Annotated in this window: 105 protein-coding genes, 2 tRNA genes and 3 pseudogenes (1 of these 110 running past the window's edge); 66 read left to right on the top strand and 44 right to left on the bottom strand. The window is 60.3% G+C overall.

Translation table 11 applies throughout. From position 1 onward, the window contains the following. The 3 genes from J5278_RS12715 to J5278_RS12705 form a co-directional block, all read right to left on the bottom strand. Positions 1 to 1,305, bottom strand: partial view of an undecaprenyl-phosphate glucose phosphotransferase gene (locus tag J5278_RS12715; RefSeq protein ID WP_142829540.1) — the 5' portion only. 258 nt of this gene lie to the left of the window's left edge; 1,305 of the gene's 1,563 nt are visible here — the first part of the coding sequence; the start codon lies at positions 1,303 to 1,305; its stop codon lies off the left edge, out of view. Positions 1,306 to 1,383: 78 nt separating this feature from the next. Next, entirely contained in the window at positions 1,384 to 2,529 is a 1,146-nt protein-coding gene (locus tag J5278_RS12710; RefSeq protein ID WP_209183444.1) for a glycosyltransferase family 4 protein, read from the bottom strand. Between the two features lie 6 nt (positions 2,530 to 2,535). Next, positions 2,536 to 3,111: a polysaccharide biosynthesis/export family protein gene (locus tag J5278_RS12705; RefSeq protein ID WP_209183446.1), complete on the bottom strand. Its 576-nt coding sequence runs from the start codon at positions 3,109 to 3,111 to the stop codon at positions 2,536 to 2,538. A gap of 176 nt (positions 3,112 to 3,287) precedes the next feature. On the opposite strand from J5278_RS12705, the gene J5278_RS12700 reads away from it, so the two are divergent. After that, positions 3,288 to 5,525 carry an exopolysaccharide transport family protein gene (locus J5278_RS12700; RefSeq protein WP_209206586.1) on the top strand — a complete coding sequence of 746 codons (2,238 nt, stop codon included), beginning with the start codon at positions 3,288 to 3,290 and terminating at the stop codon, positions 5,523 to 5,525. Between the two features lie 8 nt (positions 5,526 to 5,533). Here the strand turns inward: J5278_RS12700 and J5278_RS12695 are convergent, their stop codons facing one another. Both J5278_RS12695 and J5278_RS12690 read right to left on the bottom strand, forming a co-directional pair. Continuing rightward, complete coding sequence (locus J5278_RS12695; protein WP_257623366.1) at positions 5,534 to 6,787, bottom strand: GNAT family N-acetyltransferase; 1,254 nt, start codon at positions 6,785 to 6,787, stop codon at positions 5,534 to 5,536. 127 nt (positions 6,788 to 6,914) lie between these two features. Beyond that, a complete protein-coding gene (locus J5278_RS12690; protein WP_209183450.1) occupies positions 6,915 to 7,124 on the bottom strand; it encodes a DUF2842 domain-containing protein in 210 nt (69 codons plus the stop codon). 124 nt (positions 7,125 to 7,248) lie between these two features. Here J5278_RS12690 and J5278_RS12685 point away from each other — a divergent pair, with 124 nt between their 5' ends. The 4 genes from J5278_RS12685 to J5278_RS12670 all read left to right on the top strand — a co-directional run bounded on the left by J5278_RS12685 (position 7,249) and on the right by J5278_RS12670 (position 12,212). Then, positions 7,249 to 8,352 (top strand): COX15/CtaA family protein, encoded by a 1,104-nt coding sequence (locus J5278_RS12685; protein ID WP_209183452.1) that lies wholly within the window; start codon positions 7,249 to 7,251, stop codon positions 8,350 to 8,352. Between the two features lie 81 nt (positions 8,353 to 8,433). Then, positions 8,434 to 9,447 carry a glycosyltransferase family 2 protein gene (locus J5278_RS12680; protein ID WP_247749028.1) on the top strand — a complete coding sequence of 338 codons (1,014 nt, stop codon included), beginning with the start codon at positions 8,434 to 8,436 and terminating at the stop codon, positions 9,445 to 9,447. Positions 9,448 to 9,496: 49 nt separating this feature from the next. Next, positions 9,497 to 11,029 carry a glycosyltransferase family 39 protein gene (locus tag J5278_RS12675; protein WP_209183453.1) on the top strand — a complete coding sequence of 511 codons (1,533 nt, stop codon included), beginning with the start codon at positions 9,497 to 9,499 and terminating at the stop codon, positions 11,027 to 11,029. A 229-nt stretch (positions 11,030 to 11,258) separates the two neighbouring features. Then, positions 11,259 to 12,212, top strand: a complete 954-nt coding sequence (locus tag J5278_RS12670; RefSeq protein WP_257623403.1) for a murein L,D-transpeptidase catalytic domain family protein — start codon at positions 11,259 to 11,261, stop codon at positions 12,210 to 12,212. Between the two features lie 45 nt (positions 12,213 to 12,257). Here J5278_RS12670 and J5278_RS12665 read toward each other — a convergent pair whose 3' ends face one another. The 8 genes and pseudogenes from J5278_RS12665 to J5278_RS12630 form a co-directional block, all read right to left on the bottom strand. Beyond that, positions 12,258 to 13,049, bottom strand: coding sequence for a sulfite exporter TauE/SafE family protein (locus tag J5278_RS12665; RefSeq protein ID WP_209183455.1), 792 nt, complete (start codon positions 13,047 to 13,049; stop codon positions 12,258 to 12,260). 22 nt (positions 13,050 to 13,071) lie between these two features. Further along, positions 13,072 to 14,004: an N-acetyl-gamma-glutamyl-phosphate reductase gene (gene argC, locus J5278_RS12660; protein ID WP_209183457.1), complete on the bottom strand. Its 933-nt coding sequence runs from the start codon at positions 14,002 to 14,004 to the stop codon at positions 13,072 to 13,074. Positions 14,005 to 14,086: 82 nt separating this feature from the next. Then, entirely contained in the window at positions 14,087 to 15,040 is a 954-nt protein-coding gene (gene speB, locus J5278_RS12655; RefSeq protein WP_209183459.1) for an agmatinase, read from the bottom strand. A gap of 123 nt (positions 15,041 to 15,163) precedes the next feature. Beyond that, positions 15,164 to 15,460 carry an addiction module antidote protein gene (locus J5278_RS12650; protein ID WP_209183461.1) on the bottom strand — a complete coding sequence of 99 codons (297 nt, stop codon included), beginning with the start codon at positions 15,458 to 15,460 and terminating at the stop codon, positions 15,164 to 15,166. Beyond that, positions 15,461 to 15,751, bottom strand: a pseudogene (locus J5278_RS12645) (type II toxin-antitoxin system RelE/ParE family toxin). 123 nt (positions 15,752 to 15,874) lie between these two features. Next, entirely contained in the window at positions 15,875 to 16,345 is a 471-nt protein-coding gene (rpsI, locus tag J5278_RS12640; RefSeq protein ID WP_111220548.1) for a 30S ribosomal protein S9, read from the bottom strand. A gap of 2 nt (positions 16,346 to 16,347) precedes the next feature. Then, on the bottom strand, positions 16,348 to 16,812 hold the full coding sequence (gene rplM, locus J5278_RS12635) for a 50S ribosomal protein L13 (RefSeq protein WP_111220549.1): 465 nt from the start codon (positions 16,810 to 16,812) through the stop codon (positions 16,348 to 16,350). Positions 16,813 to 17,405: 593 nt separating this feature from the next. Then, positions 17,406 to 17,732 (bottom strand): hypothetical protein, encoded by a 327-nt coding sequence (locus J5278_RS12630; RefSeq protein ID WP_142829518.1) that lies wholly within the window; start codon positions 17,730 to 17,732, stop codon positions 17,406 to 17,408. Between the two features lie 109 nt (positions 17,733 to 17,841). On the opposite strand from J5278_RS12630, the gene J5278_RS12625 reads away from it, so the two are divergent. Then, entirely contained in the window at positions 17,842 to 18,273 is a 432-nt protein-coding gene (locus J5278_RS12625) for a CoA-binding protein (RefSeq protein ID WP_209183463.1), read from the top strand. Between the two features lie 118 nt (positions 18,274 to 18,391). Next, entirely contained in the window at positions 18,392 to 19,675 is a 1,284-nt protein-coding gene (locus J5278_RS12620; protein ID WP_209183465.1) for an O-acetylhomoserine aminocarboxypropyltransferase, read from the top strand. Positions 19,676 to 19,710: 35 nt separating this feature from the next. Here the strand turns inward: J5278_RS12620 and drt5 are convergent, their stop codons facing one another. Next, positions 19,711 to 21,267: an antiviral reverse transcriptase Drt5 gene (gene drt5, locus J5278_RS12615; RefSeq protein ID WP_209183467.1), complete on the bottom strand. Its 1,557-nt coding sequence runs from the start codon at positions 21,265 to 21,267 to the stop codon at positions 19,711 to 19,713. Positions 21,268 to 21,494: 227 nt separating this feature from the next. Here drt5 and J5278_RS12610 point away from each other — a divergent pair, with 227 nt between their 5' ends. The 5 genes from J5278_RS12610 to pstB all read left to right on the top strand — a co-directional run bounded on the left by J5278_RS12610 (position 21,495) and on the right by pstB (position 25,943). Further along, positions 21,495 to 21,839: a cupin domain-containing protein gene (locus J5278_RS12610; RefSeq protein ID WP_209183469.1), complete on the top strand. Its 345-nt coding sequence runs from the start codon at positions 21,495 to 21,497 to the stop codon at positions 21,837 to 21,839. A 301-nt stretch (positions 21,840 to 22,140) separates the two neighbouring features. Continuing rightward, the gene (gene pstS, locus J5278_RS12605; protein ID WP_209183471.1) at positions 22,141 to 23,166 is read left to right on the top strand and encodes a phosphate ABC transporter substrate-binding protein PstS; all 1,026 of its coding nucleotides are present in this window, start codon (positions 22,141 to 22,143) and stop codon (positions 23,164 to 23,166) included. A gap of 76 nt (positions 23,167 to 23,242) precedes the next feature. Continuing rightward, positions 23,243 to 24,214 carry a phosphate ABC transporter permease subunit PstC gene (gene pstC, locus J5278_RS12600; RefSeq protein ID WP_209183472.1) on the top strand — a complete coding sequence of 324 codons (972 nt, stop codon included), beginning with the start codon at positions 23,243 to 23,245 and terminating at the stop codon, positions 24,212 to 24,214. Between the two features lie 11 nt (positions 24,215 to 24,225). Beyond that, entirely contained in the window at positions 24,226 to 25,077 is an 852-nt protein-coding gene (pstA, locus tag J5278_RS12595; protein ID WP_142829506.1) for a phosphate ABC transporter permease PstA, read from the top strand. 29 nt (positions 25,078 to 25,106) lie between these two features. Next, positions 25,107 to 25,943 (top strand): phosphate ABC transporter ATP-binding protein PstB, encoded by an 837-nt coding sequence (gene pstB / locus J5278_RS12590; RefSeq protein WP_142829504.1) that lies wholly within the window; start codon positions 25,107 to 25,109, stop codon positions 25,941 to 25,943. Positions 25,944 to 26,052: 109 nt separating this feature from the next. On the opposite strand, the gene J5278_RS12585 is transcribed toward pstB, so the two are convergent. From J5278_RS12585 to J5278_RS12570, 4 genes are read right to left on the bottom strand one after another with little or no spacing between them, the layout of a single operon-like run. Next, complete coding sequence (locus J5278_RS12585; RefSeq protein ID WP_209183474.1) at positions 26,053 to 26,439, bottom strand: type II toxin-antitoxin system VapC family toxin; 387 nt, start codon at positions 26,437 to 26,439, stop codon at positions 26,053 to 26,055. Further along, complete coding sequence (locus J5278_RS12580) at positions 26,436 to 26,645, bottom strand: hypothetical protein (RefSeq protein ID WP_209183476.1); 210 nt, start codon at positions 26,643 to 26,645, stop codon at positions 26,436 to 26,438. The genes J5278_RS12585 and J5278_RS12580 overlap by 4 nt, the downstream gene beginning before the upstream one ends. A 60-nt stretch (positions 26,646 to 26,705) precedes the next feature. Next, entirely contained in the window at positions 26,706 to 27,950 is a 1,245-nt protein-coding gene (locus J5278_RS12575; protein WP_209187386.1) for a cytochrome P450, read from the bottom strand. A gap of 58 nt (positions 27,951 to 28,008) precedes the next feature. Further along, positions 28,009 to 29,262: a GGDEF domain-containing protein gene (locus J5278_RS12570; protein WP_209183480.1), complete on the bottom strand. Its 1,254-nt coding sequence runs from the start codon at positions 29,260 to 29,262 to the stop codon at positions 28,009 to 28,011. Between the two features lie 374 nt (positions 29,263 to 29,636). On the opposite strand from J5278_RS12570, the gene clpP reads away from it, so the two are divergent. From clpP to J5278_RS12550, 4 genes are all read left to right on the top strand, one after another. After that, on the top strand, positions 29,637 to 30,269 hold the full coding sequence (clpP, locus tag J5278_RS12565; RefSeq protein WP_111220561.1) for an ATP-dependent Clp endopeptidase proteolytic subunit ClpP: 633 nt from the start codon (positions 29,637 to 29,639) through the stop codon (positions 30,267 to 30,269). A gap of 303 nt (positions 30,270 to 30,572) precedes the next feature. After that, entirely contained in the window at positions 30,573 to 31,850 is a 1,278-nt protein-coding gene (clpX, locus tag J5278_RS12560; protein WP_111220562.1) for an ATP-dependent Clp protease ATP-binding subunit ClpX, read from the top strand. A 410-nt stretch (positions 31,851 to 32,260) separates the two neighbouring features. Beyond that, a complete protein-coding gene (gene lon, locus J5278_RS12555; protein WP_209183482.1) occupies positions 32,261 to 34,681 on the top strand; it encodes an endopeptidase La in 2,421 nt (806 codons plus the stop codon). Between the two features lie 206 nt (positions 34,682 to 34,887). Continuing rightward, a complete protein-coding gene (locus J5278_RS12550; RefSeq protein WP_111220564.1) occupies positions 34,888 to 35,163 on the top strand; it encodes an HU family DNA-binding protein in 276 nt (91 codons plus the stop codon). 82 nt (positions 35,164 to 35,245) lie between these two features. On the opposite strand, the gene J5278_RS12545 is transcribed toward J5278_RS12550, so the two are convergent. Beyond that, the gene (locus J5278_RS12545) at positions 35,246 to 36,232 is read right to left on the bottom strand and encodes an aldo/keto reductase (protein ID WP_209183484.1); all 987 of its coding nucleotides are present in this window, start codon (positions 36,230 to 36,232) and stop codon (positions 35,246 to 35,248) included. A gap of 209 nt (positions 36,233 to 36,441) precedes the next feature. Here J5278_RS12545 and J5278_RS12540 point away from each other — a divergent pair, with 209 nt between their 5' ends. The 3 genes from J5278_RS12540 (at position 36,442) to J5278_RS12530 (ending at position 42,130) form a co-directional block, all read left to right on the top strand. Further along, positions 36,442 to 37,311 (top strand): aldose 1-epimerase family protein, encoded by an 870-nt coding sequence (locus J5278_RS12540; RefSeq protein ID WP_209183488.1) that lies wholly within the window; start codon positions 36,442 to 36,444, stop codon positions 37,309 to 37,311. 121 nt (positions 37,312 to 37,432) lie between these two features. Then, a complete protein-coding gene (locus J5278_RS12535; RefSeq protein WP_209183490.1) occupies positions 37,433 to 38,677 on the top strand; it encodes a DNA repair exonuclease in 1,245 nt (414 codons plus the stop codon). A gap of 3 nt (positions 38,678 to 38,680) precedes the next feature. Then, positions 38,681 to 42,130, top strand: a complete 3,450-nt coding sequence (locus tag J5278_RS12530) for a YhaN family protein (protein ID WP_209183492.1) — start codon at positions 38,681 to 38,683, stop codon at positions 42,128 to 42,130. Between the two features lie 2 nt (positions 42,131 to 42,132). Here J5278_RS12530 and J5278_RS12525 read toward each other — a convergent pair whose 3' ends face one another. Further along, a complete protein-coding gene (locus J5278_RS12525; protein WP_142829486.1) occupies positions 42,133 to 42,636 on the bottom strand; it encodes a DUF3833 family protein in 504 nt (167 codons plus the stop codon). A gap of 404 nt (positions 42,637 to 43,040) precedes the next feature. On the opposite strand from J5278_RS12525, the gene J5278_RS12520 reads away from it, so the two are divergent. From J5278_RS12520 to J5278_RS12400, 25 genes and pseudogenes are all read left to right on the top strand, one after another. Continuing rightward, a tRNA-Asp gene (locus J5278_RS12520) sits at positions 43,041 to 43,117 on the top strand. Positions 43,118 to 43,193: 76 nt separating this feature from the next. Beyond that, a tRNA-Asp gene (locus tag J5278_RS12515) sits at positions 43,194 to 43,270 on the top strand. Between the two features lie 376 nt (positions 43,271 to 43,646). Beyond that, positions 43,647 to 44,012 carry an NADH-quinone oxidoreductase subunit A gene (locus J5278_RS12510; RefSeq protein ID WP_111220802.1) on the top strand — a complete coding sequence of 122 codons (366 nt, stop codon included), beginning with the start codon at positions 43,647 to 43,649 and terminating at the stop codon, positions 44,010 to 44,012. Continuing rightward, positions 44,003 to 44,587 (top strand): NADH-quinone oxidoreductase subunit B family protein, encoded by a 585-nt coding sequence (locus J5278_RS12505; RefSeq protein WP_142829058.1) that lies wholly within the window; start codon positions 44,003 to 44,005, stop codon positions 44,585 to 44,587. Before J5278_RS12510 ends, J5278_RS12505 begins: the two co-directional genes overlap by 10 nt. 18 nt (positions 44,588 to 44,605) lie before the next feature. After that, on the top strand, positions 44,606 to 45,223 hold the full coding sequence (locus tag J5278_RS12500; protein ID WP_209183498.1) for an NADH-quinone oxidoreductase subunit C: 618 nt from the start codon (positions 44,606 to 44,608) through the stop codon (positions 45,221 to 45,223). A 99-nt stretch (positions 45,224 to 45,322) separates the two neighbouring features. Then, positions 45,323 to 45,649, top strand: coding sequence for a four helix bundle protein (locus tag J5278_RS12495; protein WP_209183500.1), 327 nt, complete (start codon positions 45,323 to 45,325; stop codon positions 45,647 to 45,649). Between the two features lie 66 nt (positions 45,650 to 45,715). After that, positions 45,716 to 46,906, top strand: a complete 1,191-nt coding sequence (locus J5278_RS12490; RefSeq protein ID WP_142829055.1) for an NADH-quinone oxidoreductase subunit D — start codon at positions 45,716 to 45,718, stop codon at positions 46,904 to 46,906. Further along, complete coding sequence (locus J5278_RS12485; protein WP_209183502.1) at positions 46,906 to 47,208, top strand: hypothetical protein; 303 nt, start codon at positions 46,906 to 46,908, stop codon at positions 47,206 to 47,208. Before J5278_RS12490 ends, J5278_RS12485 begins: the two co-directional genes overlap by 1 nt. A gap of 16 nt (positions 47,209 to 47,224) precedes the next feature. Further along, positions 47,225 to 48,091, top strand: a pseudogene (gene nuoE, locus J5278_RS12480) (NADH-quinone oxidoreductase subunit NuoE); the annotation flags it as partial. 285 nt (positions 48,092 to 48,376) lie between these two features. Continuing rightward, complete coding sequence (gene nuoF / locus J5278_RS12475; RefSeq protein ID WP_142829051.1) at positions 48,377 to 49,681, top strand: NADH-quinone oxidoreductase subunit NuoF; 1,305 nt, start codon at positions 48,377 to 48,379, stop codon at positions 49,679 to 49,681. 325 nt (positions 49,682 to 50,006) lie between these two features. Continuing rightward, a complete protein-coding gene (gene nuoG / locus J5278_RS12470; RefSeq protein WP_209183506.1) occupies positions 50,007 to 52,088 on the top strand; it encodes an NADH-quinone oxidoreductase subunit NuoG in 2,082 nt (693 codons plus the stop codon). A gap of 12 nt (positions 52,089 to 52,100) precedes the next feature. Beyond that, positions 52,101 to 53,144: an NADH-quinone oxidoreductase subunit NuoH gene (nuoH, locus tag J5278_RS12465; protein ID WP_209183508.1), complete on the top strand. Its 1,044-nt coding sequence runs from the start codon at positions 52,101 to 52,103 to the stop codon at positions 53,142 to 53,144. 39 nt (positions 53,145 to 53,183) lie between these two features. Beyond that, the gene (nuoI, locus tag J5278_RS12460; RefSeq protein WP_111220581.1) at positions 53,184 to 53,675 is read left to right on the top strand and encodes an NADH-quinone oxidoreductase subunit NuoI; all 492 of its coding nucleotides are present in this window, start codon (positions 53,184 to 53,186) and stop codon (positions 53,673 to 53,675) included. Positions 53,676 to 53,828: 153 nt separating this feature from the next. Continuing rightward, positions 53,829 to 54,443 (top strand): NADH-quinone oxidoreductase subunit J, encoded by a 615-nt coding sequence (locus tag J5278_RS12455; RefSeq protein WP_142829048.1) that lies wholly within the window; start codon positions 53,829 to 53,831, stop codon positions 54,441 to 54,443. A 30-nt stretch (positions 54,444 to 54,473) separates the two neighbouring features. Continuing rightward, complete coding sequence (nuoK, locus tag J5278_RS12450; protein ID WP_004122490.1) at positions 54,474 to 54,782, top strand: NADH-quinone oxidoreductase subunit NuoK; 309 nt, start codon at positions 54,474 to 54,476, stop codon at positions 54,780 to 54,782. A 7-nt stretch (positions 54,783 to 54,789) separates the two neighbouring features. After that, positions 54,790 to 56,775 carry an NADH-quinone oxidoreductase subunit L gene (nuoL, locus tag J5278_RS12445; protein ID WP_209187387.1) on the top strand — a complete coding sequence of 662 codons (1,986 nt, stop codon included), beginning with the start codon at positions 54,790 to 54,792 and terminating at the stop codon, positions 56,773 to 56,775. Further along, complete coding sequence (locus tag J5278_RS12440) at positions 56,775 to 58,283, top strand: NADH-quinone oxidoreductase subunit M (protein ID WP_142829046.1); 1,509 nt, start codon at positions 56,775 to 56,777, stop codon at positions 58,281 to 58,283. Before nuoL ends, J5278_RS12440 begins: the two co-directional genes overlap by 1 nt. A gap of 17 nt (positions 58,284 to 58,300) precedes the next feature. Continuing rightward, a complete protein-coding gene (gene nuoN / locus J5278_RS12435; protein WP_209183512.1) occupies positions 58,301 to 59,740 on the top strand; it encodes an NADH-quinone oxidoreductase subunit NuoN in 1,440 nt (479 codons plus the stop codon). Continuing rightward, on the top strand, positions 59,737 to 60,501 hold the full coding sequence (locus J5278_RS12430; RefSeq protein ID WP_247749030.1) for a biotin--[acetyl-CoA-carboxylase] ligase: 765 nt from the start codon (positions 59,737 to 59,739) through the stop codon (positions 60,499 to 60,501). Before nuoN ends, J5278_RS12430 begins: the two co-directional genes overlap by 4 nt. A 16-nt stretch (positions 60,502 to 60,517) precedes the next feature. Then, the gene (locus tag J5278_RS12425) at positions 60,518 to 62,188 is read left to right on the top strand and encodes a ribonuclease J (RefSeq protein WP_209183517.1); all 1,671 of its coding nucleotides are present in this window, start codon (positions 60,518 to 60,520) and stop codon (positions 62,186 to 62,188) included. Positions 62,189 to 62,210: 22 nt separating this feature from the next. Then, a complete protein-coding gene (gene mce / locus J5278_RS12420; RefSeq protein WP_209183519.1) occupies positions 62,211 to 62,615 on the top strand; it encodes a methylmalonyl-CoA epimerase in 405 nt (134 codons plus the stop codon). Positions 62,616 to 62,731: 116 nt separating this feature from the next. Continuing rightward, positions 62,732 to 63,007: a DUF1467 family protein gene (locus J5278_RS12415; RefSeq protein WP_111220589.1), complete on the top strand. Its 276-nt coding sequence runs from the start codon at positions 62,732 to 62,734 to the stop codon at positions 63,005 to 63,007. A gap of 603 nt (positions 63,008 to 63,610) precedes the next feature. After that, positions 63,611 to 64,933 carry a proline--tRNA ligase gene (gene proS, locus J5278_RS12410; protein WP_209183521.1) on the top strand — a complete coding sequence of 441 codons (1,323 nt, stop codon included), beginning with the start codon at positions 63,611 to 63,613 and terminating at the stop codon, positions 64,931 to 64,933. A 17-nt stretch (positions 64,934 to 64,950) separates the two neighbouring features. Further along, on the top strand, positions 64,951 to 66,264 hold the full coding sequence (locus tag J5278_RS12405; RefSeq protein WP_209183523.1) for a lipoprotein-releasing ABC transporter permease subunit: 1,314 nt from the start codon (positions 64,951 to 64,953) through the stop codon (positions 66,262 to 66,264). 16 nt (positions 66,265 to 66,280) lie between these two features. Next, positions 66,281 to 66,964 carry an ABC transporter ATP-binding protein gene (locus J5278_RS12400; protein WP_209184097.1) on the top strand — a complete coding sequence of 228 codons (684 nt, stop codon included), beginning with the start codon at positions 66,281 to 66,283 and terminating at the stop codon, positions 66,962 to 66,964. Positions 66,965 to 66,976: 12 nt separating this feature from the next. Here the strand turns inward: J5278_RS12400 and J5278_RS12395 are convergent, their stop codons facing one another. Both J5278_RS12395 and J5278_RS12390 read right to left on the bottom strand, forming a co-directional pair. After that, positions 66,977 to 67,441, bottom strand: a complete 465-nt coding sequence (locus J5278_RS12395; protein WP_209183525.1) for a DUF5680 domain-containing protein — start codon at positions 67,439 to 67,441, stop codon at positions 66,977 to 66,979. A gap of 108 nt (positions 67,442 to 67,549) precedes the next feature. Further along, positions 67,550 to 68,137 carry a hypothetical protein gene (locus tag J5278_RS12390; RefSeq protein ID WP_257623365.1) on the bottom strand — a complete coding sequence of 196 codons (588 nt, stop codon included), beginning with the start codon at positions 68,135 to 68,137 and terminating at the stop codon, positions 67,550 to 67,552. Between the two features lie 358 nt (positions 68,138 to 68,495). On the opposite strand from J5278_RS12390, the gene dnaE reads away from it, so the two are divergent. Continuing rightward, entirely contained in the window at positions 68,496 to 71,990 is a 3,495-nt protein-coding gene (gene dnaE / locus J5278_RS12385; protein WP_209183527.1) for a DNA polymerase III subunit alpha, read from the top strand. Between the two features lie 5 nt (positions 71,991 to 71,995). Here the strand turns inward: dnaE and J5278_RS12380 are convergent, their stop codons facing one another. Beyond that, the gene (locus tag J5278_RS12380; RefSeq protein WP_209183529.1) at positions 71,996 to 73,258 is read right to left on the bottom strand and encodes a L,D-transpeptidase family protein; all 1,263 of its coding nucleotides are present in this window, start codon (positions 73,256 to 73,258) and stop codon (positions 71,996 to 71,998) included. Between the two features lie 350 nt (positions 73,259 to 73,608). Here J5278_RS12380 and J5278_RS12375 point away from each other — a divergent pair, with 350 nt between their 5' ends. Then, positions 73,609 to 74,688 (top strand): glycosyltransferase family 2 protein, encoded by a 1,080-nt coding sequence (locus J5278_RS12375; protein ID WP_209183531.1) that lies wholly within the window; start codon positions 73,609 to 73,611, stop codon positions 74,686 to 74,688. Between the two features lie 30 nt (positions 74,689 to 74,718). Here the strand turns inward: J5278_RS12375 and J5278_RS12370 are convergent, their stop codons facing one another. Further along, on the bottom strand, positions 74,719 to 75,636 hold the full coding sequence (locus J5278_RS12370) for a LysR substrate-binding domain-containing protein (RefSeq protein WP_209184099.1): 918 nt from the start codon (positions 75,634 to 75,636) through the stop codon (positions 74,719 to 74,721). Positions 75,637 to 75,816: 180 nt separating this feature from the next. Between J5278_RS12370 and J5278_RS12365 the strand changes: the two genes are divergently transcribed. Next, positions 75,817 to 76,509 (top strand): type 1 glutamine amidotransferase domain-containing protein, encoded by a 693-nt coding sequence (locus J5278_RS12365; RefSeq protein WP_209183533.1) that lies wholly within the window; start codon positions 75,817 to 75,819, stop codon positions 76,507 to 76,509. A 247-nt stretch (positions 76,510 to 76,756) separates the two neighbouring features. After that, positions 76,757 to 78,610 (top strand): ABC transporter ATP-binding protein, encoded by a 1,854-nt coding sequence (locus J5278_RS12360; RefSeq protein WP_209183535.1) that lies wholly within the window; start codon positions 76,757 to 76,759, stop codon positions 78,608 to 78,610. Between the two features lie 90 nt (positions 78,611 to 78,700). On the opposite strand, the gene J5278_RS12355 is transcribed toward J5278_RS12360, so the two are convergent. The 3 genes from J5278_RS12355 to J5278_RS12345 form a co-directional block, all read right to left on the bottom strand. Further along, positions 78,701 to 79,996 (bottom strand): DNA polymerase IV, encoded by a 1,296-nt coding sequence (locus tag J5278_RS12355; RefSeq protein WP_209183541.1) that lies wholly within the window; start codon positions 79,994 to 79,996, stop codon positions 78,701 to 78,703. Between the two features lie 110 nt (positions 79,997 to 80,106). Next, entirely contained in the window at positions 80,107 to 80,748 is a 642-nt protein-coding gene (locus tag J5278_RS12350) for a hypothetical protein (RefSeq protein WP_142829025.1), read from the bottom strand. A 2-nt stretch (positions 80,749 to 80,750) separates the two neighbouring features. Further along, on the bottom strand, positions 80,751 to 81,059 hold the full coding sequence (locus J5278_RS12345) for a DUF3572 domain-containing protein (RefSeq protein ID WP_142829023.1): 309 nt from the start codon (positions 81,057 to 81,059) through the stop codon (positions 80,751 to 80,753). Positions 81,060 to 81,191: 132 nt separating this feature from the next. Between J5278_RS12345 and J5278_RS12340 the strand changes: the two genes are divergently transcribed. Next, positions 81,192 to 81,563, top strand: coding sequence for a response regulator (locus tag J5278_RS12340; protein ID WP_111220600.1), 372 nt, complete (start codon positions 81,192 to 81,194; stop codon positions 81,561 to 81,563). Between the two features lie 17 nt (positions 81,564 to 81,580). Further along, positions 81,581 to 82,951, top strand: a complete 1,371-nt coding sequence (locus J5278_RS12335) for a PleD family two-component system response regulator (RefSeq protein WP_142829021.1) — start codon at positions 81,581 to 81,583, stop codon at positions 82,949 to 82,951. Positions 82,952 to 83,802: 851 nt separating this feature from the next. Here J5278_RS12335 and rpmG read toward each other — a convergent pair. The 5 genes from rpmG to topA form a co-directional block, all read right to left on the bottom strand. Then, positions 83,803 to 83,970 carry a 50S ribosomal protein L33 gene (gene rpmG, locus J5278_RS12330; protein WP_111220602.1) on the bottom strand — a complete coding sequence of 56 codons (168 nt, stop codon included), beginning with the start codon at positions 83,968 to 83,970 and terminating at the stop codon, positions 83,803 to 83,805. A 93-nt stretch (positions 83,971 to 84,063) separates the two neighbouring features. Continuing rightward, positions 84,064 to 85,248: an MFS transporter gene (locus tag J5278_RS12325; RefSeq protein ID WP_209183543.1), complete on the bottom strand. Its 1,185-nt coding sequence runs from the start codon at positions 85,246 to 85,248 to the stop codon at positions 84,064 to 84,066. A 243-nt stretch (positions 85,249 to 85,491) separates the two neighbouring features. Beyond that, complete coding sequence (locus tag J5278_RS12320) at positions 85,492 to 85,947, bottom strand: DUF983 domain-containing protein (RefSeq protein WP_209183546.1); 456 nt, start codon at positions 85,945 to 85,947, stop codon at positions 85,492 to 85,494. Between the two features lie 28 nt (positions 85,948 to 85,975). After that, entirely contained in the window at positions 85,976 to 88,366 is a 2,391-nt protein-coding gene (rnr, locus tag J5278_RS12315) for a ribonuclease R (protein ID WP_209183548.1), read from the bottom strand. Next, complete coding sequence (topA, locus tag J5278_RS12310) at positions 88,363 to 91,056, bottom strand: type I DNA topoisomerase (RefSeq protein WP_209183550.1); 2,694 nt, start codon at positions 91,054 to 91,056, stop codon at positions 88,363 to 88,365. The genes rnr and topA overlap by 4 nt, the downstream gene beginning before the upstream one ends. A 256-nt stretch (positions 91,057 to 91,312) precedes the next feature. On the opposite strand from topA, the gene J5278_RS12305 reads away from it, so the two are divergent. Continuing rightward, positions 91,313 to 91,525, top strand: a complete 213-nt coding sequence (locus J5278_RS12305; RefSeq protein WP_209183552.1) for a hypothetical protein — start codon at positions 91,313 to 91,315, stop codon at positions 91,523 to 91,525. On the opposite strand, the gene dprA is transcribed toward J5278_RS12305, so the two are convergent. From dprA to J5278_RS12280, 5 genes are all read right to left on the bottom strand, one after another. Next, positions 91,499 to 92,650 carry a DNA-processing protein DprA gene (dprA, locus tag J5278_RS12300; RefSeq protein ID WP_209183554.1) on the bottom strand — a complete coding sequence of 384 codons (1,152 nt, stop codon included), beginning with the start codon at positions 92,648 to 92,650 and terminating at the stop codon, positions 91,499 to 91,501. The two genes, J5278_RS12305 and dprA, sit on opposite strands and share 27 nt — an antisense overlap. Before the next feature lie 4 nt (positions 92,651 to 92,654). Beyond that, positions 92,655 to 93,260, bottom strand: a complete 606-nt coding sequence (plsY, locus tag J5278_RS12295) for a glycerol-3-phosphate 1-O-acyltransferase PlsY (protein ID WP_142829064.1) — start codon at positions 93,258 to 93,260, stop codon at positions 92,655 to 92,657. 47 nt (positions 93,261 to 93,307) lie between these two features. Further along, positions 93,308 to 94,597, bottom strand: a complete 1,290-nt coding sequence (locus J5278_RS12290; RefSeq protein WP_209183556.1) for a dihydroorotase — start codon at positions 94,595 to 94,597, stop codon at positions 93,308 to 93,310. Continuing rightward, positions 94,594 to 95,535 carry an aspartate carbamoyltransferase catalytic subunit gene (locus J5278_RS12285; RefSeq protein ID WP_209183558.1) on the bottom strand — a complete coding sequence of 314 codons (942 nt, stop codon included), beginning with the start codon at positions 95,533 to 95,535 and terminating at the stop codon, positions 94,594 to 94,596. The genes J5278_RS12290 and J5278_RS12285 overlap by 4 nt, the downstream gene beginning before the upstream one ends. Positions 95,536 to 95,680: 145 nt before the next feature. Beyond that, positions 95,681 to 96,169 carry a GNAT family N-acetyltransferase gene (locus tag J5278_RS12280; RefSeq protein WP_209183560.1) on the bottom strand — a complete coding sequence of 163 codons (489 nt, stop codon included), beginning with the start codon at positions 96,167 to 96,169 and terminating at the stop codon, positions 95,681 to 95,683. A 199-nt stretch (positions 96,170 to 96,368) separates the two neighbouring features. Between J5278_RS12280 and J5278_RS12275 the strand changes: the two genes are divergently transcribed. Further along, positions 96,369 to 98,027 (top strand): acyl-CoA dehydrogenase family protein, encoded by a 1,659-nt coding sequence (locus tag J5278_RS12275; RefSeq protein WP_209183561.1) that lies wholly within the window; start codon positions 96,369 to 96,371, stop codon positions 98,025 to 98,027. A 38-nt stretch (positions 98,028 to 98,065) separates the two neighbouring features. After that, positions 98,066 to 98,683, top strand: a complete 618-nt coding sequence (locus J5278_RS12270) for a GNAT family N-acetyltransferase (protein ID WP_209183562.1) — start codon at positions 98,066 to 98,068, stop codon at positions 98,681 to 98,683. Between the two features lie 11 nt (positions 98,684 to 98,694). On the opposite strand, the pseudogene J5278_RS12265 reads toward J5278_RS12270, so the two are convergent. Then, positions 98,695 to 98,847 (bottom strand): annotated as a pseudogene (locus J5278_RS12265) (PIN domain nuclease); the annotation flags it as partial. 130 nt (positions 98,848 to 98,977) lie between these two features. On the opposite strand from J5278_RS12265, the gene J5278_RS12260 reads away from it, so the two are divergent. The 3 genes from J5278_RS12260 (at position 98,978) to J5278_RS12250 (ending at position 100,244) form a co-directional block, all read left to right on the top strand. Next, the gene (locus J5278_RS12260; RefSeq protein WP_209183563.1) at positions 98,978 to 99,640 is read left to right on the top strand and encodes a TetR/AcrR family transcriptional regulator; all 663 of its coding nucleotides are present in this window, start codon (positions 98,978 to 98,980) and stop codon (positions 99,638 to 99,640) included. A 104-nt stretch (positions 99,641 to 99,744) separates the two neighbouring features. After that, positions 99,745 to 99,915, top strand: a complete 171-nt coding sequence (locus tag J5278_RS12255; protein WP_209183564.1) for a hypothetical protein — start codon at positions 99,745 to 99,747, stop codon at positions 99,913 to 99,915. After that, the gene (locus J5278_RS12250; protein ID WP_142829001.1) at positions 99,912 to 100,244 is read left to right on the top strand and encodes a DUF6105 family protein; all 333 of its coding nucleotides are present in this window, start codon (positions 99,912 to 99,914) and stop codon (positions 100,242 to 100,244) included. The genes J5278_RS12255 and J5278_RS12250 overlap by 4 nt, the downstream gene beginning before the upstream one ends. On the opposite strand, the gene ruvX is transcribed toward J5278_RS12250, so the two are convergent. Beyond that, positions 100,181 to 100,675, bottom strand: a complete 495-nt coding sequence (gene ruvX / locus J5278_RS12245; protein ID WP_209183565.1) for a Holliday junction resolvase RuvX — start codon at positions 100,673 to 100,675, stop codon at positions 100,181 to 100,183. The two genes, J5278_RS12250 and ruvX, sit on opposite strands and share 64 nt — an antisense overlap. 127 nt (positions 100,676 to 100,802) lie before the next feature. On the opposite strand from ruvX, the gene J5278_RS12240 reads away from it, so the two are divergent. After that, the gene (locus J5278_RS12240; RefSeq protein ID WP_209183566.1) at positions 100,803 to 101,513 is read left to right on the top strand and encodes a metal-dependent hydrolase; all 711 of its coding nucleotides are present in this window, start codon (positions 100,803 to 100,805) and stop codon (positions 101,511 to 101,513) included. 85 nt (positions 101,514 to 101,598) lie between these two features. Here J5278_RS12240 and J5278_RS12235 read toward each other — a convergent pair whose 3' ends face one another. Continuing rightward, a complete protein-coding gene (locus J5278_RS12235) occupies positions 101,599 to 102,447 on the bottom strand; it encodes a M48 family metallopeptidase (protein ID WP_209183567.1) in 849 nt (282 codons plus the stop codon). A 207-nt stretch (positions 102,448 to 102,654) separates the two neighbouring features. Here J5278_RS12235 and gatC point away from each other — a divergent pair, with 207 nt between their 5' ends. The 4 genes from gatC to J5278_RS12215 all read left to right on the top strand — a co-directional run bounded on the left by gatC (position 102,655) and on the right by J5278_RS12215 (position 105,661). After that, complete coding sequence (gene gatC / locus J5278_RS12230; protein ID WP_209183568.1) at positions 102,655 to 102,942, top strand: Asp-tRNA(Asn)/Glu-tRNA(Gln) amidotransferase subunit GatC; 288 nt, start codon at positions 102,655 to 102,657, stop codon at positions 102,940 to 102,942. 60 nt (positions 102,943 to 103,002) lie between these two features. Next, entirely contained in the window at positions 103,003 to 104,484 is a 1,482-nt protein-coding gene (gene gatA, locus J5278_RS12225) for an Asp-tRNA(Asn)/Glu-tRNA(Gln) amidotransferase subunit GatA (protein ID WP_209183569.1), read from the top strand. Between the two features lie 284 nt (positions 104,485 to 104,768). Further along, entirely contained in the window at positions 104,769 to 104,945 is a 177-nt protein-coding gene (locus J5278_RS12220; RefSeq protein WP_209184143.1) for a hypothetical protein, read from the top strand. 206 nt (positions 104,946 to 105,151) lie between these two features. Beyond that, positions 105,152 to 105,661: an N-acetyltransferase gene (locus J5278_RS12215; protein WP_209183570.1), complete on the top strand. Its 510-nt coding sequence runs from the start codon at positions 105,152 to 105,154 to the stop codon at positions 105,659 to 105,661. Here J5278_RS12215 and J5278_RS12210 read toward each other — a convergent pair. Further along, complete coding sequence (locus J5278_RS12210; RefSeq protein WP_209183571.1) at positions 105,643 to 106,125, bottom strand: DUF1810 domain-containing protein; 483 nt, start codon at positions 106,123 to 106,125, stop codon at positions 105,643 to 105,645. The two genes, J5278_RS12215 and J5278_RS12210, sit on opposite strands and share 19 nt — an antisense overlap. A gap of 180 nt (positions 106,126 to 106,305) precedes the next feature. On the opposite strand from J5278_RS12210, the gene gatB reads away from it, so the two are divergent. From gatB to J5278_RS12185, 5 genes are all read left to right on the top strand, one after another. Then, a complete protein-coding gene (gene gatB / locus J5278_RS12205) occupies positions 106,306 to 107,811 on the top strand; it encodes an Asp-tRNA(Asn)/Glu-tRNA(Gln) amidotransferase subunit GatB (protein ID WP_209183572.1) in 1,506 nt (501 codons plus the stop codon). Between the two features lie 2 nt (positions 107,812 to 107,813). Continuing rightward, the gene (locus tag J5278_RS12200; protein WP_209183573.1) at positions 107,814 to 108,317 is read left to right on the top strand and encodes a GNAT family N-acetyltransferase; all 504 of its coding nucleotides are present in this window, start codon (positions 107,814 to 107,816) and stop codon (positions 108,315 to 108,317) included. Positions 108,318 to 108,647: 330 nt separating this feature from the next. Continuing rightward, positions 108,648 to 109,109 carry a GNAT family N-acetyltransferase gene (locus tag J5278_RS12195; RefSeq protein WP_209183574.1) on the top strand — a complete coding sequence of 154 codons (462 nt, stop codon included), beginning with the start codon at positions 108,648 to 108,650 and terminating at the stop codon, positions 109,107 to 109,109. Positions 109,110 to 109,218: 109 nt separating this feature from the next. Beyond that, complete coding sequence (locus tag J5278_RS12190) at positions 109,219 to 109,617, top strand: NADH:ubiquinone oxidoreductase subunit NDUFA12 (RefSeq protein ID WP_142828981.1); 399 nt, start codon at positions 109,219 to 109,221, stop codon at positions 109,615 to 109,617. A gap of 108 nt (positions 109,618 to 109,725) precedes the next feature. Beyond that, positions 109,726 to 110,163 carry a DUF2155 domain-containing protein gene (locus J5278_RS12185; RefSeq protein WP_142828979.1) on the top strand — a complete coding sequence of 146 codons (438 nt, stop codon included), beginning with the start codon at positions 109,726 to 109,728 and terminating at the stop codon, positions 110,161 to 110,163. Positions 110,164 to 110,460: 297 nt separating this feature from the next. Here the strand turns inward: J5278_RS12185 and aat are convergent, their stop codons facing one another. From aat to accB, 3 genes are read right to left on the bottom strand one after another with little or no spacing between them, the layout of a single operon-like run. Next, positions 110,461 to 111,075 carry a leucyl/phenylalanyl-tRNA--protein transferase gene (gene aat / locus J5278_RS12180; RefSeq protein WP_209183575.1) on the bottom strand — a complete coding sequence of 205 codons (615 nt, stop codon included), beginning with the start codon at positions 111,073 to 111,075 and terminating at the stop codon, positions 110,461 to 110,463. Between the two features lie 3 nt (positions 111,076 to 111,078). Beyond that, on the bottom strand, positions 111,079 to 112,431 hold the full coding sequence (gene accC, locus J5278_RS12175) for an acetyl-CoA carboxylase biotin carboxylase subunit (RefSeq protein ID WP_209183576.1): 1,353 nt from the start codon (positions 112,429 to 112,431) through the stop codon (positions 111,079 to 111,081). Positions 112,432 to 112,438: 7 nt separating this feature from the next. Continuing rightward, entirely contained in the window at positions 112,439 to 112,906 is a 468-nt protein-coding gene (gene accB, locus J5278_RS12170) for an acetyl-CoA carboxylase biotin carboxyl carrier protein (RefSeq protein ID WP_209183577.1), read from the bottom strand. Between the last annotated feature and the right edge of the window lie 167 nt (positions 112,907 to 113,073).

Here is a 113,073-nt window from a genome sequence, read left to right as displayed (position 1 = left end):
GGGGCGTGGGCCGACCAGCGACAGTGTGCCCAGCAGAACGTTGAACAACTGCGGCAGTTCGTCGATGGACGACTTGCGGATGAAGCGGCCGACGCTGGTAACGCGCGGATCGCCCTTGGTGACGGCATTGCGGGCGGTGGGGTCGCTCATGTCGGTATACATGGAGCGGAACTTGAAGATCTTGATGATCTCGTTGTTGAAGCCGTGGCGCTTCTGCATGAAGAACACCGGGCCCTTGGAATTGAGCTTGATGGCAATCGCCGCGCCGACCATCACCGGCCAGAGCAACAGCAGTGCCAGCACGCTGAAAAACACGTCGAACACCCGTTTTGCGACAGAATCCCAGTCCGGGATCGGCTTGTTGAAGATGTCCAGCATCGGCACAGAGCCGACATGCGAATAGGCGCGCGGCCGGAAGCGCAGCTTGTTTGCATGGGCGGCGAGCCGGATATCGACCGGAAGCACCCACACCTTCTTGAGAAGCTGCAGGATACGCTCCTCCGCAGATATCGGCAGGGCGATGATCAGCATGTCGATACGGGTGACGCGGGCAAATTCCACGAGCTCGGCGACTGTGCCGAGTTTCGGATAGCCGGCGACGACGACGGGCGATCGTCTTTCTCCCCGGTCATCGAAAATGCCGCAGATGCGGATATCGTTGTCGACCTGATCCTCCAGCGCCCGGATCAATTCCTTGGCAGGTTGACCGCCGCCGACGATGACCGCGCGACGTTCCATGATGCCGTTGCGCGCCCAGCGGCGAATGCCCCAGGCAAACAGCAGCCGCTCCGCAAACAGGAACGCCATGCCGATCAGGCACCAGCTCATGATCAGCCGCGGCGGGAAGGTCGGCAGCATCTTCAGGGCAATCGCAAACAGCGGCATTGCGACGAACGGCAGTGCCCAACCGAGAACAATGCGGCGGAGGTGGCGCGTCGGCGCGCGCAGCACCGGTATCTGGTAGGTGTCGAAAACTTGCAGCGAGAGAATATTGATCCCGGCGACAAGCACCGTGATTGGGACCTGGATCAGCGCTTCATAGGTCGGACTGCCGAAACGCAGGTAAAGCAGCAGCAGTCCCAGCGCCAGTAACGACACGAACTCGAACAGCATGAACTGGCCGATGATGATCGACGGCGTGTAATTGCCTTCGCGAAACTGCTCGGCGATCTGCCGCGCAAACGGATTGAGCTTGACGGTGCCCTCGGCCTCGACCTTTTCGTCGGGACTGCGGGCACGGATTTCCGAGACGCTCTTGCGAATTTTGTCGAGGTCGAAGTCATCAGGCTTTTCGATATTCGTCATCGCTCTCGATCCGTCTCACTGACGTATCAATTTCTATCGAAAGGCCCCTAAGGATGGCTTAGTAAGGTAGGTTAAATTTTAGGAACTGGCCTGTAGATCCAGTATGTCTGTATACAGCTTCAGAACTTCGCCGGCCATAACGGGCGCCGAAAATCTTTTGTGTATCATTTCAAGACCGGGCATGGCGCGGATACGCCAGTCCGGTTCCGTGATCGAGGCGGCCATGATGCGCGCAAGGTCGGCGACGTTGCCGGCCTTGGCGAGACCCTCGCTGGTTGCGCCCAGTACTTCGGGAATTCCACCGACTGCCGATGCGATGACGCCCTTGCTGGCCGCCAGTGCCTCGAGCACGATATAGGGCATGGATTCGGCGCGGGAGGGAACGACGACGGTCTGCGACATCGACAGGGCGTCCTCGATGCGCATGGCGGGGAGAATGCCGACGCGCGGATAAAGTCCGCCCGCGACTATCATCCTCATGTATTTTTCCCGGTCCTGCCCATCGCCGATCAACAGCGCCGACAATGGCCGACCGACCAGCCTCTCGGTCCGCCCAAAGGCCTCTATAAACAGATCGGGACCCTTGAGGTCCCGAAGCATGCCGATATAGACGAAGTCGACGGAGTCTGATCGGGTTGGAACAGTCCTGAAATCCCGCTCGTTGATGCCGTTGTAGACGAGCCTCGACATGGGGGAGGGAGGGCCGACCTTCGCCTCGTAGGCGTGTCTCTCGAAATCGCAGATGAAAATCAGCGCGTCCGTCAGGCGTTCCTGCAGGCGTTCCATCGTGAACACCGCGCGTCCCTTGAGAGACGCCTTTGAAAAATGCAGGCTGCCTCCATGGGCGGTATAGACGCGGGCAACGCGATACTTGTTCACCCGCAACACTGTGCCGATGACGCGCGCCAGCATGCCGCCCTTGGCGCCATGTCCGTGCAGCACGTCCGGCCGCAAACTCTTGATCGTCCTGTAGCCCCGCCAAATCGCCGGCATGTCCGCGAAGCTCACCGAACGGCGGATCGGCATGCGCGTCAGGCCGAGTGTCAAGAACGGCTTTATTTCGTCAAACAGCGCATCCTCATGCGCTCCGCCTGTCAGGCTGTCGCAGACGATCCCGACGTGATGGCCGGCCCGGCTGTGCTGCTCGGCCAGATCGCGCACATGCCTGAAGATCCCGCCAACGGGCGACCTGAAGCAATGGATAATGCGCAAAGGCTTCGCCATTGATAATCAGAACAGCCTTTCGCGGACGTAGATTGTGTCGCCTGCAAGCACCGCATCGGAAATTCCGACGCGCCCTGTCATCACGTGGCCGTTGATCTTGCGGGTAACGTCCGTATTGCCCTGATAGGCGCGCGGCGTAAAGCCGCCGGCGGCTGCCACCGCGTTCTGGATCGTCATGCCGGGGACATAGGAGTATTGGCCTGGCTGGCCGACTTCGCCCATGACATAGATCGAGCGATAACGGTCGACGTCGATGGAGACGTCCGGGTCGCGCAGGTAGCCCTGCTTCAGCTTCGACGCGATCTCGCCGGACAGTTGCTGCATCGTCTTGCCACGAGCGGTCACCTGGCCGATCAGTGGCACCGAGATATAACCGGCCTGATCTACCGTATAGGTATTCGTGAGAGCCTGCTGCTCGAAGACGGTCACACGCAGGCGGTCGCCGCTATCGAGCCGGTAAGGCTGGATAGTCGCGGCGCTGAACGCCTCCGGCGCTGGCTGATAGCTCACGCAGCCGCTCAGGGCGGTGCCGAGGACAACCATGCTCAGGACGAAGACGATGTTACGCTTAGCGAAAGACATCCGCGTGCTCACAAAGGAATAAAATCATGAACCCGTTATCAGTCTGTTAGGGTTAACAGACGGTAAATCGGGACGACAAATTGCGCATAATGGGCCGGTTCAGCAGAAGAGGGGCCTTAACCCTTGCGTTACCATAGTCGTTTACGGTTGCCGCCAAACGAGTATCGGAGTGCGGTATGCCCGGCGTAAACAGCAGCCAGCAGGATGTCGACATTGATTTGAGCCAGCTTTTCCGGGCCGTATGGCGTCGGCGGCTGCGCGTGGTGCTGATCGTCACTGCCGCTGCTCTTGTCGCCTTCGTAATCGCCAAGGTCGTCTCGCCCGAATATCGCAGCGAGACGAGGGTGCTGATCGAGCCGCGCGCTGCGGCTTTTGCCACCACGAGCAACCAGGCAAGCGCCGGCAGCAACGATGCGTCTCTGCTCGATGAACTCAATATCGCCAGCCAGGTGCAGATCCTGCAGTCGGCCGACCTTATCAAGCAGGTGATTACCCAGCTGAAGCTCTACGACCTGCCGGAGTTCGAGGACAGTGCGCGGTCGTCGGCGCTGTCCGGTCTGCTGGTCACCCTGCATCTGAAAAAGCCTTCATCCGACAAGGCACCGGAGGAGCGCATCCTCGATGCCTTTACCGAGCGGCTGCAGGTCTACCAGATCAACACGTCGCGCGTCATCGGCATCCAGTTCACCTCGCGGGATCCGAAGCTCGCCGAAAGCGTTCCGAACGCCATGGCTTCGGTCTATCTCTCGATGCAGAGCGGCGCCAAGCTCGATTCCAATGCCGAGGCAACCCGCTGGCTGGAGCCGGAGATCGCCAACCTGCGCATCAAGGTGGCGGAAGCGGAAAAGAAGGTTGCAGATTACCGCAGTGCCAATGGCCTGCTGCAGACCAACGACACCACCAGCTTTTCCAACCAGCAACTGACCGACATCTCGACGCAGCTTGCCCAGGTGCGCGGCGAAAAGGCGAATGCCGATGCCCGTGCCCAGGCCGTACGTAACGCCCTGGCCTCCGGCGGCCCCACCGACACGCTGAACGACGTCAGCGGCTCGCAGACAATGCAGCGTCTGAAGACGACCGAGTCCAGCCTCGAATCGCAGATTTCGGACCTTTCGACGACGCTGATGGACGGTCACCCGCGGCTGAAGAGCCTGCGCGCCCAGCTGGCCGACATCCGCTCGCAGATCACCCGCGAGACCCGCAAGATCCTGACCGGCATCGACAACGAGGCAAAGATCGCCGCGATGCGCGAGCAGCAGCTGTTGGCGCAGTCGAAGCTCCTGAAGGCGGACAGCGCCCGTGCCGGCGAAGACACCGTCGGCCTCAATGCGCTTGAGCGTGAGGCAACCGCCGAGCGGCAGCTGCTCGAGACCTATCTCGCCCGCTACCGCGAAGCTGCCTCCCGTTCCGACAAGAATTCCAGCCCTGCCGATGCCCGGATCGTGTCGAGTGCGGTCGAGCCGGTTGACCCCTACTTCCCCAAGGTCGGGCCGATCGTGGTCATCGCCGCCGTTGCAGCCTTCGTGCTCAGTGCCATTGTCATCATGCTTATGGAGCTGTTCAGCGGTCGCGCCCTGCGGCCGGTGGGCTTGCCCAATGACGGTGCGCGCCGTGCGACCATGTTCGAAGACGATGGCCTGCCGAGTGCGACAGCCGCGCCGCTCCGCCGTGCGGTAGTGCCCGCAAGCCTGCTGTCGGCAACACGCAGAGTGCAGGCGCCCGAACGGGCTGCCGTTCAGCCGGAGACAATTATGCAGCCCCCGGCAGCGGCTGTCGTCGCTGAGCCTGAAGCGCTGCCTGCCGCCACTGTCGAGGCGGTGGAGGACTTCTCGATCCCATCGGTCGCCGAATACTTCATCGATGCCAAGGTGCCGATGGCAATCGCAGTCTCGCCGGATGGTGACGCGGGTTCGACTGCCACCGTCATGCTGGCCCGCACCATCGCCGACAGCGGCCGCCGCGTGGTCCTGGTCGACATGACCGGCACAGCCTGCCCGACGCGCCTGATGGCCGACAAGCCGGGACTTCCCGGCGTGACCGACCTTTTGTGCGGTGAAGCAGCGTTTGCCGACACCATCCATCCCGACCGCCTGTCGGACGCCCATCTGGTGCCGCTCGGAGCAAGCGATCTTGCAAGCGCCATGCGCGGAGCCGACCGGCTTTCGCTGATCCTCGAAGCACTCGTGTCGGCCTATGATCTGGTGCTGGTCGAATGCGGTGCGGTCAACGTCGACGGGATTGCGAAATTGACGCGCAGCAAGGATATCGAGATCATCCTCTCCATGCCCGTGCCGGATGAGGCGAAGTTCGTCGCCGTCATGCATGATTTCCAGCAGGCCGGCTACGAGCATCTCGTGCTGATGTCCGGCATCAGCAGCGACGGTGACGAGGACCGGCACCGCACCGCCGCCTGAGGCTTGCTTCAGGCTCCGTCCAGCGTTGCCGCCTGCTGGCGGCGAGCCCTCAGTTTCTGGATGGCACTGTACAGGCGCGGGTTACCCTTGATCAGCGCCTTTGCCCGCGTCAGACTTCTCTGCCCGAAGGCGGCGACCCTCCCGAGTGGCGAGACCGGCAGCAGGATATCGTGCTGCACCGTCTGCACCGGGCACCACGAGCGCTTGTAGAGCTGGTCGCCGATGCCGAAGTCGAACAGCGCGATGCCGGATTCCTGGCACTTCTCGATCATCACCCAGAACAGCAGTTCGCCGGGGCTGGCCTCCGGGACCACGCTCTCGTCGATTGAGGCAAACTGGCAGATGACGTGGTCTCCCTTGCGCGAAAGGGCTGCAATGGCCGGCAGATGACCGTCATGCCGTCCCTTGAGCCTGATGGCGTGCAATTCGAGCGCGATGCTGTCGCCCTCGATATTTTTCGTCGCGAGCAAGCGTAGCAGGAAGTCGCGGGCGTCGCTCCCCTGGAAGACATCTGGCAGCCCGGCCGCTCTGAACCGTTCTGCCTTCTGCTGCAGGAAAAGATCGAGCATCTGTCGCTTTTCCTCCGGCGTCGTGGCGACGACATGCTCGAAGCCACCGATTTCGTTGAGAAACTTGGTCTGGGACCGATACTTCTTGCGACGCCGTTTCGCATTGACTTGGCTGAGCGTTTCCTCGAATGAGCCCAGCAGAGGCAACTGGAAGGCACGGTTCTGGTTTTCGACGGAGGGCAGGGACGCGAGCGGGCTGACACGACCGCGCCATGCCAGCGGCAGGTTCGACAGCAACAGCAGATCGGCATGCCCGCGCAACGCGGCAGCGATGGCCGCCCGAACATCTGCCGAAAGGGTTGTGACGTCGGCAAGAAATTTCGCGGAGAACAAGCCGGTATTAATGTTGCTGCGAGGAGCGCCGATGAAGCGTGCGGTTCTGACGCCATGGCTGCGGACGATCTCTAGCGGCAGAATGAAAGCCACTTCGGAGCCGATGCTTGCGCGCAGGATGGCAAGCGTCGGCCGATAAGTCTCGACCCAGGCCGTGCACCACCCGAAACTCTGGTGCAGGGATGTCAGCCTGTCTCGCTCTAGCCCACGCCATTCCGCTTCCAGAGGCGCCATGCTGTCGCTGACGGTGATCGTCAGCGAGCCGCTGCCGGCCTGCAGCGGCGCTGCTGGTCGAGGCTGCACCACGACGCCGGTTTCGCCATCGGCTGATGTTCCGGTTTCGCCTGTCGCCGTCCGCACTTTTGGCCTCCGCGCCTGTTCTGCAGGCGCACGCTAGGGGCGAGGCCGTCTATTTTCGGTTTAAGTGCAGGTTTGGCCGGTGTCTTCCGGCGATCATGCTTATCCGGCGGTTAACTCCGGCAGGCAGCTATCCCTGCTTCGGTCCAGACATCCATTTGATCAGCCCCATCGCCGGCAGGATCCATAACAGGCCGGTGAGGAAAAAGTAGGTGAGGTGCACCCACCAGGGGGAGGCTCCGAGCGCATTGACTGCCACCGTCGTAGCCAGCAGAGCGTAGCCGAGCACCAGCACGACCAACAGAATGGTGCCGATGAATTTGCGCAGGCGTATGGGCATGGTGGCACTCTCCTCGGCAGTCGATTGCGGGGATGGGGAGTTGCGACCCCATGCCGCAAAGGCGCAGCCCTTGTTTTGCACCGCTCGCTGGGGCAAATCAACAGGCAGATTGAAGGAGCCCACCATGGCTGTTGCACATTTTTCCACCGAACAGGTCGTTCGCGGCGAGGTCGCCCGGCAGGAGCGCAATCGCCGTGCCGTCCGCATCTGGCTCGGCTTCGTGCTGCTGTCACTGTTCTGTCTGGTTCTGGTCGGCGGCGCGACGCGGTTGACCCAATCCGGACTGTCGATCACCGAGTGGAAGCCGATCCACGGCGTGATCCCGCCTTTGAACGCCGCCGAGTGGCAGGATGAGTTCGATCGCTACAAGCAGATCCCGCAATTCAAGCTGCTGAACAGCGACATCACGGTCGATGATTTCAAGAGCATCTTCTGGTGGGAGTGGGCGCACCGGTTGCTCGCGCGCGCAATGGGCGTCATCTTCGCCGTGCCGCTGATCTTCTTCTGGGCGACCGGCCGGATCGAGAAAAGCCTGCGGCTGCCGCTGGTGGGTATCTTTGCTCTCGGCGGACTGCAGGGCGCAATCGGCTGGTGGATGGTGTCGTCGGGCCTTGAAGCCCGCACCGACGTCAGCCAGTACCGGCTTGCCACGCATCTTGTCACCGCCTGCCTGATCTTTGCCGCCTGTATGTGGGTGATGCGGGCGCTGACCCCGCATTCGGACGACGCGCCTCCGAGTAGCCATTCCGGCCGGATTGCCGGTCTGATCGCCCTGATGGCCTTGTTCCAGATCTACCTCGGTGCGCTGGTCGCAGGCTTGCATGCCGGCCTCAGCTACAACACCTGGCCGTTGATGGACGGCGCCGTCGTTCCCGGCGATCTGTTCGTCCAGAACCCGTGGTGGATCAATTTCTTCGAGAACCCGAAGCTCGTGCAATATGTCCATCGTCTCGGGGCCTACGCGCTGACTGCCGTGGTGCTGGTCAACATGATCGTCTGCCTGCGTGTTACACCCGGCAGCACCCATACCCGCCGCGCCGTGGTGCTGGCGTTTCTGGTGCTTTGCCAGGCCGGGCTCGGCATCGCCACGCTGCTGATGCAGGTGCCTCTGCATCTGGCTCTCGCGCACCAGGGCGGTGCCCTTGTCGTGTTCGGGTTTGCTGTGGCCAACTGGCGGGGTTTCTACGGCGAATATCCGCGCGACACCACGGTGGTCGTTGGCGCCTGACGCTGCCGGCGATCATGCCACGCGAAGTCATTGGCCGAATCGGCAAATAGTTGCATTCTGCGCAAAAGCGATGGGATGCAGATGAACTGGCAGCTACAAGACGAAAACAGCGGCGGCAAAATGCCTCTGCTGTCGCTGGCGGTGCCTTTCTACAATGAGGAAGAGATGGTTGCGGCTTTCTTTGCCGCCGTTGTCCCGGCTCTGGAGGACATTCCTGCGCTGCGCTTCGAGATCGTTTGTGTCAACGATGGTAGCCGCGACGACACCCTGCGCCTGCTCTTGGCTGCTGCCCGAAGCGACCCTCGCATTCGCGTCATCGATCTCACCCGAAATTTCGGCAAGGAGGCCGCCCTCTCAGCTGCCATCGACGAAAGCCGCGGCGATGCTGTCGTTCCTTTCGATGCCGACCTGCAGGATCCGCCCGAACTGATCGCAAGGCTGGTAGAGCGCTGGCGTGAGGGATATGACGTCGTGCTCGCCCGTCGCACGGATCGCCGCTCGGACGGCGCTGCCAAGCGGCTGACGGCATCCTGGTTCTATCGTCTTCACAACGCCGTCTCGGATGTGCAGATTCCGGAAAACGTCGGCGACTTCCGGCTGATGACGCGTGCGGTCGTTGAAGCTGTCAAGCAATTGCCGGAATCCCATCGCTTCATGAAGGGCCTGTTCGCCTGGGTCGGCTATGAGACGGCAATCGTCGATTACACCCGCGAGGCGCGCGTCGCCGGTCAGAGCAAATTCGCCGGCTGGCGCCTGTGGAATTTCGCCCTCGAGGGCATTACCAGCTTCAGCACGCTGCCGATGCGTATCTGGACCTATCTTGGGGTCGCCGTAGCGCTGGTCGCCATCGGCCGCGCCGCTTTCCTCATTCTGCGAACCTTGATCGAGGGCGTCGATGTGCCAGGCTACGCGTCGCTGGCGACAGCAATCCTCCTCCTCGGCGGCATACAACTGATCGGCATCGGAACGCTCGGGGAATATATCGGCCGCATCTATCTCGAGTCGAAGCGCCGGCCCATCTACCTCGTCAAGCGTCGCCATGAGGTCGTACCCTCGGAACTGCCGCTTGCTACGGTGCACCAGCACCATGTCTGAGGGACGCGCGGATGCCGGCCGGGCGCGGGGTAGGATTGGGATGTCGCCGATGGGATTGCTCGACAGGGATGCGCCCCTCGGCACCCGCATATTCTGGATTGCCTGCGTCGCGATAACCCTGCTCGGCCTTGCGTTGCGGCTGCCCAACCTGGCTACCCGGTCGCTGTGGCTGGATGAGGCCTATACTGCATGGTTTGCCGCCCAGCCGCTGCGTGCGCTGTGGACCGACGTGCCGCTCTACGAAACCCATCCGCCGATGTACTATACCCTCCTCAAGGGCTGGACGATGCTGTTCGGCAACTCGGAGGCCGCCCTTCGCATGCCGTCGGTGCTGGCAAGCGTCGCCACCATCCTGCTGGTGGCGGGAGCCGGTCGCATCCTCAATGCCGGTCCACGTGGCGACCGGATTGCACTGCTGGCGGCGCTGCTTCTGGCGATCAACGCGGGCAGCATATACTATGCGCAGCAGGCGCGGCCCTATGCGCTGGAAACCTTTGCCGCATCCATTGCCATTCTCTCGGCGCTGGTGCTGCTGCAGCGGCTGCGGGCCGGGGCTGAACAGTCTTTTCTCCTGCGCCCTCTCGTGTCACCGATTGCAGCGCTGGGTCTCTCTACGGCCGCAACCATGTGGCTGCACGACACCGGTATCCTGGTCGCCCTCGGGATATGGGTCGGGCTGATAACGTCGCTGCTTGTCTTCATTCCCGGTTGCCGGGCAGGGCAGGCACTGGCTGTCGCCTTGCCGGGCGTCCTGGCGCTCCTGCTGTGGTCGCCCTTCCTGCCGATGTTCATCCGGCAAAATTCCGGCATGGCATCGCTTGCCTTCTGGATCACCTTCTCACCCTGGGATCTCTTGACCGCCTGGTTCCTGATCGCAGGCGGTTATCTGCCCTTCATTCCCGCCGTGCTGCTGTTCTTCGCCGGTATGGCGTCGGTCTGGCGCAATCAGCGGCCACTGGCAGCGCTCATCTTGGTCGTGGTGCTCCTGCCCTGGGCGACAATGCTGGCGATCAGCTATTTCATAAAGCCTGTCTACATCGACCGCCTGTTCGAATGGATGGCGCCGACCGTGCTCGGATTGATCGCCATCGGCATGCTGACCAGAAGCCGCTGGTCAAGCCTGCGACTGGTGACGGCCGTGCTGTTCATCGGCATGTGCCTGATGTCGACCAACGCAGTCTATCACCTCGATACAGAGGACTGGCGCGGCCTCGTCGCATCCATCGCGGCAGATGCCGAGCCCGGCGATCTGGTCATAGCCTCCCCGAACGAACTCGATGCTCCCATGCGGTATTACATTGCCCGCACGCAGCCATTCCCGGATCTGATGGTGCTGCCGGCGCCGTTTCCAGCGCTCGGTATGCCACGCGTCTACGTCAGCAATCGCGGCGCGCCGAAAATCATGCCCGAGGATCGTCAAAAGGTTAGGGCAGCTCTGGAGACGCACCGACGCGTCTGGCTGATCGAGCGGGCAACCGATCTATACGATCCGCAGGGCCTGATCCGCGCCGAGATCATGGCCAGCCGCCACAAGATATCGTCGCGCATCAGCGACAGCATCTCGCTCGATCTGTTCGAATGAGCGATGCAATCTGCTTCCCCTACCGGGATGTCCAATTAATGAAGCTAGAAACCGTCGGCTCACGAAGGATTGACTCGCCTGTTTACGAAATATGCTCCGAATCGCTCTATCGACTGTGTTTGACGGCTCGCTGCATGCTAGGGGCGAGCCCTGATTCTCTAGGAGTGCTTAGTACGTGCGGTTGCCTTCGACCTTTCGGACCATCGGCCAGACCATTGGCGTCTTCAGCATTGCGGCGCTCCTCGGCAGCGCCGTGCCAGCCTCTGCCGTCCAGCAGTCGGGCTCCTTCCCGTCCTGGCTCGATGCCCATGTCGGGCTCGGGCCGGGCCAGATTGCGCGACCTGTCCTGAAGCGCGCCCGTGCTCTCTACCAGCAGCGCGTCAGCGAAGGCAGGGTCCGGAACCCATGCTATTTTGCGATGGATGCCACCAAGCCGAACGATCCCGGCAGCGAAACTTCCGGTGGCCGCTTCTACATCATCTGCGAGGCCAGCCAGTCGTTTCGCGCGATCGCAGCCGGCCACGGCAGCGGTACGAAGCTTCCAGGCGTCGTCGATTTCTCCAACGGCCGGGAATGTGCCCGCAATTTCGGCAACGCCATGGACTCCAACCTGACGACGGGTGGCTCCTATGTCACCAGCGAGGTGAAGACGTCCTTCAAAGGATATTACAAGTCATCGGGCGTCAAGGACGCTGTCTTCATGCGGTCCTTCCTCCAGTTCGACGGCGAGGGGGATACGGCGAATGCGCGCGCCCGCGTTATCGGCGGTCACGCAGCCGCGAAGGTGGCCGCCATGTGCATGATGAAGGCCCCGGCGAGTCCCTACGCCAACAAGGACGGCTATGTGCCGTTCGGCAATCTGGTCAACTACGCCGGCGGCCGCAGCAATGGCTGCACCAGCTGGTCGCCGACGGATGCCAACCAGGTCATCTCCATGGTTAAGGACAACCCGACGACGCTTTATATCTATCCGGAATCATCGGATATATCAGCCGTTGCCAAGGCTGCTGCGTCCCATGCATCGCTGTCGCAAGCGGGGCTGTACTGGAACGATCAATGCCTGCAGAAGATCGGCACCCCGAAATTCTGGTCGAAGACAACTCTCGAGCCAGTTATCGCCAAGTACAAGGCCGATAATCCCCCGAAGCCCGGAAAGCCGCTTCCCGTCTGCGCACCGCAATAAACGGTTACAGGAAACGGTGGACCTGAGGTCCGTGGGGCTTCCAGTCTAGCGGAAGATGCCATCCAGCGCCGGCATGCCGAGCACGGCGGAGGTGCCGATCAGCGCATAGCAGATCCATCGGAAGGTGCTTTCGCGGGCGAGGCCGAAGAGCCTCGTTCCACCGTAAAGCCCGAGCACATAGCTCGGCAGGATCACAACCGTCAGCGCGAACACCTGCGCCACGAACAGGCCGCTGGTATAGTAGCTGACGACGCTGAGAATGGTCGAGATCGAGAAGTACAGGATGATGTTGGAACGGACGCGGGTAAAGTTGCTCTTGCCACCGAGCCAGAAGGCGACGACCGGCGGCCCGCCAAGCTGGGCCGCACCACTGAACAACCCGGCAATGAAACCGACCGCCGCCGTCAACGGCCGCGTAGGCTCGCCATGGTAGCGCCAGCCGGATACCAGCAGCGTCAGCAGGCAGGCAGCGATTGCAGTGATCAGCCAGCGCAGCAGGAGAGGATCCATCAGCGCGAGAACGGCAGTGCCGAGCGGTACCCCGATGATAGCCCCGACCGCCATCGTCACGACCTCGCGCCGGTTTGCCAGATGAAAGGCCGGACGTACCATGCCAAGCGTCGCCAGCCCGTCGACCACCAGCAGCACCGGTGAGATCAATCTTGGGCCAATCAGTGCACCACCGAGCGGAATGAGGATCAGCGCCGCGCCAAAGCCCGAAAATCCGCGCGCAAGACCGGCAACGAGGGCGATGGCGACAAGCGCCACCAGACCATGTGCAGGCAGGGATGCGATAAACCAGGCGTCAACGGCAGCCCGCAGCGCATCCAGAGACATTGCTTGGCTTACTCCCGGGATTTCAGGCGGACAGCATCAGGTCCATGTTCTGCACGGCAGCACCTGAAGCGCCCTTGCCGAGATTGTCGAGCAGCGCCACCAGATTGACCTGGCTGCCACCCGGCGTCCCGAACACAAATAGCTTCATCGTATCCTTGCCGGCCAGTTCGACCGCATCGACGCGGGGCTGGGCGCGGCTGGCATCAAGCGACACCACCTCGACGATATCCTGTCCGGCGTAGTAATCCGTGAGCGCCGCGTGGATGGTTTCCAGCGTCGTTCCTTGCGCCAAGGCATCCAGATGCAACGGGACCTGGACGATCATGCCCTGCGGAAACTTGCCGACCGACGGCGAGAAGAGCGGTGCGCGGTCGAGCAGTCCATGGGTGGTCATTTCAGGCACATGCTTGTGATTGAGCGGCAGGCCATACAGGAAGTGCGGCGAGGAGATCGAGTCAGGCCGGCTCGGGTCTTCCATCTGGGCGATCATCTGCTTGCCACCGCCGGTATAGCCGGAGACCGCATTGACGGTAACGGGATAGCCATCAGGCAGCATGCCGGCAGCCCTCAGCGGCCTTATCAGCGCGATGGCACCGGTAGGGTAGCAGCCAGGATTGGCGACGAGACGCGCCGCCGCGATCTTGGCGTCCTGGCCCTTGGCCATCTCGGCAAAGCCGTAGGCCCAGTTCGGGTCTATACGGTGAGCCGTCGAGGTGTCGATGATGCGGACATTGTTGTTGCCGGACACCATGGCCACCGCTTCGCTGGAAGCATCGTCCGGCAGGCAGAGAATAGCGATGTCGGCGCTGTTCAGCATATCTTCGCGAATTGCCGCATCGCGCCTCTGTGCTTCCGGGATCGACAGCAATTCGACATCGCGACGATCGGCCATGCGCGTGCGGATCTGCAGGCCCGTGGTGCCGTGTTCGCCATCGATGAAGATTTTCGGTGCCATGATCGTCCTGCACTTTCAAAGGGTTCGCGTGATTTACGGAATCAATATGCCATCAACTTGATTCAGAATGATAACAACCGCCTCAGCGGCCTGTCGCCAGTCGCCCGGCATACGATCCGAGCATATACATTGCCACCGTGGCGCCCGCAATGGCGGTGATATCGGCGTGGTCGTAGGCTGGCGCCACCTCGACGACATCCGCGCCCCGGATATCGAGCGATGACAACCGCTGCAACACCGATAGTATTTTGGCGCTCGACGGGCCCCCGGCGACAGGCGTTCCGGTGCCGGGTGCATAGGCAGGATCGAGGCAGTCGATGTCGAAGGTTAGATAGGCCGGCGCACCGGCGGTGCGGGCGAGGATCCGGGCGGCGATGTCGGATGCTGTCATGTCCTCTACTTCGTAGCCATGGATCATCTCTATGCCGCAATCCTCCGGCGCCTGGGTGCGGATGCCGATCTGGATCGAGCGGGAGGCATCGATCAACCCGTCGCGTACCGCCCGCCCGACAAAGGAACCATGATCGATGCGCCCGGCCTCGTCAGTCCAGGTGTCCTGATGGGCGTCGAACTGCACCATTGCCAGCGGCCCGTGCCGCGCGACATGGGCTTTCAAGAGCGGCCAGGTAATGAAGTGATCGCCGCCGAGTGTCAGCAGGAAGGCACCGCTGTCGAGCAGCGTGTTGGCCTGGCGTTCGATGGCAGCAGGCGTGGCTGCGTGGTTGCCATAGTCGAGCAGGCAGTCGCCGTAGTCGATGACAGACATTTCGGCAAAAAGGTCGCGGGCGAACGGATACTGTGGATCGTTGTCAAAAATCGCCGAAGCTCGCCGGATCGCCTGCGGCCCAAAGCGGGCGCCGGGGCGATTGGAGGTGGCCGCATCGAAGGGGATGCCCCAGACGACGGCATCAGCGCCCGTCGGGTCCTTGCTGAAACGCCGGCGCATGAAGGAAAGGGCGCCGGCGAAGGTCGGGTCGCTGGCGGCCGAGGTGGGGGAGGTTGCGGTGAAAGCATGGTCGATGGATTTATTGGCCAAGCTAAGCCCCTGAAGTTCTTGTCTTGATTGTGGCGGTTGGATTTAAACAGCTTCGGTGCTGTTTTCACGTCAAGTTCGGACTGTAAATCAGCAACAGGGCAGCGACCAGTCATCGCTTCGGTGTTAGGCGGCGTTCTGATCTGCGGAGACGGATACTTTCAACCCGAGCGCCTTGATAACGCCGAAGAAGGTCGACAAACGCGGATCACCGGCTTCGCTGAGTGACTTGTAGAGCGCTTCCCGGCTCACGCCTGCGTCTTTGGCAACAGCTGTCATGCCGACGGCCCGCGCGACATCTCCGAGCGCATGCGCAATCACCGCTGGATCGCCATCTTCAAAAGCTGCCTCCAGATACATCATGCGGTCGTCAGCTGTTTTCAGATGGTCGAGGACATCGAAACGAGTGGTTTCCAAGGGCATTCAGATCTCCTTTGCCAGTTGCTGGGCGAGGGCTATGTCACGGCTTTGCGATGATTTGTCGCCGCCGCAGAGAAGAATGACCAGTGTCTCGCCGGACCTTGCGAAATATATGCGATAGCCGGGACCATGGGGTACTCGCATTTCGCTGACACCATAGCCGACAGGCTTGACATCCCCCGGATTTCCAAGCTCGAGTCGTCAGATGCGGACGACGATACGCTTGCGGGCCTGGTCGTCGCGGAGCGCATCCAGCCATTTCGCGAACATCAGGGTCTGACGCACCTCGATCATGCGTGAACTATAGTTCACGAAATTATTTTGTCAAAATGCCATTCACTGCCGATACAAGCTCACCACAACGAAAAAAGGCGGCGCCGAAGCACCGCCTTTCCGAAGTCCGAAGACCACAAGCGATTAACGCTTGGAGAACTGGAACGAACGACGGGCCTTCGCCTTGCCGTACTTCTTACGTTCAACAACGCGGCTGTCGCGTGTCAGGAAGCCACCCTTCTTCAGAACGCCGCGCAGGCCGGGTTCGAAGTAGGTGAGGGCCTTGGAGATGCCGTGACGTACGGCACCGGCCTGGCCGGAGAGACCGCCGCCAGCAACCGTGGCGATGATGTCGAACTGGCCGTCGCGGGCAGCAGCGACGATCGGCTGGCGCAGGATCATCTGCAGAACCGGACGTGCGAAATATGTTGCGAATTCGCGGCCGTTGATGATGATCTTGCCGGAGCCTGGCTTGATCCAGACGCGGGCAACGGCGTTCTTGCGCTTGCCGGTGGCGTAGGAACGGCCGAGCGAGTCGACCTTGCGAACGTGAACCGGAGCAGAAGGCTGTTCCGAAACCGTGCCGAGATCCTTCAGGGAAGAGAGGTCAGCCATACTCAGGCGCTCCTTGTGTTCTTGCTGTTCAGCGCGGCGACGTCGAGAACGGTCGGCTGCTGCGCTTCATGGGGATGGTTGGAGCCGGTGTAGACGCGCAGGTTCTTCATCTGGCGACGGCCGAGCGGGCCGCGGGGAACCATGCGTTCGACAGCCTTTTCGAGAACGCGCTCAGGAAAGCGGCCTTCGATCAGCTGGCGAGCGGTACGCTCCTTGATGCCGCCGGCATAACCGGTGTGCCAGTAGTAAACCTTGTCTTCGTACTTCTTGCCGGTGAAGACGACCTTCTCGGCATTGATGACGATGACGTTGTCGCCGTCGTCGACGTGCGGAGTGAAGGTAGCCTTATGCTTGCCACGCAGACGCATTGCGATAACAGAAGCGAGACGACCAACGACGAGCCCTTCGGCGTCGATGATGATCCACTTCTTCTCCACCTCTGCAGGCTTCTGGGAGAAGGTTGCCATGTTGTATACTCTCTTTTAGGACCCAGAACCCGAAGGTCAGGGCGTTTCTTGTTGCTTGAATTGGAAAGGCTTGGCCCGGCCAAAAAGAAAGCAGCCCGGAAAGGCTGCGTTTCTGCTGCGGCTTTTAGGGGAAAGCCCATCTCAGGTCAAGATTGGCATTTCGAGAGGGGGTTAAAAATAGTCAATGATATCAACGCTCTAGAGATGTGGTATATCAATACCACAAAATTCTCTGCGTCTGATATTTTCTGTGACTGAAGGTAAAGGCAATCATTTCATCAAAAGTAAGCTTGAAAAGCTTCCACCTCGCGACAACAAGCGTCTACCAAAGAGGGTAAGCTCGAGTGCTCTTGTCGCTAGGCGAGCAACAAAGAAACCTACGTTCGTCCACTGTCACAATGTTGCAATGCACCAAAGGCGGTAGCGGAATATCTGTGGCAACTATAAGATGTTACTGATGGATACCAGAACAAAAGTAGTCCGAAACGGGACAATTGATAGAACCTTGTCCCGCTCCAATTTGGCTCGCTCTTTATCACTCTCAGCTGCGCTCGCTGGCGGTTTCGGAGCTCAAGATAGGCGGCGTACCAAAATCAACGGTCGGGTATGATCTCGTCGTCGTCCAGTTCGCTTGTCGAGTGACAGGTGTAGACCGGACAGTTTTTCGTGTCCTTCGTCGGCAGCGTGTCTTCGAAAGCATATTCGCCAAAATTGCAGGCCCCGCGGTCGCTGACGTAGCGGTCGTAAAGCGTCAGGTTTTTCGTTCGTTCCGCAGGGTGACGGAAAATCACGGCGCGTTCGCGGCCGATCAGCGCCTGCGCTGCCGAGCAACTGTATGACATGGAGTTGTAGCGATTGATCGCCAGTGCGGGCGTGGCCATAGATGCTGCCAAAACGCCGAGTAGGATGATTTTTTGCATGAGACTGTCCTCACAGGTTCGGTTCATGCCTATATACGCACAAGCGGCGGGCTAGTTTCCGCTGGATACGACAAAAACGTAACTGTGATCGAAGCTGGAGATGTCAGCAATGAACCACGACCGTTATGACGATTCCTATATCGCCGACATTCTGCACAGCGTGAAGACCATCGCACTGGTCGGCGCGTCCCCGAATGCTGCACGCCCGAGCAATGGGGTGATGGGCTATCTGCTGGCCAAGGGCTATCACGTGATCCCGGTCAATCCCGGCCTGGTCGGCAAGGAAATCCTCGGCCAGCCGGTGTTCGGCAAGCTTGCCGACATTCCAGAGCCTGTCGATATGGTCGATGTGTTTCGCGCGCCTGAATACCTGGATGCCGTTGTCGAGGACGCGTTGGCGCTTCCGGCCAAGCCGCAGGTTATCTGGTCGCAGCTCGACATCCGCGACGACGCCGCCGCAGAAAAGGCCGAGGCGGCCGGCGTCAAGGTGGTCATGAACCGCTGCCCGGCAATCGAGATCCCTAGGCTTGCTGCCGCCTGATTGATTGCGCCTCGAGTGGTAGGATTTTCTCCGCTTCAGGCGGGATTGAGAAAAGATCGCGATGAATTTGCATCGCTGTCGCGCTATGGTCGCCCTTGAGATTTGAGGGAGGACTACCATGGCGACCATCAACCCAGGCTTCGATACGCTGGCAATCCATGCCGGTGCACAGCCCGACCCGACGACCGGCGCGCGCGCGACGCCGATCTACCAGACGACGGCCTACGTCTTCAGCGACGCGGATGCCGCAGCTGCCTTGTTCGGGCTGCAGCAGTTCGGCAACATCTACACCCGCATCATGAACCCCACCCAGGCCGTGCTCGAGGAACGCGTCGCCGCGCTTGAGGGTGGCACGGCGGCGCTGGCGGTGGCATCCGGCCATGCGGCTCAGCTTCTGGTGTTCCACACCATCATGCAGCCGGGCGACAATTTCGTTGCGGCAAACAAGCTTTACGGCGGTTCGATCAACCAGTTCGGCCATGCCTTCAAGAACTACGGCTGGCAGGCGCGTTGGGCCGATCCGCTGGAGCCCGAGAGTTTCGAGAGCCAGATCGATGATCGCACCCGCGCAATCTTCATCGAGAGCCTTGCCAATCCGGCCGGAACCTTCATCGACATTGCAGCCATCGCCGCCGTCGCCCATCGCCACGGCCTGCCGCTGATCGTCGATAATACGCTGGCCAGCCCCTATCTGATCCGGCCGCTCGAACACGGCGGCGATATCGTCGTGCACTCGCTGACAAAATTCATGGGCGGGCATGGCAATTCGATGGGCGGCGTCATCGTCGATGGCGGCACCTTCGACTGGTCCGCATCCGGCAACTATCCGATGCTGTCGGCGCCGCGCCCGGAATATAACGGCATGGTGCTGCATGCGACCTTCGGTAATTTTGCCTTCGCCATAGCCTGCCGCGTTCTTGGCCTGCGCGATCTCGGTCCGTCCATCGCCCCGTTCAATGCCTTCCTGATCCTCACCGGCATCGAGACGCTGCCGCTCCGCATGCAGCGCCATTGCGACAACGCGCTTGAAGTCGCCAACTGGCTGAAGCGACACCCCAAGGTCGCATGGGTCAAGTATGCCGGTCTTGCCGACGATCCCAACCATGCCTTGCAGCAACGCTATTCGCCTAAGGGTGCCGGCGCCGTCTTCACCTTCGGCCTGAAGAACGGCTACGAGGCGGGAAAGACCTTCGTCGAAAGCCTGACGCTGTTCTCGCATCTCGCCAATGTCGGCGACACGCGCTCGCTTGTCATCCACCCCGCGTCTACCACCCACAAGCAACTGACCGACGAGCAGAAGATCGCCGCCGGTGCCGGTCCCGATGTGGTCCGGCTGTCGGTGGGTATCGAGGATGTGAAGGACATCATCGCCGATCTCGATCAGGCGCTGGGGAAGGTGTAGTGGGGAAGAAGGTATAGTCACCCAATTGTTTGCGACTATTCTTTTATCACGACCGTTGCAATCAAGTGGTTTAGTTGAGAACAGTTTCCAAAATACTTAATTGCATGATTTCGGCTGCCTGCCTTAAGAACCCTACTACCAACGGCAGCCGACCAGCCAAGCCAGTCCGATTGCCCCGTGGACAGTACATTATGTCTCAATTCAGTTAAGCCATATCGAGAATCTGGAATTTCTAAAATTTTTGCTCGCGATATTGGGGTTGCAGATAAATGATTGTATAGAAGATCAATCAACGCCGACGCCCTACTTGTATTCATGAGGTGGTCCTCAAGTATAGATGCGAACCAAAACAGCTGGAACTCCAAAAGTCTAGGTGAGGAGTGGGTGATTTCTTCAATGGATTTGGCAAGAAATTCTTTATCGGCAACTCCGGAGCAAAAACTATAAACACTTTTCGTCAAGTTAGGAAAGTTTCTAATTATATCAGGCAATCTGCCTTCGACTTTTTCTGCGTGGTCGCGCATAATGGTGAGAATAAGCTCGGCATCTTCTTCCTCAATATCTGGTTGAGCGAGTATGTCATTTACATATGCGAGTTCCGCGTCGGTCAGCGAGAATTTTAAAGTAAAAGAATCCTCTTCGCCCTCGCCATCGTAGCCGGTGGCAATTGCTATTCTTCGACGTTTAAGCAATTTTTCCTTCACGGCATCAATTTTATCTTCACGATTTAGATGTTGTGCAGATTTTCGGCTTGTTTTTTGCGGATTTACTGACAAACCCTTGTCTCCCAGCAAATTTTGAACCATTATAAAGTCATTCGTTATTGTATTCTCATTGTCTGAAAATAAATATATGTCGTCCATAAATCTTATTATTTTACTCGATATAAGCCCATGGTAATTTTCTACAAATCGCAGAAAGTCGTTTCCTATCATTTTGGCCGGATAAAGCCCCTGTGGAAGGCAATCAACTGATCGTCCTGAGTTGATTTCGCGGAGCATCTGTCCGAAGCCATTGACCTCGTTCTCTGGCGCTTGCAACTCCCTGAACCAATTTACGACGTCATGGTGATAGATATTGTTAAAATAGGAAGCTACGTCGATGCTGATAAAGTGCTTGTAGCTTTTTGAGTACTCAGAAATGGCGCCTTTGAAAGCTTTATATGCCACTGTAGCGCTAATAGGCGCTCCCTCGTCGAACCTATAGCCGAAATGCTCTCTATCTTTTGAAAAAGGCTTTCGAAAGCGCGATCTGTTTTTGTAGACAGTGTCGTATAGAAAGTATTCGCTTACGGCATCGAGCTTTACAGTTCGGCGGAGATGGTGACCCGGTTTTGCGGCGTAAACTCGACGTTGTGGGAGAAATGAAAAAGCTTTCTCTTTGTCATCGAGGCATTTTTCGATAAACTCTGATAGTTCCTGTTGCCCGTTCTCTATTAAAAAGAGATTTGTCTTCAATGGAAACAGTGTTTTAGGAAAATCATTTCTATAGAAGTCCGCCGTGGAATTCACCGTCGTGGCCGAAGTAGTTGTTGGTTTTGGCATTGTTTTCGACGGCGGAAAAAAAGACGGTCTTGTTGGTAATTTGGGCATTTAGCGCCTTCCAGACTGATCCTGATAAGGTTCCAGCAATACAGGTTTTCCTGCTTTATTCAATCATAAAGAGAATAATAGTTGCGTTGGCTACTTGAGGTGGCCAGTGGGCGTGGGTTGCGCGCGTGTCAATGGCACTGCTTGGGCACAGATTTCGGGAAGTGCAGTTACGATCATTTCGGACTACGCTATAGTAACGAGGCGACCCATCCATTTGCGAGATGCCCATGCCCAACGCCCTCCGCTTCGATCCCGAAACCGTCGCTCCCGAAGAGGGGGCGCCCGCCGCAGACCGCGTGCTTTCCGGCAACCCCCAGTTTCGGACATGGAGCCTCGACGAGGCCGAGGGTGGCATTTACGCCGGCATATGGGAGGCGACTCCCGGATCGTGGCGCATCGTCTACGAGGAGTGGGAATACTTTTCCATTCTGTCGGGGTACTCCATCGTGACAGAGGATGGCGGCGAGGCGCATCATCTTCGCGCCGGCGACCGCATGGTCTTGAAACCCGGCTTCAGCGGAAGCTGGGAAGTGATTGAAACGACTCGCAAGGATTATGTCGTGCGGCTTTAGGATAGGGCGCAGGCTCCCGCCTGGCCGTTGCACTCGACGACGATGGCCTAGCTTCCGTGACGAGCGGCAGTCGCTGTCTGCCCAGCCCCATTGGCGCGGTCTGCATTCTCGATCCACGCGGCCGCACACGCCCTGAAAACCGTGTCATTTGGCCATCATCAAACTGTCATCAAACTGAAACATTGCAACTATAGAGCCATCCATGTCGCCGGAAGTGGCGGCCGTGATGGATCGATGGACGGTCCGTTTGTGGCTCCCTTCCGCCCGCCATCCGATCATCACTCAAGGAAGTGAGACCCTTATGTTGAATTTGAAAATCCGCACCCTCTGCCTGAGCGCAGGCCTGGTCGTCACCATGACGGCTTCGGCCATGGCTGCCGACATCACCGGCGCTGGTTCGAGCTTCATCGCTCCGGTTCTGTCCAAGTGGGCCGAGGGTTACAAGGCTGCAACCAACAACTCCGTCAACTACCAGTCGGTTGGTTCGGGCGCCGGCATCAAGCAGCTCCTCGACAAGACCATCATCTTCGGCGCTTCGGACAAGCCGATGAGCGACGCCGATCTCGAGAAGAACGGCATTGCCCAGTTCCCGATGATCTCCGGCGGCATCGTCGTTTCCTATAACGTCGAAGGCGTAAAGCCGGGCGAACTCATTCTCGACGGCACGACGCTCGCCGACATCTTCCTCGGCAAGATTGCCAAGTGGGACGATGCTGCGATCAAGGCTCTCAACCCCAACGTAAAGCTACCTTCCACGGCGATCTCCGTCGTTTACCGCGCTGACAGCTCTGGCACGACCTTCAACTTCACTGACTACCTCTCGAAGGTTTCGCCGGATTGGAAGTCGAAAGTTGGTTCCAACACGGCTGTTGAATGGCCGGTCGGTTTCGGCGCCAAGGGTTCGGAAGGCGTTTCCACAACCGTCAACCAGACGGCTGGTTCGATCTCCTACGTTGAATACTCTTACGTCGTCGCCAACCACATCGGTTTCGCGAAGATGAAGAATTCCGCCGGCAAGGTTATCGAGCCTAGCCTCGAAACCTTCAAGGCTGCTGCTTCGAACGCCGATTGGGCACATGCCAAGAACTTCAACCTGATCCTCACAAACCAGCCGGGCGAAAACAGCTGGCCGATTGCAGCGTCTACCTGGGTCATGCTTTACAAGAAGCCTGCCGATCCTGCCGCAAACGCAGAAGCCCTGAAGTTCTTCAAGTGGGCCTACGAGAAGGGCCAGAAGTCGGCGACCGACATGTCCTACCTTGCTGTTCCGGAATCAGTCGCCAAGGTCGTGGAAGAGTCCTGGAAGAAAGACTTCGGCACCAAGTAATCTGTGCTGACTGAAAAACGAGCGGCGGACAGGGTATTGCCCTGTCCGCCTTTAATGACAGGACAAGGAGAAAGCGATGGCTGATGCGACTCAGACGGCTGGATTCCAGACCATGGAAACCTCCGCCGTCACCAGAAAATTCCGGACGCAGGATCGGATTTTCTATTTCATGACGCTCAGCTCGGCTTCTTTTGTCGTGCTTCTGCTGCTGGCAATCCTGACCGTTCTGGTCGTGGATGCCTTGCCAACATTCCAGGCCTTCGGTTTCTCGTTCCTCTGGGGCACAAGGTGGAGCGCTCCCCTGGAGATTTACGGAGCGGTGCCCGCCCTGGTCGGCACGCTGGTGAGTTCGCTCATCGCGATGCTGATTGCAGTTCCGCTGGGCATTGGTATCGCCATCTTCCTGACCGAGCTTTGCCCCGGCAGCCTGCGGCGCCCGATCAGCACCGCCATTGAGCTCTTGGCCGGCGTTCCCTCGATCATCTACGGCATCGTCGGTCTGTTCATGATCGTGCCGCTGATGCAGACTTATGTCCTCCCATTCCTCATGAACACCGTTGGCCAGGTGCCGCTGATCGGGTCGCTCTTCCAGCCACCTGCACCGGGCGTCGGCCTTTTGACGGCAAGCCTCGTGCTGGCCATCATGATCCTGCCGTTCATCACGGCGATTGCCCGCGACGTCTTCACCACCGTGCCGCCGATGCTGCGTGAATCCGCGTACGGCATGGGCATGAGCACCTGGGAAGTGGCGCGCAACATCCTGATACCCTACACACGCCGCGGTCTCGTCGGCGGCATCATGCTCGGCCTTGGGCGTGCGCTCGGCGAAACCATGGCCGTCACCTTCGTTGTCGGCTCCGTCAGCCGCCTGCAGTCGTCGATCATCGCGCCGTCGACCACCATTTCCGCCCAGATCGCCAATAATTTCGGCGACGCCGACGGTCTGCAATTTTCGAGCCTGATGGCACTCGGTCTGCTCCTGTTCGTCCTTTCCTTCTGCGTGCTTGCAGTGGCGAGATGGATGATCGGCCGCGTCGACTCGTTTTGAGGAAGAAAGCCATGGAAAACGCAATTCGTCAGAGGATCATCTCGCGCCGCCATATGACGAACCAGGTCATGATGGCCTTGTCGTTTCTCGCTGCCATCCTCGGCATACTGTTCCTGAGCGTCATCCTCGTGACCTTGGTTTATCGAGGTGTCACGGCACTCAGCCTCGACGTGTTTACGATGTCGATCCCGGCCCAGGGCTCGCGCGGCGGCCTGCTGAACGCCATATACGGTACCTTCATCGTGACCGGTCTGGCGACCCTGCTGGCAGCACCGATCGGCATTCTTGCCGGCACCTACCTGGTAGAATTCGCCAACGGCAGCAAGCTTGCCGAGGTCGCCAAGTTCATCAACGACATCCTGCTCTCCGCACCCTCGATCATCATCGGCGTGTTCGTCTACGGTGTCGTGGTCGTGCCCATGCATGGGAACTCCGCCATCGCCGGCATCCTTGCATTGGCGCTCATCGCCCTCCCGGTCATCAACCGCACGACGCAGGACATGCTTCTCCTGGTGCCGAACTCGCTTCGTGAAGCAACGGCTGCCCTTGGCGCGCCGCGCTGGAAAGCGATGACGACTGTGATATACAAGTCTGCCTGGTCGGGCATCCTGACGGGTATCCTGCTGGCCGTTGCCCGTATCAGTGGCGAGACCGCGCCGTTGCTGTTTACGGCCGGCTATAGCAAGTTCATGCAGGGGGGGCTAACCGGTCCGATCGCCACGCTGCCGGTTGCCATCAACACGCTGGCCGCTGATGCCGGTGAGGATCTGAAGCAATTGGCCTGGGCAGGCGCGCTGATCATCACTGTCGCCATTCTGGCCCTCAATATCATTGCCCGTTTTCTGAGTGGGCGCCGCCAGTGACGCAGCCGCCGAACGATAGGAATAAGACCATGAACATGAGCGACAACAATTTCCTGAGCGTTAACGCACAGTCGGGCAAGGGCGCAGTCTCCGCTTCGGATATTGGTGACCTTCCGAAGCTCGATGTGAAGAACCTCGATTTCACCTATCAGAACGGCCATCGCGTTCTGAAGGGTGTGAACATGAGCATCAGTAAGAATGCCGTGACGGCGTTCATCGGTCCTTCCGGCTGCGGAAAGTCCACGCTGCTGCGCACCTTCAACCGCATGTATGATCTTTATCCGGGCCAGACGGCTTCTGGGGAGATCCTGCTGGACGGTCGCAACATCCTCAGCAAGGACGTCGATCTGAACGATCTGCGTGCCAAGGTTGGCATGGTGTTCCAGAAGCCGACGCCGTTCCCGATGTCGATCTATGAAAACGTCGCTTTTGGCATTCGTCTCTATGAGAAGATTTCCAAGGCGGAGATGGATGCGCGCGTCGAACAGGCGCTGACCGTCACGGCGCTGTGGGGCGAAGTGAAGGACAAGCTGCACCAGAGCGGCCTCGGACTCTCCGGCGGCCAGCAGCAGCGTCTCTGCATCGCCCGCGCCATCGCTGTGAAACCATCCGTCCTGCTGTTGGACGAACCCACATCGGCACTCGACCCGATCTCGACCGCCAAGATCGAGGAACTGGTTGCGCAATTGAAGGGCGATTTCACCATCGTCATCGTCACGCACAACATGCAGCAGGCCAGCCGTATCTCCGACAAGACCGCCTTCATGTATCTCGGCGACCTGATCGAATACGGCGCCACCGACCAGATCTTCCAGGCGCCGAAGAACAAGCGTACCGAAGACTACATCACCGGCCGCTACGGCTGATATCTGCCTGTATCGTATTGCAGATGGCGCTCCGCAAGGGGCGCCATTTTTGTTTGCGGCTTGATAGCGGACAGTTAGGAGTGTGTTCGGAGGGGTCGGAAGGTGGAGTTTACCAGCGCGTTACAACGCCAAACAACGGGATTTTCTCGTCGAGGGTGATCAGCGCCATGTTTTCAAGAATCGCTTGGGCACTGAGAATGCGATCGAAAGGATCGCGATGCGCGCCCGGAAGAAGGGCGCTTCTGACCATGTGTGTACTGGTGATCGGCAAGTTGATAAAGCCGCCGTCTTCGACAGATTTTGAGAAATCCGGCAGCAAACTCAACGCAGTGTCCAGCTGGCCCTTTTGATATTTTGTGACTATCTCCCACGCGGAAGCTGCGCTGACGAAGATGTCGTTTTGCCCGTCAGTGATAAGTTCTCGGGCAGTAACTGAGAGCTTTTTGCTTCCGTTCAGCCACCAAATGAGCGTGTGCGTGTCGAGGAGATACCTCATCCGCCGGTTAACTCGTCAATCTCCTGGTCTGAAAGCGGATGGAAAAATTCCGGGCCGATCTTTAGTTTCCCTTTAAACCGACCTGGCTTGCGCTTCTTCGCACGTTCTGCCCGGGCTATTTCCTCGGATATCTGAGAGCGCTTCAAGAGAGCATTGAGCGTTTCTGTTTCTTGTGCGGTAAGTCTGAGACTGAAATCGTCGGTCATAGTCTCCTCCTCAAACGTCCAAGATTCAGGTCAACTTCTCAAAAATTATAGCTTGTTTTACTACCAGCGCAAATCCAGCCGCTCCAGCCCATGGAAATGGTAGACGTCCTTGACCACCGGCGTCTTTGCCAGCCGCAATCCCGGCAGCCGCTCGAACAGTATCGGCAGTGCGATATTAAGCTCGAGGCGGGCAAGCGGTGCACCGATGCAGAAATGGATACCGGCGCCGAAGGAGAGGTTGGGCGCTTCGCGGCGGTCGGGCTTGAATGTCAGCGGGTCGGAGAACTTTTTCGGGTCAAGGTTGGCGGCAGCAAGGATCATTGCCACCTTCTCGCCGCGCTGGAAGGTGACGCCATCGATGTCGACAGTCTCCAGTGCCCAGCGCTGGAAGATGTGCACCGGCGCGCAGAGCCTGAGTGTTTCCTCGACCGTGCGCTCGGTCGCGGCTTCGTCGGCAAACAGCGTCTTCGGGGACAGCCCGCTTTCGAGGATGACGCGAACCGAATTGCCGATCTGGTGGACGGTTGCCTCGTGGCCGGCGTTGAGCAACACGATCGTCGTCGACACCAGTTCCTCGTCGGTGAGATACTGGCCTTTATGCTCGGTGGTGATCATGTGGCTCAGCAGGTCGTCGCGAGGCTCCACGCGCCGCTCCCGGATCACCGATCTGACATAGTCGGCAAATTCCTTTGCGGCCGTGTCTGCGGCATCCTCGTCGGCACGCGTCCTGCCGAACATGTACATCCGCACATAGGCATGCGACCACTTCAGCAGCTGCGGCCCCATCTCGTCGGGAATGCCGATCATCCGGGCGATCATCGTCACCGGAATGATATCGGCAAAAGCCGTGAGCAACTCGACTTCGCCGTTCCTTGCAAAATTGTCGATCAGCCGGTTTGCCAGTTCTGCAATTTCCGGCTTCATCTTCTCGACGTGGCGCGACACGAAGGCCCGGTTGATCAGCGTCCGCAGTCGCGTGTGCTCCGGCGGCTCTATCTCCAGCAGCGAATGCAGCTCGGCGGCATCGAAGTTGCGCAGATGGGGCAGCGGTTCGGCAAGGCCAATCTCGGCCCGGCTGGCGACGTGCAGGATCTGGCGGCCGAAGCGACGGTCCCGCAAAAGAGCGTTCACGTGGTCGTACCCGGTGACCGTCCAGAGCTTCTGCTCCTCCCAGTAGAAGGTCGGACACTGCTCGTGCAGCGCCGCGTAGACGGCATTCGGGTTGCCGTAGAATGCGGGATCTTTGCCATCGAGGGAAACGTGGCGGGTGGCAGGATCGATATGGAGCATGGGAGGGATCTTCATGATACTGGCATTAGCCCAAACCGGCCGGCCCGGGAAGCGTGTCGGAGCCCCTTTTATACTAGCTTCGCGCCAGCGTGCCGATCCGTTGCAGCGCCTGGATCTGGTCGTCGACCGTCGGCACCAGTTCGCCGGCTTCCTGTTCGCTGGACGCATTATTTGCGCTTTCGGTAGCAGCCTCGCTGAATACCACCGTGCAATTGCGTCCTGCTCGCTTGGCAGCGTAAAGCGCCCGGTCCGCAGCCCCGGTGAGCTTGTCCCAGTCTGCAGCCTCGGCAGTCGCAAGTGCCACGCCGACGCTGACGCTGGCACTGACGGCAGCACCCTCGATCTGCAATGGCGCACGGCAAAATTCGCTGCGGATCGTTTCCGCCACTGCTTCGGCTTCCGTCTGATCTGTCACGGTGATGAAAGCCATGAATTCCTCGCCGCCCATTCGACCCAGGGCACCGCCGCGTGGAAGGCACTTTCGCGTGATGGTGACGAATTCGCAAAGCACCTGGTCGCCTGTCTGGTGGCCATAGCGATCGTTGATGCTCTTGAAGTGATCGAGATCGAACAGAAGGGCGGCAATCCGCCGAGACGGCGATGTCGTCTCGCGTCTCAGAAGCCCGAAGAATTCAAGCAACCCGCGCCGGTTGAAGGCCGAGGTCAGCGAATCGTTCAGCGACAATGCGCGCCAGCGGCGCTGCGACCGCTGGACCAGCACATGGCCGGTCAGCACGACACCGATCGTGATCAGCAAAGCATTCACGAGTACCGTGACGGTGCGGTAGGTGAGGGCGGCCTCTGGCGAGGGGCGGAAAATGACTGCCGAGAGTGCGATGACGAAGCAAAGGGAGGCGAGTGTCATCAGGACGAAAGCCAGCGGCATGCGGGCCGCCTCGGGACGGCTGGTTGCTGGACGGACGGCCGCCGCAAGGAGGGTTGCGCTGGCAGCACTTGCCAGCAGGAAAAGGACAACGCGGTTGGCGAGATCGTCATGCACCCAGGGAAGACTGATGCCGATCAGCCAGATGGCCGGCGGCAACAGCGCAGTCCACTCCGGCCGGCGTTTGTCGAACAGGCTGAAGCCGGCGATCCAGGCGCTCTGGCCGAGGAAGGTGAGTACGTTGCCGAGATCGATTGTGAGAATATTAGGCATCAGGCCCTGGAGGCTGATCAGCACATAGCCGACGGCGCGCAAGGCGAAGCCCACCGACCAGAGCAGGTAGAAGGACGATCTGCGGTCGCTGCGCCAGGCGAAGAACAAGACGACGGCAAGCGTCGTCGCTTCCGAACACCAGATCGTCAATCCCGTCGTGATATTGAACACAGGCTGCGCAACTCCATCTCGCGCAGCACCATGCCGCAAGAAACTGGCCAGCCGGTTAACGTGGACCTCAAATAACGCCCATCGCTCGTCAAATCGCGGCACGGTTGCGTCAATACGGAGGGCCGCGATCAAACATTCATCGTTTCTTCACTCTGCCATGTCGAAAAGCTGTGAGCGCCCTCTGGCGTAACGCCGCATTAATAGCCATCTGTGACAAACAGCCGTAACTGCAGCGTGAACTTCATTCGCATCCGCTTCTTGACGTTATCCTCTGGCGCGTCTTGAAGTACAGGGCGGTGACACTCTATGTAGGGGTGACGATTTTATTCGATTCCCGGTATTTCGCCGCCGGGCAAGTTTGACAGAGGACGCACATGAGAAATCCAGTCGATACCGCAATGGCTCTGGTCCCCATGGTTGTGGAGCAGACCAATCGGGGCGAACGGTCCTACGACATTTATTCGCGCCTTCTGAAAGAGCGCATCATCTTCATGACGGGTCAGGTCGAAGATCACATGGCGACGCTTGTCTGCGCGCAGCTGTTGTTCCTTGAGGCTGAGAACCCGAAGAAGGAGATTGCGATCTATATCAATTCTCCGGGCGGCGTCGTGACTGCCGGCATGGCCATCTATGACACCATGCAGTTCATCAAGCCGGCCGTATCGACCCTGTGCATCGGTCAGGCGGCCTCGATGGGCTCGCTGCTGCTGGCGGCCGGGCATAAGGACATGCGCTTCACCACGCCGAATTCCCGCATCATGGTTCACCAGCCCTCCGGCGGTTTCCAAGGGCAGGCATCGGACATCGAGCGCCACGCCCGCGACATCATCAAGATGAAGCGCCGCCTGAACGAGATCTATGAAAAGCATTGCGGCCGCACCTATGAGGAAGTCGAGCAGACACTCGATCGCGACCACTTCATGACCGCCGAAGAGGCAAAGGACTGGGGTCTGGTCGACAAAGTCCTGACGTCGCGCGCCGAAATGGAATCAGACGCCGAAGCGTGATTATTCGCGGGGCGGTGTCTTCTAAGCCACAGTTCTATCCCATTTGTGATCAACGAGGGGGTTTCAACTGCGGTAGAAGAAGCTAATAGTAGGCTTTAACGCTATGTTTTGATTTTATGACATAGCGTTCGGATTCGACGGGGAATTCGTTGCCGCCGTGGCCCGTGCAGTGTGCGGACCACGTTCAGTACCCCTAGGAGCGCCTGAACCGGCTAAGCTCCAGTCCATGGAGTGGCGCAGGCGAGCGCAGAGAGTGGACCGCCATTTCGATTTGGAAATGCGGCGTGCTGGAAGGAAAGTGATATGAGCAAAGTCAGCGGCAGCAACGGCGGTGACTCCAAGAACACCCTGTATTGTTCTTTCTGCGGCAAGAGCCAGCACGAAGTCCGGAAGCTTATCGCCGGACCGACCGTCTTCATCTGCGATGAATGCGTCGAGTTGTGCATGGACATCATCCGCGAGGAAAACAAATCCTCGATGGTCAAGTCCCGCGACGGCGTTCCCACGCCCCAGGACATCATCAAGGTCCTCGATGAATACGTGATCGGCCAGCGCCAGGCAAAGAAGATCCTTTCGGTCGCCGTCCACAACCATTACAAGCGTCTGGCGCATTCTTCGAAGAATGGCGACATCGAATTGGCGAAGTCGAACATCCTGCTCGTTGGCCCGACCGGTTGCGGCAAGACCTACCTTGCCCAGACGCTCGCCCGGATCATCGACGTGCCCTTCACCATGGCCGATGCCACGACGCTGACGGAAGCCGGCTATGTCGGTGAAGACGTCGAAAACATCATCCTGAAGCTTCTGCAGGCTGCCGACTACAACGTCGAGCGCGCCCAGCGCGGCATCGTCTATATCGACGAAGTCGACAAGATCTCGCGCAAGTCCGACAACCCCTCGATCACCCGCGATGTCTCAGGCGAGGGCGTGCAGCAGGCGCTGCTGAAGATCATGGAAGGCACAGTCGCTTCCGTGCCTCCCCAGGGCGGTCGCAAGCATCCCCAGCAGGAGTTCCTGCAGGTCGACACGACCAACATCCTGTTCATCTGCGGCGGTGCGTTTGCCGGTCTCGACAAGATCATCTCTGCGCGTGGCGAGAAGACGTCTATCGGCTTCGGTGCTTCCGTCAAGTCGCAGGACGATCGTCGCGTCGGTGAAGTGCTCCGCGAACTCGAGCCGGAAGACCTGGTCAAGTTCGGCCTGATCCCGGAATTCATCGGCCGCCTGCCTGTCTTGGCGACGCTGGAAGACCTAGACGCCGATGCCCTGATCCAGATCCTGTCCGAGCCTAAGAACGCGCTGGTGAAGCAGTATCAGCGGCTGTTCGAGATGGAAGACGTGGAACTCAACTTCCACGAGGACGCTCTTCGCGAAATCGCCCGCCGGGCAATCACGCGAAAGACCGGCGCTCGTGGCCTGCGGTCGATCATGGAGAAGATCCTTCTCGACACGATGTTCGATCTGCCGGCACTCGAAGGTGTTCGCGAAGTTGTGATTTCGGACGAAGTCGTGCGAGGCTCCGCTCGGCCGTTGTACATCTATGCTGATCGGCCCGATGAGAAGGCCAATGTGTCGGCCTGATGTCTGACGCAATAGTGTAGCAATCTTGAGGGGCTCGTCGATGACGAGCCTCTTTCTGTTTGAAATACCATGCAGTTTGCTGTTAGACTTTCGAATATGGTGGTCACTGATCCGGCGTAGCCGTTGCACTTGAGATCACCGGCGGCCATGATGGCGTGATTCTTCGAGCGTTCTCGCATCAGCCATTCCGTTCCGTACCGGTGGACATGGCAGGGAGGCGAGGCGCCGGACGAGCCCGATTTGTTTTGCGTTGATCGTTGTAATAAGCCTGTCACATCTGCCACGGCCGGCAGGCGGCATGGCTTGAAATTGCCAAGGTGAAACTCCACTTCTACATCAAGTGAGAGAGGCCGGCGCACTGAATACTGCCGGCGCTTATCCCGGAAACGGGACGATGGAAAGGAATTGAAATGTCGAAGAAAACGTCTGCTGCACACGAGAGCACCGCCTATCCGGTACTTCCGTTGCGCGATATCGTGGTCTTCCCGCACATGATCGTGCCGCTGTTCGTCGGTCGCGAAAAGTCGATCCGCGCTCTGGAAGAAGTCATGGGTTCCGACAAGCAGATCATGCTCGTCACCCAGATCAATGCCAGCGACGACGACCCCGCGCCGGAAGCCATTCATAAGATCGGTACGATCGCCAACGTGCTGCAGCTGCTGAAGTTGCCAGACGGAACCGTCAAGGTTCTCGTCGAAGGCCGCTCGCGCGCCGAGATTGATAACTACACCAATCGCGAAGACTTCTACGAGGCCATGGGCCACGCTCTCGAAGAGCCGGTCGAAGATCAGGTAGAGCTTGAAGCGCTGAGCCGCTCGGTCGTTTCCGAGTTCGAAAGCTACGTGAAGCTCAACAAGAAGATCTCCCCGGAAGTCGTTGGCGCGGCTAGCCAGATCGAGGATTACTCGAAGCTGGCCGACACCGTTGCCTCGCATCTTTCGATCAAGATCACCGAAAAGCAGGAGATGCTGGAAACCACCAGCGTCAAAGGTCGCCTCGAAAAGGCGCTCGGCTTCATGGAAGGCGAGATTTCGGTCCTGCAGGTCGAAAAGCGTATCCGCTCGCGCGTCAAGCGCCAGATGGAGAAGACCCAGCGCGAGTACTATCTGAACGAACAGATGAAGGCGATCCAGAAGGAACTCGGCGACGGCGAGGAAGGCCGCGACGAGATGGCCGAGCTGGAAGAGCGCATCAACAAGACCAAGCTTTCCAAGGAAGGCAGGGAAAAGGCCGATGCCGAGCTGAAGAAGCTGCGGCAGATGAGCCCGATGTCGGCGGAAGCCACCGTCGTGCGCAACTATCTCGACTGGCTGCTTGGTATTCCGTGGAACAAGAAGTCCAAGGTCAAGACCGATCTCGCCGCTGCCGAGAAGATCCTTGAGGACGACCACTTCGGTCTCGACAAGGTCAAGGAGCGCATCGTCGAATATCTCGCCGTGCAAGCGCGTTCGTCGAAGCTGAAGGGCCCGATCCTGTGCCTCGTCGGTCCTCCCGGCGTCGGCAAGACATCGCTTGCCCAGTCGATCGCCAAGGCGACCGGCCGCGAGTATGTCCGTATGGCACTCGGCGGCGTGCGCGACGAGGCCGAGATCCGCGGTCACCGCCGCACCTACATCGGCTCGATGCCCGGCAAGGTCATCCAGTCGATGAAGAAGGCCAAGAAGTCCAACCCGCTCTTCCTGCTCGACGAAATCGACAAGATGGGCCAGGATTTCCGTGGCGATCCCTCTTCCGCCCTGCTGGAGGTGCTCGATCCGGCGCAGAACGGCACATTCCAGGACCACTATCTGGAAGTCGAATACGATCTTTCGGACGTGATGTTCATCACCACGGCCAATACGCTGAACATCCCTGCACCTTTGATGGACCGCATGGAAGTGATCCGTATTGCCGGCTACACCGAGGATGAAAAGCGCGAAATTGCCAAGCGGCACCTGCTGCCGAAGGCTATCAAGGAACATGCGTTGCAGCCGCACGAATTCTCGGTCAGCGACGATGCCCTGATGGCGATCAGCCAGCAGTACACCCGCGAGGCCGGCGTCCGCAGCTTCGAGCGTGAATTGATGAAGCTCGCCCGCAAGGCGGTCACCGAGATCATCAAGGGCAAGGCAACCTCTGTTGCCGTGACCGCAGACAATATCGACCAGTATCTGGGCGTTCCCCGGTTCCGCCATGGTGAAGCCGAGCGCGAGGATCAGGTTGGCGTTGTGACCGGTCTGGCATGGACGGAAGTCGGTGGCGAGTTGCTGACGATTGAAGGCGTGATGATGCCGGGCAAGGGCCGCATGACGGTCACCGGCAATCTGAAGGAAGTGATGAAGGAATCGATCTCGGCAGCGGCGTCCTACGTCCGTTCGCGAGCCGTCGATTTCGGTATCGAGCCGCCGCGCTTCGACAAGTCGGACATCCACGTCCACGTTCCGGAAGCGGCAACGCCGAAGGACGGTCCGTCTGCAGGCGTCGCTATGGCCACCGCCATCGTGTCGATCATGACCGGCATCCCCGTCAACAAGGATGTGGCCATGACCGGTGAGATCACGCTGCGCGGTCGCGTTCTGCCGATTGGCGGCCTGAAGGAAAAGCTGCTCGCTGCCCTTCGCGGCGGTATCAAGACGGTGCTTATCCCGGAAGAAAACGCCAAGGACCTGGCGGAGATCCCGGACAACGTCAAGAACGGCATGGAGATCATTCCGGTGTCGCGCATGGGCGAGGTGATCAAGCATGCGCTGATCCGCCAGCCTGTGGCTATCGAGTGGGATGGATCGATCGAAACGCCGCTAATTGCGACCGTCGAAGGCGTCGATGACTTCGGCAATGCGATTGCGCATTGATGTTGGCTTTTGCCATACTTGTGCCGAATTGACATAATTCACCAAAAAGGCCGGCTTAATCGCCGGCCTTTTCTGTGAAAACAACGCAGGAATGCTTGCTTTTCCTTGCTTTGCAGGGCTTTTGGGTTGCGACGGGCCAGAGCTTACGTATTCTGCGCCCGGCTTAAACGATTGAGTCGTTTCATACCGAAGAAAGGGTTGGAAACATGAACAAGAATGAACTCGTGTCTGCTGTGTCCGAGAAAGCCGGCATCACCAAGGCTGATGCAGCATCCGCTGTTGACGCTGTTTTTGAGGTTGTGCAGGGCGCACTGAAGAGCGGTGGCGACGTTCGTCTCGCCGGTTTCGGTAGCTTCACCGTTTCTCACCGTGCAGCGTCCAAGGGTCGTAACCCGTCGACCGGCGCTGAAGTCGACATTCCGGCTCGCAACGTGCCGAAGTTCACGCCCGGCAAGGGCCTGAAGGAATCCGTTAACAGCTGATTTCGCTTTGCCGGCCGGATCACGGCGATCCATGCTGGCGGCGCTTATAAGAGGGTCCGGTTTTTGCCGGACCCTTTTTCGTTTACCAGCGCTGATGCACGTGCGGTGCGACGAGCCTGTCGTAGACGTCGCGCGTGGCCGCCATGACATCGGCCGATAGCGGCGCCAGATCGGCTGCGGCGGCATTTGCCTTCGCCTGCTCGCCGTTTCTAGCCCCCGGAATGACCACCGTCACGGCGTCGCTCATGAGGATCCAGCGCAGTGCGAAGGCCGCCATGGTCGTCCCCTCCGGCACCAGCTTGCGGACCTCCTCTACGGCCTGCAGCCCGACTTCGAACGGCACGCCGGCAAAGGTCTCGCCGACATCGAAGGCCTCGCCGTTGCGGTTGAACTTGCGGTGGTCGTCGTCAGCGAATGCCGTGGCGGAGTTGATCTTGCCGGAGAGCAGGCCGCTTGCCAGCGGCACGCGGGCGATGACGGCAACATTCCGGCGTCGTGCCTCTGCGAAAAACAGGTCGGACGGACGCTGGCGGAAAATGTTGTAGATGATCTGGATGCTGACGACGCCCGGGAATTCGATAGCCTTCAGCGCTTCTTCGACCTTTTCGACGCTGACGCCATATCCCTTGATCTTGCCCGCCGTCTGCATCTCGCTCAGAGCCTCGAAAACCTCAGGCCGATAGAGGACTTCCGTCGGCGGGCAATGGAGTTGCACCAGATCGAGGCTGTCGACGCCAAGGTTCTTCAGGCTCCGGTCGACAAAGGCCTCGATGTTGGCCTTGGTGTAGCCGTCTGCGACATGTGGATCGAGCCGCCGGCCGGCCTTGGTGGCGACCATCGGCCGCTCGCCGCCACGTGTCTTCAGCACTTCGGCGATGATTTTTTCCGAGCGACCGTCGCCATAGACGTCGGCAGTATCGATGAAGCTCATGCCGGCATCGAGCGCTGCGTTTAATGCGGCCCGCCCATCGGCCTCGCTGACGTCGCCCCAGGCGCCGCCGATCTGCCAGGCGCCGAAACCGACGTCGCTGACGATGAATGGTGTGCGTCCAAATGGATGGTATCTCATGGTATTCCTCCTCCGGTGGATGGGTGTCGGCGTAGCAGGCGGCTTCGTGTGCAGCAAGCGGATCTCGTGTACGACCGAGACGCAGATAGAGGCGGGGTGCGGCGCGGCAACCAACGTCGTGGTCGGCGCCGGTAAATTCGTCTCCTCGCTGGAAATCCCGAGGTCGCCCCGGTAAGCTCCATCTCGACTCGAAGTCATGAGTATCCGCCATGCCGACGCCCATTCGCCTCTCCAACGAATTCCTCACCGTCGACATTTCGTCTCTCGGCGCTGAAATGCAGGCACTGACATCAGACGATGGGCGTTCCTATCTCTGGAATGGCGATGCCGCGTTCTGGACCGGTCGCTCGCCGATCCTGTTTCCCATCGTCGGCAGGGCTCCTGACGACCAGCTGACGATCGATGGCAAGACCTATCCCATGGGGCAGCACGGCTTTGCCCGGCGCAGCGAGTTTGTCCTCGCAGCATCGACCGCGACCATGAGCCGGCACGAACTTGCAGCCTCGGCAGAAACGCGGGCGGTATACCCCTTTGAATTCCGGCTCGCCGTCGAGCATCGGATCGCGGGGCGGGCGGTGACGGTTTCTGCCGAAGTCAGTAATCTCGGCAACACGCCGATGCCGTTCGGCCTTGGCTTCCACTCAGCCTTCGTCTGGCCGCTGCCGGGATGCGAAGGGCAGCCACACGGCGTTACCCTCGATAATGGCGCCGAACCGGCGCTGGTGAGGCTCCAGGGCGGTCTCGTAAAGCCCGGCACCCTTCCATCGCCGTTCAAGGCCGGCCATCTGCAGCTCGATCATGCAATGTTCGATGCGGATGCGATGATCTTTCCGGAGGGTGCAGGGCAGGGGCTTACCTATGGCGCGGAGGGCGGGCCACATCTTCGTTTCGCTTTCGAAAATCTCCCGAACCTCGCGCTGTGGTCCAAACCCGGTGCCCCGTTCCTGTGCGTCGAACCCTGGCATGGCACGGCAGCGAAGATCGATGGCTCGAAGGAACTGGCCGACAGGCCATACTCAGAGATCCTCGCCCCTGCGGCAACCGCACGCTTTTCGTTGACTGTCGAAATCCCGGCATAGGCAGCGTGCCGGCGGCAAGCCGTTAACGCTGGATAACCCCGGGACGAGCGACCTGTCGCCATAGCATTCGCTGCCGAAGACGCTTAAAAAAGGTGCTCGACGCCTTTGCTGTCTGGAGAGCATGTCCTCATTCACCTTTATCCACGCCGCCGACCTCCATCTTGGCAGTCCCTTCCAGGGGCTGGCACTGAAGGATGCCGACATTGCAGCTGTGTTCGTCGATGCCAGCCGCAAGGCCTTCTCGACGCTGGTCGATCGAGCGGTCGAGCGCAGGGTGGATTTCTTCGTCATCGCCGGTGACGTCTACGACGGCGACTGGAAGGACAACAAGATCGGGTTGTTCTTCAACCGCGAGATGGCGCGGCTGGAGCGGGCTGGTATCCCCGTCTATCTGCTGAAGGGCAACCACGACGCCGAAAGTGTCATCACCCGGACGATCACGCTGCCCGATAACGTCCACCAGTTTCCGACTGGCAAACCCGGCACGTTCAAGCTGGAGGCCCTGAAAGTCGCGCTGCACGGGCAGGGCTTTGCCGACCGCTCGGCGACCGACAACCTGGCGCTCGGCTATCCGGCCGCGGTCCCCGGCTGGTTCAACATCGGCGTGCTGCACACCTCGCTGACCGGCCGCGAGCCGCATGCCAACTATGCCCCCTGTTCGCTCGACGACCTGCGCTCGCGCGGTTACGACTACTGGGCGCTCGGCCATGTTCACGAATACGAGTTGCTGGCTGAAAACCCGGCGATCCTGTTTCCCGGCAACCTGCAGGGACGAAGCATCCGCGAATGCGGCCCAAAGGGCGCGCTGCTGGTGAGTGTCGAGGATGGTATCGTCACCCACACCCGGATCATCGTCGACGAGGCACGCTTCGGCGAACTCGCCGTCCTTGTCGATGTCGATGACGATCAGCAGGCGATCCTGCGTCGTATCCAGCAGGCAGTCGAGCCGCTGGTCGAGGCTATGGAGGAACGCATCCTGGCTCTACGCATCCGGCTTTCCGGCGAAAGCCACGTCCGCAAGGCGATCATTGCCCGCCGCCGGGATTTTCACGATGAAGTACAGGCAGCCTGCCATCGTGCGCACGCCGACATCTGGCTGGAGAAGCTTGAGATCAGGCTTGAGGATCCGGCAGGTCGCGCTGTCACCGCCAGCGCGACTGCCGGGCTGGACCTGGACGCCTTGATCCCGCCGGCGTCAGACTTGCCGCCGGCCGTGATCTCGGAGGCTGAGGCCCGTCTATCGGAAATCGTCGCCAAGCTGCCGGGCGGTCTCGGCGCCCAGGAACAGCCGCTGGACGTCGATCTGCAATCGCTGCTGGCCGAAGCCCGCGACCTGCTGGTTGCCCGGTCCGGAGGGGCGGTCTAGCCGATGCGTTTCAAGAGCCTGGAAATCCTGCGTTACGGCGCACTCACAGACCGCACCCTGAAATTCCGGCCGGACGCGCGGCTGCACATCATCTACGGGCCCAATGAGGCCGGAAAGTCGTCGGCTCTGGCTGCGATTTCCGATTTGATGTTCGGTTTCCCGACGGCTGCCGAGTACAGTTTCCTGCACGAGGCCAACACATTGCGGGTCGGCGCCGAAATTGTCAGCCAAGGCGGCCAGAGCCTTGCCTTCCGCCGCCGTCGTGGCCGCAAGAACACGCTGCTGTCGGCAGACGCCGCGGAAACCGCATTGCCGGAGGATGCGCTTGCAGCCTTTATCGGGAGTCTCAACCGCGATGTTTTCGAGCGTGCCTTCGGGCTGAATTCCGATCGCCTGCGCCTTGGTGCTGCCGCGATGCTGAAAGGTGGCGGCGAGATCGGCAGCCTGCTGTTTTCGGCGGCCTCCGGTCTGCTCGGCCTGACGCAGCTGAAGCAGTCGCTGGAGAATGAGGCCGATCTCATCTTCGGGCCGCGAAAATCCAAGGATCGGTCGTTCTACCAAGTGCTCGAGCGCCATGACGAGGCCAAGCGCGCCGAGCGGGACAGCGAGCTGAAATCCGGCGACTGGAAACGGCTTTTGGCCGATGCTGCCGATATCGAGGCCCAGCTGGCAGCGCTTCAGGCGGAGCGACAGGAGACCAGGCACACCCTCGATCGCCTCACCATGCTGAAAACGCTGGAGCCGGTGCTGGCGGAAATCGATGCGGAGCAGGATCGGCTAGCCGAGTTCGTCGACCTTGCCGCCCTGCCGCAGGCTTTTGCAACGGAGCTGGCGCAAGCGCTGGCGCGTCGTCAGGCGGTAGAGGCTGCGATCCGCGTTGCCGATGCCGAGATGGGCCGCATTGCCGACGACATCAGCGCCACCCCTGTAGATGAGGCGATACGGGCAGCGGCGCCGGCGATCATGGCCCGCTACGCCGAGACAGCCGATTATCGTTCCAAGACCAAGGACATGCAGCGCGTATCGGGCGAGATCGATGAGTTCGACGCCCGTCTGGTGCAGTTCGCCCGCAGGCTTGGCCTCAGCGATGTGGCCGAGGTCGAACGCGTTCAGCCAAGCGACGCGGAACTCGCGCGCATCCGCAGGCTCACCAGCGAGGGCATGGCCCTGCAGCGCGATCATTCGGATGTCGGCCAGAGACTGGCCGAGGCGCGTGACCAGTTGCGGCGCCTTGAGGAGACGGCGGCGAGCGGCAGGCTCATCGACCCCAAGCCCTATCAGGAGCAGATGACCGTTCTGCAGCCCGATCTGTCTGAACTGTCGCGTCTGGATGCCGTTGCTGTTCAGGTGGAGCGTCTGGAGAGAGACCTCGAGGCGGCCACCGCCCGAATGTCGCCTGCGATAGACGACCTCGAGCGGCTGCTGTCCGTTCCCCTGCCGGATATCGCAGCACTCGCCAAGCAGGGCGACACCCTGGCAGAGGCCGAGGCCGATAGCCGCGATGCTGCCAACCGACTGGCGGCGCTGGAGAACGAGGCCAGCGAGATCGTCGCAAAGATCGCCGGTATGCAGCACGAGGGCTCGATCGTCACCCGCGAAGAGATCGCCGAGGCGCGCATCCTGAGAGACGGGGTTTGGCAATCCTTCGCTGCCGCACCGAAATCTACCAAGGATAATGCAGAAGTGGTGTCGCAAGCCATCCGCGAAGCCGACAGGTTGGCCGACCTGGCGCTGGCCAACGCCGACCGTGTCTCGCGTCACACGCAGCTCCGTCTGCGGCAGGCCGAACTCGACCCGCAACTGGAGGCCGCACGGTCCGAGAGCTTTACCAAAGACAAGGCGCTCGAGGCTGCGCGTAAAACATACCGGCAGCTGTTCGAGCCGGCCGGTGTCAAACCGTTGTCGCCGGACCGCATGATCGACTGGCGCCGCGCCGTCGACGCTCTCTCCAGGCAGCGTGAAACCCTCGACGACATCAGGGACGAACTGGCTGAACTGAAACGCAAGGAAGCGCGGCTCGGACCGGTGCTTGCAGACCTCGCCGATGCGACCGGATACAGCGCCGCCGCCTCCCTTGCGCCATCGGCGCTGGCTCGTGGCCTGTCGCGACACATCGAGACGATAGCCGAGCGCTGGACCGATAGCCGGTCGCTCGAGGGCAAGCGCGCTGCGGCGCGGGAAAACATCGCCAGTCTCGAACAGCGCCAGTCGGATATCAACGTCTCCATCGCCAAATTCGAGGCAGCCTTTGCCAACGCCGCGCTGGCGATAGGGCTACCGGAAGGCACCACCGTCGATATGGCGGAGGCGGCGATCGAGATATGGAAGTCGCTGCCGGAAACGCTGACGGAGCGGGAAAACCGCCGCCGCCGCGTCCGTGGCATGCAGCGCGATACGACAGCCTTCGAGCACGCCGTACGGGATCTCGTGAACGCCATCGCGCCGGACCTGAAGCCGCTGGCGCCCGATGCCGCCGCAGAAGCGCTGCACGAGCGGGCCGTGTCGGCCAATGCCGGCGACCAGCGCCGCGCGGCTCTGGAAAAGGCCCGCCAGCAGGCCGGGTTACGGCTGGCACGATGCCGGTCGGATCTGGAGGAGGTCGAGGCCGAACTCGCCGCACTTTCAATACAGGTGCCGGGTGAGCATGACCTCGATGCGCTTCTGGCGCGGCTTGAGGAGCGCCGCCGCCTGCAAAGCCGGCTCGCTGAAAGCCGGGCGCGATTTGCACTGCAGGCAAACGGACAGGATGAGGCACATGTCCGGGCCGGCCTATCGGGTTTCGACCGGGTTGTAGCGGAGCTCGAAATCGAGCAGCTGGCTGCCCGAGACCAGACCCAGCTGAGCCGGTTTGCGGACTTGAACGTGCGGCTCGCGGAAAACCAGCGGCAACGCCAGCTGCTCGAGAACGGTGCGGGCGCGGAATTGGCCGTCTTCCAGAAAAACGCGGCGGAGGCGGAGGCCAAGGCGCTCGCCCGCGAATGGCTGGTCCTCAAGCTGGCATCGAGCCTGCTGGCGTCATCCATGGAAACCTACCGAGAGCGGCAGGCAGATCCTGTGATGCGCCGGGCAGGGGAGTTGTTCTCTGTGCTGACCGGTGGCCGTTTTTCGCGCCTGGTGCAGCTGTACGACGACAGGGACGAGCTGCAGCTGCAGGCGGAGCGGACGGGTGGCGAGAAAGTGCCGCTCGACGGCCTCAGCGAAGGCACCGGCGACCAGCTGTACCTTGCTCTGCGGCTTGCCTTCCTCGAGGACTATTCAGCGCGCAACGAGCCAGCGCCGCTGATTGTCGACGACATTTTCCAGACGTTCGACGATGATCGCACCGCATCGGGCCTCAAAGCTCTCTGCGGTACGGCTGATCGGTTCCAGACGATTCTCTTCACCCATGAAATGAGTGTCGTCGATATCGCCACCCGCGAGATCGGCAAGGAGCTCGATCTCATCAGGCTTTAGGCTCAGGGGCGCGTGAAGACCACATGCGTGCGCGCAACGGGGAAGCCATATTTCGTTACCCAGGCGTTGTTGATCATGCTGCCATCCGGTTGGACGACCATCGAATCATGGAACCGGACGATGTTGGGTTTGCCCTTCGGTTCGAGGTTGACCAGGTACGTGAATCTCGCGGTCTGGCCGGTAATCTTCACCTCGGTGTCGCCGACCACATCCTCTCGCGTACCGCGATAAGTGTTGGGTCCGGTGCGCGTGAAGCGCCAGGTCTTGCGGTCGGTCTCGCCGTCCGCATAGCGAAAGTCCTCGCGCAGGGAAAAATGCTTGCCCGACGATGTGCCCGTAAGCTTGACCTTGAAATCGCGGCTGACGCCGTTGATTGCGCCAAAATGCCCGGTCGCCACGGTGTGCCCCGCAAAGTACTGTTCAAGCCGCAGATCGGCGGCGGATGCTCCGGCCACGCCCACCAGCTGCAGCAGGGCGGCGGCGATAAGGGTTCGTCCAAAACGCATCTATTCTCTCCCGTGATTGCCGGCGTCACCCGTTGGCACGCCGTTGCAAGACATACGCCGGCATCCCGGGCATGGATCATAGCAAGGGCTCCGCACACGAGGTGCCGCGAGCCTGCGGGGAGGGCTGTATTCGAACCAACCAATGCGGCGAGCACGAATCGGCTCCGGATTTCGGCCGAGGGCAAAGGCAACGCTGCTTCGGGCTCGATGGTTTTGGCGGCAAACGGCGGCTCCAACGTGCTTTGCGGGAAGCCCCGGATGGTCATCCAAAACAAATCACCGGCGGTCATGGAATTGTCTTCAAAGCTGCTTGACACCAAAAGGCGAACCTCGTAGTTAGCCGCTCATCGAACGGCGAGCCGCTCGGTTGGATACGCAAGTGTCCGGAATGCTTGAAATGAATTGCGGGTGTAGCTCAGTTGGTTAGAGTGCCGGCCTGTCACGCCGGAGGTCGCGGGTTCGAGCCCCGTCACTCGCGCCATTTCAAGTTAAGCAGATCTTCTGAAGATCGCCTTTCCGGTTGTTTGGGGTCACGGCTTTAGGGCCACATAATATGCGCGGGTGTAGCTCAGTTGGTTAGAGTGCCGGCCTGTCACGCCGGAGGTCGCGGGTTCGAGCCCCGTCACTCGCGCCATTAGCCAACGCTGATGACCCCTCCCAGAAAACCTTCGAAAGTGCGGCATAGTGGCATCGAAGCCATGCGGTTTCTCCTGCTACGTGATCCGATGTCTGGTCGCGCAAGACATTGCAGCTTCCGATAAGTCGTTATTTTCAATGATAATTCAGTAGCCTGCCGACCTGTGCTGCCCCGTCGTTTGCTCTGTCTGCGCGCATAGGTATTATGCTTTGCAGCCGACGTGTCCTGACGCGCGTCCAAATCCCCCGTCAAAGCTCTTGCACCGGCGCGTCGCCTGCGCTAACCACGGCGTGTTGCAATGCTCTTTCGCTTGCTGGGCAATCGCCCCGAGGTGCCGCCCCGGCGCTTCCCCCCGCAGGCAGGGATGGACACCATGACTGGACTTCTGAGCGCCTATATTCCGATCGCAATCTTCATCGGAATTGCCCTGATCATCGGCCTTGCGCTGCTGGTCACGCCTTTTGCCGTCGCCTTCAAGGCACCGGATCCGGAAAAGCTTTCGGCCTTCGAATGCGGCTTCAACGCCTTCGACGATGCCCGCATGAAATTCGACATTCGCTTCTACCTTGTGTCGATTCTCTTTATCATCTTCGATCTGGAAGTTGCCTTCCTGTTTCCGTGGGCAGTGTCGTTCTCATCGATCGGCTGGTTCGGGCTGTGGTCCATGATGGTATTTCTCGGCGTGCTGACCATCGGATTCGTCTATGAATGGAAAAAGGGAGCCCTGGAATGGGAGTAGGCAATAGCAACGCGACGCTGATCGCGCCGCAGCCGAAGGGCCTTGTCGATCCGTCGACCGGCCGTCCCATCGGCAGCAACGATCCGTTTTTCGGCGAAGTTAACAACGAGCTGGCCGACAAGGGCTTCTTGACGACAACCACCGACAACCTCATCACCTGGGCTCGTACCGGCTCGCTGATGTGGATGCAGTTCGGGCTCGCCTGCTGCGCCGTGGAAGGCCTGATGCAGGTCTCCGGTCCACGCTACGACATGGAGCGCTTCGGTGTTGCACCGCGCGCCTCTCCGCGCCAGTCCGACGTGATGATCGTGGCGGGCACGCTCACCAACAAGATGGCCCCGGCGCTCCGCAAGGTCTACGACCAGATGCCTGAGCCGCGCTATGTGATCTCGATGGGATCCTGCGCCAATGGTGGCGGCTACTACCACTATTCCTACTCGGTCGTGCGCGGCTGCGACCGCGTCGTGCCTGTCGATATCTACGTCCCGGGCTGTCCTCCCACGGCAGAAGCGCTCCTCTACGGCGTGCTCCTGCTGCAGAAAAAGATCCGCCGCACCGGCACGATCGAACGCTAGATCGAGGGACAAAGTATAATGACTGAAGCCCTGAGCGAACTTGCAGCCTACATCGGCGAAGCGCGCGGTACGCTGGTTTCCTCGTCGGAGATCAAGTTCGGCGAACTGACGCTCGTAACCGATGCAGACAACATCGTTGCGCTCCTGACATTTCTGCGCGACGATCCGAAATGTGCGTTCATCGCGCTCACCGATATCTGCGGCGTAGACTGGCCACAGAGGCCGGAGCGTTTCGACGTGGTTTACCACCTTATGTCGCCGACGAAGAACCTGCGCATCCGCATCAAGCTCGTCACGACGGAAGACCGTGCCGTTCCGTCCGCCGGCGGTGTATTTCGCGGTGCAGACTGGTTCGAGCGCGAGGCATGGGACCTGTTCGGGATCACCTTCTCCGGCCACACGGACCTTCGCCGTATCCTGACCGACTACGGTTTCGAGGGCCATCCGCTGCGCAAGGATTTCCCGACAACCGGCTTCGTCGAAGTACGCTACGATGATCTGGCCAAGCGGGTCGTCTACGAGTCGGTGGAACTGAAACAGGAATTTCGCAATTTCGACTTCCTCAGCCCCTGGGAAGGCACGGACTACGTCCTCCCGCCCGTGGTGCTGCCGGGTGACGAGAAGGCGAAGCAGTAGGCAGTAGGTTAGGCTTTGGGGAATAGGCAGTAGGCAATAGTGGGGGAGACTGCGACGGCGATTAACTCTTATCAGGATCTGATAGTGTGGAAGCGCTCGATGGATATTGCAGTTGACTGCTACAGCCTGACCAAGACTTTTCCCAAAGACGAAATCTACGGCCTCGTTTCGCAGATAAGACGTTCCGCGGCCTCTGTTGCGGCGAATATTGCCGAAGGTTACGGACGAGAAACGACGGGCGCGTACGTTCATCATCTGAAGATCGCGCAGGGTTCGCTGAAGGAATTGGAAACGCATCTCATACTGTGTTCACGCGTGGGATTGATTGAGGCGCATCAACTTGAAACGGCGCTTTCCACAAGTGAAGAAATCGGAAAAATGCTTCGCTCTCTCGTGCGGCGCCTGCAGGAGGTACGGAGCAAATGAAGGCTAAGACTGAACCGACTGCCTATTGCCTAATGGCTAATGCCTGCAGGAGCGGAGCGACGAGCAATGACTGAACACAACGTCCGTAATTTCACGATCAACTTCGGTCCGGAGCATCCGTCTGCGCATGGCGTGCTGCGTCTGGTGCTGGAGCTGGATGGGGAGATTGTCGAGCGCGTCGATCCGCATATCGGCCTGCTGCATCGTGGCACCGAGAAATTGATCGAGACCAAGACCTATCTGCAGGCTGTGCCCTATTTCGATCGGCTGGACTACGTTGCGCCGATGAACCAGGAGCACGCCTTTGCGCTCGGCGTCGAAAAGCTGCTTGGCCTCGAGATACCCATTCGCGGGCAGTTGATTCGTGTGCTCTATTCGGAAATCGGCCGCATCCTGTCGCACATCATGAACGTCACGACACAGGCGATGGACGTGGGTGCCATGACGCCGCCGGTCTGGGGCTTCGAAGAGCGCGAAAAGCTGATGATCTTCTACGAGCGCGCTTGCGGCGCTCGGTTACACGCAGCCTATTTCCGTCCGGGCGGCGTCCATCAGGACATTCCACCGGAGCTCGTCGAAGACATAGGCAAGTGGTGCGATCCCTTCCTGAAGATCCTCGATGACATCGAAGGTCTGCTCACCGGCAACCGCATTTTCAAGCAGCGCAACGTCGATATCGGCGTAGTGAAGCTGGAAGACGCCTGGAACATGGGCTTTTCCGGCGTCATGATCCGTGGCTCCGGTGCCAAGTGGGACCTGCGTCGCTCGCAGCCCTACGAATGCTATTCCGATCTCGAATTCGACATCGCCATCGGCAAGAACGGCGATTGCTTCGACCGCTACCTGATACGCATGGAAGAGATGCGCCAGTCGGTGCGGATCATGAAGCAGTGCGTCGACCGTCTTCTCGGCGTCGCCAAGACCGGTCCTGTGTCGTCGCTGGACGGCAAGGTCGTGCCGCCGAAGCGCGGCGACATGAAGCGCTCGATGGAAGGCCTCATCCACCATTTCAAGCTCTACACCGAGGGCTACCACGTGCCGGCCGGCGAAGTTTATGCGGCCGTCGAGGCGCCGAAGGGCGAGTTCGGCGTCTACCTGGTGGCTGATGGATCTAACAAGCCATACCGCTGCAAGATCCGTGCTCCGGGCTTCGTTCACTTGCAGGCAATGGATTTCCTCTGCCGTGGGCACCAGCTGGCCGACGTCACCGCAGTTCTCGGGTCGCTCGACATCGTCTTCGGCGAGGTCGACCGCTGATGCAGCGTCTTCCCCTCGTCATTGCCGCTTTGATGTTTGCGTCGGCTGCCTCTGCGCAGCAGACGACGACCAAGCTTGGCTCGATGGGGCAGGTGGTGGGCAAGCCGATTACCGGCGACAGCACCGGCTCGGGAGCAGCCTCTGGCGAGCAGACCATGGCAGAGCTTCTGAACAAGGGTTATGATATCAAGGCCGCCGTGCCGAATGGCGGCAAGTTCATCGTATTTATGCAGAAAGACCAGTCGGCCTATGCCTGCGAGTTCCAGTCCCTGACGGGCGCGCGGTGTGGTTCCATAAACTGAGATAAGGCGTGAAAGTATGTCCGTTCGTCGACTAGCAGAAAATCAGTTCCAGCCTGCCGGCTTCGCGTTCAGCGACGAGAATTCCGCATGGGTGGACCGGACTATCCAGAAATATCCGGAAGGTCGCCAGCAATCGGCGGTGATCCCGGTGCTGATGCGCGCGCAGGATCAGGAAGGCTGGGTGTCCAAGGCTGCGATCGAAAAGGTCGCCGATATCCTCGGCATGGCCTATATCCGCGTCCTGGAAATCGCTACCTTCTACACCCAGTTCCAGCTGCAACCGGTCGGCACCCGCGCCCATGTGCAGGTATGCGGCACGACCCCTTGCATGCTGCGCGGCTCGCAGAAGCTGATGGATGTCTGCAAGAGCAAGATCCACGAGCACACCTTCGCCCGCAATGCCGAGGGCACGTTGTCCTGGGAAGAGGTCGAATGTCTCGGGGCCTGCGTCAATGCACCGATGGTGATGATCGGCCGCGATACCTACGAAGACCTGACACCGGAACGGCTTAGCGAGATCATCGACACGTTCGAGGCCGGCAAGGGCGCCGAGATCAAGCCGGGTCCGCAGATCGACCGCTGGTTCTCCTCCCCCGAAGGTGGCCCGACGGCTCTTCTCGGCGAATACCAGCCCTACACCAAGGCAGAGGACAAGCCGCCGGAGCCTGCTGCCCCTGCCGCTGAAGGCGCGACAACGCCGCCGTCTGAGGCAGCAAAGCCGAAAAGCACGGATGCCGAGACCAACGCTGCGCTGAAGAGCCCGGCCGATGGCAAGTCGGCAGCGCCAGCGGGTACTCCGAACGCACAGCCGGCAAAGGCGGACAACACAGCGTCCGGTCCGGCCAAGGCCGGCGCCACAGAGCCGGCTGAAGCGCCTGCAGCGCCAACGCCCAAGAAGCCGCAGTGATGATGACAGGAATGGCCAACGTCACGAATGATCGTCTCCAGATGAGCATGAAGCCTATTCTGGCCGACATGGTTCTCGGAAACGCCGAAGCGTATGAATGCGTCGCGTCGACCCGTGGTCGGCTTACAGTCCACACGCTAAACGCAAACGCTGCTCGCGGCGACGTTGCCAATCTGTATAGATCTGTTGGACGTATGAACATGCGACTGTCATGCATCGAAACACGTCTCGAAATAATCGACGAACCGGCGGAATAAGCACATGCTGAACGATCAGGATCGCATCTTCACAAACATCTACGGCCTTCGCGACAAGTCGCTGAAGGGCGCCATGAGCCGTGGCCACTGGGACGGCACCAAACAGATCCTCGAAAAGGGTCGCGACTGGATCATCAACGAGATGAAAGCCTCCGGCCTGCGCGGTCGTGGCGGCGCCGGCTTCCCGACCGGCCTTAAATGGTCGTTCATGCCGAAGGAAAACGACGGACGCCCGCACTACCTCGTCGTCAACGCCGACGAATCGGAGCCGGGCACCTGCAAGGACCGCGACATCCTGCGCCACGATCCGCACACGCTGATCGAAGGCTGCGTCATAGCCTCCTTCGCCATGGGCGCCAACCACGCCTACATCTACGTGCGCGGCGAATACATCCGCGAGCGCGAGGCGCTTCAGGCGGCGATCGACGAATGCTATGATGCCGGCCTGCTCGGCAAGAATAACAAGCTCGGCTACGACATCGACATCATCGTCCATCACGGCGCCGGCGCCTACATCTGCGGCGAGGAAACCGCGCTGCTCGAAAGCCTCGAGGGCAAGAAGGGCCAGCCGCGCCTGAAGCCGCCGTTCCCGGCCAATATGGGCCTCTACGGCTGCCCGACGACGGTCAACAACGTCGAGTCAATCGCCGTTGCGCCGACCATCCTGCGCCGTGGCGCTGCATGGTTCTCCGGCATAGGTCGCCCGAACAACGTCGGCACCAAGCTTTTCATGCTGTCCGGTCACGTCAATAAGCCGGTCACCGTTGAAGAAAGCATGGGGATCACCTTCCGCGAGCTCGTAGAAAAGCATGCCGGTGGCATCCGCGGCGGCTGGGACAATCTGCTGGCGGTCATTCCCGGCGGCGCATCCTGCCCGATCGTTCCTGCCAAGGACATGATCGACGGCATTATGGATTTCGACGGCATGCGGGCCGCAGGTTCGTCCTTCGGTACCGGCGCCTCTATCGTCATGGACAAGTCCACCGACGTCATCAGGGCGATTGCCCGCATCTCGGCCTTCTTCAAGCACGAGAGCTGCGGCCAGTGCACGCCGTGCCGCGAAGGTACCGGCTGGATGTGGCGGGTGCTCGAGCGCATGGCGAAGGGCAATGCCCAGAAGCGCGAGATCGACATGCTTCTGCAGGTCACCAAGCAGATCGAAGGCCACACGATCTGCGCACTTGGCGACGCGGCATCATGGCCAGTGCAGGGCCTGATCCGGCATTTCCGTCCCGAGATCGAAAAGCGTATCGACCAGTACAGTGCCAACGCGCTGGACCACGGCGCCGTACTCGAGGCGGCGGAATAGGAATAACGGTAATGGCGACGCACGAATAGGCGCCGCCCTCCGACTGTTGCGGGGCAGCGAAAGCGGTGACCCGACGAGATGGCGACAGATACGCGGTTGACCCGGGCAACTGTCGGTAGAATGAAGGAAGCAGCCGTGTTGCGGATCGTCTCCGTTGATTCGGGTGCTTGGGGGCAGCGGGCGACCGGGTGGTGGTCTCTGTAGGCGGAATGCTAGGCAATTGCATCGCGCGCGGCTTCTCGGCCGTTTGACGGCGAGGCTGTTGCGGTCATGAATTTGTTGCAGCCGGGTCCGGCGGCAAATGCGAAACAGGACTGAGTGGACGATGGCAAAACTGAAGATTGACGGCAAAGAGATCGAAGTCCCGGATCACTACACGCTCATCCAGGCGTGCGAGGAAGCCGGCGCCGAAGTTCCGCGCTTCTGTTTCCACGAACGCTTGTCAGTCGCCGGCAACTGCCGCATGTGCTTGATCGAGGTCAAGGGCGGACCGCCGAAGCCGCAGGCTTCCTGCGCTATGGGCGTGCGCGATATCAGAGGCGGCCCGAACGGCGAACTCCCGGAAATCTTCACCAACACGCCTATGGTCAAGAAGGCCCGCGAGGGCGTGATGGAATTCCTGCTCATCAACCATCCGCTGGATTGCCCGATCTGCGACCAGGGTGGCGAATGCGACCTGCAGGACCAGGCGATGGCCTTCGGCATCGACTCGTCGCGCTACCGCGAAGACAAGCGTGCGGTCGAGGACAAATATATCGGCCCGTTGGTCAAGACCGTGATGAACCGTTGCATCCACTGCACGCGCTGCGTCCGCTTCACCACCGAAGTCGGCGGCATCTCCGAGCTAGGCCTCATCGGCCGTGGCGAGGATGCAGAAATCACCACCTATCTCGAGCAGGCAATGACCTCCGAGCTGCAGGGCAATGTCGTGGACCTCTGCCCGGTCGGCGCGCTGACATCAAAGCCATTCGCCTTCACGGCCCGTCCGTGGGAACTCAACAAGACCGAATCGATCGACGTCATGGACGCGCTCGGTTCCGCCATCCGCGTCGATACCCGTGGTCGCGAAGTCATGCGCATCCTGCCGCGCACCAACGATGCTATCAACGAGGAATGGATCTCCGACAAGAGCCGGTACATCTGGGACGGCCTGAAGACGCAGCGTCTCGACAAGCCCTATGTCCGTCGCGACGGTCGCCTGCAGGTCGCTACCTGGGCGGAAGCCTTTGCCGCGATCAAGTCGGCAGTCGCCTCCACGTCGGGCGACAAGATCGGCGCAATCGCCGGCGATCTCGCCTCGGTCGAGGAAATGTACGCCCTTTCCGAACTGATGAAGGCGCTCGGGTCTGAAAACCTCGACTGTCGCCAGGATGGGGCGGCATTCGATCCGTCGCTTGGTCGCGCCAGCTATGTCTTCAATCCGACCATCGAGGGCATCGAGGCGGCAGACGCGCTGCTCATCGTCGGCGCCAACCCGCGTTATGAGGCTGCTGTCCTCAACGCGCGTATCCGCAAGCGCTGGCGTCGAGGCAAGTTCCCGATCGGCGTGATCGGTGAAGGCGGCGAGATGCGTTACAAGTACGATTATCTCGGTGCAGGTCCGGATACGCTGCTGGACGTCGTCAACGGCGGCCACGCTTTTGCAGAGATCCTGAAGAATGCCGAACGCCCGATGATCATCGTCGGATCCGGCGCGTTCATCCGCGAAGATGCAGCTGACATCGTTGCAAACGTCGCTAAGCTTGCCGTCGGAGTTGGTGCAGTCACCGAGGGCTGGAACGGGCTTGCCGTTCTGCACACGGTTGCCTCCCGCGTCGGTGGCCTCGATCTCGGCTTTGTGCCGGGTGAGAAGGGCGTCAACGCGGCCGCCATGCTGACGGCGATGGATGTTCTGTTCCTACTCGGCGCCGACGAGATGGATTTCTCGGCCAAGACCGCCAAGTTCACCGTCTACATCGGGTCGCATGGCGACCAGGGTGCCCACACCGCCGACGTCATCCTGCCCGGCGCGACCTATACCGAGAAGTCGGGTATCTGGGTCAATACCGAGGGCCGTGTCCAGATGGGCAACCGCGCCGGCTTCGCACCGGGCGATGCGCGCGAGGATTGGGCGATCCTCCGGGCTCTCTCCGACGTCCTCGGAAAGAAGCTGCCATTTGATTCGCTGAGCCAGTTGCGGTCGAAACTCTACGCTGCATTCCCGCATTTCGCTGAGATCGACGAGATCGCCGTGGCTGACAGTGCCAGAATTGTCGCTTTGTCGAAGAAAGCCGGGAAGATGGGCAAATCCGCGTTTGCGTCGCCGATCAAAGACTTCTATTTGACGAACCCGATAGCCCGCGCCTCCGCTGTTATGGCGGAGTGCTCGGCATTGGCCCGCAACAACTTCCAGGCTGCGGCAGAGTAAGGGTAGGGGACGATGGATTCATTCTTCATGGCCTACGTCTGGCCGACGATCATCATGGTTGGACAGTCGCTCCTGCTGCTCGTCTGCCTGCTGGTCTTCATCGCCTTCATCCTGCTTGCCGACCGCAAGATCTGGGCCGCAGTGCAACTGCGTCGCGGCCCCAACGTCGTCGGTCCTTTCGGCCTGTTTCAGTCGTTTGCCGACCTTTTGAAGTTCATTTTCAAGGAGCCGCTGATCCCGGCGGGCGCCAACAAGGGCGTCTTCCTGCTGGCGCCTCTGGTTTCGGTGACGCTGGCGCTGATGACCTGGGCGGTTATTCCGCTGGCCAACGGCTGGGTCATCGCCAACATCAATGTCGGCATCCTCTACATCCTGGCGATCTCGTCTCTCGAGGTCTACGCCATCATCATGGCCGGCTGGGGATCGAACTCGAAATATCCGTTCCTCGGCGCGCTGCGTTCTGCGGCACAGATGGTCTCCTACGAAGTCTCGATCGGCCTCGTGATCGTTACCGTGCTGCTCTGCGTTGGCTCTCTCAATCTCTCCGACATCGTGCTGTCTCAGAAGATCGGCCTTGGCACCAAGATCGGCTTGCCCTCGTCCTTCCTCGACTGGCATTGGCTGTCGCTGTTCCCGATGTTCATCATCTTCTTCATCTCGGCGCTGGCCGAGACGAACCGTCCTCCCTTCGATCTTCCTGAAGCGGAGTCCGAGCTGGTGGCCGGCTACATGGTCGAGTACGGCTCGTCGATGTACATGATGTTCATGCTCGGCGAATATTGCGCCATCGTCATGATGTGCTCGCTGACGACGATCCTGTTCCTCGGCGGCTGGTTGCCTCCGCTGGATGTCTGGTTCCTGAACTGGGTTCCCGGCGTCATCTGGTTCCTGATCAAGTCGTGCCTGGTGTTCTTCATGTTCGCCATGGTCAAGGCCTTCGTTCCGCGCTACCGCTACGACCAGCTCATGCGCCTCGGCTGGAAGGTATTCCTGCCGCTGTCGCTCGCCATGGTCGTCATCGTCGCATTCGTCCTGAAGCTGACGGGATGGGCATGATCATGTCCGTCTCGCTTTCATGCAGATTTGGAGTTTAAAATGGCCGGATTATCCAACGCCATCGGCTCGCTGTTTCTGAAGGAATTCGCCGGCGCCTTCCTGCTGACGATGCGCTATTTCTTCAAGCAGAAAGCGACCATCAACTATCCCTTCGAAAAGGGACCGGTCAGCCCGCGCTTCCGGGGCGAGCATGCGTTGCGCCGCTATCCGAACGGCGAAGAGCGCTGCATCGCCTGCAAGCTGTGCGAAGCGATCTGTCCGGCGCAGGCGATCACCATCGAGGCTGGCCCGCGCCGCAACGACGGAACCCGCCGCACCGTTCGTTATGACATTGACATGGTGAAGTGCATTTATTGCGGCTTCTGCCAGGAAGCCTGCCCGGTCGACGCCATCGTCGAGGGGCCGAATTTCGAGTTTGCCACGGAAACCCGCGAAGAACTGTATTTCGACAAGCAGCGGCTTCTGGATAACGGCGATCGCTGGGAGCGCGAAATCGCTCGCAACATCGCAATCGACTCGCCCTATCGCTGAGCCGTTGCGCCTGAATATGCCATGACGGCCGGCGGCACTTTTCGCCATCGCCATGGTTCAAGATAGACCGGGGCTTCGCGTCATTGTTGCGAAGCCGGATCGGGCCGGGGGTTTTCTCCCGATTGCCCGGGGGAAGATGAAAAAGGCACCAACATGGGTCTGCAGGCTCTATTTTTCTATCTGTTCGCCTTCATCGCGGTAGCGTCGGCGTTCATGGTCATTTCGGCGCGGAACCCGGTTCACTCGGTCCTGTTCCTCATCCTGACATTCTTCAACGCGGCCGGCCTGTTCTTGCTTCTGGGTGCCGAGTTCCTGGCGATGATCCTGCTGGTCGTTTATGTCGGCGCCGTGGCGGTGTTGTTCCTTTTCGTCGTCATGATGCTCGACGTCGACTTTGCCGAACTGCGCTCCGGGCTTTTGAGCTACGCGCCGATCGGGGCGATAATCGGGATCATCCTCGCTGCCGAACTGATCGTCGTGGTCGGCGGCAGCGTCATTTCGCCTGAGATCGCCAAGACCGTGGCGATGCCCATCCCCGATCTTGCCACCCGCACGAACACCGCAGCGCTCGGCGACGTCCTCTATACAAACTACGTCTTCTTCTTCGAGATCGCCGGCCTCGTGCTGCTGGTGTCGATGATCGGCGCCATCGTGCTGACGCTGCGCCATCGGGTGAACATCAAGCGCCAGGATATTTCCAAACAGGTTGCCCGTACGCCGGCGACTGCCGTCGAGGTAGTTTCCGTCAAGCCCGGGCAGGGCATCTGAGCTGAGACGCGGGGATAAAGGAACAACACTATGGTCATCGGTCTTTCCCACTACCTGACGGTCAGCGCCATCCTCTTCGTGCTCGGCGTCTTCGGCATCTTCCTGAACCGCAAGAACGTCATCATCATCCTGATGTCGATCGAGCTGATCCTGCTTGCGGTCAACATCAACATGGTTGCCTTCTCGTCTTTCCTGAACGACATCGTCGGCCAGGTCTTCGCGCTGTTCATCCTGACCGTCGCTGCTGCTGAAGCTGCCATCGGCCTTGCAATTCTGGTGGTCTTCTACCGAAACCGCGGCTCCATCGCCGTGGAAGACGTCAATGTGATGAAGGGCTGATCGCGCTATGTTGTTGTATAAGGCAATCGTCTTTCTTCCCCTGATCGGTGCCCTGATCGTCGGCTATTTCGGCAGGCAGATGGGCGCCAAGGCGTCGGAATATCTCACATCCGGCCTGATGATCATCGTCGCCGTGCTGTCGTGGATCGTCTTCTTCCAGGTTGCCCTCGGCACCCAGGAAACGCTCGTCGTAGACCTGTTCCGCTGGATGCAGTCCGGCCGCTTCGATGTCTCCTGGCAGCTCCGCATCGACACGCTGACTGCCGTCATGTTCGTCGTGGTCAACACGGTCTCGACACTCGTGCACATATACTCGATCGGCTACATGCACGACGATCCCAACCGTCCGCGCTTCTTCGCCTATTTGTCGCTGTTCACCTTCATGATGCTCATGCTGGTGACTGCCAACAACCTGCTGCAGCTGTTCTTCGGCTGGGAAGGCGTCGGCCTGGCATCCTACCTGCTGATCGGCTTCTGGTTCCAGAAGCCTTCGGCGAACGCCGCCGCCATCAAGGCTTTCGTCGTCAACCGCATCGGCGACTTCGGCTTCCTGCTCGGCATCGCCGGCGTCTTCGTGCTGTTCGGCTCGGTCAGCTTCGACGTGATCTTCTCGAACGCCCAGTCCTTTGCTGCAAATAGCCGCGCCGATCAGGTCGTGCTCAGCTTCCTCGGCATGCACCTCAATCACACCAATGCCCTGACCGCCGTCTGCCTGCTGCTGTTCATGGGTGCCATGGGCAAGTCGGCGCAGTTCCTGCTGCACACCTGGCTGCCGGATGCCATGGAAGGCCCGACACCGGTGTCGGCGCTGATCCATGCCGCGACCATGGTGACGGCCGGTGTCTTCCTCGTCGCCCGCATGTCTCCGTTGTTCGAACTGTCGCCGGATGCGCTGGTCGTCGTCACCACCATCGGCGCCATCACCGCGTTCTTCGCGGCAACCGTCGGCCTGGTCCAGAACGACATCAAGCGCGTCATCGCCTATTCAACCTGTTCGCAGCTCGGCTACATGTTCGTGGCGCTGGGCGTCGGCGCCTATGGCCCGGCGATCTTTCACCTCTTCACCCACGCCTTCTTCAAGGCGCTGCTGTTCCTCTGCGCCGGCTCTGTCATCCACTCCGTCGGCGGCGAGCAGGACATGCGCAAGATGGGCGGCCTGCGTCCGCATATCCAGAAGACCTTCTGGATGATGATCGTCGGCACGCTGGCAATCACCGGCTTCGGCATTCCGTTCACCTCGATCGGCTTTGCCGGCTTCTTCTCCAAGGATGCCATAATCGAGGCCTCCTTCGCCTCGAACAGCCCGGTCGCAGGCTTCGCCTTCACGCTGCTGGTCATTGCCGCGCTGTTCACCAGCTTCTACTCCTGGCGCCTGATCTTCCTCACCTTCTTCGGCAAGCCACGCGCCTCGCACGAGGTCATGCACCATGTGCATGAATCTCCGAACGTCATGCTGGTGCCGCTCTACGTGCTGGGCCTTGGCGCACTTGCCGCCGGTTTCCTGTTCCATACGGAGTTCGTCGGCGAAGGTTTCGAACATTTCTGGAAGGGTGCCCTGTTCATGGCGCCGTCCAACCATATCCTGGAAGAAATGGAGCACCTGCCCACCTGGGTCGAGCTCAGCCCGTTCATCGCCATGGTCATCGGCTTCGTGCTGGCCTGGTACATGTATATCAAGTCGCCCGAGACCCCGAAGGCGCTGGCGCGCCAGCAGCGCGTGCTCTACCAGTTCCTGCTCAACAAGTGGTACTTCGACGAACTCTACGACTTTCTGTTCGTCCGGTCCTCCAAGGCGCTCGGCCGCTTCCTGTGGCACGGCGTCGATGAAGGCACGATCGATCGGTTCGGCCCGAACGGTGTTGCCGCCCGTGTCGTCGACCTTGCCAACCAGGTCGTTCGCCTGCAGACCGGCTACCTCTACCACTATGCCTTCGCGATGCTGCTCGGCGTTGCAGCCCTCGTTACCTGGATGATGCTCGGGAGTTCTATCTGATGACCGATTGGCCAATTCTTTCCACGGTCATTTTCCTGCCGCTGGTCGGCTGCCTGCTGTTGTTGTTCATGCGTGACGACACACCCGCCGGCCGCCAGAACATCATGATCATCTCGCTCGTGACGACGCTCGTCACCTTCGTGGTCTCACTCTTCGTCTGGATCGGCTTCGACAACGGCAACGCCGGCTTCCAGATGGTCGAGAAATACAACTGGCTTGCCCGCGGCATCTCCTATCATGTCGGTGTCGATGGCATTTCCATGCTGTTCATCGTGCTGTCGACCTTCCTGATGCCGTTCGGCGTGCTGACCTCATGGAATGCGATCACCTACCGCGTCCGCGACTACATGATCGCCTTTCTGGTGCTCGAAACGGTCATCCTCGGCGTGTTCGCGTCGCTCGATATCGTGCTGTTCTACGTATTCTTCGAGGCCAGCCTGATCCCGATGTTCCTGATCATCGGCGTATGGGGTGGCCCACGGCGCATCTATGCCTCGTTCAAGTTCTTCCTTTATACGCTGCTCGGCTCGATCTTCATGCTGGTCGCGATCATCGTCGTCTACAACGAGGTCGGCTCGACGGCGATTCCGGACATCCTGGCGCATCACTATACGGAGCGAATGCAGTTCTGGTTGTGGCTGGCGTTCTTTGTTTCCTTCGCGGTGAAAGTGCCGATGTGGCCGTTCCACACGTGGCTCCCCGACGCCCACGTCGAGGCGCCGACGGCAGGCTCGGTCGACCTTGCGGCGCTGCTTCTGAAGTTCGGCGGCTACGGCTTCCTGCGCTTCTCGCTGCCGATGTTCCCGGATGCCTCTGCCTATTTCGCGCCGATGATGATGGTGCTCTCGGTCATCGCCATCATTTACGCGTCCTACGTGGCCCTGATGCAGACGGACATCAAGAAGATGATCGCCTACTCCTCGGTCGCCCACATGGGCTACGTGACGATGGGTATCTTCGCGGTCAATCAGCAGGGCATCCACGGCGCCCTGTTCCAGATGCTGTCGCACGGTCTTATCTCTGGCGCGCTGTTCCTTTGCGTCGGCGTTATCTATGAGCGCATGCACACCCGCGACATCACCGCCTATGGCGGTATCGTCAGCACCATGCCGAAATACGCAGTGGCGTTCATGTTCTTCACCATGGCCAATGTCGGTCTGCCCGGCACGTCCGGTTTCGTCGGCGAGTTGCTGACTACGATCGGCGTCTTCCGCATCAGCACCTGGACAGCGTTCTTTGCCGCTACCGGCGTTATCCTGTCGGCTGCCTATATGCTCTGGCTCTATCGCCGAATGATCTTCGGCGCGGTCACCAACCCGAAGATCAAGGACCTCCTCGACATCTCGATCCGGGAAAAGTTCATCGTCTATCCGATGATCCTGGTGACGCTGTTCTTCGGGATTTATCCGCAGCCTGTTTTCGACGTCTCCGCTGCGTCTGTCGACTTGCTGATACATAACTACAATGCTGCGCTGCACGTCACGCCGCTTGCACCACAGCCGAAGTAAGAACGGGACGTATTGACATGATCGCGGAAACAATTTCAGCTAGTCTTTATCTCTCCGTCCCGGAGATCATCCTTGCTATCGGCGCGCTGGTGCTGCTGATGGTCGGCGTGTTCGCAGGTGAACGCTCGGGGCGGCTGGTCACTGGACTTGCCATTCTGGTGCTCACCGCCGCAGCGCTGTGGATCCTGTTCGTCCAGGGCACCGGCTCAGCCTATGGCGGTGCCTACGTCGCCGATGGCTACGCGCGCTTCATGAAGATCACGGCGCTGGTGGGCTCTGGCGTCGCCATGTTCATGGTGATGGGCGAGGGCAGCGACGAGCAGCTCGACCGCTTCGAATATCCGGTCCTGCTGCTGCTGGCGACGCTGGGCATAGTCCTGATGATCTCGGCCCACGACCTGATTTCGCTCTACCTTTCGTTGGAACTGCAGTCGCTGGCACTTTACGTGGTCTGCGCCATCAATCGAGACAGCCTGCGCTCGACGGAAGCCGGCCTCAAATATTTCGTCCTCGGCGCCCTTTCGTCCGGCATGCTGCTTTACGGCATGTCTTTGGTCTACGGCTTCACCGGCCACACGACGTTCGATGGCATCGCCACGGCGTTGGCCGGCGGACGCTCGCTCGGTCTGGTGTTCGGCCTGGTCTTCGTGATCGCCGGTCTCGCCTTCAAGATCTCGGCCGTGCCGTTCCATATGTGGACGCCCGATGTATACGAAGGTGCACCCACCGGCGTAACCGCATTTCTGTCAGGCGCACCCAAGGTTGCCGCCATGGCGCTGCTGGTGCGTATCACCACCACTGCTTTCCACCCTGTCATCGGCGACTGGCAGCAGATCATCATCTTCGTCGCAATCGCCTCGATGCTGCTCGGTTCCTTTGCCGCTGTCGGCCAGCCAAACATCAAGCGGCTGATGGCCTATTCGTCGATCGCCAACATGGGCTATGCACTGGTCGGCCTTGCCGCCGCAAATGCACACGGCGTGTCGAGCGTGATGATGTATATGCTGATATACATGATCATGACGCTTGGCGCTTTCGCTTGCATCATGGCCATGCGCCTTAAGGACGGAACACGCGTCGAGAAGGTTAGCGATCTCGCCGGCCTGTCGGTGACCAATCCTTTCATGGCATTCGTGCTCACGATCCAGATGTTTTCCATGGCCGGCATTCCGCCCATGGCTGGCTTCTTTGCTAAGTATTTCGTCTTCACGGCGGCCGTCGAAGCAAAGCTCTATGCCCTGTCGGTCATCGGCCTGATGGCCTCGGTCGTCGGTGCCTACTACTATCTGCGCGTCGTCCGCGTCATGTGGTTCGACAAGGCGACTGTCGAGTTTGCGCGGGTTCCCGGCACGCTGCGCATCGTCTTCGGCGCTTCATGCATCTTCGTGCTCGCCTATGCCTTCTTCGGCGGCGCGCTTGGCACGGCGGCAGACGTCGCGGCCACGACGCTGTTTTGACGGCGGCGGATACAGGACGTCGGCGGGAGGTCGACTATCGGCACGTGGCGCTTGGCGAGACGATCTCTACCAACAGCGAGTGCTTGTCGCGGGCACGGGCCGGCGACAGCGGCAATCTCTGGGTCACGGCTTCAAGGCAGACAGGTGGGCGCGGGCGTCGTGGCCGTGCCTGGGCGTCCGAGCCCGGCAATCTCTATTCTTCCCTTCTGCTCATAGATCTCGCGCCGATGGAGCGGATTGGGTCGCTTCCTCTGGCAGTCGCGGTTGCGGTCCAGGAGGCAGTGCGATCGGTGATGCCAGCCGGCGGTAACCCGGTCGAAGTCAAATGGCCGAACGATCTCCTCATCGGCCGCAAAAAGACCAGCGGCATCCTGATCGAGGGCGAGGCGCTGTCTGACGGCCGCTACGCACTTGTCATAGGCATCGGCATAAATGTTGCGGTCATGCCCGACAACCCGCTATACCCGGTGACTTCGCTTGCCGAGCAAGGTGCTGCAGTTTCACCGGAAGAGTTGTTTGCGCACCTCTATGCGGCGATGGCAGAGGCTTTGAAGGAATGGAACGGCGGCCACGGTGTGGCGGAAACGGTGGCGCGTTGGCGAAGGGTCGCCTGCGGCATCGGTGAGAAGATAACGGTAAACCTGCCTGACCGGTCGATTTCCGGCCATTTCGCAGGGATAGATGATAGTGGCTTGCTCAAGCTCGATACCGGCGATGGCCGGCTGATGACGATCGCCGCAGGCGACGTCTTTTTCGGATAATGGATTAAAGAACAGAATGGCTAATCAAGACGAACTGGTGTTCCTGCCGCTGGGCGGCGTTGGCGAGATCGGTATGAATCTCGCGCTCTACGGCTACGGCCCCAAGGACCATCGTCAATGGATCATGGTCGATTGCGGCGTGACTTTCCCCGGTCCGGACCTGCCGGGCGTCGATCTCGTGCTGCCTGACATCCGTTTCCTCGCCAAGGAACGCAAGAACCTCAAGGCGATCATCATCACCCACGCCCACGAGGACCACTACGGCGCCCTCAACGATCTGTGGCCCGGCCTGAATGTCCCGGTCTACGCCTCCGGGTTCACCGCCGGCCTGCTGGAAGCCAAGCGCAACTATGAGCGCAACACAATGGGCCAGATCCCGATCACGCCGTTCAAGGCCGGCGACCGGGTGAATATCGGTCCGTTCGAAGTCGAGGCTATCGGCGTGAACCATTCCATTCCCGAGCCGATGTCGCTGGTCATCCGTACGCCGCTCGGCAATGTCGTCCACACCGGCGACTGGAAGATTGACCACGAGCCGTCGCTTGGACCTTTCACCGATGAAGCCCGCTTCCGCCAGGTTGGCGACGAGGGCGTTCTGGCGCTGCTCTGCGATTCTACCAACGCCATGCGCGACGGCGTTTCCCCTTCCGAAAGATCCGTGTCCGAAAGTCTCGGCAGGATCATCGCCAGCGCCGAAGGCCGCGTGGCGATCACCACCTTCTCCTCGAACGTCGGTCGTATCCGCACCGTCGCCCAGGCTGCGGAAGCAGCCGGACGCGAGATCCTGCTGCTTGGTTCGTCGCTGAAGCGCGTCGTCGAGGTTGCCCGCGACAATGGCCTGATGGAGGGCATTAAGCCATTCATCGCCGAAGACGAGTATGGCTACATCCCGCGCGACAAGGTCGTCATCATCCTGACCGGTAGTCAGGGCGAGCAGCGCGCGGCACTCGCCAAGCTCTCCCGCGACGAGATGCGCAACGTCGCGCTGTCGTCCGGCGACATCGTCGTGTTTTCGTCGCGCGCCATTCCCGGCAACGAAAAGGCCATTGGCGATATCAAGAACGGCCTGATCGAGCAGGGCATCCAGATCATCACCGACAACGATGCCCTCGTGCACGTCTCCGGCCATCCCCGCCGCAACGAATTGCAGCAGATGTACCAGTGGGTTCGCCCACAGGTGCTCGTGCCTGTGCACGGCGAGGCCGCCCATCTCGTCGCCCAGAAACTGCTCGGCGAGCAGTCCGGTATTCCGCTCGTGCCGAAGGTTCGCAACGGCGACATTCTGCGCCTGGCGCCAGGTCCCGTCGAAGTCATCGGCGAAGCGCCGCACGGCCGTATTTTCAAGGACGGCACGCTGATCGGCGACTACGATGAAATGGGCATCGGCGACCGCAAGAAGCTCTCCTTCGTTGGCCATGTCACCATCAACGTTCTGCTCGACAGCAAACTGGACATCGTCGGAGACCCCGACCTCGTTGCGATCGGCCTGCCGCAGTTCGACGTCGAGGGCGAAGAGATGGAGGACACGCTGTTCCACGCGGTCGTCAGCGCCATCGAAAGCATTCCGCGCGCTCGCCGCAAGGATATCGCCATGCTGCAGGAAGCGGTACGCCGCGCCGTTCGCTCGACAGCCAATGCCGTCTGGGGGAAGAAGCCGATCGTCACCGTCTTCATGAACAAGATCTGAGGCATCACACACGGAGGCAGCCATGCTCGGGCGGGTCAATCATATTGCCATTGCCGTTCCCGACCTGGCTGCCGCTGCCGCTGTCTACCGGGACACACTGGGGGCGGCGGTGTCTCAGCCGCAGGCGCTCGCTGACCACGGCGTGACAGTCGTCTTCGTCGAACTTCCCAATACCAAGATCGAATTGCTGGAGCCGCTCGGCACCGGTTCGCCGCTTTCGGCATTCCTTACCCGAAATCCGGATGGCGGCATGCACCATGTCTGCTACGAGGTGGACGACATCATCGCGGCCCGCGACCGGATGCTTGCCGGCGGGGCGAGGGTGCTTGGCGACGGTCAGCCGAAGATAGGCGCCCATGGCAGGCCGGTGCTCTTTCTTCATCCAAAGGATTTCATGGGCACGCTGATCGAGCTCGAACAGATCTGACAAGACGCACGCGGCAGTGCTTGGCGCCGCCCCGCGTTGCCCTTATAGTCGGAGCGGGAGAGTGTGCAGTCCGGCTTTGATTTCCGCTGGCTGCCATCTGTGGTGAGGAGCGCAGCATGATACAGCCTGTTCTATCGGCAATGGCAGTCTATTTTGTAGTGTGGTGGATCACGCTCTTCGCCATTCTGCCAATCGGCCTCCGGACGCAGGAGGAAGATAACCATGTTGTGCTCGGCACCGTGGCAAGCGCCCCAACGAAATTCAGGGCTGCAAGGGTGGTGATGCTGACGACGCTGACATCCGGTATTCTCTACGGCACGTGGTATATCTGTTCCACCTATCTGGGCCTCAGCATCGACGCCATTCCGCAGATCGTTCCGCGCTTCGAATAGTGGAATTGGATATCGCAGCGCTTTGCGCGCGATAATCGGCAGGGTTGCTGTCATCGCTGCAACCCATCCCGTGTGTCATACGCCCGTCATCTATCGGATGCATAGACGGCACTGCGCGAAGTGTAATCCGCCGCCTTGCTGTTAATATTTCGGGCTTCGTGAAAGGCCAAAAAAAAACAAGGCCAGAAGCCTTGTTTTCAAAGTATCGCGTGATCCGTAACCGTTACCGGGGCTGCGACTAAGCGCGCCTAAGATCTAATCCTCCCAAGACTTGACCGCGAGATCGACAGGAATTTAATCATCCTGCCTCTTTTGTGAGCTGAAACTAGCCCAAGGAGGGGGCTTTGTCATCTGTTTTTTTGCATATTTGTTACACCCGCGCAAATTTTTTCTGTTGACAAGTTTTTACTAAAGTCGTCAATCGTGCGTCATTTTGGCGCGGTCCGCCGAAAGGTGGGGATGGTGCATGCCGCTCCCCCGATGCGCCGTGAAGGCGGGCAAATGCGGGTTTCTTTCCGTCCGCGAAGCAGCTATGAACGCCCCCAGCGTTAACTTTTTTGCGATTCCGCCAGTAGTGGATTCGTACAACCTCTGGAATATGCGATGCGCCTGTCCCGATACTTCATGCCTATCCTCAAGGAAAATCCCAAGGAAGCGGAAATCGTCTCGCATCGACTGATGCTGCGCGCCGGCATGATCCGCCAGCAGAGCCAGGGCATCTACTCGTGGCTGCCGCTCGGCAAGCGTGTTCTCGACAAGGTCAACAACATCATTCGCGAGGAGCAAAACCGCTCCGGCGCCATCGAGCTGTCGATGCCGACGCTTCAGTCGGCCGAACTCTGGCAGGAAAGCGGACGTTACGAAGCGTATGGCAAGGAAATGCTGCGCATCAAGGACCGTCAGGACCGGCCCATGCTCTACGGCCCGACCAACGAGGAAATGATCACGGACATTTTCCGTTCGTCAGTCAAATCCTACAAGGATTTGCCCCTCAACCTCTATCACATCCAGCTGAAATTCCGCGATGAGATCCGTCCGCGCTTCGGCACCATGCGCTCGCGCGAGTTCATGATGAAGGACGCCTATTCCTTCGACCTGACCAAGGAGGGTGCCGAACATTCGTACAAGAAGATGTTCGCGGCCTACCTGCGGACGTTCGAGCGGCTTGGCCTGCGCGCCATCCCGATGCGCGCCGACACCGGCCCCATCGGCGGCGACCTCAGCCATGAGTTTATCATTCTGGCCGACACCGGCGAGTCGGAAGTCTTCAGCCACCGCGACTTTGTGAAATTCGACATCCCTGCCGAGGACACTGACTTCGACGATATCGCCGGCATCAACGCGATCTTCGAAAAGTGGACATCGGTCTACGCCGCCACTTCCGAAATGCACGATGAGGCGGCCTTCGATGCCATCCCCGATAGCGAGCGCCTGTCCGCGCGCGGTATCGAAGTTGGCCACATCTTCTATTTCGGCACCAAATACTCCGAGCCGATGAACGCCAAGGTACAGGGTCCCGATGGCAAGGAGCACCTCGTTCACATGGGCTCCTACGGCATCGGACCGACACGTCTGGTGCCTGCCATCATCGAAGCGTCGCACGATGAAAACGGAATCATCTGGCCAGCATCCGTATCTCCCTTCGATGCCATCATCATCAACATGAAGGCGGGTGACGAAGCCTGTGATTCTGCCTGCGAAAAGCTTTATTCGACGCTTACCAAGGCGGGCAGGGACATCCTCCTCGATGACCGCGACGACCGGGCCGGCACGAAATTCGCGACGGCAGACCTGATCGGCGTGCCGCTGCAGATCATCGTCGGTCCACGCTCCGTTGCGTCGGGCGAGGTGGAGGTCAAGGATCGCAAGACCGGTGCGCGCGAGACCATGACCATGGACGCTGCAATCAACCGGCTTCTGGGCTGAGCGAAGGACGACAGGGTATGGCGGTAAGCGGCGCAGCAGTGGCCAAACAGGAAAAGACGTCTGGCGCTCGCTCGCCGTCGCGTGCATTTTCTGCATTCGAACGGCTCGTTGCCTGGCGCTACCTGCGCGCCCGGCGCAAGGAAGCCTATATCTCGGTGATTGCGGGCTTTTCCTTCATTGGCATCATGCTCGGCGTCGCGACGCTGATCATCGTGATGGCGGTCATGAACGGTTTCCGCACCGAACTGATTTCCCGTATCCTCGGCCTTAACGGCCATGTCATCGTCCAGCCTATCGACACTCCGTTGAACGACTACGCGGCACTTGCCAAGAAGTTTGCGGCCGTTCCCGGCGTGACCATGGCCCTGCCGCTGGTGGAGGGCGAAACGCTCGCCTCCGGCCGGGGTGGCGTCGGTAGCGGCGCGCTGATCCGCGGTATTCGTGCCGAGGATCTTGAGAAGCTGAAGACCGTCTCCGGCAACATAAAGAACGGTGACATGGTGGGCTTTGCCGCCGGCACCGGTGTGCTGATCGGCTCGCGCATGGCGCAGCAGCTGGGTCTGGCCGCCGGCGACCAGATCACTCTCATTGCCCCCGACGGCGACGTCACGCCATTCGGCGTCAACCCGCGCGTCAAATCCTACACGGTGTCCGGTATCTTCGAGATCGGCATGTCCGAATACGATTCCTCTATCGTCTTCATGCCGCTCGAAGAGGCGCAGCTTTATTTCAACTCGCCCGGCATCGTCCAATCCATCGAGATCTTCGTCACCAAGCCCGACGATGTCGATACCATCAAGCCTTTGATTGAGGCTGCAGCCGGACGGCAGGTCTATCTCACCGACTGGCGCGCCCGCAACGAGACTTTCTTCTCGGCACTCCAGGTCGAGCGCAACGTCATGTTCATGATCCTGACGATGATCGTGCTGGTCGCGGCGCTGAACATCATCTCCGGCCTGATCATGCTAGTGAAAGACAAGGGCAGCGACATCGCCATTCTCAGGACGATGGGGGCGACATCCGGCTCCATCATGCGGATATTCTTCATGACCGGGGCAGCCATCGGTATCGTCGGCACTTTTGGTGGCGTCGCGCTCGGCGTTCTCGTTTGCATCAATATCGAATCCATTCGCAAATTTTTCTCCTGGGTATCCGGTACCGTCCTGTTCGATCCGCAGCTGTATTTCCTGAGCAAGCTGCCGGCGGAGATGAACCTCAGCGAAACTGTCACCGTCGTCGTCATGGCGCTTGGTCTGTCTTTCCTCGCCACGATCTTCCCCGCCTGGCGAGCCTCGCGGCTCGATCCGGTCCAGGCGCTGCGCTATGAATAAGGATGCCAGCATCTCCATGAAATCCAACGTCGTGCTTCAGCTGACCGGCATCGATCGCCACTATGGCGAGGGCGAGACCATGCTCTCTATCCTGAAGGACGCAGATTTCGCGCTCCATCGCGGCGAAATCGTTGCGCTCGTCGCCCCGTCCGGCACCGGCAAGTCAACGCTGCTGCACGTCGCCGGCCTGCTCGAGCAGCCGGATGCTGGCGATGTGACGATCAACGGCAATCCCTGCAACAACCTCACCGACGAGAAGCGCACGGCCATCCGTCGCAACGACATTGGCTTCGTCTACCAGTTCCACCACCTGCTGCCTGAATTCTCGGCCATCGAGAACGTCATGATGCCGCAGATGATCGCCGGACTGACGCAGAAGGAAGCCCGGGTCAGGGCAAGCCAACTGCTCGATTACATGCGCGTCGGCCATCGCGGCGAGCACCGCCCAGCCGAACTCTCCGGCGGCGAACAGCAGCGCGTCGCCATCGCCCGTGCCGTCGCCAATGCGCCACTGGTGCTTCTCGCCGACGAACCGACGGGCAATCTCGACCCCGGCACCGCCCACTACGTCTTCGATGCCCTGGAGGCGCTGGTGCGCCAATCTGGTCTGGCGGCGATGATTGCCACCCACAATCACGATCTCGCTGCCCGCATGGACCGTCGCGTTACAATCTCGGGCGGCAAGGTCGTCGAATTCTGATCGTCGTGCCGGTCAAGGCACGATGAGGCCGCCGCGATAATCGAGTTCATAGGCGGTGCGGCCGTCTACGATGATATGCTCGCGCCCGCTGAAATGGGTGCAATCACCGCTACTCTCGTCCGTGTAGCGACCGAAGTCATGGTCGAACTGCAACCCACCGAGGAACCGCTTCTCCTCGACATACAGATGCCGCAACGCTGCCTTGATGACGCAGCCTGCCTTCACTGCATCGATCAGTGCGGGCTCGATGATCTTCCCGAAATAATTCATTGCCCAGACGGGCTTGCCTGATAACCACGCCACCTCCTGGCCGGCAAAATCGGAGCCTCCAAAATAGCTGTCGAGATAACGCCACCGACCGCGCTCATAGCCGATGTCGTGAGACCCCGGACGACAGGAAGATAGTTTCGCCGCATCGGCCACATAAGTCTGCGATTTCGCCACGACGATAAAGTCATTCAGCAGCGCCGGATCCATAACTTCTCCCCCAGGATGCATTCTCAGGGTTGCATTTTCACGCGGCCATGTAAAGAACAAAATAAGAACAAAGGCATCTGACTGCAGGCGCTGTAATTGTCCCGACGCTCATTCATCGCGGATGCCACACGCGTCCATGGCGGTTTGATCCGCCCAGTCGGCAACTGCGGCTGTCCTCGCGTCGACTTTGCGTTCCTTGCCACCGCTGCTGACCTTGCCGCTGAGCACATTATAGTCGCAAGTGCCGCTGCTTTCGGGATCCAGCGTGTCGTGATGCGTGTAGGTGAAGCCGGCGACGACGAATGTCGCGTTGCGATAGGCGATCGTCAGCGTCTGCTCCCAGCGGTCGCGTCCGCCACCGCTGTTTTCCGAATGGACGGAGATCGATCCGTTGGGCAGCGCTGATATGCCCGGGTCCCGGCCGAACATACCGTCGAGACTGGTATTGCCGGATACCTTGTTCGGTGCTGCTGCGGCGAGATGTAGAAGAAGATGCTCCTTGTCGCGCAGGTAGATGTAGATGCCGATGTCGTCGCCGTCTTCCTCAGGGGCGATGAGCAGGGCGAGGTCAGCATTGCCGTCCCTGTTCCAGTCGCCGATCGCAGCTCCGATGATCTTTCCCGGCCCGATATCGCCGGCAAACGCACTCGACACGCATAAGGCGGCACTGAGCAGCGCCAAGGCCAAATTTTTCATAATCATCTCCTCCACGCACGCTCATAGCATGGCGTCGGTGCGCGTCCCAGTCATGGGGCCTAGCATGGCGGCATTTGAATCAAGCTCGCAGAAAATACTGTTGACAGGTGAATATAAAGGGAACATATAAGGAACATAACAACACCGGAGAGGCCCAATGACCGATATTATTCGAGACGTCGCCGCTTTCGCCTCCATCGTCATGTTCGTCACCAGCCTGTCGATCATCGTCATGGCGATGTAAGTTTTCGGGTACGACCACCGCCACGTGGTCTTGCCGACCTGAGTTGTTCTGGACTTTGCCAGCCGCTATGCCGACAATAGGACCGATTCATTCGGGCATGCGGAAGGGCTTATCATGGCAGAGGCAACTGACAGGCAGGGCGGACATTCTGGATCGTCGCCGGAGTTCGTGCACCTGCGTGTGCATTCGGCATATTCGCTTCTAGAAGGCGCTTTGCCGCTTAAGAAGATCCTCGCCAAGGCTTCAAGCGACAGCCAGCCGGCTCTGGCGATCACCGATACCAATAACCTGTTTATCGCGCTCGAGTTCTCCCAGAAGGCAATGGACGAGGGTCTGCAGCCGATCATCGGCTGCCAGGTTTCGATCGACATGGAAGATGCCGTCGAGGGCGAGAAGCGCAACGGCCAGCAGGGGCTCGCCAAGCTGCCTGCCATCGTGCTTCTTGCGGCTAGCGACGCCGGCTACGAGCGCATGGTCGATCTCGTCAGCCGCGCCTATCTCGGCGGCGACAATAGTCAAGCTGTGCACGTCAAGGCGTCCTGGCTGGAGGAGATCGGTACCGACGGCCTGATCGCGCTGTCCGGCTCCGTTGGTGGGCCCGTCGATATCGAAATCAAGGAAGGCCATCCGCAGAAGGCGGTGGCGAGGCTGCTGCGCCTGAAGGCGCTTTTCGGCGACCGGCTCTATGTCGAGTTGCAGCGCCACGGCACCTATGATCGCCGCCACGAACAACGCATGATTTCACTCGCCTACGAGCACGAATTGCCGCTGGTCGCCACCAACGAGGCCTTCTTTCCGACCCGCGACGACTATGATGCCCATGATGCGCTGATGGCCGTCGCCCATAATGCGATCGTCTCGGACGACAGCCGGTTTCGCCTGACACCGGACCACTATCTGAAAAGCCGCGCCGAGATGGCGAAGCTGTTTGCCGATCTGCCGGAGGCGCTGGCTAACACCGTCGAGATCGCCGAGCGCTGTGCCTTCGTACTGCAGACCCGCAAGCCGATCCTGCCGCGCTTTACCGGTGCCAGCGATGATCCGAAGGAGGCCGAACGCGCCGAGGCGCTTGAATTGCGGGCCCAGGCTGTCGAAGGGCTCGACATGCGGCTGGCGACGCTCGGCACGGCGCCGGGCTATGACGAACAGGTCTATCGCGACCGGCTGGAATTCGAACTCGGCGTTATCGAGCGCATGGGTTTTCCGGGCTACTTCCTGATCGTTGCCGACTTCATCAAGTGGGCGAAGAACGAGGATATCCCGGTCGGTCCCGGGCGCGGATCGGGTGCGGGCTCGCTGGTGGCCTATGCCCTGACCATCACCGACGTCGATCCTTTGCGTTTCTCGCTGCTGTTCGAACGCTTTCTCAATCCCGATCGTGTGTCGATGCCAGACTTCGACATCGACTTCTGCCAGGACCGGCGCGAAGAAGTCATCCGCTACGTCCAGAAGAAATACGGCCGCGAGCAGGTGGCGCAGATCATCACCTTCGGATCCCTGCAGGCCCGCGCTGCCCTGCGCGACGTCGGCCGCGTGCTGGAAATGCCCTATGGCCAGGTCGACAAGATCTCGAAGCTGGTGCCGAACAACCCGGCCAATCCGGTGACGCTCGCACAGGCGATCAAGGACGAGCCGCGATTTCAGGAGGAGGCCGAGAAGGAGCCGGTGGTCGCCCGCCTGCTTGACATCGCGCAGAAGCTGGAGGGTCTCTATCGCCACGCCTCGACCCATGCCGCCGGTATCGTCATTGGCGACCGGCCGCTGTCGAAGCTGGTGCCGATGTACCGCGATCCGCGCTCCGACATGCCGGTCACCCAGTTCAACATGAAGTGGGTCGAACAGGCTGGCCTCGTCAAGTTCGACTTTCTCGGCCTCAAGACCCTGACGGTGCTGAAGACGGCAGTCGATTTTGTGAAGCTACGCGGCATCTCGGTCGACCTCGCCACCATTCCGCTTGATGACGCGGTGACCTACGAGAAGCTGGCGCGCGGCGAAACGGTCGGTATCTTCCAGGTGGAAAGCCAGGGGATGCGCAAGGCGCTGCTCGGCATGCGGCCGGACTGCATCGAGGACATCATCGCGCTTGTGGCGCTTTATCGTCCCGGCCCGATGGAAAATATCCCGACCTACAATGCCCGCAAGCACGGCGAGGAGGAGATCGAGTCGATCCACCCGATGATCGATCACCTTGTCAAGGAAACGCAGGGCGTCATCGTCTACCAGGAACAGGTGATGCAGATCGCCCAGGTCCTGTCAGGCTATTCGCTTGGCGAGGCGGATCTTTTGCGCCGCGCCATGGGCAAGAAGATCAAGGCGGAGATGGACCAGCAGCGCGTTCGCTTCGTCGAAGGTTCGATGAAGAACGGCGTCTCGAAGGTGCAGTCCGACAACATCTTCGAACTCTTGGCCAAATTCGCCAATTACGGCTTCAACAAGTCGCATGCCGCCGCCTACGCCATCGTCTCCTACCAGACGGCCTATATGAAGGCCCATTACCCGGTTGAGTTCCTAGCCGCGTCGATGACGCTGGACATGGCCAACACTGAAAAGGTCAACGATTTCCGTCAGGATGCCAAGCGCCTCGGCATCGAGGTCGTGGCGCCGTCGGTGCAGACCTCGTTCCGCCATTTCCAGACCGGGGACAGGACGATCTTCTATTCGCTGGCTGCCATCAAGGGCGTTGGCGATGCCGCCGTCGAGCACATCGTCGAGGTGCGTGGCGACAAGCCCTTTGCCAGTATTGAAGATTTCTGCCTGCGTATCGACCCGAAACAGGTCAATCGCCGCGTTCTGGAAAGCCTGCTGTATGCCGGCGCCTTCGATTGCTTCGGCATCGACCGGGCCCAGCTTCTGGCAGGCATGGAACGGCTGATCGGCTATGCCCAGCTCGCGCAGGAAAACCGCCGCAGCGGCCAGCATGACATGTTCGGCTCGAGCTCCGCCTCCGGGCCTGAAAAGATTTCCTTCCCGGCCTTCACGCCGTGGCTTGCGTCTGAACGGCTGCTGAAGGAGTTCCAGGTGCTCGGCTTCTACCTCACCGCCCATCCGCTCGATGCCTACAGCGGGGTCCTCGACAAATTACGAGTGCAGAGCTTTGCCGACTTCTCTGCCGGCATCAAGCACGGCGCCGGCAATGCGCGGCTGGCCGGCACCGTCATCGCCAAGCAGGAGCGCAAGACGCGCACCGGCAACAAGATGGGTATCTACACATTCTCGGACGCCACCGGCCAGTTCGAGGCTGTCATGTTTTCCGAACTGCTGGCCCAGTACCGCGCAATCCTTGAGGTGGGCAAATCCTTCGTGCTGACCGCCGCCGCCGAGGAGAGGCCGGAAGGTATCAGCCTGCGGCTGAATTCCGTGCAATCGCTGGAGGAAAAATCGTTGCAGATGCAGAAGGCCATGCGCGTCTTCGTGCGTGATTCAGGCCCGCTGAAGATGGTGGCCGCCCATCTGAACGCCAGGGGCGACGGCCTGGTATCCTTCATCGTCATCAAGGAAGACGGCAAGCGCGAGGTCGAAGTCGCACTGCCCAACAAATACCGCATATCTCCCGAAATCGCGGCCGCCATGCGAAGTGCACCGGGGGTCATCGACGTCGAGCTGGTTTGACAGGGTTACCCCTTCGTTGCCAGACCGCCACGCCGCGTGATGGTGATGAAATCGGTGCCGTCGCCGGTCTCCGGGCCGACGCCGGTGTCCGATATGGTCAGCGACGACCCCGTTGTCAGAAGGCCCTCGATCTTTTGCCTGACGTCGTCGGGGATGGAGATTCGGTCGAGGGCCCGGTCGGCGGCATCCAAGGCCTCCGATTGTCGCTCACTGGTAATGCCGAAGCGCTTTTTCGTATCCTTGGACAGGTCGCCCTCCAGCGTCATGCCATACCACTGCGCCTGGCCAATGGCGCGTTCCACGTCGTGGGCGGTAAAGAAATGCGTTCCGAGCGCTTCCTGTGGCTCCGCAATGGTGGCCGCTGCCTCGAGCACCGGCTTGAAGCCCTGTCGTACCATGATCGCACCGTTCGGTGGCTCGCCCTTGCCGGCTGCGGCATAGACGGCCTTCATCAGTTCCGGTCCGATCAGCCCACCTGTCGCGGGTAGGCCATGGGCACTGCGAAAATCGCGGATGGCCCGGACGGTGGCAGGACCGAGATAGCCGTCAGGAAGGCCTGCATCGAAACCGAGGGTGGATAGAAGCTGCTGCAGGTCGAGGACGTTTTCACGCAAGCCCCGCCGGGTGATCAGGATGCTCAGCGGCGCCTCGTTGCGCGGGGCAGTGAGCGCCGGTGGCGGAGGCAGCGCGGCGGTGTCGTTCATGGCCACTTCCACCGGCTCGGCGCGCAACAGAAAGCCTGACGTCGTCGGACGCAGAGACAGCTCGGAAAACATCGGGCCGCTGACCGTCGGGGCCAACGGATGAAACAGCGTCGCATGCTCGATCGGCTGGGGGACGACGGCGGCGTCATTGATGACCACGTGCACGCCGGGCTGCGTCATCGCGTAGAGCTTCTTGGCGAAGGCTTTTGGCATGCGCACGCAGCCGTGAGAGGCAGGATAGTTCGGCACAGAGCTGGATTCGTGAAGGGCGATGCCCGACCATGTCAGTCTTTGCATGAACGGCATCGGCGAATTCGAATAGATGTTGGAGCGGTGGTAGACCTCCTTTTCCAGCACCGAAAAGATGCCCGATGGCGTCGAATGTCCGGATTTTCCGGTCGACACTTTCGAGGTCGCGACCACGGTGTCGCCGTCATAGACCGATAACTGCTGCCGGTTCGTCGACACGACGATCTGAAGCACCCGAGCATCGGCCGCCTCGGCCGGATGGGTCAGTGCGGTGGCCGAAAGCAGGCCGATACCAAGAACCAGACGCGTAAACATGATGTCCACCAAAAACGCAATACTCGTGACTATGACCATAGCAAGGGAAGTTTAAGGAAGACTTGAGACCTCATCGAGTACAATTTTAGATTGTGTCGAGCGGTGATACCACTTTCATAATGGTTTAATAATAAACCTCTTGGCAACAACTCAAGAGATTGGTATTGCATCGAAAAAGCGGTATAGGTTGCTGTATGTTTCTGTCATGCGATGCACTTATACGTCTGCATGAATGACAGGTTATCGTAAATACTAATGAACCTTAAGGTAGATTAAGTGTCGTCTGCCGCCGTATATTCGGAAGGTGTCTCGGTATTAACCCGCAGTGACTTAGCCAGTTTGGAATATCTATGTCTGATAGTGATGTCGAAATGAAAATGCCGCACCAAGAGACTGCGTCGCGGATAGAAACTGTTGCTGTTATAATACCCTATTATAATGGTTCGAAATATATTCGTAGGTCGGCCGAGAGTGTGTTGGCGCAGACCGTTCCTGCGACGGAATTTGTAGTCGTCGATGACGGATCTTCACCAGAAGAAGCGGCGTTGCTTGACGAAATAGCCCAGTCCATGGGCTTTCGTGTCTTGAGAAAAGAGAATGGCGGCCAAGGGACTGCAAGAAATTACGGTGTTGCACATACGTCTTCGAGGTTCATCTGCTTTCTTGATCAGGATGACTTCTACCTGAAAACGCATATAGCAACGCTCCTCGACGCAGTTCCTCTTGACGATCCGCATTTTGGTTGGGTTTATGGCGACCTGATGGAGGCGGATGGCGAGGGCAATATCGTGCGCTCGGACATGGTCAAGCAGCATGCGTTGCACCCTAAGCGGTTCATCAATGACCTGCTTGCGAACGACATGTTCGTACTGCCGTCAGCGTCGTTGATCGAGCGCACAGCTTTCGAGGCAGTCGGCGGCTTTGATCCGCAATTTACCGGCTACGAAGATGACGACCTTTTCCTGCGTATCTTCCGTCGCGGGTACACGAATTACTTTGTCGATAAAGCCGTCACCGTCTGGTGCATCAACAGTGAGAGCACGTCGTACAGCATCAAGATGAGCCGAAGCCGGCTTCGTTATGTGAAAAAGCTCTGCTCGCAGTTTCCCGATGATGTCGACAAGAGGCGCAACTATGTGAGGGACCTCATCGCGCCGCGTTTTACGCATATGATAATTTCGGATGCCTTTACGGCCGTGGCATTTTCCAAGACGCCGCAACAGAAAAAGATGGCGGCTTACAAGGACGAACTGGTCGAAATCATGAATGGTTATGTAGAAACCATATTCGGATGTACGAAACTGAGTATCAAAAATCGTATTGCGATATGGGTGCAGTCAAAGATCATCAATCTGAAGTCGAAAAATCTTTCGTTGGCGGCGTTGTATCTTTTCCGGACGTCTAGACGGGCGAGAAATTTCATTCGTTGAAAATTGAGTGTGTCCACATCAGGCCTATCTCTATTCGCCACCAAGGCTCCCGACAATGTCTTTCGTGACCTCGACGATAAGGGATCTTAGCCAGCGGTGAGCCGGGTCTTGGCGATAGCGCACGTGCCAGGCCATTTCGACGGGAAATGTGCCGAGGTCCACGGGCGCAGGCAGGACCCGCAATCGCGGGTCCGCAGCAAGGTGGTGGCAAATGAGGCCGGGCAGGGTGGCGCAGTAGTCCGTCACGGCGATCATCTCCGGCACGGCCAGAAAGTGCGTGACGGACACGGCGACCTCGCGGTTCAAGCCCTTCTGTCCAAGCGCCTGGAAAAGACCGGCCCGCAGCCGTCCAGGCGGGATGACGTTGACATGCTTGAGGGTCTCGTACTGTTCCCTTGAGATACCGTCGCGGATGTCAGGATGTCCGGCTCTCACTACACAGGCCAGCCCATCGTCCATCAGGTGCTGGACGACCAGATTATCCGGCGGATCCACGATCCGGCCCATCACCATGTCCGTCGCACCGGATACCGCGCCGGCTTCCGTGGCATCGTTGTTGAACGGTATGAGACGCAGCCTGATGCCGGGTGCGCGTTCGCGTAGTTTCGAAACGATCGAGGGCATCAGGACAAATTCGACATAGCTGTTCGGTGCGATAGTGAAGAGCCGCTCGGCGTGCTGCGGATCGAAATCCTGCTGCCCGACGATTGCCTCGTCGATCTTGGCGAGAGCGTCGATGATGACAGGCGCTAGCTCTTCTGCCATCTGGGTCGGCCTCATGCCGTAGCGCTCCCGGATAAACAGCGGGTCGCGCAGTGTCTCGCGCAGTCGGTTAAGGGCGTTCGACAGGGCTGGCTGGGTTATGCCCAACCGCTCGGCTGCACGGGTGACATTGCGCTCCTCCATCATGACGATGAAGACCGGTAGCAGATTGAGATCATATTTCATCCAGTCATAATCGTTCATGAATATCTGAAATACAAATAATAAATTTCATAAATTCCTTGCCGGGGCGCATAGTCGCCTCATCGGAAACGACGGCGCCGCCACAAGCGGCTCGTCGAACCCGGAAGGAGGGCGTGGCGTGGTGCCGGGCCCGATTTCAAAACCCTCGATGGGATCTGTAAAATGAAAATTCTGATGGTTCTGACCTCGCATGACGAACTTGGCAACACCGGCCGCAAGACCGGTTTCTGGCTGGAGGAGTTCGCCGCTCCCTATTATGCATTCCTTGAAGCGGGTGCTGATATCACCGTCGCTTCGCCGGCTGGCGGCCAGCCGCCTCTCGATCCGAAAAGCGACGAGGAGGGCTCCCAGACGGAGCAGACCCGCCGTTTCCATAACGACCAGAAGGCCCAGGCGGTTCTCGCCTCTACCGTTAAGCTTGACTCCGTGTCGCACGAAGACTTTGACGGCGTCTTTTATCCAGGCGGCCATGGCCCCCTGTGGGATCTTGCGGAAGACAAGACCTCGATCGCGCTGATTGAAAACACTTACCGGGCCGGCAAGCCCGTCGCCCTCGTCTGCCACGCACCGGGTGTGCTGCGCCATGTGAAGGCTGCCGACGGAACACCGCTGGTGAGCGGCAAGAAGGTCACGGGCTTCAAGAACTCGGAAGAAGATGGCGTCGGCCTCACGGATGTCGTGCCTTTCCTGGTCGAGGATATGCTGAAGCAGAACGGCGGCGTCTATTCCAGCGGCGATGACTGGGCGTCCTACACGATCAAGGACGGTCTCCTGATCACCGGCCAGAATCCAGGCTCTTCCGTTGAGACGGCAGGCATCCTTGTCGCGGCACTGACTGCCGCCAAGGATGCGTAAGCGCGGTTAACAGCGTTTCCTGCAGATATTCTTCGACCAGTGGCCTGGCCTTAAAGCCCGGCCATTTTTATGGGGCAAGGAAGTCGCGGCAGTTGTGTCGTCTCCGAATTCGGCACTGCGGACCACTTCAGTCGCCTTCACTTTTCGCGTGCCGGTTCGATTTCCCATTGAGGTTGGAGACGTGAACTGCTGGTATGCCATTCATTAGTCCAGAGTTTTCGCTTTCCGATGATCACCGGAGCGGCTTATGTCGATTTCAGATGCGATCTATCGTCCCTTCGAAACCTTGATCCGGCCGCTCGATATCCCTTATCGGCCATTACCCACCAAAGGCCCCATCGCAGTTCTGCTCCACCTGATTAAGATGTTCCGCGGCGTGCTGATTGCCATGGCGCTGTGTTCGATGGTGGTCGAGGCGATCAACCTGACGATCATCTGGGGGCTCTCTGTGATTGTCGATGGCATCACTACACAGGGCGTCGCGAGCTTTGTTGATAGCCGGTCGGGGCTGCTGGTGCTGCTCGCCTTGATGATCTTCCCGGTCATGCCGATATTTTTCTACGTCACCAATATCCTGAATTCCCATACCGTCGGCATCAGCCTCCCCATCGCCATCCAGTGGCAGGGGCACATGGCGGTGGAGCGGCAGGACCTTGCTTTCTTCCACGACCTGTTTGCAGGCCAGGTCGCGTCGCGGCTCAACCAGGTTGCCTATGCCGTCCAGCAACAGATGCTGATCACCTTCCAGACCGCGCCGCGCTTCGTGTTGCAGATCTTCGGCTCCGTATTCCTGCTGCTGGCATTGTCGTGGCAACTGGCGCTTCCCGTCATTGTCTGGATTGCGCTGAACGTTGCCTTCACCATCAAGGTCGTCCCCGATTTCACGGAGCGTGCACGTCGCTCCGCCAAGCAGAACAGCCTTATCTCCGGTGCGCTGACCGACCTCTACAGCAATATCCAGATGGTCAAGCAGTTTGCCGCCGAAGACAGCGAGGCGGGCACGCTGAGGAAGATCATGTCCGAGGCGGTGCGTACGCTCCATCATGAGCAACGCATCTACCGGACGACCGAACTGGTCGTCATCAGTTTCAATATGCTGCTCTGGCTAGTGATGCTGGGGATCGGGTTTGTCGGCCTCTACGACCGCTTTGTCACCGTCGGCGATTTCGTGGCGACGGTCTATATCCTGCAGCGTCTGTCGGCGGGATCCTTCACCTTCCTGCAGATGGGCCAGCAAATCTTCAAGGCGCTCGGCACCATCAAGGACGCGATGCCTGTGATGACGACGCCGCCGACGATCACGGATATGCCCGGTGCGAAGAACCTCTCCGTGTCGCATGGGGAGATCCGCTTCGAGGGCGTCGGCTTCTCCTATGCATCCGGCAAGGCCATCATCACCGATCTCTCGCTCACGATAAGACCCGGCGAAAAGATCGGACTTGTCGGCTTCTCCGGCGCCGGCAAGACGACGTTGGTGAACCTGCTGCTTCGATTTTATGATATCACTGCCGGCACGATCCGCATCGATGGACAGGATATCCGGGAGGTCACCCAGGCGAGCCTGCGCAAGGGGATCGGCGTCATTGCCCAGGATGTAGCGCTCCTCCACCGCTCGGTTGCCGACAATATCCGCTACGGACGCCCCGACGCAGATCAAGCGGAGATCGAGGCAGCAGCACAGGCTGCACGGGCCAACGATTTCATTTCCGAGCTTGCCGATGGTGAGGGGCGCAAGGGATTGGATGCCTTTGTCGGAGATCGCGGCATCAAGCTCTCCGGCGGCCAGCGACAGCGGATTGCGATTGCACGCGTCATTCTGAAGGATGCGCCTATCCTGGTGCTCGACGAGGCGACCTCCGCCCTGGACAGCGAGTCGGAGGCGGCCATCGAGGAAAGGCTGAGCGCAGTGATGGAAGGGAAAACGGTGATTGCCATAGCCCACAGGCTCTCGACAATTGCAAGAATGGACAGGATCGTGGTGCTCGATCAGGGAAGGATCGTCGAGGAGGGCACGCCGGACGCGCTGATCGAACAGGACGGTCTGTTTGCTCGTCTGTGGAAACGCCAGACAGGTGGCTTTATGCCGGAGGAGATCGGCTAGAGAATCTCAGGCATTTCCAGACGCAACCAGCCTCGTAGTTTTGCTGGCGGCTCTGGTAAGCATCACTGAACGGGGCAGCCAGTCAGTCCTTCACGACCGCTCCCGCCTGCCGGCACCGAACGTGTACCCCGTTTCCACCGATGCATCCCCGAACTTGGCTCTGAGCTTGTCCATTGCTGCCTCGGCTGCGGCCCGCCGGGCGGCGGGTTCGTCCACAAGATCTGGCGGATCGGCGCGGCCGGCGTCGCAGAGGTCGCCAACGCCGATGCCGAGAAGGCGGAATTTCGTGCCGTCGGTCTCGGCCTCCAGCAGCCTGAGCCCGGTCCGGAAAATCCGGTCGGCCAGTTGTGTCGGGTCTTCGAGCTTGCGGTTGCGGGTGCGGCTCTTGAAATCCGCCGTCTTCAGCTTCAGCACCACGGTATGGCCGGCGATGTCGCCCTTCTTCAGGCGTCTCGACACTTTTTCGGAGAGGTTGCGCAGAACAGGCACTAGGTCGTCATATCGGGAGATATCTTCGAAAAAGGTCGTCTCTGCAGACACGCTCTTGGCGGGGTCGTTAAGATGCACCTCGCGATCGTCTATGCCGCGCGCCAGCCGGAACAGCCGCTGCCCCATGACGCCGTAGCGGCGCATCAAGGCTCCTTCGTCCATTGCCTGCAGCTGGCCGATGGTGCGGATGCCGTCGCCCTCCAGCGTCGCGGCAAATGCCTTGCCGACGCCCCAGATGGTGGTGACGGGACGTGGCGCCAGGAACTCGACTGCCTCCTGTCGGCCAATGACCGAAAAGCCGCGTGGTTTGTTGAGGTCGGAGGCGACCTTGGCGAGGAATTTGCAATAGGACAGCCCGACCGACACCGTGATGCCGATCTCGGACTGCACCCGCCTGGCAAACTTCGCCAGGATACGGGCAGGGCGATCCTGGTGCAGAAGCTGCGTGCCGGCAAGTTCGAGAAAGGCCTCATCGATGGAAAGCGGCTGCACCAGAGGCGTCAGTTCCTCCATCATCGCCCTGACCTCGCGCCCGACCCGGACATATTTCTCCATGTCCGGGCGAATGACGACCGCGTTGGGACAGGCCTCGAGCGCTTTGTACATCGGCATGGCCGAACGAACGCCGTGAATGCGGGCGACGTAGCAGCAGGTCGAGACGACGCCGCGCTTGCCGCCGCCGATGATCACAGGCTTGTCTGCAAGCTCCGGATTGTCGCGCTTTTCGACCGACGCGTAGAAGGCGTCGCAGTCGATATGCGCGAGCGTCAGGTCGTTGAGTTCGCGGTGGTAGACAAGCCTTGGACTGCCGCACGCACCGCAACGCTTCACGACCGCCGGCTGTTCGCTCAGGCAATCGCGGCAGAAGCCGGGCGTGGTATCAGGCAAGTTGGTCATGATGAGAACAAATGTTGAACATCATCACTCTATGCATTATGGTCTAGCCACTCAAGGATGAAAATCGGCGCAAGAGGTGGAGCATGTATAAGTGCCTGCAGTCCAGGACCTCAAAGCCCGATATGCGCCCGGATCAACATGTCCGCCGCAGACCAGTCCTCGACGCTGACGATCCCGGGCGACGGCACTGGAAGGAACGGCCGGAAATCGGCATTGGCCATGAGGTTGACCAGCAGGCAATCCGGCACGGCCTGTCCGACGGAGAGCAGATTTCTCTCGATGTCGTCCAGAAACACAACCGGCTGCGGCCTGTCGCCATGCAACTGCGCGAGCACCGGCCCCTTTGGCTGCTCGGTAGCGATCATCGGGAAGTGAAGCCCGAACCTGTCGAGCACGGCGCGGCGGGTTTGCTGGTGGCGCGGCGGCATGGCCGTCAGGAAGACGATATCGGCATCTCCGGCAAGGCCGGTGAGCGTTTCGACGACGCGCTCGGCCGGCGTCTGCCACTGGTCCTGCGTCAGGAAGAAATCCTCGAGGAAGGCCGAAACGGTTTCGTCGTCCGGCACCGTCCCATCCTGGTTCGAGACGACGTTGCCGTGAATACGGAAGGAGCGCGCCAGAAGGTCGTGATCCCTGGCGCGCAAAAAGCGGGTGAACGGCGTCAGAAACTCGAGAACAACCTCGTCGATGTCGCAAACCACGAGAGGTCTGTCCCGAAGCGGCACATGTCCTATGTCAGTTGTCTCGTCCAAGATCAGTATTCCCCCGAGCCGAGGCCTGGAGCTGAGAAGTGTGCGGAAGCCGCCATGACCGCCTCTGGCGCAGTGCCTGTCGCCGCACAGAAGGCCATAAGCGATGGCTCGTGGTTCATCAGGAAATCCAAGAGACCGCCGAGAAAGCTTGGCTCGTTGACAGCATTGCGCAACTGGGCGGCCTCCATTCCGGTCAGTGCCAGGAAGCGGCCGAACATATCCGGCTCGTTCGCCAGCCATCCGAGTACAGCGATAGCGATTTCCTGCGGATCTGCGTCAGATCCTTTCGGCTTCTTGAAGTTGCTTTGCATTTCGCGGGGCAAATTACCTTTTTCTCAACCAAATGCCGCTAGCGTCACCCTAACGGATTTATCGAATCGGCTGCCGCGCGACCTTATATTTTCGCTGAGTGGATTCAAGGCCGGTGGCGAGGACACTGTATTATGCCCAAGCAAGTGATGATTGTCGAAGACAATGAGCTGAACATGAAGCTCTTTCGCGATCTCATCGAGGCGTGCGGTTACTCGACGATCCAGACCCGCAACGGCATGGAGGCGCTCGAACTCGCCCGCAAGCACCGTCCCGACCTGATCCTGATGGACATTCAGCTGCCAGAGGTTTCCGGGCTGGAAGTGACGAAATGGCTGAAGGAAGACGACGAGCTGCACGTCATTCCCGTGATTGCCGTCACTGCTTTCGCGATGAAGGGCGACGAGGAGCGTATCCGCCAGGGCGGCTGCGAAGCCTATGTCTCCAAGCCGATTTCCGTGCCGAAATTCATTGAAACAATAAAGACCTATCTGGGCGACGCCTGAGCGTTGAAAAAGACCATATGACCGCGCGAATTCTGGTTGTTGACGATATTCCGGCGAATGTGAAGCTTCTCGAAGCCAGGCTTCTGGCCGAGTATTTCGAAGTGCTGACCGCCGATAATGGCAGGGATGCGCTGGCCATCTGCGACACCACCCAGGTGGATCTCATTCTGCTCGATATCATGATGCCTGGCATGGATGGCTTTGAGGTCTGTGAGCGGCTGAAGGCAGATCCGAAGGTTGCCCATATCCCTGTTGTCATGGTGACGGCGCTCGACCAGCCGGCAGACCGTGTTCGCGGCCTCAAGGCCGGTGCCGACGACTTCCTGACAAAGCCGGTCAATGACCTCCAGCTGATTTCACGCGTCAAGAGCCTGCTGAGATTGAAGACCCTAAGTGACGAGCTGCGCTCGCGTGCCGAGACCGCACGCACGCTCGGCTTCGAGGATGGCAGGATCGGCGAGGGCAAGGGCGAGGAGATTGCGCAGGTCCTGCTGGTCGACGGCCGCGCCAATTCGCAGGAGCGCATCGTGCGCGCCTTGAAGCCGATTGCCAATGTCGTGGCCATGTCCGACGCCCAGGCAGCCTTGTTCGAAGCAGCGGAAAGCTCCTTCGAGCTGGTGATCGTCAACTCCAATTTCGACGACTATGATCCGCTGCGCCTTTGCTCGCAGTTGCGCTCGCTGGAGCGGACGCGATTTCTTCCGGTCCTGCTGATCACCGATCAGGGTGCCGACGAGATGATCGTCCGGGCACTCGAGCTCGGTGTCAACGATTACATCGTGCGTCCGGTGGATACCAACGAGCTCGTGGCGCGCTGCCTGACGCAGATCAAGCGCAAGCGCTACAATGATCGTCTGCGCGCCAGCGTCCAGGAGACCATCGAGCTTGCAGTCACTGACGCGCTGACCGGGCTGCACAACCGACGTTATCTCGACAACCACCTGGCCATTCTCTTCAAGCGATCCGTCCAGCGCGCCAGGCCGCTTTCGATCCTCATCAGTGATATCGACCGCTTCAAGGCCGTCAATGACCTCTACGGTCACGATGCCGGCGATCAGGTCCTGCGGGAATTTGCCGCCCGCGTACGCTCCACCGTCCGCGGCGCCGATCTCGCCTGCCGTTTCGGCGGTGAGGAATTCGTGGTCGTCATGCCGGATACATCGGCACCGGTCGCAGCCGCTATTGCGGAACGACTGCGTTCAGCCGTCGAAAGTACACCATTCACCCTGCGCGGCACCGGCCAGACCATCGCCATCACGGCTTCCTTCGGGATCTCATCCCGCGAGACATCGCTCGATGGGCCAGATGAACTATTGAAGCAAGCCGACCGCGCCCTCTATGAGGCGAAAAACGGTGGACGAAACCGCGTGGTCGCTGCGGCCGCCTAGGCCTGCAGCGCGTCCGGCGGTGCGAGAGGAAGTCACTGCAAGCTGTTTTGTGCGGCCATTACAAAAGTTTAATATCTGAAAAGTAGCGCTTCCGGGATTGGTTCGCAGAAGATTGATAAGTAATTATGCGTCATTTTATTTCCAAAATTGCGAGATTTCGCAATTTCAGTCAATAAGAATTTAAGATATATTGAGTTTACGACAGTAGTGCAGGATGATTTATGTCGTAATGCTGACATGCATCCATATCCATGCTGATGTCTTCGGACACAGATTTTGCAAGCAACGCCTGCTCAGTATAAAAAGATTGAGTCGTAACTGAAGGTATACTGACGTTTTGCAGTATTTTTGAGTTTAAGCCAAAAAGCGTCGCATCCCAAGCTAGTTTCAACCGCACCCTATTTAACCATAGAGTCAGTCTGACCTCTTTTGACACTGAAGACTTCTTGATTTTAACCGACTTTTAAGCGAGTTTGCCGAGGTCGAACATCGTCCAGCCGGACGGAAATACCCCATGATGCTCAGGTCCGCCGCATCACCTGGTTCGTGGGGTCGGTCGGTCGGATGCATGCCCTGCGGTTCCTCGTACCGCTTTGCATCCGTCCGACCCCTAGTGAGCGCCGCTCTTTCCCGCCGGAAGAGCGGCGTTTTCTATAATGACAGGCCACGCGAACCGCTACCGCCGATCGGAGTTCGATACATCATATTAGTGATGTATGATTTATCATGCCGCGATTTTGCGTGCAATATCGGCCAGGAAATCGGTAGATATTAAACAAACGATCGGCAGACATTAAAAAAGGCGCAACCCCTGCAGGTGCGCCTTTTAAAACCTGAAAACCATAATGATCTTACTTGATCTTGGTTTCCTTGAACTCGACGTGCTTCTTGGCAATCGGGTCGTACTTCGTCTTGTTCATCTTGTCGGTCATCGTGCGGCTGTTCTTGGTGGTGACGTAGAAGAAGCCGGTGTCGGCCGTCGACAGAAGCTTGATCTTGATTGTTGTTGCCTTGGCCATGGTCGTCCTGCCTTTAAGAAAAATGATGCCGTGGACGGCCGGTTGCGGTCCACGGCAAATTATGGCGCGAAATTACAAATCGCGCCCGAAAAGTCAACCCCTCTTCCCCAGGAAGAGCAGTCTGGCCCCGGAAAGCAACACATAAAGCCCGAAGAAACCAGCAATCGCCCAGGCAAATCCATCGGTTCCTGCTGCGTCAATAGCTGTGCCGATCGCCTGCGGGCCGGCGACCGTGCCGATTGCATAGCAAAACACGAACGCCGCATTGGCAGCGGCAAGATCGGGCCCTGTCAGCTGGGATCCGAGGTGGCTGAGGCCTACCGTATAGAGCCCGGAGACGCATCCTCCGAAGAAAAGAAGCAGGCCTGCGGTTATCATCCAGTTGCCTACCACCCATGGCAGCGCGAGCGCGCCCACCAGGCCCATGCAGGCCATGATGACCAGCAGCGGGCGCTTGTCCGTCAGTTTGTCCGATAGCAGTCCGAGCGGGATCTGGAAGACGACGTTGCCTATACCCATCATCGTCAGCAGCAAGGCGGCATGCGATTCGGTAAAGCCGGAGCGCGTCGCATAGATCGGAAACAGCGACAGGCCTCCTGCCTCGACTGCGCCAAACACGAACACCGCGGCGGTAGCCGTCGGCACCAGGAAGACATAGCGCATGAAATGCATCTCGGGCTTTTCTTCCAGCACCGGGCTTTCGTTGCGGGCAATGAAGATCGGGATGGCGGCAACGAGAATGGCGACCGCGCCGATCAGGAAGGGCAAAATACCCTCGCTGCCGACCATGGAGAAAATCAGCGGTCCCGCAGCAAATCCCAAAGAAAGAACCGTGGCGTAGAGCCCGAGCACGAAGCCGCGCCTTGCCGGGGGCGAGGCGGCGTTGATCCAGAATTCCGAAAGGATGAACAACGTGGTCGTCGCGCCGTGGAAGACCAGCCGCAGCGGGAACCACATCCAGAAGGCCGTCGCATAGTAGAAGCCGACAGCGCTGACGGCCGAGAGAAATACCGCCCACATCATTGTCGAGGCAACGCCGAAGCGGTGCGCCAGCCGTGTGGTGATGGGCGCGGCGATCATTGCCGCGATCCCTGCCATCGCTGTGTTGAGGCCGATCAGCGACGACGAGATACCGCGCTTTTCAAGGATGATGCTGAAAAGGGGCAGGCCGAGACCGATGGCAATGCCAACGGCCGAAATCGACGAGATCGCGGCGAAAAGCGAGGGCCAGTGAATTTCTTCGACATGGCCGACCTTGCCGTTCGTCGGTTCAGTCATGGTTGATCCTTAGCATGGAGCGAACGAAACGTCCGCGTCGCAGAATTGAGAAAGGCATCTTGCCGGCTAATCCAGAGCGCCACATTCCGGGGCGTCCGGTCGATCGCAGCGGCCGGAGCATGCCCGACAATGCCGGCAATGTTCAGACAAGAATTAGCCTCCATGTCAACCCATGGCCGGTGATGATGTCAGGTCCCGTGGGGAAAACACTGCCGTTTCGGCTTGTCTCGGCGTCCTGCAGCCTTACCCGGTGCCGCTGCCTTCATCGAATTCGTCCGGGCGGTCTTCGTGTCCACCGAAGCCGTGCATGCGCAGAGCCCATTGCAGCCCGATCACGCCACCCTTGATCGGCTGGATGACGGCAAGCGCCGTCAGCACGGTGATCGGCGCCCAGATGGAAAGCGTCGCCCACATCGGCAGATGGTGCATCGTGTCCGATATCATGTAGCCGCCGACGACAACGTGGCCGAGCACGAGGATGACGAGATAAGGTGGCAGGTCGTCGGAGCGGTGGTGAAACATCTCCTCGCCGCAGACAGCGCAGTTGTCCACCGGTTTCAGAAACGCCCGGAAAAGCTTTCCACGGCCGCAGTTGGGGCAACGGCTGCAGGCGCCCCGCAGGATAGCCTGGCCGAGCGGGCGCTCGGTTTTTTCAGGTCCGCCATAGCGAATGACGGGTGTCGAACCGCTTGCTGTCATTACTCCTCCTCCGGCCGCCCTCCAGCAGCTATTTCCGTCCGCGCGGTGGCCTCGTCCCCGGCTTCTTGCGCACCGGCGTGCCGCCACGTCCAGACTTGTGGAACGAACGCATGCCACGCGGCAGTTCGCGTCCCTCGCTCAGCATCTCGAAGCGCAGCGCGCCTGCCAGCGGAACCGCTTCCACAAGCTTCACCTTGACGCTGTCGCCAAGCCGGTAGCCGAGCCCGGTCCGGTCGCCGACCAGTGCCTGGTGCGCCTCGTCATAGATGTAATAGTCGTTGCCGAGCGTCGAGATCGGAATGAAACCATCGGCGCCGAATTCCGGCAGCCCGATGAAAAGGCCCGACTTGGTAACACCGCCGACGCGGCCGTCGAACTCTTCGCCCACCCTGTTGCTGAGGTGATGGGCAATCAGGCGGTCGACGGTCTCGCGCTCGGCCGCCATGGCGCGCCGCTCGAAGGTCGAGATTTCCGCTGCGATGTCGTCGAGACCGGCTTCCTGCTCCGGCGTGATGCCGCCTTCGCCAAACCCGAGCGAACCTACCAGCGCACGGTGGACGATAAGGTCGGCGTAGCGGCGGATCGGCGAGGTGAAGTGGGCGTACTTCATCAGGTTGAGGCCGAAATGGCCGATATTCTCCGGGCTATAGATCGCCTGGCTCTGGGAGCGCAGCACCATCTCGCTGACCATCGTCTGGTGCGGCGTGCCTTCTGCCTTGGCAAGGATACCGTTAAAATTGTTGGCCCGCATGTTGCCGCCCTTGGCGAGCGGAATGTCGAGCGTCGCCAGAAATGTTCTCAGGATCTCCTGCTTGGCAAGCGACGGGCCGTCATGGATGCGGAACACCAGCGGCTGCCGCTGCTTTTCCAGCGTCTCGGCAGCTGCGACGTTCGCCTGGATCATCATCTCTTCGATCAGTTTGTGCGCATCCAGCCGTGGTGGAACGACCACGCGGTCGACTGTCCCGTCCGGCTTCAGCTGGATCTTGCGTTCGGGCATGTCGAGTTCCAGCGGCTGCCTGCGGTCGCGGCCGCGTTTCATCACCCCATAGGCATGGTAGAGCGGCTTCAGGATCGGTTCCAGCAGCGGTCCTGTCTGATCGTCAGGTGTTCCGTCGATCGCTGCCTGCGCCTGCTGGTAGGAGAGCTTGGCGGCACTCTTCATCATGATGCGGTGGAAGGTGTGGCCGATCTTGCGACCCTCGCGCGAAAACACCATGCGCACGGCAATCGCCGGCCTGTCGACGCCTTCCTTCAGCGAGCAAAGATCGTTGGAGATCCGCTCCGGCAGCATCGGCACCACCCGGTCGGGGAAATAGACCGAGTTGCCGCGCTTCTGCGCCTCGCGGTCGAGCATGGAATTCGGCCTGACATACCAGGAGACGTCGGCGATTGCGACGTTGACGATGACGCCTTCGACATTGTCGGGAGAAGGGTCCAGCTCGGCATATACGGCGTCGTCGTGGTCCTTGGCGTCGGCCGGATCGATGGTGATCAATGGCACGTTGCGCCAGTCTTCGCGGCTTTTCATCGTCGCTGGCTTGGCATCGTCAGCCTCCGCCAGCACCGGCAGCGGGAATATGTAGGGGATGCCGTGAGCATGGATGGCAATCATCGAGATTGCTTTTTCCGAGCCGACGGAGCCAAGCACCGACAGGACCTTGGCGCGCGGCAGGCCAAAGCGGCCGAGACGCGCAACTTCGATCTCGACAAGGTCGCCATCCTTCGCGGTGCCGATATCCTCGGGATCGATGACCATTTCCTCGCCGCGCCGCTCCACCGGCATCAGCCGTCCGCCACCACCGGGCATCTCTCGGAAAACGCCAAGTGCAGCACTGCGGCGGCGGTCTAGAACCTTGATGATCCGTGCCGTATAGGCCGGTCCGCCGCGGTCTCCGGCCGGAAAGATCTTGGCCAGAACCCGGTCGCCCATGCCGGCCACGGGTGCCTTGCCCTTGCCGTTGCGGCCGGCGGGCGAAGACGTCTGGCGGATGGCAACGGCAGGCGCGACGCCGGCATCTTCCGGCCATTCGGCCGGGCGGCCGATCAGCTCGCCGTCCTTGTCGCGGGTGGTGATGTCGAGCACGGTCACGGGGGGAAGGGCACCGGGCCGCATCAGCGACTTGCGGTTCTTCTGCACCATGCCGTCTTCTTCGAGGTCGCGCAGCAGGTTTTTAAGCTCGACGCGCTGCTCGCCCTTCAGCCCGAAGGCTTTGGCCAGTTCGCGCTTGGAGGCTTGCTGTGGATGGTCGGCAATGAAGCGCAGAATGACTTCGCGCGGCGGCAACACACCCTGGACGATAGTGTCCCTGGCTGGCGCCGTAACATCACCCTTGACCGCGCCAGCCTTGGCGGCGCGCACGGGCTTGCCGAGACGACGTTCGACTGGCGACGGTCTGCTGCGCGGTTCTCTGCTCACTCTGCTGCCTTCTTCACTGTCTTCTTGGCGGCTAGCTTGGCCTTGGCCTTGGCTGCCGGCTTGGCGGCGGTCTTGGTCGTCTTTGCCGATGCGGCAGCGGTCTTCGTCTTCGCTGCTGCCTTCGCCTTCGGTGCGGCCTTGGCCTTGGCGGCAGCCTTCGGCTTGGCAGGCTTGCCGGCCTTTTCGACGATCAGGGCAAGCGCTTCCTCGACACTGACGCTCTGCGGATCCTTGCCCTTCGGCAACGTCGCATTGACCTTGCCCCAATTGACATAGGGCCCATACTTGCCGTCGCGCACGGTGATCTTGCCGCCACCGTCCGGATGGTCGCCAAGGTCCTTCAGCGCTGCCGGCGTGCCGCGACCGCTTGGGCCTTTGGCCTGCTTGTCGGCGAGCACCGTGACGGCGCGGTTGAGACCGACGGTGAATACGTCCTCGATGGTCTCGAGGTTGGCGTAGGAGCCGTCGTGCAGCAGGAACGGCCCGTAGCGGCCGAGACCGGACGAGATCATCTTGCCGCTTTCGGGATGCTTGCCGATATCTCGCGGCAGCGCGATCAGTGCCATCGCCTTCTCATAATCGATATCCTCGGGCTTCCAACCCTTCGGCAGCGACGAGCGCTTGGCTTCCTTGCCTTCGCCGCGTTGGATATAAGGACCGAAGCGACCGGAGCGCAGTGTCAGCTCTTCCTCGGTCACGGGATCCTTGCCGAGCGCCTTCGGCTCGCTGAGGCCGGTCGATTCCGCATCCGTGCCGCCTTCAGACGAGAGCTGGCGGGTGAAATTACAGTCCGGGTAGTTCGAGCAGCCGACGAAGGCGCCATACTTGCCGAGCTTCAGCGACAGGTTGCCGGTGCCGCAGACCTGGCAGATGCGCGGATCGCTGCCGTCTTCGCGGGTCGGGAACACCAGCGGCGCCAGCGCCTCGTTCAGCGCGTCGAGGACGTTGGTGACGCGCAGTTCCTTGGTGTCGTTGATCTGCGCGAAGAAGGCCGTCCAGAATTCGCGCAGCACGTCCTTCCAGTTCAGTTCGCCGGCGGAAATCCGGTCGAGCTTCTCTTCGAGATCGGCGGTGAAGTCGTATTCTACATAGCGGGTGAAGAAGTTTTCGAGGAAGGCGGTGACCAGCCGGCCCTTGGCCTGCGGCACCAGCTTGCGCTTGTCGATCGTCACATAGTCGCGGTCGCGCAAGGTCGCCAGCGTCGCCGCATAGGTGGACGGGCGGCCTATGCCGAGCTCTTCCATCTTCTTGATGAGGGTCGCTTCCGAATAGCGCGGTGGCGGTTCCGTGAAATGCTGCGTCGAGTTGATCTTCTGCTTGGCGAGGTTTTCGCGGGCATTGATCTCCGGCAGGCGGCCGTCTTCTTCGCCGTCGTCGCTCTGCTCGCCGTCTTCCTTCTGGTCGGTATAGGCGGCGATGAAGCCATCGAAGCGGATAACGGAGCCTACGGCACGCAGGCCGGCCTTGTCGCCGCCATTGGTCGCCAGGATCTCCACGGTCGTCCGCTCGATCTCGGCAGACGCCATCTGGCTGGCAATCGCCCGCTTCCAGATCAGGTCGTAGAGACGCAGCTGGTCGGCATCGAGCGCGCTGCGCAAGTGATCGGGAATGCGTTCGAAGTCGGTAGGACGCACGGCCTCGTGCGCTTCCTGGGCGTTCTTCGCCTTGCTCGAATAGAAACGAGCCTTTTCCGGCAGGTAGCGATTGCCGAACTGGCTGCCGATGGCGCTGCGCGCCGCATCGATAGCCTCCGGCGCCATCTGCACGCCATCGGTACGCATATAAGTAATGAGACCCACGGTCTCGCCGCCGATGTCGATGCCCTCATAAAGCCGCTGCGCGACCTGCATGGTGCGCGACGCGGAAAATCCGAGCTTGGACGAAGCGGCCTGCTGCAGCGTCGAGGTGGTGAACGGTGGCGACGGGTTGCGCTTGACTGGCTTCGCCTCGACGGTGTCGACGACATAGCTGGCGCCTTCGAGCAATGTCTTGAGATTGCCGGCCTGTTCGCCATTGGCAATCGAGCGGGCCTGCAGACGCTTGCCGTCGGCAACCGTCAGACGGGCTTCGAATTCATCGCCGCGAGGCGTTTTCAACAGCGCCGAGAGGTTCCAGTATTCTTCGGAGACAAAGCGCTCGATCTCGGATTCGCGGTCGCAGACAAGCCGCAGGGACACTGATTGGACGCGGCCGGCCGAGCGGGCGCCCGGCAGCTTGCGCCACAGCACCGGCGACAGGTTGAAGCCGACGAGATAGTCGAGAGCCCGGCGCGCCAGATAGGCGTCGACCAGCGGTCCGTCGATATCGCGCGGATTGGCCATGGCGTCGAGAACGGATTTCTTGGTGATGGCGTTGAAGACGACGCGCTGCACCTTCTTGGTGCCGATCACCTTCTTCTTGTTGAGAAGGTCGAGCACGTGCCAGGAGATCGCTTCACCTTCGCGATCAGGGTCGGTCGCGAGGATCAGGCCATCGGCCGTCTTCATGGCGTCCGTGATATCCTTCATGCGCTTGGCCGAGGCAGCATCGACTTCCCAGAGCATCTCGAAGTCCTGGTCGGGCAGAACTGAACCATCCTTGGCGGGCAGATCGCGCACGTGACCGAAAGACGCCAGGACCTTGTAGTTGGGTCCCAGATATTTGTTGATCGTCTTGGCCTTGGCAGGCGATTCTACCACTACAACATTCATGATCATTCTCTAATTAGGAGGTCGCGCTGAGGAGAAACAGGCGGGTGTCCGGGCAATCTTCACTTCCCGGCCCCTCGACATGGACAGTGAAATCGCTGCGGTCAAGAGGGACGGTGCATTTTTGCCGTCTGCAACGTGACGCAACTTTTACGAGATATTAAACGTATTGCAATTATAGATAAATGCTTTATCGTCTTTGTTATGCAGAGATAACGACAGTCCATGCAGTGATACACCCTTGCAACGGGAAGACGAAATGACGTCCAAACCTTTGAAAAATAAGGGAGGGCAGACCTCCATGGAAAGCTTTGCATTCATCCGCCAGATGTTGGGCGAGTTGCGGCAGGTGGCAGAAAGGGAACGTGCCGATCTTCTGTGCTACCTTCTGGAGATGGCCTACGTCGAGGCCGGCGACCTCCAGGCCGGCCATCGACCCCTCGCATCAATCCACCATGGCGAGCGACACTAGCCCGCCGGGGTGTCGATGCAACCGTCCGGCGAGATCGAGTTCGATCAGGACGAGATAGACCGACGCCGCCGCCAGCACCGTGTGGCGGATGATGTCGTCGATCTCGACCGGTGTCGGCCCGAGCGAATCGACGATGCGGGCGCGGTCGTTGTCATCGGGCGGCAGCAGCATCGGCTTGCCGGGATCCTCGCCAGGCTCCTCCGCCATCGGAGTCGCGAACAGGTCGATCTCCGACAGCGGCGCCAGCGCCTCGATGATATCGCCGGGGCTGGTGGCGATCATTGCGCCATCCTTCAGCAAGCCGTTCGTTCCCTGGCAGCGCGGATCGAGCGGCGAGCCGGGCACGGCAAACACCAGCCGCCCGAATTCCCCGGCTAGCCGCGCCGTGATCAGCGAGCCGGAGCGCGTTGCGGCCTCGACGACTACCAGACCCAGCGCGGCCCCAGCGATCAGTCGATTGCGACGGGGGAAGTCGCGGGCCCTCGGCTCCCAGCCGAATGGCATCTCGCTCAGCGCCATGCCATCGCCGTTCCAGATTTCATTGAGCAATCCGACGTTTTCGGGCGGGTAGGGCTGGTCCAGTCCTCCGGCCAGTGCCGCGATGGTGCCGGTCTCGATGCTGGCCCGATGGGCTGCCGTATCGATGCCGCGCGCTAGCCCCGAGATCACCGCATATCCGGCACGACCGCAGTCCCGCGCGATCATCGCAGCGAACTTGGCGCCGCTGATCGAGGCGTTGCGCGAGCCGACGACACCGACCGCGGGCTTCGTGCCGGTGGCAAGATTGCCCTTGGCCGCCAGCAATGGCGGAGCACCGTCGATCTGCCGCAGCGCCGGAGGATAGTCGGGTTCGCCGATGCCGATGAAGCGCGCTCCGAAGCGCTCGGCAATTTCCAGTTCGCGCAGGGCATCGCTTTCGCTGCAGATGCGGATAGCCCGCGTTGCGCCGCCGCGCTGCGACAATTCCGGCAGCATCGCGAGCGCGGTTTCAGCCGAGCCGAAGTGGTTGATGAGGTCGCGGAAGGTGGCAGGCCCGACATTGTCGGAGCGGATCAGCCTGAGCCAGGCAATCCGTTGTTTTTCCGTCAGCGCAATCCCAGACCGTCTTGCGCTGTCCGTGGCCATGAACCTACCCCTTGGATCCGATCTTGCTTTCCGTCCCTGCAGTCAGCCTGGCGATGTTGGCCTTGTGTTTCCACCAGCAGATGAGGCTCATCAGCGTCATCGCCGCAGCAATCTTGTCGGGTCCCACTATCCACAGCGCAACCGGAATAACAAGTGTTGCAACCAGTGCGGACAGCGACGAGTACCGGCTGAGGAAGGCGCAAGTGAGCCAGACGACCGCAAACAGCAGCACCATAACCGGCGCCAGCGCCAGCAGGATGCCGATATAGGTTGCCACACCCTTGCCGCCCCTGAAGCCGATCCAGACCGGAAAGATATGGCCGATGAACGCAGCAAAGCCCGCAAGCAGGCCGGCCTCTGCGCCAAAAAGCCGCGTGCAGACAAATGCGGCGAGGGTGCCTTTGAGGGCATCGAGCAGCATCGTTGCGACTGCGAGCTTTTTGCTGCCGGTGCGCAGCACATTGGTTGCCCCGATGCTGCCGGAGCCGATTGACCTCACATCGCCGAGCCCGGCCATGCGGGTCAACACCAGTCCAAAGGGGATGGAGCCCAGCAGATAGCCGATAGCAAGGGCTGCCAGCGCTAGCGGCACGGTGATCTGCCAGTTCATGATGTCGTTCAAATCGTCCCCCTATAGTCCGGCTTTTGCGTCCGTTTTCAGTTCAGCGAATAGACCAATGCGCCCCCCACATAGGTCGCTACCGCCCGGCCGCTGAACCGGGCATCCTCGAACGGTGTATTCTTCGAGCGCGACAGAAGCATGTCCTTGGCGACAAGCCAAGGCTCGTCGATATCGATCAGCGTGATATCGGCTTTCGCGCCCGGCTGGAGCGTGCCGGCATCGAGCCCGAAGATCTGGGCCGGTCGCGTCGACAGGGCATCGATCAGCCGCATCAGGCTGACCTGGCCGCTGTGGTGGAGGCGCAGGGCCGCGGCCAGCATGGTTTCCAGCCCGATGGCGCCGTCGGCCGCTTCAGCGAAAGGCAGCCGCTTGGTGTCGACATCCTGCGGATCGTGCGAGGAGACGATGATGTCGATCGTGCCATCGGCGAGCGCTTCGATCATCGCCATCCGGTCGTCTTCGGGTCTCAGCGGCGGATAGAGCTTGAAGAAGGTACGGTATTCGCCGATGTCGTTCTCGTTCAGCGCCAGATTGTTGATCGAGATGCCGCAGGTGACCTTGGCGCCGCGTTTCCGGGCGTTCCTGATCGCCTCGGCCGACTCAGGCACCGAAATCATCGCGGCGTGGTAGTTGCTGCGGGTCAGTGCCGCGATCCGGAGGTCGCGCTCGAGCGGGATGAGCTCTGCTTCCTTCGGAATACCCGATAGGCCGAGCCAGCTGGCAAACAGGCCTTCGTTCATGACGCCCTCTACGCCGAGATGTTCGTCGCGCGGCACGGAAGCAATGACGGCGCCGAACTCGCGGCCGTAGGTCATAACCCGGCGCAGCACCTGTGCGTCGTGGATGCTAGCATGGCCATCGGTAAAGGCCACGGCGCCGGCTTCTCGCAACAGGCCGATCTCGGTCATTTCAGTGCCGGCCAGCCCCTTGGTAAGGGCAGCGGCGGGATAGACATTCACGACCGCCTTGTCGCGCGCCGTTTTCTTGACGAATTCGACCAGCGCGATGTCGTCGATGACAGGGTCGGTGTCCGGCATCATGATGAAGGAGGTGATGCCGCCGGCTGCTGCAGCGCGGCTGGCCGAGGCGATCGTCTCGCGGTACTCGCTGCCGGGTTCGCCGACATGCACGCGGGCATCCACAAGGCCGGGCACCGCTATCAGCCCGGCGCAATCGCGCACGGTGGCGCCGGCTGGAAACGGCAGGCCATCGGCTTGCCTGCCGGATGCAACGATGACGCCGTTCTCGACGATAACGGTGCCGGTCTCGTCGAGTTGGCGCGAGGGGTCGATGATGCGGACGTTGGTGAGGACGATGGTGTTCATGCGCGCGGCCCCTGGTTCTGCGAGACAAGCAGCGTTTCCATCACGGCCATCCTCACGGCGACCCCCATTTCCACCTGTTCGGCGATGACGCTCTGCGGGCCGTCGGCCACTTCGGAGGCGATTTCGACGCCACGGTTCATCGGCCCCGGATGCATCACGAGCGCATCCTCCTTGGCGGCTTTCAGCGTCTCGGCATCGAGCCCGTAGAAATGGAAATATTCGCGCACCGAAGGCACGAAGGCGCCGGACATGCGCTCGCGCTGCAAGCGCAGCATCATCACCACGTCTGCATCCTTCAAGCCTTCCTTCATCGAGTGGCAGATTTCCACGCCCATCTCGGCCATCCCGGTCGGCAGCAGCGTCGCCGGCGCCACGACGCGCACCCGCGCGCCCATGGCATTGAGCAGGAGAATATTGGAGCGGGCGACGCGCGAATGCAGCACGTCGCCGCAGATGGCAACGATGATGCGCGACAGCTTGCCCTTGGCGCGGCGGATGGTCAGCGCGTCCAGCAGAGCCTGGGTCGGATGCTCGTGCTGGCCATCGCCAGCATTGACGACGGCACAAGATACCTTTTGCGCCAGCAGCGCTGCCGCCCCGGCGCTGGAGTGGCGGATGATCAGGACATCAGGGCGCATCGCATTCAGCGTCATCGCCGTGTCGATCAGCGTCTCGCCCTTCTTCACCGACGAATTGCCCACCGACATGTTCATCACGTCGGCGCCGAGCCGCTTGCCGGCGAGTTCGAACGACGCCTGCGTCCGCGTCGAGGCTTCAAAGAAAAGGTTGATCTGCGTCAGCCCGCGCAGCGTCGACGTCTTCTTCTCGCGCTGCCGGCTGATCTTCACCGCCTCGTCCGCCTTGTCGAGTAGATAGGTGATATCCTGCTCGGTGAGACCTTTGATGCCGATAAGGTGGCGGTGGGGGAAAAAGACCATGCGGGCGCCCTCGGATGTCGTCAGGGGCTCTATAATGAGCGCGCGGCGAGGGGGCAAGGCGGTTCGAAACGTTCAGGCCGGGCGAGGGGGCTTCGGCAACATGTTTATGGTGTTGGCTCGAACACTTTGAGCAACGGTGGATGCCCTACACAAGCGCCATCAAAATGCTGTCGCGGTAGACATTCCCGAGTTTCCAGTCCCGGCGACGGCGGCCCTCTATGACGAACCCCATCCGCTTGTAAAGGCCGATCGCAGCGTCGTTGTCATGCAGTACCGAAAGCTCGATTCGTTCTAGCTCTCTTTCTCGTGCCTTAGCCAGAGCCAGCGCAATCAGCCGCGTCCCCAGACCCAAGCCGCGGTATCCGGGAACAATTCCGATCCCGAGGCTGCCGATATGGGCATGCAGAGGGCCATCGCGCGGAGAGATGTCGCACCAACCGATCACCCTGCCATCAACGGTGGCGACCGCCTGCGGAGCTTGCCGTATGCGCATTGACTCCCACCACGATGCGTACCGATCGATGGGTGGGGCGTTCAACCGTGACAGCCAGAGACCTTCCTCCGCCACGACGGCTAGGCATCCGTGGCACGCTTCCATATCCTCATCGACGGCGCCTCGAACGTCAAGAAACATGGCGCACTCTCCCTCCTAAGTCAGATTTTCCAGATGCGGCGCTGGCGGACCAAAGCCGCGAACAGCAACTTTAGGTTCGCCAGGACGCGAAATTTAGAAGCTCGCCCTATAGGTCAACATTTTAGCCCCACTGTGTACATCGCCATGAATCTTTTCCATGGACGTTTCCACCATAGGTGACTTCGGCTAGAAGCGAATCATGACCCAAGCGCCCCGGAACGAAGACCCGTTGACCGATCTGAACCAGCCGAGCCTTTGGTCCGGCATCAATGCCTATCGTTCCGATCCGCTGATCGTCGACCTGACGGCCAATCTGCCGCGCAGCATTCGCGAAGATCTCGAGCAGATGGGGCGTTTCGTGACGTCGCATGAGGCGCAGGAACTGGCCCGGATGGCAAACCAGGGCGTGCCGCAGTTGAAGACCCATGGTCCGCGCGGCGAGCGGCTGGATATCGTCGAGTTCCATCCGGCCTGGCATGCGCTGATGCGCCGCTCGATGTCGGCGGGGCTGCATTCGTCGATCTGGGATCCGCAGGCGGATGTCGAGGCCAAGGACCAGGCGCACAAGGTACGAGCCGCGCGCTTTTACCTGACGGCGCAGCTCGAATGCGGCCATCTCTGCCCGCTGACAATGACCAGCGCCTCGGTGGCGGCGATGATGGCAGCCCCTGCGGTCCAGAAGGACTGGGCGCCAAAAATCCTGTCGCGGAAATATGATTCCACCAACAAGCCGGCCATGCAGAAATCCGCCGTCACCATCGGCATGGGCATGACGGAAAAGCAGGGCGGCACGGATGTGCGCGCCAATGTCACGTCGGCCGAGCGGGTGGGCGAGGGCATCTATCGGCTCTCCGGCCACAAATGGTTCCTGTCGGCGCCGATGAGCGACGCCTTCGTCATGCTCGCCCAGACAGGCGACGGGCTTGGCTGCTTCCTGGTGCCACGGCTGCTCGAGGACGGCTCGGCCAACGGGCTGCATTTCCAGCGCCTGAAGGACAAGATCGGCAACCGCTCGAATGCGTCCGCCGAAGTTGAATTCACCGACACGTTCGGCTTCCTGCTCGGCACTCCCGATGGCGGCGTCCGGACGATTCTCGACATGGTGACCCTGACGCGGCTCGATTGTGCGCTGGCGTCGTCGGGCATCATGCGCGCGTCGCTCGCCGAAGCGGTGCACCACGCGCGCGGTCGCAGCGTGTTCGGCAAGCCGCTGGTGAGCCAACCGATCATGACACGCGTGCTCGCAGACATGGCGCTCGACGTCGCCGGTGCGACTGCCCTTTCGTTCCGTCTGGCCGAAGCCTTCGACAAGGCCCGCGACAGCGCCGACGACGCAGCCTACGCCCGGGTGATGACCCCGGTTGCCAAATACTGGTGCTGCAAGATCGCCCCGGCGCTGATCTACGAGGCGATGGAATGCATCGGCGGCAGCGGCTATATCGAGGAACGCCCCATTGCCCGCCACTACCGCGAGGCGCCGGTCAACGCCATCTGGGAAGGCTCCGGCAATGTCATGGCGCTCGATCTTCTGCGCGTCCTCAACCGTGGTCGAGACCTGTTCGAAACGGTATTCGCCGGACTTGCCCGCGATCTCGGTCCGGCCGGCAAGAAGACCATCGCCGTGCTGCGTGCCGCCATGGCGCTCTGCGAGCGCGACGAGGGCGCTGCCCGGCTGCTGATCGAGCAGCTCGCCTTGGCTACCGCCGCCGCCGAACTCTACCGGCTCGGTGCCGGCAAAGTCGCCGATGCCTTCATCGAAACGCGTCTGGCCGGCGGCTGGCGCTCGACCTACGGCATGCTCGACAGCCGTTTCGACGCCAGCTACATCGTCGATCTGCTCTATCCACCCGCGACCTGACGGAGAGTTCGGCTCGCATCGAAACGCAAGGGGGACGTGTGGTTACGCTTCGCAGCTTTCGTCCCTCCGATATCGACAGCCTTTACGCCATCTCGCTCGCGACAGGCCATGCCGGCGGCGATGCCTGGCACCTCTACATCGATGGTCGGTTGATGGGGCATATCTACGTCGGCCCCTATGCGAAATTCAGTCCGGAAACCATGCTCGTCGCCGAGGACGAGGAGGGTGTCGGTGGCTATATCCTCGGCGTGTTCGACACGGCGGCCTTCGAGGACAGGCTTGAAGAGGACTGGTGGCCTGGTCTTCGCGCGATCTATCCGGAGCCGAGCGGCCCATCGTCGCAATGGAACGCCGACGAGCGCCGCTGCTTCATGATCCACCACCTCCGCCATACGCCCGAAAGCCTCATCCAACCCTATCCGGCGCATGTGCACATGAACCTTCTCCCACGCCTGCAGCAGCAGGGAATTGGCACAGCGCTTCTTGACCGCTGGATCACGATGGCCCGACAGGCCGGCGTCAGCGGCATCCACTTGGGAACCAACACTGCCAACCACGGTGCCTCGCGCTTCTGGCCGAAGCGCGGCTTTGCGCAATTGTCCCCGCCCGTAGCGCCGCTCTCCGAAACCACTGTGTGGTTCGGGCGTAGGCTTTGATTGCACGAAAATTAGTGTGTGACGACTTTCAGGCCGAGATGGTCCCGCATGGGATCGAAATCGCGATCGTGATGCAGAAGGCTATGGCCCTCTTCTATGCAGAACGTGCCTATGATGAGATCGATTGACTTGCGGATGGTGATGCCCTTTTCGCGCAACAGCCTTTAGTTCATCCAACGCTTTACTATGGCGGTGTTCCTTGGTGCAGCGCTATCCACAACCTTTGAAAAGCCCTGCGTTGTCGGCGAAATGACCGGCTGATAGTCACTGGCGATGACCACAGACAAAAACGATATGGCAGATTCGGTCCTTCTTCTGGAGAAGAACTCCGTTGCGCTTCTCTCCGAGCCGGTAAAGCCGCTGCGCAACCGCCTTGCAACCGAACACAATATCCTCGAATCCGCCAAGGCACTTCTTGCTGAACACGGCTTCCAGGCGTTCGGCATCAATGCCGTGGCCCGTCGCGCCGGCTGCGACAAGCAACTGATCTACCGCTATTATGGCGGGCTCGACGGTCTGGTCGAGGCCATCGGCGCCGATCTCGGTAGCTGGGTGAGGGACCGTATCCCAGACGATAGCGGTGGCATGTTCATGCTGACCTACGGCGACCTGATGGAGCGGCTGGCGCTGCTTTTCCTGGATGCACTGCGCGCCGATCCGCTGATGCGTCGCATCGTCGCCTGGGAGGTGTCGGAACAGACGGAACAGGTACGAAAACTGTCCGAGGCACGCTCCAAGGCGCTGGCCGCCTGGATCGACCGGATGCGCGGGTCGCTTGTGCCTCCCAAAGGTGTCGATGCGGTTGCCGTCAACGCCATCATTCTCGCGGCTATCCAGCATCTGGTACTCTCGGCCGCCATCGGCGGCCAATGTGCGGGATTGTCGCTGAGAAGCGAGAAGGATTGGGACAAGGCAGCGACCGGCCTGAAGCGCATCGTCCGTGCCGTCTACGGCTGAGGCAAGTTCTCCACAGGCCGTTAACCTTAACGAATGGTTTACGTTGCGGGAGGCCGGCTGACGGCACAAGGTGGCGAGATCATCAATTGTTAACCAGTGTGGCCATGACAGCAAAACCGGCTAAAGCCGCTCTATTCCTGATTTCAATGATGTTTTTCGCCGTCCTGGCTCTCAATATTGCAGTGCCTGCGGTGATTTTGGGCTCATTGGCGCTGGTGAGCGAGCTGGTCCTTTGCAGCGGAGATGGCGTCGCATATCGGGGAGAGGCCGCATGAAATGGTTTCTGCTGTTCTGGGGCGGGCCGATCTTCTTCCTCGGCAGCTGGTACTGGCTGTCCTACTACGACATCAGTTTCGGCATATTCATGTACACCCGCGAGGTTCACGACCTGACATTTCAGGTCTACGGTAAAGTCCTCGGGCTACCCCCGGAATCGATCCCACCGCTGGTGCTGCGCGCTATCATCGTCGATAGTCTCGTGGTCTTCGCGCTGATCGGCTTTCGCAAGCGCAAGCTGATTGCAGCCTGGTGGCAGGCGCGTCAGGCCTCGAGATCCGGCGATCGATTGCGGGACAGCGAAGACAGCCTGTCGAGCGCGCCCTGAAGAATAAAGCTGGCCGCTGCGGAATCGATGCGCTCGGCACGTTTTGCCCTTGAAACATCCATGGCGATCAGCTGACGTTCTGCCGCGACAGTCGACAGGCGCTCGTCCCAGAAGACGAAGGGCAGGGCGGTTTTGTCCGACATGGCCCGCACGAAAGACCGGGTCGCCTGGACCCGCGGCCCCTCCGAGCCGTCCATGTTGACCGGCAGGCCGATGATGAACGCCGCTACTTTTTCCTTCTCCGCGAACGCCAGCAGTGCTGCAGCATCGGGCGTAAACTTCACCCGCCGCAGCACCGGACGTGGCGTCGCCAGTCGTCGCCCGATATCCGACATCGACAGCCCAATGGTCTTCGTGCCGAGGTCGAGGCCTGCAATCGCCTGATTCGGCAGCAGGGTTTCCGCCAGTTCTTCGATGGTGAGGACTGTCATCGGGATATTGTCTCGTCAAAAGAAATTGAGCGGCGGATCACTGTCATTTTTTGCCTTTTGGGCTATGTCGCTAGTGTCCTTAGCATCAAGGTTCGAATTTGCATCCCTCAATTCACGGAGTTATCCCATGAAAGTCACCTGGCTCGGCCATGCCGCATTCCGCATCGAGACTTCCAAGGCAACGATCCTGATCGACCCGTTCCTGAGCTATAACCAGTCCTTCTCCGCAGCCGGCCTGACGGTTGCCGACGTGTCCAAGGGTGTCACCCATATCCTGTTGACACACGGCCACGCCGACCACGTGGGCGACACGGCAGCGATTGCCAAGGAGACCGGCGCGATCGTTCTCGCCAATGCCGATCTCGCAGCCTGGCTCGGCGGCAAAGGCGTCGAGAAGATCGAATCCGGCAACACCGGCGGCACGATCCACTTCGACGGCTTCACCGTCACCTTCACTAACGCCCTGCATTCGTCGGCCCAGCAAACGGAAGACGGCGTTTCGCACGCGCTCGGCAATCCGAACGGCCTCGTCCTGCATTTCGATGACGCGCCGACCCTCTACCACATGGGCGATACCGATATCTTCGGCGACATGGCGCTGATCAACGAATTGCACCAGCCTGAAATCGGCCTGGTGCCGATCGGCGACCGCTACACCATGGGCGGTGCTGTGGCTGCGCTTGCCTGCCAGCGCTTCTTCAACTTCAAGTCGGTGATCCCCTGCCACTACGGCACCTTCCCGATCATCGATGCGACGGCCGAAAAGTTCGTCACCGCCATGGAAGGCGCAGCCGCCAAGGTCGTCGTGCCGAAGGTCGGTGAGGCAATTTCGTTCTAAGGCGTTTAGTCGAGGATAAAGCTGCAAGACATGCCGGCACCTAGATATGCCGGCATGTCGGAATATTCATTCGTGATCGCGACCGTTAAGCCAGCGTTGGCTCGACGCGTCTGCTGGACGGGCCGGTTTGAGATGCCGAGACCGTGCCAGTACCCTGTGCCCACTGGCCCAATGCTTCGACCCGCCGCGTGAGGCGTGGATAATGCGAAAAGATATGCAGGAAGAATCCGGCCACGGATGGCACCATCCGCTCCTGCGCCTCAAACGCTGCCGTATTCAACTGGGCGTTCAAACGGGCGCTGCCGCATGCCAGCATCTGCAATGCGGTCCGGGATGCTTGAATATTATTCGCGACGACCAGGCCGACGCGGTCGCACGTCAACTCGCGTGCACGCGAATATGCCGCGCCGAGAAATGGCACGATATGAGCTGGCAGATGAAGCAGCATAGGAATTGTGTTGAGATGGCCGGCTGCGTGATGACCGAGTTCATGGCCGATCACGAAACGAACCTGCTCGTCATTGTCCGCATCGATGAGCTGCGACGTTAGCCAGATATATTTGGTCCGCCCGACGAGCGTAAGCGCCATGGCATTCATGACACCGCTGGAATTATAGACGAAGGCCGTTGGCGCTTCCATCCCGAGTTGCCTGGCACCGTCTTCGACCATCTTTTGAAGTTGTGGAAATTGCTGCTGGCTGACCATTACGTAATGGCCAATCATGTAGGCGCGCAGCAAGGCCCGGGCGACAAAGCTGACGAACCATAAAATGCCGATGTAGAACACGAAAATCAAAGCCATTCCGATATTCTTCGATGCCGCTATTAGCAGGGCTGCTGCCAACAGGAACCAGATCAGGCTGCCGATGAGCAGCATCAGCGAACCATAAAACTTCTCTTTGGGATGGCGGATTTTAGAAATTTCAAACGTCATGAGTTTTTCTCCCCACAGTGCACTATGGGAAAAAACCGTAGATTGCAGATATTGGGAAGCGATAATAAAATCTGCAAAGGCCAAAAGGTCTATGTTGTTAACACTCTTTTAATTTCCGCCACTCGTCCGGTTGATGCCGCCTTGGCAGTTGCACCCGACGGACATGGCCTTTATAGCGTGGGAAACACATCCCAGCCGGAGAATTTCATGTCCGTCGATCTTGCCATCGTCAAGCGCGTTGCGCGCCTTGCCCGCATCGCCGTTACCGAGGACGAAGCCAACCGCATGGTCGGCGAGCTCAACGGTATACTCGGTTTTGTCGAGCAGCTCTCCGAGGTTGATGTGACGGGTATCGTGCCGATGACCTCGGTCACGCCGATGGCCATGAAGAAGCGCGAAGACGCCGTAACTGACGGCAGCAAGGCTGATGACGTCGTCGCCAATGCGCCGCTCACCGACCGCAATTTCTTCCTCGTTCCGAAGGTCGTCGAATAGGCATTCGAGCCGTTCCGATCCATCCGACCGCAGCCTTTCCAGACCTGAAGTGAACCGATCATGAGCGAACTGACCAGCCTGACCATTGCCGAAGCCCGCGATAAGCTGCGTGGCAAGGAGATCACCGCGACCGAGCTTGCGACCGCCTACGTTGCGGCCATCGACGCGGCCAATGGCGCGCTGAATGCCTATATCAAGGTGACGCCCGACAAGGCTCTGGAGATGGCCAAGGCCTCGGACGCTCGTATCGCCGCTGGTTCGGCCGGTGCGCTCGAAGGCATTCCGCTCGGTATCAAGGACCTGTTCGGCACGGAAGGCGTCCACACCCAGGCCTGCAGCCACATCCTCGACGGTTTCGAGCCTCGCTACGAATCGACCGTCACCCAGAACCTCTGGAACGACGGCGCCGTCATGCTCGGCAAATTGAACATGGACGAATTCGCCATGGGCTCGTCGAACGAAAGCTCCTATTACGGCCCGGTCATCAACCCCTGGCGCGCCACGGGCTCGGACCAGCAGCTGGTTCCCGGCGGTTCCTCCGGCGGGTCTGCTGCAGCGGTTGCGGCCCATCTCTGCGCCGGCGCCACAGCCACAGACACCGGCGGGTCGATCCGCCAGCCAGCCGCCTTCACGGGCACCGTCGGCATCAAGCCGACCTATGGCCGCTGCTCGCGCTGGGGCATCGTCGCCTTCGCCTCGTCGCTCGACCAGGCCGGCCCGATTGCCCGGGACGTGCGCGATGCCGCCATCCTCCTGAAGTCGATGGCATCTGTCGACGCCAAGGACACCACATCGGTCGATCTTCCCGTCCCCGACTATGAGGCAGCGCTCGGCCAGTCGCTGAAGGGCATGAAGATCGGCATTCCACGCGAATACCGAGTCGAGGGTATGCCCGGCGAAATCGAGACCCTTTGGCAGAAGGGCATTGCCTGGCTGAAGGATGCCGGCGCCGAGATCGTCGATATCTCGCTGCCGCACACCAAATATGCGCTGCCGGCCTACTATATCGTCGCTCCGGCTGAAGCCTCGTCGAACCTTGCCCGCTATGACGGCGTACGCTACGGCCTGCGCATCGACGGCAAGGACATCCTCGACATGTACGAGAAGACCCGCGCTGCGGGCTTCGGCACCGAGGTCAAGCGCCGCATCATGATCGGCACCTATGTGTTGTCGGCCGGCTATTACGATGCCTATTACCTGCAGGCGCAAAAAGTCCGTACGCTGATCAAGCGCGACTTCGAACTTGCCTTCCATGCCGGTGTCGATGCCATCCTCACGCCAGCCACGCCGTCCTCCGCCTTCGGCATTGCCGACGAGGAACTGGCCGCTGACCCGGTCAAGATGTACCTCAACGACATCTTCACGGTGACCGTCAACATGGCTGGCCTGCCAGGCATCGCCGTCCCCGCCGGTCTTGACGCGAAGGGCCTGCCGCTTGGACTGCAGCTCATCGGCAAGCCGTTCGACGAGGAAACTCTGTTCAAGACCGCTCATGTCATCGAGCAGGCAGCCGGCAAGTTCACGCCTGCCAAGTGGTGGTAAGAGCCTGAATTGGGGTTCGCGGTCGGAGATCGCGGGCTCGATGTAACATTCGTCCGCAATGGATGAATTGAAACCCCGTCGGTATGGTGCGCTCAGCACGTGCCGGAGCTTATGGACGCCCTCGAGCATCCTGGCAAAGTGCCTTCATGTACACGCGCGCTACGACCCGTTTGACTTCCTCGGAGATCGTTATGGGCGTCGATCAATAGCCAGGAAATATTCAAACCATGGATTGGGTCCCTATATTATTCATTACGTTCAAAGTTCTGGCGCTAGGAACGGGCATGTTCTTCGCCATTAAGTGGCATCACGACCAACGGACCTCGTCCAAGCCGACCGATATGATCAAAGTCGCGCTGGAGGTCGGTTGCTATCTGCTGATGGTGGTGATCGTCTTCGCGCTTGTCTACGTCCTGTTGGGCTATCTCGATTTACTTCCTGCCGGTTTGGGTTCTGATTGAGCGGACGTAGAAGCCCGGAACCAAAGTCATCAATCCGGGCCTTGCCTCGTTGGCGGCACCAAAGGCTCTCCCGCTCAATAAGGTCTCGCTGACCAGCGGTTGTGTACAGCCACGGAAACCGTGACTGTCTCTTAGCCAGCTTCGCTGAGCATCTGGCAAAAGCTGTCATCAAATGTTTTACTGGGTCAGTAACGCGTGGGGTGCTCATGATTCACATTCGCAATGCCCATGAAGGCGAGACGGAGATCCTGACCAACATCGGGCTTCGCGCCTGGCAGAAGGCCATGGCGGCGATTGGGGACAGCGACGTCATGATGGACGGCGCGAGGGACTCCTTCTCGAATTTTACCCGCGACTCCTGGCTGACGATCACCGTTGTCGAAAATCACGGGGTTGCCTGCGGCTGGGCGGCGCGTGAAAAGCTGGACGAGAACATCACGGATTTCTGGATCGACCCTGACGAACTCAGGCAGGGACTGGGTTCGGCCCTGCTGGCGCAGATCGAGAGCGATATTGCTGCCCAGGGCTTCGACACCGCAGCGCTGCAGACCCACTCCGGCAATGCCGAGGCTATCGGCTTCTTCAAGGCGCATGGTTATACCGTCCACTGGCTGTCCGTCGTCTATTCGCCCTCCCTCGACCGGGATCTGCCGACCGTCGGCCTGTCTAAATCGCTGCTTCCGCCGGACGACGACCTTTACGGCAGCAGCTTCTGAAAGGGGTCGAGGTCTCCGCTTCCTATGAGGGCCAGCGTCCGGTCGTCGGGGATCCCGTCGAAGAAGCGATCGAGTGCCCGCTGGAAAAGCGAATCGCGCCCGCTGACAGCTGCAAAGAGCGTCATGCTCGATCGGAATTTCAGATCGTCGGGAGAACCGAGGATGGCGTGGGCAGAGCGCCCGCCGTTTGCCGTACCTCCGGCAGAGAGCATTACCTGCGCGCAGGCCGTCAGCCGCTTCCCGAGCAGCGGGTGGGAGATATAAGCCAAGGCTTCCTCCTTGGAGCGGATCGCATATCGCTGCGCCATCGAAGATGTACCAAGCCCGGCGATCTGCGGAAAGACGAACCACATCCAGTGCGAGCGCTTAGCGCCGGCCAGGAGTTCCGCCAGCGCCTGTTCGTATATGCTAGCCTGCGCCTCGACAAACCTGTCGAGGTCATGGGGGTCGGTCGAAGCGGCCATCGTCATTCTCCTGCGTGCGCGTCATCTATATTTTGGGCGCGCCGCCATTCCGGCAAGGCAATGGCCGGCGACGGGGCGCCGGCGTCGATCAATTGCCGTCTGCAGCACCCGAAAGCCTTGCACGCCAAAGCCATTTCCTTTACCTCACAGACAAGAAATCCAGCCTTTGAAGAGCATCCCATGACCCTTGTCGACGTCCGCACGCCCGATCCGAAACGCTTCATTCCCGGCGCCACAGGCGACTGGGAAGTGGTCATCGGCATGGAGGTGCATGCGCAGGTTCTCTCCAAGTCGAAGTTGTTCTCCGGCGCCTCCACCGAGTTCGGCAAACCGGCCAATTCCAACGTCTCGCTGGTCGATGCCGCCATGCCCGGGATGCTCCCCGTGATCAACGAGGAATGCGTCAAGCAGGCGGTGCGCACCGGCCTCGGCCTGAAGGCGCAGATCAACAAGCGCTCGCTGTTCGACCGCAAGAACTATTTCTATCCCGACCTGCCGCAGGGCTACCAGATCTCGCAGTTCAAGGACCCGATCGTCGGCGAAGGCCAGATCGTCATCTCGCTCGGCCCTGATCGCCAGGGCCAGTTCGAGGACATCGAGATCGGTATCGAGCGCCTTCACCTCGAGCAGGACGCCGGCAAGTCGATGCACGACCAGCACGCCACCATGTCCTATGTCGACCTCAACCGCTCCGGCGTGGCGCTGATGGAGATCGTCTCCAAGCCCGACATGCGCTCGTCCGACGAAGCCAAGGCCTACATGACCAAGCTGCGCTCGATCGTACGCTATCTCGGTACCTGCGACGGCAACATGGACGAGGGCTCGATGCGCGCCGACGTGAACGTTTCCGTGCGCAAGCCCGGCGGCGATTTCGGCACGCGCTGCGAGATCAAGAACGTCAACTCCATCCGCTTCATCGGCCAGGCCATCGAATACGAAGCCCGCCGCCAGATCGCCATTCTGGAAGATGGCGGCTCCATCGACCAGGAAACCCGGCTGTTCGATCCGGCCAAGGGTGAGACCCGCTCGATGCGCTCCAAGGAAGACGCGCACGACTACCGCTATTTCCCCGATCCGGACCTTTTGCCTCTGGAATTCGACGATGCCTTCATCGCCGAACTCGCCAAGGATCTGCCGGAGTTGCCGGATGCCAAGAAGGAGCGCTTCGTGCGCGAACTCGGCCTCTCCGTCTACGACGCGTCGGTGTTGGTCTCCGAGAAGGCGATTGCCGATTATTACGAGGCACTGGCCGCCGGCCGCGATGGCAAGATGGCCGCAAACTGGGTCATCAACGACTTGTTGGGCGCCTTGAACAGAACCGGTAAAAGCATTGAAGAGACTCCGGTTTCCGCAATCCAGCTCGGCGGTATTCTCGACCTGATCAAGTCCGAGGCCATCTCCGGCAAGATTGCCAAGGATGTCTTCGAGATCGTCCTTACCGAGGGTGGCAATCCGGCCGAGATCGTCGAGAGCCGCGGCATGCGCCAGGTGACGGATACCGGCGCCATCGAAAAGGCGGTCGATGAGATCATCGCTGCCAACCCGGATCAGGTCGCCAAAGTGCTGGCCAAGCCGACACTCGCCGGCTGGTTCGTCGGCCAGGTGATGAAGTCGACCGGCGGCAAGGCAAACCCGCAGGCCGTGCAGGCTCTGGTCAAGGCCAAGCTCGGCATCGTTGAGGAGTAGGGATGTACTTCGTGCGCACCGCCAGCGCCCGCGACCTCGACAAAGTCCGCGCGCTGCTGAACGAGACCTGGCATGCGACCTACGACAATCTCTACGGCGCAGCCAAGGTCGAGGAGATCCATGCGTCGTGGCATTCGGCTGCAGCGCTGAAAACGCGCCTGGAGAAGAAGGATTCGGAGTTTGTCGTCGCCGATGACGGCAAGGAGCTCGGCGGCATGGGTTACGCGGCCCTGTCCGAGGAGACGGCCAAGGTCGCCGTGTTGCACATGCTCTACGTCCGGCCGTCGGCGCAGCGGCAGGGTATCGGTCGCGATCTCTTCGCGGAGCTCGAGACCTGTTTTCCAGATGCCGACCGGATGCGTGTCGAGGTGGAGCCGGAAAATGCACCGGCCATTGCTTTCTACCAGAGCCTCGGCTTCGATGAAGTCGGTCGGAACAAGAATGATGGGCCGAAGCAATCCGGCTTGCCGACACTGGTGTTCGAGCGCGCGCTGACGAACCACTGATCGACAGAATGTCTCTCCGCTTTCCATCGCGTTGCTGGCTGACCCGGCATCATTTCATCCGGCGCAAGCTCGCCCCCCTCTGTCACTTCGTGACATCTCCCCCACAAGGGGGGAGATTGGCTGGAGATGCATCGCCTGTCCCAAAGGCAGTGAAGTTTCTTTTCCCTTTGGTCAGGCGACCCGGCGGTTGCGGCTGATCTCCCCCTCGTGGGGGAGATGTCGGCGTAGCCGACAGAGGGGGGGTACTCGCTGCAGTCTCGGCGAGATGAATACGATGCAGACGGTGCCATGAACCAGCCACCAGATGGCCAGCCACGAAGGTAGAACTCCATGACCAGCCTGACCATCCGCGAAGCCCGCGAGGCAGACCTGCCCGCCCTGATCGCGCTGTTTGCGGCCGACCCGCTCGGCGGCCATGGCGACACGCTGGATGCGGAAGCGTTCCCCGCTTATCTCGAAGCCTTCCGCACAATCGCAGCCTCGCCCGACCAGACCCTTTATGTCGCGGCGCGCAACGGCGAAGTCGTCGGCGCCTTCCAGACCATGTTCACCACCTCGCTCACGGGCCGGGGCGGGTCGGCAATGATCATCGAGGCGGTGCAGACGCGCGACGACATGCGCGGGCAGGGGATCGGTGCCGCGATGATCGACCACTGTATCGCGGACGCAAAGCGTCGTGGCGCAAGACTGGTGCAACTGACATCCAACGCGACCCGCAAGGATGCCCATCGCTTCTACGAGCGGCTGGGCTTCAAGCCGAGCCATCTGGGCTTCAAGATGGCGCTGAAATGACAGCCGGAGCGGCTGGAATCGCTGGACAATAACTTCTTCCGGCGGCATAAGCTTTGGATCGAATTCTGCTCCCGCCCGCGCCGTTTCGCCGGGCCTCGAGGAAAAGACAATGATGAAATTCCTGCTGCTGACCTTCACTTGGTGGAACGGTGCGACTGTCGGCACCCGGCTGGCGATCTGGCGCTTCGGCAAGCGCGTCGGCGAGGATGAGGCCGGCAACGTCTACTATGAAGGCGGCATGTCGTCCTACGGCCTGCGTAAGCGCTACGTCGTCTACAACGGCTATGCCGAAGCCTCGGCCATCCCGCCGGGCTGGCACGGCTGGATGCACCATCGCACAGACGTTCCGCCCTCGGAGGAGACCTATGTCCCCAAGGAATGGCAGAAGGCTCACAAGCAGAACCTGACGGGCACGCCGCAGGCCTATCGTCCGCCGGGTTCGCTTGCCGTTGCCGGCGAGCGCCCGCGCGTCACCGGCGATTACGATGCGTGGACGCCCGGCAACTGATCGGATCGTCCAACCCGCGCTTTGGCCACATTTGGCGTTTACGCGCTGTAAACCGGCTGCTCATCGCATGAGCTCTGCCGACCGATACCACGCTGGAGACTGGCGGATATGACGTTTTTCACGCGAGGCGCTTCTTTGCGTGCGGCGACCGCAGCGATGTTTGCCCTTGGCGCCATTGCAGTATCCGCCCCGGCCGAAGCCGCCCGTATCTCCAATCCTGTCGCAGTGTTTTCAGGCCTCGACAAGATCACAGGCCGCATCACCACATTCGACGTATACCTGAACGAAACCGTCCAATTCGGCGCCCTTCAGGTGACGCCAAAAGCCTGCTATTCGCGCGACGATGCCGAGCAGCAAAAGGTCGACGGCTTCGTCGAGGTCGACGAAATCACGCTCGACCGCCGCATCCGCCGCATCTTCACCGGCTGGATGTTCGCCGACAGCCCCGGCCTCAACGCCGTCGAACACCCGATCTACGACGTCTGGCTGAAAGAGTGCAAACAAAAGTCCGACGTCCCGCCACCGGATGCTGCGAAGACGAATTAGGGTGTGGTGTGGGTTTTTGGACAGTGTTGTTCCGCGCAGTTCGACCTATCTCCGCTCGCCTCAAGTGCACTTCCAACTACAGCCAGCCTCATTCCTGTGCTTGTCACAGGAATCCAGCCACGGCGCGTCTGCGCCGTGAGAGGAGGCTGCGTCGTGGAAGTAGTCTTTGGCCCAAGGACTTGGGCGGCTGGATTCCTGTGACAAGCACAGGAATGAGGGAGGCCGGGGATCGCGCTTTCCATCCCATTCATAGGACGGAAAAGTAAACCGCGCTGAAGTCCTCTACCAACGGCGTCTTCAGAATTTCAGATTGCGGCTTTCCATCGCCGCCTTCAACAGCACCGCATACTCGTCCTTTGGCACATCGATGGCGCCGAAGTTCTTGAGGTGCTCGGTCGTGAACTGGGTGTCCAGCAGCGTGAACCGCTTTTCCCGCAGGCGCTCCACGAGATGCACCAGGCAGATCTTCGAGGCATCCGTTCTGCGCGAAAACATGCTTTCGCCAAAAAACGCCGAGCCGAGCGAGACGCCGTACAGGCCGCCGACGAGCTGGTTGCCTTCCCAGGCTTCGACCGAATGGGTGTGGCCGACGCGGTGGAGGGCAGAGTAGAGGCTGCGGATGGTGGAGTTGATCCAGGTGGATGGCCGGCCGGTCGTGGCCTCGCCGCAGGCTGATATGACGGCGTCGAAATCGTAATCGAAGCGGATGTCGAAGGGGGATTTGCGGACCGTCTTGGCGAGACTTTTGGAGATGTGGAACCCGTCGAGCGGCAGGATACCACGCATCTCAGGCTCGACCCAGAAAATCTCCGGATCGTCTGCCGATTCGGCCATCGGAAAAAGGCCGATGGAATAGGCCCGCAGAAGGATCTCGGGGGTAAGCCCTTGCGATCTTCTGCGGGAGCCTACCATTGCTTACTCTACCGGCTTTTCAAGGTAGTGCTCCAGCCAGTGGATATCGTAATCGCCATTGGCGATATCCTGGTTGGAGACAAGATCCTGGAATAGCGGCAGGGTGGTTTTGATGCCGTCGACGACGAATTCGTCGAGTGCACGACGAAGCCGCATCATGCATTCGACGCGGGTGCGGCCGTGAACGATCAGCTTGCCGATCAGGCTGTCGTAGTAGGGCGGGATCTTGTAGCCCTGATACACCCCAGAATCGATGCGCACGCCAAGACCGCCCGGTGCATGGAAATGCGTGATCGTGCCGGGCGAGGGCACGAAGGTGCGCGCATCCTCGGCGTTGATACGGCATTCGATGGCGTGGCCCTGGAAATGCACTTCGTCCTGCGTCACCGAAAGACCGCCGCCGGAGGCGACGCGGATCTGCTCGTGGACGAGGTCGATGCCGGTGATTGCTTCCGTTACGGGATGCTCGACCTGCAGGCGGGTGTTCATTTCGATGAAATAGAACTCGCCATTTTCATAGAGAAACTCGATGGTGCCGGCGCCGCGATATTTCAGCTTCTTCATGGCATCGGCGCAGATCTGGCCGATCTTCATCCGCTGCTCGACATTGAGCGCCGGCGAATTGGCTTCTTCCCAGACCTTCTGGTGACGGCGCTGCAGCGAGCAGTCGCGCTCGCCGAGGTGGATGGCGTTGCCTTCGCCGTCGCCGAACACCTGGACTTCGATATGGCGCGGCGTCGTCAGATATTTTTCCATGTAGACGGCGTCGTTGCCAAAGGCAGCAAGCGATTCCGAGCGCGCCGTCGACCAGGCCTCGAGCACATCGTCCGGCGAGTGCGCCAGCTTCATGCCGCGTCCGCCGCCGCCGGCCGTCGCCTTGATCAGCACGGGATAGCCGATTTCGGCAGCCGTCTTGATGGCTTCGGCTTCGGTCTTCACTTCGCCGTCGGAGCCCGGCACGACCGGAATGCCGAGTTCGACAGCCGTCAGCTTGGCGGTGATCTTGTCGCCCATCAGCCGGATATGTTCGGCCGTCGGGCCGATGAAGGTGATGCCGTGGGCCTCGAGTATATCGGCGAACTTGGCGTTCTCGGACAGGAAACCGTAGCCGGGATGCACGGCATCTGCGCCGGTGATCTCGCAGGCAGCAACGATCTGGTGAATGTTGAGATAGCTATCGCGTGCCTGCGGGGGGCCGATGCAGACGCTCTCGTCAGCAAGCCGCACATGCATCGCATCGGCATCGGCCGTCGAGTGAACGGCCACGCACGGAATGCCGAGCTCCTTGCAGGCGCGCAGCACGCGAAGGGCGATCTCGCCGCGATTGGCTATGAGGATCTTGGAAATCATGGGCATGGGCCTACTACTCGATGATGACGAGAGCTTCGCCATATTCGACCGGCCGCCCGTCTTCGATGAGGATTTCTGTCACCTTGCCGGACTTCGGCGCAGGGATCTGGTTCATCGTCTTCATGGCTTCGATGATCAGCAGCGTCTGGCCTTCCTTGACCATGGCGCCGACTTCGATGAAGGCGCGGGCGCCGGGAGCGGACGCCATGTAGACCGTACCGACCATCGGCGCCAGAACGACGTTGTCGGGGTTGCGCGCAGGGGCTGCCGGAGCGGCGGCAACGGCTGCGGCAGGTGCTGCCATCTGCTGCTGCGGCGCTGTCATCATCGGCGCCTGGACATACTGAGTCGTGCCGGCGCGGGAAACGCGGATGCGCAGATCGTCCTGTTCGACCTCGATCTCCGTCAGATCGGTCTCGTTGAGGATGTTTGCGAGATTGCGGATCAGTGCCTCGTCGATACCCGGTTTGTTGTCAGCCATGGAATTTGCCCTGTGTCATTCTTGTTATTGCGTCAATTTGGTTTGGCGCGATGCGCCTCTGTCGTCTGCTAGGCGGGCCGCCGCCGCGCACCGCTTCCTTCGTGAGCCGCTTCCCGTAGCATCGGGATCCCGCTGTCGCCAGCGTCTGGCTCAGGCACGACTGACGC

The organism is Rhizobium sp. B21/90, from assembly GCF_019355815.1.
In the GTDB taxonomy this organism is placed as follows: Bacteria; Pseudomonadota; Alphaproteobacteria; order Rhizobiales; family Rhizobiaceae; genus Rhizobium; species Rhizobium rhododendri.
Note: the sequence above shows the minus strand (reverse complement) of the source record. Positions and strands in the feature narration are given on the sequence as shown.

What these genes read in the sequence shown, in the direction of transcription:
- J5278_RS12710 (WP_209183444.1), bottom strand. Translation starts at nt 2,529, where the DNA reads ATGGCGAAGCCTTTGCGCATTATCCATTGCTTCAGGTCGCCCGTTGGC.
- J5278_RS12705 (WP_209183446.1), bottom strand. Translation starts at nt 3,111, where the DNA reads ATGTCTTTCGCTAAGCGTAACATCGTCTTCGTCCTGAGCATGGTTGTC.
- J5278_RS12700 (WP_209206586.1), top strand. Translation starts at nt 3,288, where the DNA reads ATGCCCGGCGTAAACAGCAGCCAGCAGGATGTCGACATTGATTTGAGC.
- J5278_RS12690 (WP_209183450.1), bottom strand. Translation starts at nt 7,124, where the DNA reads ATGCCCATACGCCTGCGCAAATTCATCGGCACCATTCTGTTGGTCGTG.
- J5278_RS12685 (WP_209183452.1), top strand. Translation starts at nt 7,249, where the DNA reads ATGGCTGTTGCACATTTTTCCACCGAACAGGTCGTTCGCGGCGAGGTC.
- J5278_RS12680 (WP_247749028.1), top strand. Translation starts at nt 8,434, where the DNA reads ATGAACTGGCAGCTACAAGACGAAAACAGCGGCGGCAAAATGCCTCTG.
- J5278_RS12675 (WP_209183453.1), top strand. Translation starts at nt 9,497, where the DNA reads ATGGGATTGCTCGACAGGGATGCGCCCCTCGGCACCCGCATATTCTGG.
- J5278_RS12665 (WP_209183455.1), bottom strand. Translation starts at nt 13,049, where the DNA reads ATGTCTCTGGATGCGCTGCGGGCTGCCGTTGACGCCTGGTTTATCGCA.
- argC (WP_209183457.1), bottom strand. Translation starts at nt 14,004, where the DNA reads ATGGCACCGAAAATCTTCATCGATGGCGAACACGGCACCACGGGCCTG.
- J5278_RS12650 (WP_209183461.1), bottom strand. Translation starts at nt 15,460, where the DNA reads ATGCCCTTGGAAACCACTCGTTTCGATGTCCTCGACCATCTGAAAACA.
- rpsI (WP_111220548.1), bottom strand. Translation starts at nt 16,345, where the DNA reads ATGGCTGACCTCTCTTCCCTGAAGGATCTCGGCACGGTTTCGGAACAG.
- rplM (WP_111220549.1), bottom strand. Translation starts at nt 16,812, where the DNA reads ATGGCAACCTTCTCCCAGAAGCCTGCAGAGGTGGAGAAGAAGTGGATC.
- J5278_RS12630 (WP_142829518.1), bottom strand. Translation starts at nt 17,732, where the DNA reads ATGCAAAAAATCATCCTACTCGGCGTTTTGGCAGCATCTATGGCCACG.
- J5278_RS12625 (WP_209183463.1), top strand. Translation starts at nt 17,842, where the DNA reads ATGAACCACGACCGTTATGACGATTCCTATATCGCCGACATTCTGCAC.
- J5278_RS12620 (WP_209183465.1), top strand. Translation starts at nt 18,392, where the DNA reads ATGGCGACCATCAACCCAGGCTTCGATACGCTGGCAATCCATGCCGGT.
- drt5 (WP_209183467.1), bottom strand. Translation starts at nt 21,267, where the DNA reads ATGCCCAAATTACCAACAAGACCGTCTTTTTTTCCGCCGTCGAAAACA.
- J5278_RS12610 (WP_209183469.1), top strand. Translation starts at nt 21,495, where the DNA reads ATGCCCAACGCCCTCCGCTTCGATCCCGAAACCGTCGCTCCCGAAGAG.
- pstS (WP_209183471.1), top strand. Translation starts at nt 22,141, where the DNA reads ATGTTGAATTTGAAAATCCGCACCCTCTGCCTGAGCGCAGGCCTGGTC.
- pstC (WP_209183472.1), top strand. Translation starts at nt 23,243, where the DNA reads ATGGCTGATGCGACTCAGACGGCTGGATTCCAGACCATGGAAACCTCC.
- pstA (WP_142829506.1), top strand. Translation starts at nt 24,226, where the DNA reads ATGGAAAACGCAATTCGTCAGAGGATCATCTCGCGCCGCCATATGACG.
- pstB (WP_142829504.1), top strand. Translation starts at nt 25,107, where the DNA reads ATGAACATGAGCGACAACAATTTCCTGAGCGTTAACGCACAGTCGGGC.
- J5278_RS12585 (WP_209183474.1), bottom strand. Translation starts at nt 26,439, where the DNA reads ATGAGGTATCTCCTCGACACGCACACGCTCATTTGGTGGCTGAACGGA.
- J5278_RS12580 (WP_209183476.1), bottom strand. Translation starts at nt 26,645, where the DNA reads ATGACCGACGATTTCAGTCTCAGACTTACCGCACAAGAAACAGAAACG.
- J5278_RS12575 (WP_209187386.1), bottom strand. Translation starts at nt 27,950, where the DNA reads ATGAAGATCCCTCCCATGCTCCATATCGATCCTGCCACCCGCCACGTT.
- clpP (WP_111220561.1), top strand. Translation starts at nt 29,637, where the DNA reads ATGAGAAATCCAGTCGATACCGCAATGGCTCTGGTCCCCATGGTTGTG.
- clpX (WP_111220562.1), top strand. Translation starts at nt 30,573, where the DNA reads ATGAGCAAAGTCAGCGGCAGCAACGGCGGTGACTCCAAGAACACCCTG.
- lon (WP_209183482.1), top strand. Translation starts at nt 32,261, where the DNA reads ATGTCGAAGAAAACGTCTGCTGCACACGAGAGCACCGCCTATCCGGTA.
- J5278_RS12550 (WP_111220564.1), top strand. Translation starts at nt 34,888, where the DNA reads ATGAACAAGAATGAACTCGTGTCTGCTGTGTCCGAGAAAGCCGGCATC.
- J5278_RS12545 (WP_209183484.1), bottom strand. Translation starts at nt 36,232, where the DNA reads ATGAGATACCATCCATTTGGACGCACACCATTCATCGTCAGCGACGTC.
- J5278_RS12540 (WP_209183488.1), top strand. Translation starts at nt 36,442, where the DNA reads ATGCCGACGCCCATTCGCCTCTCCAACGAATTCCTCACCGTCGACATT.
- J5278_RS12535 (WP_209183490.1), top strand. Translation starts at nt 37,433, where the DNA reads ATGTCCTCATTCACCTTTATCCACGCCGCCGACCTCCATCTTGGCAGT.
- J5278_RS12530 (WP_209183492.1), top strand. Translation starts at nt 38,681, where the DNA reads ATGCGTTTCAAGAGCCTGGAAATCCTGCGTTACGGCGCACTCACAGAC.
- J5278_RS12525 (WP_142829486.1), bottom strand. Translation starts at nt 42,636, where the DNA reads ATGCGTTTTGGACGAACCCTTATCGCCGCCGCCCTGCTGCAGCTGGTG.
- J5278_RS12510 (WP_111220802.1), top strand. Translation starts at nt 43,647, where the DNA reads ATGACTGGACTTCTGAGCGCCTATATTCCGATCGCAATCTTCATCGGA.
- J5278_RS12505 (WP_142829058.1), top strand. Translation starts at nt 44,003, where the DNA reads ATGGGAGTAGGCAATAGCAACGCGACGCTGATCGCGCCGCAGCCGAAG.
- J5278_RS12500 (WP_209183498.1), top strand. Translation starts at nt 44,606, where the DNA reads ATGACTGAAGCCCTGAGCGAACTTGCAGCCTACATCGGCGAAGCGCGC.
- J5278_RS12495 (WP_209183500.1), top strand. Translation starts at nt 45,323, where the DNA reads ATGGATATTGCAGTTGACTGCTACAGCCTGACCAAGACTTTTCCCAAA.
- J5278_RS12490 (WP_142829055.1), top strand. Translation starts at nt 45,716, where the DNA reads ATGACTGAACACAACGTCCGTAATTTCACGATCAACTTCGGTCCGGAG.
- J5278_RS12485 (WP_209183502.1), top strand. Translation starts at nt 46,906, where the DNA reads ATGCAGCGTCTTCCCCTCGTCATTGCCGCTTTGATGTTTGCGTCGGCT.
- nuoF (WP_142829051.1), top strand. Translation starts at nt 48,377, where the DNA reads ATGCTGAACGATCAGGATCGCATCTTCACAAACATCTACGGCCTTCGC.
- nuoG (WP_209183506.1), top strand. Translation starts at nt 50,007, where the DNA reads ATGGCAAAACTGAAGATTGACGGCAAAGAGATCGAAGTCCCGGATCAC.
- nuoH (WP_209183508.1), top strand. Translation starts at nt 52,101, where the DNA reads ATGGATTCATTCTTCATGGCCTACGTCTGGCCGACGATCATCATGGTT.
- nuoI (WP_111220581.1), top strand. Translation starts at nt 53,184, where the DNA reads ATGGCCGGATTATCCAACGCCATCGGCTCGCTGTTTCTGAAGGAATTC.
- J5278_RS12455 (WP_142829048.1), top strand. Translation starts at nt 53,829, where the DNA reads ATGGGTCTGCAGGCTCTATTTTTCTATCTGTTCGCCTTCATCGCGGTA.
- nuoK (WP_004122490.1), top strand. Translation starts at nt 54,474, where the DNA reads ATGGTCATCGGTCTTTCCCACTACCTGACGGTCAGCGCCATCCTCTTC.
- nuoL (WP_209187387.1), top strand. Translation starts at nt 54,790, where the DNA reads ATGTTGTTGTATAAGGCAATCGTCTTTCTTCCCCTGATCGGTGCCCTG.
- J5278_RS12440 (WP_142829046.1), top strand. Translation starts at nt 56,775, where the DNA reads ATGACCGATTGGCCAATTCTTTCCACGGTCATTTTCCTGCCGCTGGTC.
- nuoN (WP_209183512.1), top strand. Translation starts at nt 58,301, where the DNA reads ATGATCGCGGAAACAATTTCAGCTAGTCTTTATCTCTCCGTCCCGGAG.
- J5278_RS12425 (WP_209183517.1), top strand. Translation starts at nt 60,518, where the DNA reads ATGGCTAATCAAGACGAACTGGTGTTCCTGCCGCTGGGCGGCGTTGGC.
- mce (WP_209183519.1), top strand. Translation starts at nt 62,211, where the DNA reads ATGCTCGGGCGGGTCAATCATATTGCCATTGCCGTTCCCGACCTGGCT.
- J5278_RS12415 (WP_111220589.1), top strand. Translation starts at nt 62,732, where the DNA reads ATGATACAGCCTGTTCTATCGGCAATGGCAGTCTATTTTGTAGTGTGG.
- proS (WP_209183521.1), top strand. Translation starts at nt 63,611, where the DNA reads ATGCGCCTGTCCCGATACTTCATGCCTATCCTCAAGGAAAATCCCAAG.
- J5278_RS12405 (WP_209183523.1), top strand. Translation starts at nt 64,951, where the DNA reads ATGGCGGTAAGCGGCGCAGCAGTGGCCAAACAGGAAAAGACGTCTGGC.
- J5278_RS12400 (WP_209184097.1), top strand. Translation starts at nt 66,281, where the DNA reads ATGAAATCCAACGTCGTGCTTCAGCTGACCGGCATCGATCGCCACTAT.
- J5278_RS12395 (WP_209183525.1), bottom strand. Translation starts at nt 67,441, where the DNA reads ATGGATCCGGCGCTGCTGAATGACTTTATCGTCGTGGCGAAATCGCAG.
- J5278_RS12390 (WP_257623365.1), bottom strand. Translation starts at nt 68,137, where the DNA reads ATGAAAAATTTGGCCTTGGCGCTGCTCAGTGCCGCCTTATGCGTGTCG.
- dnaE (WP_209183527.1), top strand. Translation starts at nt 68,496, where the DNA reads ATGGCAGAGGCAACTGACAGGCAGGGCGGACATTCTGGATCGTCGCCG.
- J5278_RS12380 (WP_209183529.1), bottom strand. Translation starts at nt 73,258, where the DNA reads ATGTTTACGCGTCTGGTTCTTGGTATCGGCCTGCTTTCGGCCACCGCA.
- J5278_RS12375 (WP_209183531.1), top strand. Translation starts at nt 73,609, where the DNA reads ATGTCTGATAGTGATGTCGAAATGAAAATGCCGCACCAAGAGACTGCG.
- J5278_RS12370 (WP_209184099.1), bottom strand. Translation starts at nt 75,636, where the DNA reads ATGAAATATGATCTCAATCTGCTACCGGTCTTCATCGTCATGATGGAG.
- J5278_RS12365 (WP_209183533.1), top strand. Translation starts at nt 75,817, where the DNA reads ATGAAAATTCTGATGGTTCTGACCTCGCATGACGAACTTGGCAACACC.
- J5278_RS12360 (WP_209183535.1), top strand. Translation starts at nt 76,757, where the DNA reads ATGTCGATTTCAGATGCGATCTATCGTCCCTTCGAAACCTTGATCCGG.
- J5278_RS12355 (WP_209183541.1), bottom strand. Translation starts at nt 79,996, where the DNA reads ATGACCAACTTGCCTGATACCACGCCCGGCTTCTGCCGCGATTGCCTG.
- J5278_RS12345 (WP_142829023.1), bottom strand. Translation starts at nt 81,059, where the DNA reads ATGCAAAGCAACTTCAAGAAGCCGAAAGGATCTGACGCAGATCCGCAG.
- J5278_RS12340 (WP_111220600.1), top strand. Translation starts at nt 81,192, where the DNA reads ATGCCCAAGCAAGTGATGATTGTCGAAGACAATGAGCTGAACATGAAG.
- J5278_RS12335 (WP_142829021.1), top strand. Translation starts at nt 81,581, where the DNA reads ATGACCGCGCGAATTCTGGTTGTTGACGATATTCCGGCGAATGTGAAG.
- rpmG (WP_111220602.1), bottom strand. Translation starts at nt 83,970, where the DNA reads ATGGCCAAGGCAACAACAATCAAGATCAAGCTTCTGTCGACGGCCGAC.
- J5278_RS12325 (WP_209183543.1), bottom strand. Translation starts at nt 85,248, where the DNA reads ATGACTGAACCGACGAACGGCAAGGTCGGCCATGTCGAAGAAATTCAC.
- J5278_RS12320 (WP_209183546.1), bottom strand. Translation starts at nt 85,947, where the DNA reads ATGACAGCAAGCGGTTCGACACCCGTCATTCGCTATGGCGGACCTGAA.
- topA (WP_209183550.1), bottom strand. Translation starts at nt 91,056, where the DNA reads ATGAATGTTGTAGTGGTAGAATCGCCTGCCAAGGCCAAGACGATCAAC.
- J5278_RS12305 (WP_209183552.1), top strand. Translation starts at nt 91,313, where the DNA reads ATGACGTCCAAACCTTTGAAAAATAAGGGAGGGCAGACCTCCATGGAA.
- dprA (WP_209183554.1), bottom strand. Translation starts at nt 92,650, where the DNA reads ATGGCCACGGACAGCGCAAGACGGTCTGGGATTGCGCTGACGGAAAAA.
- plsY (WP_142829064.1), bottom strand. Translation starts at nt 93,260, where the DNA reads ATGAACTGGCAGATCACCGTGCCGCTAGCGCTGGCAGCCCTTGCTATC.
- J5278_RS12290 (WP_209183556.1), bottom strand. Translation starts at nt 94,597, where the DNA reads ATGAACACCATCGTCCTCACCAACGTCCGCATCATCGACCCCTCGCGC.
- J5278_RS12285 (WP_209183558.1), bottom strand. Translation starts at nt 95,535, where the DNA reads ATGGTCTTTTTCCCCCACCGCCACCTTATCGGCATCAAAGGTCTCACC.
- J5278_RS12280 (WP_209183560.1), bottom strand. Translation starts at nt 96,169, where the DNA reads ATGTTTCTTGACGTTCGAGGCGCCGTCGATGAGGATATGGAAGCGTGC.
- J5278_RS12275 (WP_209183561.1), top strand. Translation starts at nt 96,369, where the DNA reads ATGACCCAAGCGCCCCGGAACGAAGACCCGTTGACCGATCTGAACCAG.
- J5278_RS12260 (WP_209183563.1), top strand. Translation starts at nt 98,978, where the DNA reads ATGGCAGATTCGGTCCTTCTTCTGGAGAAGAACTCCGTTGCGCTTCTC.
- J5278_RS12255 (WP_209183564.1), top strand. Translation starts at nt 99,745, where the DNA reads ATGACAGCAAAACCGGCTAAAGCCGCTCTATTCCTGATTTCAATGATG.
- J5278_RS12250 (WP_142829001.1), top strand. Translation starts at nt 99,912, where the DNA reads ATGAAATGGTTTCTGCTGTTCTGGGGCGGGCCGATCTTCTTCCTCGGC.
- ruvX (WP_209183565.1), bottom strand. Translation starts at nt 100,675, where the DNA reads ATGACAGTCCTCACCATCGAAGAACTGGCGGAAACCCTGCTGCCGAAT.
- J5278_RS12240 (WP_209183566.1), top strand. Translation starts at nt 100,803, where the DNA reads ATGAAAGTCACCTGGCTCGGCCATGCCGCATTCCGCATCGAGACTTCC.
- J5278_RS12235 (WP_209183567.1), bottom strand. Translation starts at nt 102,447, where the DNA reads ATGACGTTTGAAATTTCTAAAATCCGCCATCCCAAAGAGAAGTTTTAT.
- gatC (WP_209183568.1), top strand. Translation starts at nt 102,655, where the DNA reads ATGTCCGTCGATCTTGCCATCGTCAAGCGCGTTGCGCGCCTTGCCCGC.
- gatA (WP_209183569.1), top strand. Translation starts at nt 103,003, where the DNA reads ATGAGCGAACTGACCAGCCTGACCATTGCCGAAGCCCGCGATAAGCTG.
- J5278_RS12220 (WP_209184143.1), top strand. Translation starts at nt 104,769, where the DNA reads ATGTTCTTCGCCATTAAGTGGCATCACGACCAACGGACCTCGTCCAAG.
- J5278_RS12215 (WP_209183570.1), top strand. Translation starts at nt 105,152, where the DNA reads ATGATTCACATTCGCAATGCCCATGAAGGCGAGACGGAGATCCTGACC.
- J5278_RS12210 (WP_209183571.1), bottom strand. Translation starts at nt 106,125, where the DNA reads ATGGCCGCTTCGACCGACCCCCATGACCTCGACAGGTTTGTCGAGGCG.
- gatB (WP_209183572.1), top strand. Translation starts at nt 106,306, where the DNA reads ATGACCCTTGTCGACGTCCGCACGCCCGATCCGAAACGCTTCATTCCC.
- J5278_RS12200 (WP_209183573.1), top strand. Translation starts at nt 107,814, where the DNA reads ATGTACTTCGTGCGCACCGCCAGCGCCCGCGACCTCGACAAAGTCCGC.
- J5278_RS12195 (WP_209183574.1), top strand. Translation starts at nt 108,648, where the DNA reads ATGACCAGCCTGACCATCCGCGAAGCCCGCGAGGCAGACCTGCCCGCC.
- J5278_RS12190 (WP_142828981.1), top strand. Translation starts at nt 109,219, where the DNA reads ATGATGAAATTCCTGCTGCTGACCTTCACTTGGTGGAACGGTGCGACT.
- J5278_RS12185 (WP_142828979.1), top strand. Translation starts at nt 109,726, where the DNA reads ATGACGTTTTTCACGCGAGGCGCTTCTTTGCGTGCGGCGACCGCAGCG.
- aat (WP_209183575.1), bottom strand. Translation starts at nt 111,075, where the DNA reads ATGGTAGGCTCCCGCAGAAGATCGCAAGGGCTTACCCCCGAGATCCTT.
- accC (WP_209183576.1), bottom strand. Translation starts at nt 112,431, where the DNA reads ATGCCCATGATTTCCAAGATCCTCATAGCCAATCGCGGCGAGATCGCC.
- accB (WP_209183577.1), bottom strand. Translation starts at nt 112,906, where the DNA reads ATGGCTGACAACAAACCGGGTATCGACGAGGCACTGATCCGCAATCTC.